Consider the following 93,103-nt stretch of genomic DNA (forward strand, 5'->3'; position numbering starts at 1 on the left):
CCGGGACAATGTCCCGGGCCCGGCCCTCAGCCTGCCGACGGCTACGCGCGATACGCGCGACCCGCCGTCAGTTGTCGTCCTCGTCGATCAGAAACCCTCGCATCGGCGACGGCGCCTGCTGCATCGGCTGCGGAGCCTGCGGCCGCACCGGTGCCATCGGCTGAGTCATCGCCGGGGACATCTGCTGCTGGCCGCCGTACGACGGGGCACCACCCATGGACGGGTTGCCACCCATGGACTGGCCCATCGACGGGTTGCCGCCCATGGTGTGACCCATCGCGCCCGCACCCGCCGGAGCCATCGACGGCGGCAGCGAAGCGGCCGCGGGCGCCCGCGGCGGGGCCAGCGAGTCGTCCGCCTGGGTCTCCAGCTGACGCAGCTGGGACTCGAGGTAGGACTTCAGACGCGTGCGGTACTCGCGCTCGAAGCCTCGCAGGTCCTCGACCTTGCGCTCCAGCGTGGCGCGCGCGGACTCCAGGGAGCCCATCGCGACGCGGTGCTTCTCCTGGGCGTCCCGCTCGAGCGCGTCCGCCTTGGCGCGGGCGTCGCGCTCCAGGCCCTCGGCGCGGCTGCGGGCCTCTCCGACGATCTTGTTGGCCTCGGAACGGGCCTCGGCGATCGCCTGGTCGGCGGTCTGCTGGGCCAGCGAGAGCACACGGGCGGCGCTGTCGCCACCAGGTCCCTGCTGCGGCATCTGCGGACCGTGTCCGCCCATGGGGCCGCCCATCGGGCCACCCATGGGACCGCCCATGGGACCGCCCTGCATCGGGCCGGGGCCGTGCGGGCCCTGCGGACCGTGGCCACCGGGGCCGGCGGGCAGCTGCGGAGCACCACCGGGCAGCTGGGGCGGACCCATCTGCGGGGGCTGCTGCTGGACCGGCGGTCCGGATATGGCGGCGGGCACGGGGGCGCCCGGGCCGCGGCCGTCCTGCGGCTCCGGCGGCTTGCGCATGCCCTGTTGCTGGTTCTGCGCGGCCGCACGAGTCGCCGCGGCCAGCTTGGCGCGCAGGTCCTCGTTCTCGCGGAGCAGGCGGGTCAGCTCGGACTCGACCTCGTCGAGGAAGGCATCAACCTCGTCCTCGTCATAGCCTTCTCGAAGGCGGACGGTCGTGAACTGCTTGTTCCGCACGTCCTCGGGAGTCAGCGGCATCTCTTCTTCACCTCTACGTAGTCGTCGGCAGTCGGCAAGACCGTATCGCTCACATCAGGTCCCCGCGCGATTCACGACGGAGATCAGGATGTAGACGATGATCATCAGAACGAAGAAGGACAGGTCGAGTGCCACGCCCCCGAGACGCAGCGGCGGGATGAACCGCCGCAGAAGCTTGAGCGGTGGATCGGTGACAGTGTAGGTGGCCTCCAGAACGACCACCATCGCCTTGCCGGGTTGCCATGAGCGCGCGAACTGGAAGACGTAGTCCATGACCAGCCGGAAGATCAGCACGACGAGGAAGCACACCAGCGCGATGTAGAGCACATCCAGTGCGACGCCCATTCCGTGCTTCCCTCTCCCCTGGCTCTCGTGTGTCCGGCCTCGCGGCCGGGTCGTTCCCGGTGTCGGTCCTAGCTCTGGTTGAAGAACCCGCCCTCAGCAATACGGGCCTTGTCCTCCGCCGTGACATCGACGTTAGCAGGAGACAACAGGAACACCTTCTGCGTAACCCGCTCAATGCTGCCATGCAGACCGAACACGAGTCCCGCGGCAAAGTCGACAAGTCTCTTCGCGTCTGTGTCGTCCATCTCAGTGAGATTCATGATCACCGGGGTGCCCTCGCGGAAGTGTTCCCCGATGGTACGGGCCTCGTTATAGGTCCGCGGATGCAGTGTGGTGATGCGGTAGGGCTCTCGCTCAGACACGACCTTGGGCATGATCACCGGTGCGTTCTTCTCCAGGCTCGGCCGTTCAGGTGTGATGGATGCCACGGGGGCGATTCGCGCCGGACGTCCGCTTTCAGCGGGAAGCGGAACCGGATCGCGCTGTGCGGGCGGCTGCACCACCCGCACCGGTTCGCCCCTCTCGGCCTGATGCGGGGGCTGGTGGCGCCGGTGGTCCCGCTCGGGCTCCGGCTCGGGTTCGAAGTCGTCATCGGGATCGAAACCCCGGCCGTCGTACCCATCGTCCTCCACGAGGCCGAGGTAGACCGCCATCTTGCGCATCGCGCCGGCCATTCTCTGAGTCCTCCGCTCTGTGGTGGATCGGCATTCGTCACCAAGTGCCCGCGATCCACTCGGTCTGCCCGCATTGTGGCGGGAATGACCATATTTTCTGCTGTGGTCCGACTTGCTTCGCGACGTTACCCGAGCCGGGGTCGGACTCCGAGTACCGCAGTGCCGACGCGTACATGTGTCGCTCCGGCCGCCACTGCTTGTTCGAGGTCCGTACTCATCCCTGCTGACACCATGTTCGCAGCCGGATGCCCGGCGCGCAGGCTGGATGAGAATTCCATCAGCCGCTCGAACGCCGCCTGTTGCCGTCCCGCGTACGGTCCGGCGAGCGGCGCCACGGTCATCAGACCGTCGAGCCGCAGTCCTGGTGCGCCGTCCACGGCGGCCGCCAACTCCGCGATGTCGTCAGGCGCGACGCCGCCCCGCTCCCCGCGCTCGCCCGACCCGGCGTCGAGCGCTACCTGGATCAGACAGCCGAGCTCGCGCTCGGCGCGAACCGAGGCCGTGGACAGCGAGGTGACGAGCTTGAGCCGGTCGACAGACTGCACGACATCGGCGTAACTCGCCACGGAACGGACCTTATTGGTCTGCAACTGCCCGACGAAGTGCCAGGTGAGGTCCAGATCCGAGCAAGCGGCGGCCTTCGGGGCCGCGTCCTGGTCACGGTTCTCGGCCACATGCCGCACACCGAGCTCATGGAGCAGCCGCACATCGCTCGCCGGGTAGGTCTTGGTGACCACGATGAGGGTCACCTCCTCCCGCTTGCGGCCGGCGGCCGCGCAGGCAGAGGCGATACGTTCCTCCACTGCCGCGAGATTGCCCGCGAGTTCGGTTCTGCGGTCGGTCATGAAGTCTCTCCTGCCGGGGGTCCGGGGGGTGTCCCCCGGGAAGGCGCAGCCAGAAAGATGTATCCGGCGAGCCGCCCGGTGGTGCGGTCGCGGCGGTACGAGTAGTGGTCGCGCGATTCCAGTGTGCACACCGTCGAGCGCTGCCGGTCCTTCACCCCGAGCGCCTCGAGCTGGGCATGGACTCCGGCGGTGACGTCGACGGCCGGGGTGCCCCAACTGGTCTCGGACCAGGCGGCCGGTTCGATCGCGGCCACATCCGCCCGCATCTGCTCGGGGACTTCGTAGCAGCGACCGCATACGGCAGGTCCCGTACGGGCGATGATCCGGGCCGGGTCCGCGCCGAGCGACTTCATCGCGTCGACGGTCGCGGGCACGATTCCCGCGATCATCCCGGGACGGCCCGCGTGCGCCGCGCCCACGACACCCGCGACCGGGTCTGCCAGCAGTACGGGAGTGCAGTCCGCGGTCAGTACGGCGAGGGCGAGCCCGCGCCGCGCGGTGACCACGCCGTCCACCGGGGGAATCAGAGCGTCGCCCCACGGGCCGTCGACCTCGGCGACGTCCTTGCCGTGGACCTGGTTCATCCAGACGACCCGGTCCGGGTCGAGCCCCAGTTCCTTCGCGGCGATCGACCGGTTGGCGAGGACCGCCGCGGGGTCGTCGCCGACCGCTCCGCCGAGGTTGAGCTCTTCGTACGGAACGGCGCTCACCCCGCCCCACCTGTCGGTGAAGGCGAAGTGCGCGCCGCCCGCGTGTATCGCGTCGTGCTGGACTGTCACTTCAAGAAGTCCGGTACATCCAGCTCTTCGGCCTGGCTGTCCTGGTACGGACGAGCCGGCGGGACCGCGGGCCCGGAGTTCAGATCGCTCGCGACCGGAGCGGGCTCGGCGGGGGCCAAGCGCTCCTCGCGGGCCGGCACGGTGCCGAGGCCGGACGCGTGCGAGGTCTCCGTGCCGCGCGACGGGGTGGCCGGCGGCTCCTCGCGCTTGTTCGCGGTGGACCCGAGGACATTGTCGCGGCGGGTCGGCGGCTGTCCGCCGTCGAAGCCGGCCGCGATGACCGTGACCCGTACCTCGTCGCCCAGCGCGTCGTCGATGACCGCGCCGAAGATGATGTTGGCCTCGGGGTGGGCGGCCTCGCTGACCAGCTGGGCCGCCTCGTTGATCTCGAAGAGACCGAGGTCCGAGCCGCCGGAGATGGAGAGCAGCACCCCGCGTGCGCCGTCGATGGAGGCCTCGAGGAGCGGCGAGGAGATCGCCATTTCGGCGGCGGCCACCGCGCGGTCGTCGCCGCGGGCCGAGCCGATGCCCATGAGCGCCGATCCCGCCTCGGACATCACGGACTTGACGTCGGCGAAGTCGAGGTTGATCAGACCGGGCGTGGTGATGAGGTCGGTGATGCCCTGGACACCCGACAGCAGCACCTGGTCCGCGGACTTGAATGCGTCCAGAACGCTCACCTGACGGTCCGAGATGGACAGCAGCCGGTCGTTCGGGATGACGATGAGGGTGTCGACCTCTTCGCGGAGCTCGGCGATGCCGTCCTCCGCCTGGTTCGCGCGGCGGCGGCCCTCGAAGGTGAACGGGCGGGTGACCACGCCGATCGTCAGGGCGCCGAGCGTGCGCGCGATATTGGCGACGACGGGTGCGCCGCCGGTGCCGGTGCCGCCGCCTTCGCCGGCGGTGACGAAGACCATGTCGGCCCCCTTGAGGACCTCCTCGATCTCCTCACGGTGGTCTTCTGCCGCCTTGCGACCGACTGCGGGATTGGCTCCGGCCCCCAGGCCGCGGGTGAGTTCACGACCGACGTCGAGCTTGACGTCGGCGTCGCTCATCAACAGGGCTTGCGCATCAGTGTTGATCGCGATGAACTCGACGCCCTTGAGACCGACCTCGATCATTCGGTTGATGGCATTGACACCACCGCCGCCGACACCGATGACCTTGATGACTGCGAGGTAGTTCTGCGGTGCTGCCACGTCGAAGGCCTCTCGCCTCGAGTTACGTGTCGTCGCTTCGCGGTTGTCGCGCTGCGACGACGGATGCCGATGGGACGGTCCGGAACGCCGGCCCAAACCCTAACGCTGAAGTTTAGGGTTACCAGTGTGTCTGCTTCTTGGACTCTCCGAACAGGACACTAAGTCGACAAGTGGCGCACGTTCAACGAACACGCCGAACCTCCCGTTTTTCTTTTCACCCTATGTGATCACCCATAGCGCTGACCAACCAGGGTGCTGGCCAGCACAGATGCCCGTCAACTCCCTGACGCGGCAGGGGCGGTGGGCGCACTCACGTCGAAGTGCCGCGCTTCGGGCGCGGCTTTCATCAACGCGGTCAGAGCGCGCGCCTTCGCCTCACCCTGCTCCGAGTTTCCCCAGACCACCGTACGGTCCCGAGTCAACTTCAGGGTGATGTAGTCGTACGAGCCGACTGTCACAACTCTTGTGTCCGCGGCGACTTTTCCGGGGAGTTCGCCCCTGACGAGTACCGCCTCGGCAACGAGCCGGTCCGGTCCGAAACGGCGCAGACTCGGGGACTGGCCCGCTGCCAATTCGAGCAGCGGAACGGCCTTGGGGGCCTTGTCCACCGTGCCGAACCGGACGCCCTTCGCGTCCACTTCGATGAACTTTGCGCCCTTTTCCATAAGCAGGACGGGCTTTCGCTCGGTCACTTTCAGAGCGATCCCGTGCGGCCATGACCGTACAACATCCACCGAGTCGATACGGGGCAGCTTCTGCCGCAGTCGCGCCTCAATGGCGTCCGTATCGACGGAAATCAGCGGCGAACCGATCGGCACGGCCGCCGCTGCCGTCACCTCTTCCGGTGTCAGAACCTCGGTACCGGAGGTCGTCACCTGCCGCGCGCGCAGCCACTGGGAGCCGTAAAGCACCCAGATTCCGGCGGCGATGAGAAGAACCGCGCCGACAGCGATCAGCAGGGAGCGACGGCCAAGGATGCGGAGTCCCCGGCGAGGGGAGCCCCGGCGGGGCGGGCGGGCCGGCCCCTCCGAAGGCTTGCGCGCACCGCGTTCGGCGGTGGTCGGACCGGCCACGCTCCCCTGCCCTTCTTACGCCTTGCGGCGTGCAGCGATCGCCTCGTACACCATGCCGACGAGGAGGTCGTCGGCGTCCCTGCGGCCGAACTCGGCAGCGGCACGGGACATCTCGTACAGCCGGTGCGGATCGGCGAGCACCGGAAGGACATTGCCCTGGACCCACTCGGGGGTGAGTTCCGCGTCGTCGACGAGCACTCCGCCGCCGGCCTTCACCACCGGCTGGGCATTGAGCCGCTGTTCGCCGTTGCCGATCGGCAGCGGTACGTACGCGGCGGGGAGCCCGACGGCGGAGAGTTCGGCGACGGTCATCGCGCCCGCGCGGCAGAGCATCATGTCGGCCGCGGCGTACGCGAGGTCCATCCGGTCCACGTACGGTACCGGGATATAGGGCGGCATACCGGGCATGTTGTCCACGCGCGGCAGTTCGTTCTTCGGGCCGACCGCGTGCAGGATCTGGATGCCGGAGCGCTGGAGCACCGGTGCGATCTGCTCGATCACCTCGTTGAGGCGGCGGGCGCCCTGCGAGCCGCCGGAGACCAGCAGCGTCGGCAGGTTGGGGTCGAGGCCGAAGGCGGCGCGCGCCTCGGGGCGCACCCGGGCGCGGTCCAGGGTGGCGATGGTGTGGCGCAGAGGGATGCCGATGTAGCGGGAGTTGCGCAGCTTGCTGTCGGGGGTGGCGACGGCCACTCCGGCCGCGTACCGCGAACCGATCTTGTTCGCCAGGCCGGGCCGGGCGTTGGCCTCGTGGACCACGATCGGCACGCCGAGCCGCTTGGCGGCCAGGTAGCCGGGCAGCGCGACATATCCGCCGAAGCCGACGACGCAGTCCGCCTTCGTACGCTCCAGGATCTGCTCGGCGGCCTTGATCGTGCCGCGCAGCCGCCCGGGGACGGTGATCAGCTCAGGGGTGGGCTTGCGCGGCAGCGGAACGGCGGGGATGAGTGCCAGCTCGTAGCCCCGCTCGGGCACGAGCCTGGTCTCGAGCCCCTTCTCCGTGCCCAGGGCCGTGATTCCCACGGTCGGGTCCTGCCTGCGCAGGGCGTCCGCGAGGGCGAGCGCGGGCTCGATGTGGCCGGCGGTCCCCCCACCGGCGAGTACGACATGCACCGAAATTCACCGCTCTCCGGACGGACGCTTCTTGACGCGCCGCCTCATCGTCTTCCATCTCACCCCGGGCCTCCGCACGGCCAGGGCCGCCTTCGCGGCTGGGTCCTCTCGCGCGAAGGCGATCAGCAGCCCGACTGCGAACATGGTCGGCAGCAGGGCCGACCCTCCGTAGGAGAACAGCGGGAGCGGGACACCGGCGATCGGCAGCAGGCCGAGCACCGCACCGATATTGACCACGGCCTGGGCCGTGATCCAGGTGGTCACACCTCCCGCGGCGTACCTCACGAAGGGGTCCTCCGTGCGTCCGGCCACGCGGATACCCGCATAGCCTAGAGCCGCGAACAGGGCGAGCACCGACAGCGTCCCCGCCAGGCCGAGTTCCTCCCCGGCGATGGCGAAGATGAAATCGGTGTGAGGTTCGGGGAGTTGACCCCATTTTTCCACACTTGCACCGAGACCGGAACCGAACCATCCACCAGACGCAAGAGCATAGATGCCGTGCACAGCCTGCCAGCACTCGCCTTTGGGTCCGAGGTCGATCGCGCCGATGCAGGAGAGCCGGGACATCCGGTTCTCATTTGTCTTGATGAGCATCAGGCCGACGAGGGCGGCGATGCCGAGCACGCCCGCGAACAGCCTGGTCGGCGCTCCGGCCAGCCACAGCAGGCCGAAGAGGATCGCGGTGAGGATGATCGCCGTACCCATGTCGCCGCCGAGCATGATCAGGCCGAGCAGCAGGAAGGCGACCGGCACGAGCGGCACCAGCATGTGCTTCCACTGGGTGAGCAGCCGCTTGTCCTGCTTACGGGCGAGCAGATCGGCGCCCCAGAGGATCAGTGCCAGCTTGCCGAATTCACTGGGCTGGAGCTGGAAGGGGCCGCCCAGATAGATCCAGTTCTGGTTGCCGTTCACCGCATGCCCTATCCCCGGGATCTGGACGAGCACCATCAGGAAGATGGCTCCCATGAGGAGAGGGTAGGACAGGGCCCGGTGGAGCTTGGCGGGCATCCGGGACGCGACCAGCAGCAGACCGGTGCCGATGGCCGCGGCGAGGAACTGCTTGCGAAAGAAGTACGAGGCCGGGAGCGAGAGCTCCAGCGCCTTGATCATCGAGGCGGAGTAGACCATCACCAGGCCGAGCACGGTGATCAGCAGGCTGCTGCCGAGGATCAGGTAGTAGGCGGTCAGCGGGCGGTCCCAGGTGCGGCGTGCCTGCTCGTACATGCGCCGCGCGCCCCGGCCGCGGGGCGGGCGGGAGGCGCCGGGCCCGCCGGCCGTGCCGCGGGCGCTCGGAGGCCGGCGCACGGCCCCGCCGGCGCGGCTGCGCAGCGCGAGGCTCGGCCCGAAGGGCGTACGTGCGGCGGTGTCATCGGCCGACATGGTCGCTGTCCCCTCCAGTCGTGCCTGGCGCGGGGATCTGGCCGGTCAGGCGCGCTCGGCGGGGAGTGCGCGGACCGCGTCCGCGAACGCCTCGCCTCGCTTGTTGTAGTTGGCGAACATGTCCATCGAGGCGCAGGCCGGGGCCAGCAGAACCGTGTCCCCCGGCCGGGCCAGCCGCGCCGCTTCCCGGACCGCAGCCGACATCGCCCCAGTGTCTGTCCGGTCGAGGTCGACGACCGGGACCTCGGGGGCGTGTCGCGCGAGGGCTTCGCTGATCAGAGCGCGGTCTGCTCCGATCAGTACGACTCCGCGCAGTCGCTTTGCCGACTTCTCGACGAGTTCGTCGAAGGTCGCGCCCTTGGCCAGACCGCCCGCGATCCACACGATGGGGTCGTAGGCCGCCAGGGAGGCTTCCGCGGCATGGGTGTTGGTGGCCTTCGAGTCGTCGATGTACGCGACCCCGGCCACGTCCGCGACCTTCTCGATACGGTGCGGATCGGGGCGGAAGCTGCGCAGTCCATCGCGTACGGCCACCGGCGCGACACCGTACGCACGGGCCAGCGCCGCCGCCGCAAGGGCGTTGGCGATGTTGTGCGGGGCCGGTGGGTTGACGTCCGCGGCCTCGGCGAGCTCCTGGGCCTGCTTGTGCCGGTCCTCGACGAAGGCGCGGTCGACCAGGATCCCGTCGACGACGCCGAGTTGGGAGGGGCCGGGCGTGCCGAGGGTGAAGCCGATCGCCCGGCAGCCCTCCTCGACGTCCGCCTCGCGCACCAGGTCCTCGGTGGCCTTGTCGGCCGCGTTGTAGACGCAGGCGATCTTGTTGCCCTCGTAGATACGGCCCTTGTCGGCGGCGTACGCCTCCATCGAGCCGTGCCAGTCGAGGTGGTCCGGCGCCAGGTTGAGCACGACGGCAGAGTGGGCGCGCAGCGAGGGCGCCCAGTGCAGCTGGTAGCTGGAGAGTTCGACGGCGAGGACGTCGTACGTCTCCTCGCCGAGGACCGCGTCGAGCAGCGAGACACCGATGTTGCCGACGGCCGCCGTGCGCAGACCCGCGGCTTCGAGGATCGAGGCGAGCATCCGTACGGTCGTGGTCTTGCCGTTGGTGCCGGTGACCGCGAGCCAGGGCGCCGCGTCGGGACCGCGCAGCCGCCAGGCCAGTTCGACGTCGCCCCAGACGGGGACGCCCGCTTCGGCTGCGGCCAGGAAGAGCGGCTTGTCCGGCTTCCAGCCGGGCGTGGTGACGATGAGCTCCGTACCGGCGGGCAGGGTCGCTCCGTCGCCGAGGCGGACGGTGATTCCCTCCGCCTCCAGCTCGGCCGCCTGGGCGCGGGAGCGCTCGTCGTCGCCGTCGTTGACGACGGTGACGACGGCGCCGAGACCGTGGAGTACGCGGGCGGCCGGGATCCCGGAGACCCCGAGACCCGCGACGGTGACCCGCTTGCCCTGCCAGTCCTGCACACTCACTTGTCGGCCGCCCAGCCCGCGTAGAAGAGACCCAGTCCCACGATCACGCACATTCCCTGAATGATCCAGAAGCGGACCACGACAAGGACTTCGGACCACCCCTTGAGTTCGAAGTGGTGCTGGAGCGGTGCCATCCGGAAGACCCGCTTACCGGTCATCTTGAAGGAACCGACCTGGATGACCACCGACATGGTGATCAGGACGAAGAGTCCGCCGAGGAGGGCGAGCAGCAACTCCGTACGGGAGCAGATCGCCAGACCCGCGAGCGCGCCGCCGAGCGCGAGCGAACCGGTGTCGCCCATGAAGATCTTGGCGGGCGAGGTGTTCCACCACAGGAAGCCGAAGCAGGAGCCCATCAGGGCGGATGCGACGACCGCGAGATCGAGCGGATCTCGTACTTCGAAGCAGGCGTTGGGGTTGGTGAGCGTCACCGCGTTGGCGCAGGACTCCTGGAACTGCCAGAGCCCGATGAAGGTGTACGCGCCGAAGACCATCACCGACGCACCCGTCGCCAGGCCGTCCAGACCGTCCGTCAGATTCACGCCGTTGGACATCGCGAGAATCATGAACAGCGCCCAGACGACGAAGATCACCGGGCCGATCGACCAGCCGAAGTCCGTGATGAACGACAGCTTGGTGGAGGCGGGGGTCTGGTGGCGGCTGTCGGCGAACTGCAGTGACAGCACGGCGAAGGCGATGCCGACGATCAGCTGTCCGGCCATCTTCGCCTTGGCCCGCAGACCGAGCGAACGCTGCTTGACGATCTTGATGTAGTCGTCGAGGAAGCCGACGAGTCCCATGCCGGCCGTCAGGAAGAGCACCAGCACACCCGAGAAGGTCGGGTCCTCACCGGTGATCACCTTCGACAGCGCGTATGCGATCACCGTGGCCAGGATGAAGGCGATGCCGCCCATGGTGGGCGTGCCCTTCTTGCTGCCGTGGCTGCGCGGGCCGTCGTCCCGGATGAACTGCCCGTATCCCTTGCGGGCCAGGAGTTTGATCAGCAGCGGGGTACCGACCAGGGTCAGAAAGAGCCCGATGGCTCCCGCGAAGAGGATCTGCCTCATCGGCCGGCGACCTCGCCCTCGGTCGTGTTCTCGAGCAGTGCCTGGGCGACCCGCTCGAGCCCGACCGACCTGGAAGCCTTCACCAGCACGACGTCTCCCGGACGCAGTTCACTGCGCAACAGGTCGACCGCCGCCTGCGCGTCGGACACGTGCACCGACTCCTCACCCCACGAACCCTCGTTATATGCGCCCAGTTGAAGCCAGGACGCTTCCCTGCCCCCGACTGCGACGAGCTTGCTGACGTTGAGCCGGACGGCGAGCCGCCCGACCGCGTCGTGCTCGGCGAGTGCCTCGTCGCCGAGCTCGGCCATCTGGCCGAGCACCGCCCATGTCCGCCGCCCCTGGCCCATGGCCGCGAGCGCACGCAGCGCGGCTCTCATGGACTCGGGGTTCGCGTTGTAGGCGTCATTGACGATCGTCACGCCGTCCGGTCGCTCGGTGACCTCCATGCGCCAGCGGGAGAGGGTGCCGGCCTCGGAGAGCGCCAGGGCGATCTCGTCGACGGACATGCCCAGCTCATGGGCGACGGCGGCCGCGGCGAGCGCGTTCGACACGTGGTGCTCACCGTACAGCTGCATGGTCACGTCACTGCACCCGGTGGGGGTGTGGAGCGTGAAGGCGGGCTGTCCTTGCTGGGTGAGCCGGACATTCTCGGCACGTACGTCCGCGTCTGCGGCTTCTCCGAAGAGGATCACGCGGGCCTTCGTGCGGGACGCCATGGCGCGTACGAGCGGGTCGTCAGCGTTGAGGACGGCCACGCCGCCCGCATCCGCCGAGGGCAGGCACTCGACGATCTCGCCCTTGGCCTCGGCGATCTGCTCCCGGCCGCCGAACTCGCCGATGTGGGCGGTGCCGACGTTCAGTACGAGAGAGACCCTCGGCGGGACCAGGCCGGTGAGGTAGCGGATGTCGCCGATGTAGCGGGCGCCCATCTCCAGAACGAGGTGCTCGGTGTCCTCGGCGGCCCGCAGCGCGGTCAGCGGCAGACCGATCTCGTTGTTCAGATTGCCCGCGGGGTAGACCGTGGGGCCCTTGCGCTCAAGGACCTGGGCGATGAGGTCCTTGGTGCTGGTCTTGCCGGAGGATCCGGTGAGCGCGACGGCCGTGGTGCCGAGGCGTTCGACGACGGTACGCGCGAGGGCGCCGAGCGCGGCGGTGACGTCGGGCACGACGATCGCGGGTACGCCGACGGGACGGGTGGCCAGCACGACGGCCGCGCCTGCCGCCGTGGCCCGCTCGGCATAGTCGTGGCCGTCGACGTTCTCGCCTGCGAAGGCGGCGAAGAGAGCGCCGGGCTGCACCGCGCGGGAGTCGATGACGACGGGACCGGTGACCCGTACCGCCGGATCCGGTATGTCGTACGACTGCCCGCCGACGATTTCGGCGATCTCGGCGAGGGAGAGGGCGATCACTGCTTCATCCCACTGTTCGGAGAGGCTGCGGCGTGCTCGATGGCCGCGCGCAGGACCTGGCGGTCGTCGAAGGGGCGGACCACTCCGGCGATGTCCTGGCCCTGTTCGTGGCCCTTGCCGGCGACCAGGACGGTGTCGCCGGGCTGTGCGCGGGCAACGGCCGCGGCGATGGCCGCGGCTCGGTCGGCTTCGACCAGGACGTCGCCGCGCTCGTGGATCGGGACCTCGGCCGCCCCGGCGAGCATCGCCGCCAGGATCGCGAGGGGATCCTCGGAGCGGGGGTTGTCGGAGGTCAGTACGGCGGTGTCGGCCAGGCGCGCGGCCGCCGCGCCCATCGGGCCGCGCTTGGTCTGGTCGCGGTCGCCACCGCAGCCGAGGACGATGTGCAGCTTGCCCTCGGTGACCTTGCGCAGGGAGCGCAGGACCGACTCGACGGCATCCGTCTTGTGCGCGTAGTCGACGACGGCGAGATACGGCTGGCCGGCGTCCACGCGCTCCAGGCGGCCCGGTACGCCGGGGACGGCGGCGATGCCGTCGGCGGCGGTCTGCGGGTCGATCCCGGCGACGGCGAGGGTGACGACGGCCGCCAGGGTGTTGGCGACGTTGAAGGGACCGGGCAGCGGGGCCTGGGCACGGATCCGCTCGCCCGCCGGGCCGACCGCGGTGAACGTCGAGCCGACCGCGCTGACTTCAACGTCCTCGGCCCGCCAGTCGGCGTCCGGGTGGCCCTCGGCGGAGAAGGACGTGACGGGTACGGACGCCTCGTTGAGGAGCCTGCGGCCGTACTCGTCGTCGAAGTTCACGACCCCGAGCTTGCTGCGCTTCGGCGTGAACAGCTGCGCCTTCGCCTGGAAGTAGTCCTCCATGCCGGAGTGGAATTCCATGTGCTCGGGGCTGAGGTTGTTGAAGACAGCGACGTCGAAGACGCAGCCGTCGACCCGGCCGAGCACGAGGGCGTGGCTGGAGACCTCCATGGCGACCGACTGGACGCCGCGCTCGCGCATGACGGCGAACAGGGCCTGGAGGTCGGTGGCTTCGGGGGTGGTGCGCTCGGACTTGATGCGCTCGTCGCCGATGCGCATCTCGACCGTGCCGATCAGCCCGGTGCTGTGGCCTGCCGCTCTGAGGCCGCCTTCGACGAGATACGCCGAGGTGGTCTTGCCGGAGGTGCCGGTGATGCCGATCTGGAGCAGGCCGTCGCCGGGGTGCCCGTAGATCCCCGCGGCGAGCTCGCCCATGCGGCCGCGCGGGTCGTCGGTGACCAGGACCGGCAGACCTGTCGCCTCGGCGCGCTCGGCGCCCGCCGGGTCGGTGAGGATCGCGGCCGCCCCGAGGTCCGCCGCCTGGGCGGCGAAGTCGGCGCCGTGGAAGCGGGCACCGGGCAGGGCGGCGTACACATCACCGGGGCGTACCGCCCGGGAGTCGTGGGTGATGCCGGTGACCTCAGCGGTGACCTTGCCGGGACGTGGAGCCTTCACACCCAGCTCGGCGGCCAGCTCCCCCAGGGATGTCGGGCGGGGCCGGTCCGGACGGGGCGCTCCCGGCTGTTTCGCGGGGGCGTCCTGCTGGGCGGTTCGGTACTGATCAGCTTGTGACACGGCGGTGAGCGTACCGGGCGCACCCGGCCCGGGGCTAAATGAGGGGGCCTTGCGCGCAGACGGGTCCGGCGGGTTCCCGGAATCGGAGGTGATGGTTGTCACTGGTGGTTCCTCCGGGTCACTCGCCGGCTTTGAAGGTGACGGGCAGCCGCGCGGGGTCGGCGCCGGTCGGCGCCACCTGGAGGGTCTTGAGCGCGAACTCCATGACCTTCTGGTAGATCGGGCCACAGATCTGGCCGCCGAAATAGCTGCCCTTGGTGGGGTTCTGGATGGCGCAGTAGACGGTGATACGGGGCTTGTCGGCGGGCGCGAACCCGGCGAAGGACGCGGTGTAGCCCTTGTAGCGGCCCAGTTCCGGATCGACCCGGTTGGCCGTGCCGGTCTTGCCGGCGACGCGGTAGCCGGGGATACGGGCCTTGGTGCCGGTGCCCTCCTCGTTGCCGACGACCGACTCCAGCATGGTGGCCAGCGTTCTTGCGGTCTGCTCGCTGACGACGCGGGTCTGCCTGGGGGCAGGTGCCGGGGTGAAGCGGCCGTCGGGGCCCTTGGTGCCGCGGATCAGCGTGGGCTGGATGCGTACGCCGCCGTTGGCGACCGTCGAGTAGACGGAGGCCGCCTGCATGGCGTTGAGCGAGAGTCCCTGGCCGAAGGGGATCGTGTACTGCTGCGAAGTGGACCACTTCTGCGGCTTGGCGAGGATGCCGGGCGTCTCGCCCGGGTAGCCGAGCCCGGTGGGGCTGCCGAGGCCGAATTTGCGCAGATACGAGTAGAGGACCTTGTTGGCCGCGGGCTGGGTCTTGCCGAGCTGGCCGGTCGCCAGGATGGTGCCGATGTTGCTGGACTTGGCCAGTACGCCGTTGAGCGTGAGGTTCCAGGTGGGATGGTCGATGTCGTCTTTGAAGAGCCGGTCGCCGCGGTGCAGCCGGTTGGGGACGACGACATGGGTGGTGGGGGTCGCGGCCTTCTCCTCCAGCACGGCGGCCATGGACATGACCTTGGCGGTGGATCCGGGTTCGTACGCGTCCTGGAGCGCGGCGTTGCCCATGGCGGCCGAGTTGGCCTGGGAGAGGTCGTTGGGGTCGAAGCCCGGTGCGTTGGCCATGGCCAGCACCTCGCCGGTCTGGGTGTTCTGCACTATCACGTAGCCGCGGTCGGCCCTGGACTCCTTCACCTGCTCGGTGATGGCCTGCTGGGCCGCCCACTGGATGTCGCGGTCGATGGTCAGCTCGATGTCGGAGCCGGGGACGGCGGGGACTTCGCGGGAGCCCGCGGTGGGGACGCGGCGGCCGCCGGACTGGGCGTAGGTGATCTGGCCGTCCTTGCCGGCGAGCGCCTTGTCGAGCATGGACTCCACGCCGCCGCCCCCGCGGCCGTCGGCGTTGACGTAACCCAGTATCCCGGCGGCGAGGTCGCCGTTGGGGTAGACGCGTTTGCTGCTCGGCTCCTGGAAGACACCGCCGAGCACATTGGCGCCGGGGCCGCCCTTGCCCTTGTCGGCCCTGGCCTTCTCGGCGAAGACGGACTTGAGGTCCTTGATCTGGTTCCAGACCTGGGGGGTCTGGCGGCGGGCCAGCACGGTGTAGCGGGACTTGGGGGTCTTGAGCTTCTTGGCGAGCTCGGCGACGTCCTTGCCGAGGAGCGGGGCGAGCAGCGCTGCCGCCTGTTCCGGCGCGTCGGGAGCCTTGCTCTCCTTCGGCGTGAACATCTTCGGGTCGGCGGTGATGTCGTAGGCGTCGACGCTGGTGGCCAGGGCGATTCCGGCCCGGTCGGTGATCTCGCCGCGCTCCGCCGTGAGCTTGTGGCTGAGGTAGCGATTCTTCTCCGCCTTGGCGGCGTACGCGCTCGCGTCGACGGCCTGCACCTGCAGGAGACGTACGACGAAGGCCAGCATCACCAGCGTCAGGCCGAGGCTGACCAGGCGCAGCCGGGGGCGGGGGCTGCCGAGCCGGATGGCGCGCGGGGCCGGACGCGGGCGGCGGGACGCGGGGCGGACGGACGGCCGCCGGGCGGGTCCTGGCACGCGGCGGCGCGGTGGTTCCTTGAAGGGCACTGCGTCACCTGCCGGGGGTCGTCGGGGTCGGCTTCGCGGGCGAGGAGGACGGAGGCGGGGCCGCCGGGGTCGTGGCCGGGGCCGCGCGGTGCGGGGCGGGGCTCGGCGACGAGGAGGGCGAGGGCACAGGCGAGGGGGACGGCGGCGGGGCCACCGGGTTCCGGATCTCCATGGGCGAGGGGTCGGGCGACGGCAGCGCGGTGGCCTCGCCCGGAACGCCGCGGACCCTGCCGTCCGGGTCGAGGAAGGCCGGGTTGCCGCCCCGCACCATGCCCAGCTCGCGGGCCCTGCGCTCCAGTGCGCCGGGGGCGGAACGGTTGTCCACCTCCCGCTGCAGCGCCTGCTGCTGGTCGGTGAGTTCGGTGGTCTTCCGCTTGAGCTCGCTCAGCTTGAACGAGCCTTGGTTGAGGGCGGAGTTCAGCAGCAGCAGCGCGATCAGGCCGCCGCCGAGCAGCACCACGACCAGCAGGACGAAGGGGGTTCGGGCGGCGGTGCTCGGCCCCGACGGCATCAGCCTGGCGAGCCGCGCTGCCCGCCCCTTCAGCTGCTTGGCCGCTGAGTTCACACGTCCTCCCGGATGCGCTGCGCTCCCCTGAACCTGGCGGGAGCCGCACGGCGGTTCTCGGCAACCTCTTCGTCGGTGGGGAGCTCCGCGCCGCGGGTCAGCAGCTTGAGCCGTGGCTGGTACTCCTCGGGGACGACCGGCAGGCCGGGCGGCGCCGTATTGGCCGCGCCGACCGCGAAGACCTGCTTGACCAGCCGGTCCTCCAGGGAGTGGTACGAGAGGACAGCGATACGGCCGCCGACGGCGAGCGCTTTGACGGCCGCCGGGATCGCGTTCTCCAGGACGGTCAGCTCGCCGTTCACCTCGATACGCAGGGCCTGGAAGGTGCGCTTGGCGGGGTTGCCGCCGGTGCGCTTGACGGCCTGCGGCAGGGCGTCGCGGATCAGCTCGACGAGCCGGGCGCTGTTGGTGAAGGGCTCCTTCTCGCGTTCCCGTACGACTGCCGAGACGATCCGCTTGGCCTGCTTCTCCTCGCCGTACATACGCAGGATCCGCACCAGCTCACCGGGCGGGTAGGTGTTGAGGACCTCGGCGGCGCTGACGCCCGTCGTCTGGTCCATGCGCATGTCGAGCGGGGCGTCCTGGGCGTACGCGAATCCGCGGTCCGCCTCGTCGAGCTGCATGGAGGAGACGCCGAGGTCGAACAGGATGCCCTGCACGCGCGGGATCTTCAGCCGCTCGAGGACCTCCGGCAGCTCGTCGTAGACGGCGTGCACCAGGGTGGCCCGCTCGCCGAAGGGGGCGAGCCGCTCGCCCGACAGCCGCAGCGCTTCCTTGTCGCGGTCGAGCGCGACCAGGCGTGCCTCGGGGAACTGCGTGAGCAGAGCCTCGCTGTGTCCGCCGAGCCCCAGGGTGCAGTCGACCACCACAGCGCCCGGCGTCTGCAGGGCCGGGGCCAACAGGTCCAGGCACCGCTGGAGCATCACCGGGACGTGTCGGGTCTCGCTCATGCGCCCTCTCAGGTCCGGCGCGTGGTGTACGTACTAGCCGGGTCCCCGCCCGCTCAGAAGGGCCGTACGTACGCCGCACACGCGGGGAGAAACTTGGAAATGTGCAGGATGTGTCCGTGAACTGCGCGTCACTTTAGTCCACGGGTCCTCCCGGTCAATCAACCGGATGGCGCGTGGCGCGTGGCAGCCGGTGACGGGTGACGGATGCGGATACTTCACCCGTACGGGCGCGCCCGTGTCACACCTGTGGGTTAGCTCACAACAAGGCTCAATGATGTTCTTTGTCCCCTCTCACAGCGGGCTTCGGCCGCCTGTGCCCATTACCGTCGTCCTCATGTCGACTTCCGCGCACCACCCCGCTGAAGCAGCCCGTTCCCGTGGCACGGTCACCGACCGTCTCGTAGAGGCGAATCTTCGCTACGCCGCCGGTTTCGAGGACCCGGGGATGGACGCGCGCCCGGTACTGCATGTGGCCGTCGTCGCCTGCATGGACGCCCGGCTCGACCTGCACGACGCCCTCGGACTCGAGCTGGGCGACTGTCATACGATCCGCAACGCGGGCGGCGTGGTCACGGACGACGTGATCCGCTCGCTGACCATCAGCCAGCGTGCGCTCGGCACCCGCAGCGTCATACTCATCCACCACACGAACTGTGGTCTGGAGAGCCTCACCGAGGACTTCCGGCACGAGCTGGAGGACGAGGTGGGCCAGCGTCCGTCGTGGGCGGTGGAAGCGTTCCGCGATGTCGATCAGGACGTACGGCAGTCGATGCAGCGCGTGCGAACCTCGCCGTTCCTGCCGCACACCGACGACGTCCGCGGGTTCGTCTTCGACGTGACGGAAGGGCTCCTGAGGGAGATCGACCCCGCTGTGTGACCAGCCGGACACACGGAGAAATGCGGCAACTCCGACAATTCCCACTCCTTTATCCACAGGCGAGTGACACGACGCGGTGACGGCAACAAGAATGCGGGTGTGACACCATCCGGAACCTTCCGGAGCCGGTGTCGGTGTTTCGGGGTGGGCCGGGCCGGGTGACAGGCGCCGGCCCGTAGAACGGGCCGAGGAGGGCCGGGTGACGACCTATGACGATCGAGCGAGCCTCACAGATCTGACCACCACAGCGGAGCGTGTCCGCAGGTCGGTGGAGGGTGTGATCGAAGGCAAGCCTGAGGTCGTACGGCTTTCGCTGGTTGTGCTGCTCGCCGAAGGACATCTGCTCATCGAGGATGTCCCGGGCGTCGGCAAAACCATGCTTGCCAAAGCGCTGGCGCGGTCCATCGACTGCTCGGCGAGCCGCATTCAGTTCACGCCGGACCTGCTGCCGTCGGACATCACGGGTGTGTCGATATTCGACCAGCAGCGGCGGGACTTCGAGTTCAAGCCGGGCGCGATCTTCGCCCAGATCGTGATCGGCGACGAGATCAACCGCGCGTCGCCCAAGACGCAGTCGGCGCTGCTCGAGTCGATGGAGGAGCGCCAGGTCACCATCGACGGCAAGACGTACGAACTGCCCAGCCCCTTCATGGTGGTGGCCACCCAGAACCCGGTGGAGATGGAGGGCACCTACCCGCTGCCGGAGGCGCAGCGCGACCGCTTCATGGCGCGCGTGTCCATCGGATACCCCAGCGCGGACGCCGAGCTGCAGATGCTCGATGTGCACGGAGGTGTCTCGCCGCTCGACGATCTGCAGCCGGTGGCGCACGCCCACGACATCGTCAAGCTCATCGAAGCGGTGCGTACCGTCCATGTCGCCGAATCCGTGCGGCGGTATGCCGTGGAGCTGGTGGCGGCCACCCGTAACCACACGGATCTCAGACTCGGCGCATCGCCGCGCGCCACGCTGCATCTGCTGCGTGCCGCCAGGGCCTCGGCCGCGCTGAGCGGCCGTGACTACGCCCTGCCGGACGACATCCAGGCGCTGGCGGTCCAGGTGCTCGCGCACCGGCTGCTGCCCACCGCTCAGGCCCAGTTGAACCGGCGTACGGCGGAGCAGGTCGTGCTGGAGATCATGCAGCGGACCCCCGTGCCCACGGCCGGCGGCGCGGAGACCTCCTATGTCCCGGGCCGGCAGGCCCAGCCGCCGATCTACGGCCAGCAGCCCGGCGCCCGGCGGCTGTGATGTCCGGGGGCCCCGCCGCCGCGGAAAGCAAGGAAGCGGGCGGACTGCGGGCGGCCCTGGGCGGACTGACCACGCGCGGCCGTTCCTTCCTCGCGGCGGGCATAGCCGCCGCGGTGTGCGCCTATGTCCTCGGACAGGGCGATCTGCTGCGCGTCGGTCTGCTGCTCGCGGTGCTGCCGCTGGCCTGCGTCGCCGTGCTGTACCGCACCCGCTACCGGGTCGCGGGCAGCCGGCGTCTCTCGCCCGCGCGCGTGCCCGCCGGGTCCGAGGCGCGTGTGCATCTGCGGATGGACAATGTCTCGCGGCTGCCCACCGGGCTGCTGATGCTCCAGGACCATGTGCCGTACGTGCTGGGGCCGCGGCCCCGGTTCGTGCTGGACCGGGTGGAGGCGGGCGGCAGGCGCGAGGTGTCCTACCGGGTCCGTTCGGATCTGCGGGGGCGCTATCCGCTCGGCCCGCTCCAGCTGCGGCTGAGCGACCCGTTCGGTATGTGCGAGCTGACCCGCTCCTTCAGCGCGTACGACACACTCACCGTCATCCCGCGGACCGAAGCACTGCCCGCGGCGCGGCTCGCCGGTGAGTCCCTGGGGTACGGCGAGGGACGCCAGCGCTCGCTCGCACTGGCCGGCGACGACGACGTGATCCCGCGTACCTACCGCCACGGCGACGATCTGCGCCGGGTCCACTGGCGCTCCACCGCGCGCTACGGCGAACTGATGGTGCGCCGCGAGGAGCAGCCGCAGCGGGCCAGATGCACGGTGCTGCTCGACACCCGGCGGACCGCCTACCAGGGCGCGGGTCCCGACTCCGCCTTCGAGTGGGCGGTGTCCGGCGCGGCCTCCGCGCTGGTCCACATGCTGGAACGGGGCTTCTCGGTCCGGCTGTTGACGGACACCGGAAGCTCGGTGCCCGGTGACGGCTCCGACGGCTTCGCCGGGTCGACCCAGGAGTCGGCCGACTCCGCGGGACTGATGATGGACACGCTCGCGGTCGTCGACCACTCCGACGGAGCCGGGCTCTCACGCTCGTACGACGTGCTGCGCAGCGGGAACGAAGGACTGCTGATCGCCTTCTTCGGCGATCTGGACGAGGAGCAGGCGACCCTGGCCGCGCGCATGCGCCGGCGCAGCGGCGCCGCCGTCGCCTTCGTCCTGGACAGCGGGACCTGGGTGAGCGGCGGCGCGGCGGCAGGGACGGTCGACGACCGGCTGAGACTGCTGCGCGAGGCGGGCTGGACGGCGCTTGCCGTGACGCCCGGGACGCAGCTCTCTGCTCTGTGGCAGCAGGCGGGCCGGCAGCGCACCGAGTCCTCCGGCAGCTCCGGCAGCGGTACGAACGGTTTCTCTGGGGGTTGGTCATGAGCGGTCGCGGAAGGCTGGCACTCTGCGCCTACGCCGCCACGCTGATGGCGGCGGGCGCGATGCTGCCGCTGGTCGAACCGGCCAGCTGGATGCTGCACGCGGCGTTCCTGCTGGCCATCGTGAGCGGTGTGGGCGCGCTGGCCCGGCGGGTGCCGCTGGCCAGGCCGCTGACGGTGGCAGTGCAGGCTCTCGTTCTGCTCCTGCTGCTCACCGTGGTCTTCGCATCGGGCCAGGCGATCCTCGGCCTGCTGCCGGGCCCCGACGCGTTCCAGCAGTTCGGCCAGTTGCTGAGCGCGGGCGGCGAGGACGTCGGGCGGTACGCGATCCCGGCGCCGGCGACCGACGGCATCAGGCTGATGGTGATCGGCGGGGTGCTGGTGATCGGCCTCGCGGTCGACGCCCTCGCGGTGACCTTCCGCAGTGCTGCCCCGGCCGGACTGCCGCTGCTGGCGCTGTACTCGGTCGCGGCGGGCCTGTCCGGCGGCGGCGCGAGCTGGCTGTGGTTCCTGCTCGCGGCCACCGGATATCTGGTGCTCCTGCTGGCCGAGGGCCGTGACCGGCTCTCCCAGTGGGGCCGGGTCTTCGGCGGTGCCGCGCCCGGCCAGGCCCCCACCACGGGCCGGTACATCCCCCCGAGCGGCGGCAATCCGCTGGCCCCGGTCCGTACGGGCCGCAGGATCGGCGCGCTCGCGCTCGGCGTCGCGCTGGTGGTCCCGGCGGCACTGCCCGCGCTCAACGGCGGGCTGCTGGACAGCGCGGGCAACGGGGAAGGACCGGGCCCGGGCGGCACCATCTCCGCCGTGAACCCGCTGGTCTCGCTGCAGGACAGCCTCAATCAGCCCGAGGACCGCGAGGTCATCCGGTATCGCACCAATACGACGGACACCAAGGACCTGTATCTGCGGATCGTCGCGCTGGACCAGTTCGACGGGACGGCGTGGAAGACCTCGCAGCGCGACATCAAGGACGTACCGGACCGGCTGCCCCAGCCGCCGGGCCTGAGTCCGTCCGTCCCTGTCACCGAGATCAAGACGAACGTCTCGGCCGCGGGCTCGTACAAGCAGAGCTGGCTGCCGCTTCCCTACCCGGCGACGAAGGTGGCTATCAAGGGACGCTGGCGCTTCGAGCCCGAGGGCCGGACGCTGGTCGGCGACCGCGGTCAGGACACCCGTAGCGCGCAGTACTCCGTCACCAGCTTCATGGTGAAGCCGACGGCGGAGCAGCTGGCTTCGGCGCCCCGCGCGCCCGCGAAACTGCTCAGCGAGTACACCAAGGTCCCCAGCGGGCTGCCCGCCGATGTCAAGGCCACCGCGAAGCAGGTGACCAAGGGCGCCACGAACGACTACGAGCGTGCGGTCAAGCTCCAGGACTGGTTCGCCGTCACGGGAGGCTTCCGGTACGACACCCACGTGGAGTCGGGTACGGGTGCCTCCGCGATAACCCGATTCCTGAAGAAGAAGGAAGGCTTCTGCATTCACTTCTCCTTCTCGATGGCGGCGATGGCCAGGACGCTCGGGATACCGGCGCGGGTCGCGGTGGGCTTCACCCCCGGCTCCCCGCTCTCGGACGGCAGCATGTCGGTCGGCCTGCAAGAGGCTCACGCCTGGCCCGAGCTGTACTTCGAGGGCGTGGGGTGGACGCGGTTCGAGCCGACCCCGAGCCGGGGCACCCCTCCTGACTACACACGGCCCGAGTCGCCGAGCGGCGGGCCGAGCAGCCCGGCGCAGCCCGAGGGGAGTGCCTCCGCGGAACCTTCCACAGCGCCCTCCACCGCGGACAACTGCCCGCCGCAGGCGCGGCGGCTCGGCGACTGCGGCGCCGCCGCCCCGCGGGACGTCGCTCCGCCCACCGACCCGGGGACCCCGGCGGGGACCTGGGTGAGCGTGGGCCTGGCCGTACTGGCTCTGGTGCTGGTGCCGCTGCTGCCCATGCTGTGGCGGATGAGGACACGGGCGCGACGCCTGCGCTCCGGCGCGGGCGCGCACACGGGCGCCGCGGACCCGGCGCTGTCCATGGAGGAGACCGCAGACGGGCGGACGGCCTTCGAAGAGCGCGCGCTCGCGGAGGAGTCGGCCCGGACGCTGGCGACCTGGCAGGAGATCTCCGACCTCGCCTGGGACCATGGCATCCTGCCCGACGAGTCGCAGACACCGCGCAAGGCGGCTGCCCGCATCGTCCGGCTGGGCAAGCTGGAGGACGAGTCGGCGGACGCGGTGCACCGGGTGGCCCGGGCGGTGGAGCAGGTGCTCTACGCGCCGGAGCCCCGGCCCGTTTCGGGGCTGGCGGACGACGCCCTGACGATCCGGGCCGGGCTACGGGCTGCGGTGAGCCGTGGAACCCGTCTGCGGGCTCTCCTGGCGCCCCGCTCATCCGTCCGGGTGTTGTGGGTCGCCTCGGCTCGCTGGACGGCGCTCACGGACCGCTGGGGCGATCGCCGGAGGGCGCTGCTGGAACGGTGGTCGGGAATCCTGCGCCGCCCGTCCAGGCAGCGAGGCTGACAGCACCGGGCCGCCGGACCGGGCACATGCCCGGCGGCCCGGTGATCCGGCTCCGGGCCCCGGGCTCGCGTCCGGGCTGAGATACGAGTGAGGGGCGACGCGTGACGCGTCGCCCCTCACCCACATGTCATGTTGTTCCGCGTGTGACCGCCGAACGGCTCAGCGGCCCTGGCCGCCCTGCTCGTCGCGGCGGCGCTGCCACCGCTCCTCGATCCGGTGCATCATCGACCTGCGCTGACGGGGCCGGCGGCGAGCCGTGGCTGCCGTGTCCCCCAGGGTCTGTTGCTCACCCGGTTTGGGCGCCTTGCGCCATCCGGTGACCGCGAGAACCGCACAGCCGAGCATGACGAGGAAGCCCACCACGCTGATCCAGATCTGCTGCGCGACCATTCCGGCCATGAGGAGCGCGATACCCACCAGGAAGCCCGCGACTGCCTGGTAGACCCGTCGCCGGGTGTAGGTACGCAGCCCGCTTCCCTCAAGCGCTGTAGCGAACTTGGGATCTTCGGCGTACAGCGCTCGCTCCATCTGCTCGAGCATTCGCTGCTCGTGCTCCGAGAGCGGCACGGAGTCCTCCTAGTCGTCGGTCGCGGGGGGCGACCGGTATGCGGCCCTTTCAGGATAGGCAGGGAATCGCCCCCGTGAAACCCGCCCTCTACGCCAATTCGCCAGTCCGGGCCGCCATGGCGGCTCAGGTGCTGAGGCGTAGATTCCCCAACCTCCGATCCGTCATGCCGGATGGTGTCCCCCGATCATACGGGGCGCGGCCCACGATCGGGGGGTCTGTGGCGTACTCCATCTGCGGCTGCGCCGCTGATCAGCCCTGCTTCTCGCCCAGTACGTGCAGCTGGGTGGCGACGGAATGGAAGGCGGGCAGTTCGGCCGCGGCCGCCTCCAGCTTGAGCAGTGCGTCGAGAGCGCCGGGCTCGGTGTCCACGAGGACTCCCGGGACGAGGTCGGCGAAGACCCTGACGCCGTGCACGGCACCCACCTCGACACCCGCCTCGGCGACGAGTTCGGCGAGCTGCTCGGCGGTGAAGCGCCGCGGCACCGGGTCGCCGGCACCCCAGCGGCCCGCGGGATCGGACAGCGCCTGGCGGGCTTCGGTGAAGTGCCCGGCGAGGGCCCTGGCCAGGACGGCACCGCCGAGCCCGGCGGCGAGCAGACTGATGGCGCCGGAGGACCGCAGGGCGTCCACCGCGTTGCGTACGCCCTCGGCCGGGTCGTCCACGTACTCCAGGACTCCGTGGCACAGCACCACGTCGTAGCCGCCGCGCTCGACGACGTCGAACAGGCCGTGGATGTCGCCCTGGACCCCGCGGACCCGGTCGGCCACACCGGCCTCGGCAGCCCGGCGCTCCAGCGCGAAGAGCGCGTTGGGGCTGGGGTCGACGACGGTGACACGGTGCCCGAGCTGGGCCACGGGCACCGCGAAGTAGCCGCTGCCGCCGCCGGTGTCGAGGACGTCCAGGGCGTCCGTCCCTCTCGCCTTGGCCCGGCGGTCGATGGCGTCCTTGAGGACGTCCCAGACCACGGCGGTACGGAGGGAGGCGCGGGGGCGCATCGGGTCCGACACGGCAGTTGACTCCTCGGGCGGATTCTCGGGCGGATTGACGTTGAAGGACGCAGCCCACCCTATTGCCTTCGCCGACCGCCCCGGCCCTCCGTCCCGCCCTCCGTCCCGCCCTGTGTCCGGCCCTCCGTCCGGCCCTTCTGTCTCACCCCGCGGCGCCCCCCGTCTCCGGCTGCTCCGTCCTCGGCTGCGGCAGCACGGGCTGGAGCACCAGCATCCGCTCGACCAGGCGCAGAAACATGGCCGCGTCGCGCAGCAGGTCGTCGGCGTCACGCGTGCTCGCCGCTCCCTGTATGCCCGCCTCCGCGCGCGCCCTGCGCCGGGCGCCCGAGGCGAACAGGGCGCTCCACTCGGTCAGTTCGGGCGCTATTTCGGGCAGGACTTCCCAGGCGCTTCGGATCCGCTGCCGACGGCGGGCGCTGGTCTCGGGCCGGCCGCGGGCGGCGAGGACCGCGGCCGCGGTCCGCAGGGCGGCCAGATGGGCCGTGGCATACCGCTCGTTCGGCGTTTCGAGAGTGGTGGCCTCGTCCAGTCCCGTACGGGCCTGGGCGAGCAGGTCGAGGGCGGCGGGCGGTGCCGAGGCCCGCCGCAGGACGGGGTGCATGTCGTTCGCCGGTCCGGTCAGTGAGGGGGCAGGGCCGGTGGCGCGGCGCCGGTGTGCGGCTGCTGCGTAGGAGCTGGCCATGACGAACCTCCTGTCGTCGTGTGACGGCACTGTGGCCGTATGTGTCCATCGTGAGGGGCACCACTGACAATCGGCCCTGACCTGCCGCTTTCCCTGTAGGGGTGGTGAGCGGTGGTGACGGCTATGGTGAGCTGAGGAGTACGCGGGATCCCCCGGAGCGATCATGCGCGGACATCGCACCGACCCGCCCGACAGTGGGCAGCAACTCCTGATCACCCTCGGGCGACTCGTCGACCAGGCCCTGGAGCGGATCAAGCTCCAGCGGGCCCGGGTCGAGCTGGCCATGGCCCTGCAGCGCCATATGCTGCCGCCCGCACTGCCGGAGCTGCCCGGCCTGCATTTGGCCGCGAGGTACGCACCCTCACGGGACGGCCTCGACGTGGGCGGCGACTGGTACGACGCCTTCGTGATGACGGACGGGTCGCTCGGGCTCGCGATCGGCGATGTGCAGGGCCATGACGTCGAGGCCATCGCGTTCATGGGGCAGGTACGCACCAGTCTGCGCGCCATCGCCGAGGCGACGAGCGACCCCAAAGAGGTACTGAGCCGCGCCAACGACCTGCTGATCTCGATGGGATGCGGCCTCTTCGCAACCTGCTGCTTCCTGCGCTTCGACCTGGTCAGCCACGATCTGACCGTGTCCAGGGCGGGCCATGTCCCCATGGTCTGGGCCACGGCCGGCGGCGGCTACGGCACGGCCCTCGACAGCGGAGGCCCGCCCCTGGGCATCGTGCCGGGCGAGCACTATCCGGTGACCCACCGCCGGCTGACGGAGGCAGGGGTACTCGTCCTGCTCACCGACGGCGTCGTGGAGGGCCCGAACTACCCCATCGAGGCCGGTCTGGCCGAGGTGGCCCGGCTGGCGCGCGCGGGATTCGACGCCGACCCCGACGTGCTGGCCTCCGCCGTCGTCAAAGTGGCCGACAGGACCGGCCACCGTGACGATGCCGCCGTCCTCGTCGTTCGCTACGACGGCCCGCCCGAGCCCGGGTAGCCGGCCGTTGCGCCGCCTGAGTCCGAGTCGCCGCAGGCCCAGGGGGAGGGCAGACTGCTGTGGTGCGCAATGCGGAGATCAGCCGCTACGGGCCTCCTGCCCTGCAGATCCTCGCTGTCGCCGCTCTCTACTACGGGTCCGCCCGGCTCGGGCTTCTTCAGCAGCTGGTACGCGGTCAGGTCACACCGCTGTGGCCACCGACCGGCGTGGCCCTGGCCGGTCTGCTCATCCTCGGACTGCGGATCTGGCCGGGCATCGCGCTCGGCGCCTTCCTGGTCAATGTCTCCCTCGGCCCTACCTTTCCCGCCGTGCTGGCCATCGCCGCCGGCAACACGCTGGCCCCCGTCTGCGCGTACATGCTGCTGCGCCGGGCGGGGTTCCGCGACGAACTGGACCGGCTCCAGGCCGTTCTCGCGCTGGTTTTCCTCGGCGCCCTGGCCGGAATGCTGATCAGCTCGACCGTGGGCAGCAGTGTTCTGGTGCTTGCCGGTGCGCTGGACGCGAGTGAGTTCTGGCCCACGTGGTCGGTGTGGTGGACGGGTGACGCGATGGGAGTCCTCGTGGTCACTCCGTTCCTCCTCGTCCTGCGCAGGGCACGGTGGCCGCGGAATGCCGGGGTGGGCCGCTGGATCGAGGCGGCGGCGCTGCTGGTGGGCACACTCCTGGCGACGCTTCTGGCGACGACCACCAGCAGTTCGGCTCTGCTCTTCCTCTCGTTCCCCTTCCTGATCTGGGCCGCGTTCCGCTTCCAGCTGGCCGGTGCGGCGCCGTGCGCGCTGGGGGTGTCGACGCTGGCAATCCTCGCCGCTGCCAGGGAGGTCGGCCCGTTCGCCGGTCACGACCTGTTCTCCAACATGGTCACGCTGCAGGCCTTCAACGGCGCCACGGCGCTGATGGCCCTGCTGCTCGCCGCGGTCATCACCCAGCGGAACGAGACCTACGAGGAGATCAAGCGGGTCTGCGCACGGCTCGCCGATCTGGTGGCCCGTATGGATCCCCGCGAGGGGCCGGATCCCGATCTCTGACCCCCTTCCCTTGCTGCCCCTCCGACCGGCTGTCCGGCGACCGGTTTTGCTTCGATCATGGTTTCGGGGGTAGTTTTTGCACTGACTGGTCAGTTCAAAAATAGGGGAGGGTACGTGGACAGACCGCACGGGGTGGCCGTGACCGCCGAGGGCTTCGGGCTCAAGGGCCCACGCGGCTGGGCGTTCCGCTCGGTGAACATCGAGGCGGAACCCGGCTCGCTGATCGCGATCGAGGGCCCGTCCGGCTCGGGTCGCACCTGCCTGCTGCTCGCGCTCACCGGCCGCATGCGCCCCGCCGAGGGCCGCGCCGAGGTCGGCGGCCTGGCGCTGCCGCGCAAGATGGCCGCCGTACGCCGGATCAGCGCGCTCGGTCCGGTGCCGGGTGTCAGCGAACTCGACCCGGCGCTGACCGTCGCCGAGCATCTGCGCGAACGGGCCCTGCTGCAGCGCCGGTTCGACAGCTCACTGCGCGCCCTGCTGCGGCCGCGGGCAGAGCGCACGGCCGAGGCCCGGAGCCGTATCGACAAGGCCCTTGAGGCGGCCGGACTCGATCTGGCGGCCCTCCCCAAGGAGGAGCGCACCGCCGTACGCGATCTGGAGCGACTTGAGGCACTGCGCCTGTCCGTCGCCCTCGCACTGATCGGACGGCCCCGTCTGCTCGCCGTGGACGACACCGACCTCAAGCTCTCCGACACCGACCGGGCCGAGGCCTGGAAGCTGCTGCGCTCCGTCGCCGATGCGGGCACGACCGTGCTCGCCGTGTGCAGCCAGGCCCCCGAGAACACGATCATCATCCGTACGAACGAGGAGGGGGCGGCCGATGCGCTCGCCGAAGCTGGCCGCGCTTGAGCTGAAGCGGTTCGGCAGGGGGAAGCTGCCGCGCGCCGCGCTTGTCGCGGTCCTGCTGCTGCCGCTGCTGTACGGCGCGCTGTACCTGTGGTCCTTCTGGGATCCGTACGGACAGCTCGACAAGATCCCCGTCGCGCTCGTCAACGACGACAAGGGAGCCACCGCCGCCGGCAAGAAGATCGCCGCGGGCGACGAGATCACCAAGGGCCTGCGCGAGAGCAAGGTCTTCGAATGGCACGAGGTGAGCGGGGCCGAGGCCCGCAAGGGCGTCGAAGACGGCGCGTACTACCTCTCGCTGACGATGCCCGAGGACTTCAGCGCGCGTATCGCCTCCAGCTCCGGCGGCTCGCCCGAGACCGGCGCCCTTCAGGTCCGTACGAACGACGCCAACAACTACATCGTCGGGCAGATATCCCGGACGGTCTTCTCCGAGGTCCGCACCGCCGCTTCGGTCAACGCATCCCGCTCCTTCCTCGACCGGATCTTCATCTCCTTCTCCGGCATCCATGACGCCACCGAGAAGGCCGCGAAGGGCGCCGACCAGCTCAAGGGCGGCATCGGCAAGGCGAAGAAGGGCTCCAAGGACCTCGCGGACGGGCTGAAGGACGCCAAGGACGGCAGCGGGAAGCTGGCCGGCGGCCTGGCCAAGCTGACCAAGGGCGCGGGCGATCTCGAGACCGGCTCCAAGCAGGTCTCCAACGGCACCCAGGCGCTCGCCGACAAGGTCAACGGGGTCGCCGCCGAGGTACGCCCGTACCTCAAGGACAACGGCAAGGCGATCGGTGACACGGCCCGCCTGGTCGCCGACTCCTCCCAGGCGGTACGCCACAACCTCGACATCCTCGTGAAGACGGCACCCGGCTCCGCGGTCCTCGCGCACAAGTCGGCCGACGAGCTGAGCAGCATCTACAAGACGCATTGCGAGGACGCACTACTGCCGGACCCGACCGCCTGCCCCGCCCTCAAGCGGGCCAAGGTCACGGCCGCCGATGTCGCCAAGATCGCCGACGACGTCAACACCCTGGTGAAGGACAACAACGGCGATCTGAAGAAGCTGGACGGCCACCTCGCCGATCTGCAGAAGAAGGCCAACGACCTGGCCAAACGGTCACCGCGGCTCGACGAGGACCTGGAGTCGTCCGTCCGCAAGATCAATGAGCTCAACTCGGGCGCCAGGAAGGTCGCTCAGGGCGCGGACAGAGTGCACACCGGGCTGAGCGGCGCCGAGTCGGGCTCCACCGACCTCGACACCGGAGTCGGCAAGCTCAAGAAGGGCGCGGGCAAGCTGGACGGCGGCATGTTCAAGCTGGCCGACGGTTCGACCGAGCTGGCAGGCGGACTCAACGACGGCGTCGGCAAGATCCCCGACTACGACAAGAACGACCGCGACCGCCGCACCGAGGTGATGGCCGACCCGGTGCAGCTGGCCAACCAGTCGCTCCACAAGGCGCCCAACTACGGCACCGGCTTTGCCCCGTACTTCATCCCGCTCTCCCTCTGGGTGGGCGCGATGGTCGCGTACATGATCATCCAGCCGCTGAACCGGCGCGCCCTCGCCGCGGGTGCCTCCGCCTGGCGGATCGCCCTGGCCGGCTGGCTGCCCGTCGCCGCGATCGGTCTGGCGCAGGTCGCGGCACTGATGTCCGTACTGCATTGGGGCCTCGGCCTGAAGATGGCGTACGCGGCCGGGACCGTCGGCTTCCTCGCCCTCGTCACCTGCTGCTTCGCCGCGATCATCCAGTGGCTGAACGCCCGCTTCGGGGCCGCGGGCCGCATCCTGGTCCTCGCCGTACTGATGCTCCAGCTGACCTCGGCCGGCGGCACCTACCCCGTCCAGACCAGCCCGGCGTTCTTCAACGCCATCCACCCCTTCCTCCCGATGAGTTACGTCGTCGACGCGCTGCGCAGGCTCATCACCGGCGGCGGACTCGGCCCGGTCTGGCAGGCGTACGCGGTGCTGATCGCCTTCACCGCGGGTGCGATCGCACTGACCGCCGTCTCCGCCCGGCGCAAGCAGGTGTGGACGCTCGACCGGCTGCACCCCGAGCTGAGTCTGTGAGAGCGGGCGGACCTGTGAGAATCGATTCCATGGACGACGCCATGGACGCCAAGGACAGCACCAGCACAAGACGCCGGGCGACCCGGGCAAAGCTCTACGAGGCCGCGGTGACACTCATCGCCGAGCAGGGCTTCTCCGCCACCACGGTGGACGAGATCGCCGAACGCGCCGGGGTCGCCAAGGGCACGGTCTACTACAACTTCAAAAGCAAGACCGAGCTCTTCGAGGAACTGTTGCGGTTCGGCGTCGGCCTGCTCACCGCCTCGCTCCAGTCCGCCGCCGACGAGACGGCGGAGCGCGGCGGCACCAAGGTCGAGGCGCTGGACGCGATGATCAGGGCCGGTCTGGTCTTCATCGACCGCTATCCGGCCTTCACCCAGCTGTACGTCGCCGAACTGTGGCGCACCAACCGGGCCTGGCAGTCGACGCTTCTCGTCGTACGCCAGCAGGCGGTCGCAGTCGTCGAGACAGTGCTGCGAGAAGCCGTCGAGAACGGCGAGTTGAGCGAGGAGATCGACATTCCGCTGACCGCGGCCGCGCTGGTCGGGATGGTGCTGGTGGCGGCGCTCGACTGGCAGGCGTTCCAGCCCGAGCGGTCGATAGACGATGTGCACTCGGCCCTGTCACGGCTGTTGCACGGCCGCGTCAGCGGGCGCTGAACGATCCCTGCGGGAGACACAAAAGTGCCGGTCCGGCGAGGCTCGATCCCCCCGAGCCCCGCCGGACCGGCGGTGTTCCCCCCACGGTCCCCGTACCCCCGTACTCCCCCGTTCCGTCAGGGGAGCTGCGCCGTTCCGCCGCCCCGTGTCGGCGGTGCCGGCGCCGCGCCCCCTCCGTGGTCTCCACTCTTCCGTCTGCGCAGGTGGGACCTCATCCGCGCGCGTACTCATCTCACGTACTAGGTACGGATACTCAGCCCTGCGCACTCATCCCCACCCGAGCCGATCGGCAGCTGGTTACGATCGCGTCCGTGTCCGTACTCCCTCTCGTCTTCACCAGCGGCTGGGCCAGCGGGATCAACGCGTATGCGGTGGTCCTGCTCCTCGGCGTCTTCGGCGCGACCGGGCTCACCGACGAGGTGCCCGAATCGCTTCAGCGCACCGATGTCCTGATCGTCGCCGGGGTGCTCTTCCTCTGCGAGGCGGTGGCGGACAAGGTCCCGTACGTCGACTCGATATGGGACACCGTGCACACCGTGATCCGGCCGGTGGCGGGCGCGGTCGTGGCCGCGCTGCTGGCCGGGGACAGCGGCTCGCTGCCGGAGCTCGCGGCGGGCGCCGTCGGCGGTTCGACCGCGCTGATGAGCCATCTGGTCAAGGCCGGCACGCGGATGGCGATCAACACCTCGCCCGAGCCGTTCAGCAATATCGCGATGAGCACGGCGGAGGATCTGGGCGTCGCCGGGATCATCACGTTCGCGATATTCCATCCGCTGGCGGCCGCGGTCATCGCCGGAACGCTGCTCGTGCTGGGGATAGTGATACTGGTCTTCCTGGCCTCGCGGATCCGCCGGTTCTGGCGGCGCAAGGCCCAGCGGCGCGAGGAGAAACGGCTGGCGGCGGCAGGGGTCGACAGACCGCCGTGGTGACCGGGCCGTCGGAACCGGGGTGCCCGGGCGGCGCACGCGATCGGGGTGACCGGGCCACCCGGATCGGTTGTCAGTGGCGGCCGATAGGGTCGCCGACATGGGACGGATTGCGGTGATCGGCGCCGGGATGGGCGCCATGGCGGCTGCCGCCCGGCTGGCCGTGGCAGGCCACCGGGTGACGGTGTACGAGCGCTCGGAGACGTACGGCGGCGCGGTGGGCCGTTTCGAGCGCGAGGGTTTCGCCTTCGACACCGGTCCCGGTCTGCTGCATCTGCCCGCCGTCTGGCGGGACTTGTTCGTCAAGACCGGCAAGGAGCCGCTGGAGCAGTGCGTCGGGCTGGTTCAGGTGGACCCGTCGAGCCGTCACATCTTCGCGGACGGCACGACGGTCTCCCTGCCGAACGCCTCCCGGGCCGGAATCGTCTCGGCACTGGACGCGGCGCTCGGCTCGGGCGCGGGTGAGCGGTGGGGCGAGTTCCTGGGGCGGGCGCGGGACGCCTGGGAGCGCACGAGGCGGCCGTTGCTCGAGGAGCCCCTGCGGGCCGACTGGCAGGTGCTGGGACGCGATCCCTATCCCGCGCTGCGGCACCGCAGGCTGCTGCGCGCCCGGCAGGCCTCCACGGTCTCGGAGGTCGGTGCCTGGGAGCTGGCCGACCCGAGGCTGGCGGCCCTGCTCGATGCCTACGCGCTGGCCTACGGCCTGGATCCACGGCACGCCCCGGCGAGCGCCGCCCTGTTGCCCTACATGGAGCAGACGTTCGGCAGTTGGTATGTCGAGGGCGGGATGCGCGAACTGGCCCGCGCGGTGTACGAGCGCTGCCTTGCCCGGAAGGTGGAGTTCGCCTTCGGGTCCGAGGTGACCGGGATCCTCGACAAGGACGGCAGGGCCGCCGGGGTCGAGCTGGCCCGGGGCGCGGTCGCCGAGGCGGATCATGTGGTGGCGGGCGTGGAGGCGGCGGATCTCGTCGGGCAGGAGCTGTGGCGGGACGGAGACGTCAAGCCCCAGGGGGGCTCTGCCGAGGGGCAGTTGCCGGGCCGGTTCACCGTGCTGCTCGCCCTGCGCGGGACGCGCCCCGCAGAGGTCGTCCACCGCACCGTGGTGCACTCCCCCGACGCAGCGGCGGAAGCGGCGGCGGTCTTCGGCGGGCGGACGGACGCGCGCCCCACCGTCACCGTGCAGCGGCCCGGTGATCCCCGGACCACTCCGGACGACGGGCACGAGGCGGTCACCCTGTCCGCCACGGTCAGCGGGCACGGCGGCCAGGTCGACTGGACGGACCCGGCGCTGCGCGAGCGGTACGCCGATGTGCTGATCGAAGCCGCGGCTGCTGCCGTTCCGCAGATACGGGAACGCGTGCTGTGGCACGAGACCCTCACGCCCGCCGAGACGGGAGCGCTGGCCGGGCCCGCGCTGGCGGGCGGCGGCGGACGGTATCTGCACCCGGCGAACAGCACCCGGCTGCCCGGTCTGTATCTGGTGGGCGGCCGCGCACACCCCGGCGGCGGGCTCGCGCACGCGGGCATGTCAGGGGCGCTGGTCGCCGGTCTGATCGTGGAGGGCGCGGACTTCCGCGGCTCCCAGTGAGGACCCGGCCGGGGTGACGGCGGGTCAGTAGCGGTACTGCTGCTCGTTGTACCCGGTGTCGTAGCCGTAGTCGTACTGCGAGGGCTGCTCCTGCGGCATCGGCGGCACCTGCTGATCGCCCTCGCGCTGCTGCGGGACCCACAAACCGCCCGCAGGCGTCTCGCTGTACTGAGGCTGCGCGTACGGGTCGGCGTACTGCTGCTGGCCGCCGTAGTTGTCGTAGCTCTCGTACGCGTTGTACTGCTGCCCGCCGACATACGGATCGGAGTACGCGGCGTACTGCTGCTGCCCGGTCCCGTAGTCGTACTGCCCGGCGTAGGCCTCCTGGCCCGTCGGCTGCTGCTGGTCGTAGCCGGAGTAGTAGCTGTCGTACTGGCCGCCGTACTGGGCGTACTGGCTCTGCTGCTGCTCCTGCTGCTGCGCGGCATAGGCCGCTTCGCTGTACACGCCGTACTGCCCGGTGTCGTCCGGGAGTGGCTGCGGCTCGTAGACGGGCTCAGGCTCGGGCGACGGGTCCGCGTCCTCGTAAGCGAGGTCGGAGACCTCCAGCGTGGGCTCGCGCGGCGTCGCGCCCGGCCCGGGGCCGGACTTGCGGCGGCGGCTCTCGCCCGGGCTGCCGCCGAGCGCCCAGCCGGTGGAGAAGCCGCGGCGGAAGGAGAGCGTGACATACGTCTGTCCGACCGCGAAGGCGATGGCGCCGACCGCGATCACCACCACCGAGGGCAGCAGTACACCGAAGACCACACCGAGGAATCCGACGAAGGCGAGCAACCGCCAGCGCAGCCGCGCCTTGTACTGCAGCAGCACCTCACCGAGCAGCCACAGCGCGACAATGCCGAACGCGATATAGAGGACCGTCCAGCCCATGCCCGCCCCTCTCCTTCGGCCGCCGCCCCGGGTCGGGGCGGGTGCGACCGATCACGACTGCTCGTGCAGTCCGAGATTCTCGTAGATTTCGAGCGTCGCCGTGGAGTTGTTGAGCGTAATGAAGTGCAGTCCGGGGACTCCCTCGGAGAGCAGCCGTGCACAGAACTCCGTCGCGTACTCGATGCCAATGGAGCGTACAGCGGCCGGATCGTCCTTGACGGTGAGGATCCTCTCTTTCAGGTCCGCCGGGAACGTGGCATTGCTGAGCTGTGCAAACCTCTCCAGCTGCTTGACGCTGGTGACCGGCATGATCTCCGGAATGATCGGCGTCCGGCAGTCCGCGGCCTCGACCCGGTCGCGCAGCCGCAGATAGTCCTCGGGCTGGAAGAACATCTGTGTGATCGCGTAGTCCGCGCCTGCCCGGCACTTGTCGACGAAGTGGCGGGTGTCGGTGTCCCAGTCCTGCGAGCGCGGATGCATCTCGGGGAAGGCCGCGACGCCGACGCAGAAGTCTCCCGACTCCTTGATCAGCTGGACGAGCTCGGCGGCGTACTGCACGCCCTCGGGGTGCTTGACCCAGTCGCCCATCGGGTCGCCGGGCGGGTCGCCCCGGACCGCGAGGATGTTGCGGATCCCCGCGTCGGCGTACTGGCCGATCATGTTGCGCAGCTCGGCGATGGAGTGGTTGACCGCGGTGAGGTGCGCGACGGGGGTCAGGGTGGTGTCGGCGGCGATCTGCTCGGTCGCCTTGACGGTCCCGGCGCGCGTGGATCCGCCGGCGCCATAGGTCACGGAGACGAAGTTCGGTGCGACCGCCTCGACCCTGCGCAGCGCGTTCCAGAGGTTCCGCTCGCCCTTCTCGGTCTTGGGCGCCCAGAACTCGAAAGAGTAGGACGTTTTACCGGTGGCGAGCAGGTCGCGCACAGTCCGTGCGCGATCCGTCCGGGTCGAAGCTGTACCGAGGGCCATACTCGCAGGTTAACCAGGGCCCCCGGGTCCCCCAACCGGAGTCCACCCATCGGACACCGAACCCTCATGAATCGGCCTACTGCCCGTAGGCCCGTATCCGCTTGGTGAGATCCGCGGTGGCCGCTGCCGGATCGTCGGCCTCGGTGATCGCGCGTACGACGACGATCCTGCGGGCGCCCGCCTCCAGCACCTCGTCCAGATTGCCCGCGTCGATACCGCCGATCGCGAACCACGGCCGGTCCGTCTGCAGGCCCGCCGCATAGCGCACAAGGCCGAGTCCGGGGGCGTACCGCCCGGGCTTGGTGGGGGTGGGCCAGCAGGGTCCGGTGCAGAAGTAGTCCACGCCCGGTTCGACGGCGGCCGCGGCCACCTCGGACTCGGCGTGTGTGGAGCGGCCGATCAGGACGTCCTCGCCGAGGATCGCGCGGGCGGCCAGGACCGGCAGGTCGCCCTGTCCCAGATGCAGCACGTCGGAGCCGATGGCGTGGGCGACGTCCGCGCGGTCGTTGACGGCGAGCAGCTTGCCGTGCCTGCGGCAGGCGTCGGCGAAGACCTGGAGGTGCTCCAGCTCTTCGACCGCCTCCATGCCCTTGTCGCGCAGCTGCACGATGTCGACTCCGGAGGAGAGCACGGCGTCGAGGAAGGCGGCGAGGTCGCCCTGCTTCTTCCGGGCGTCCGTGCAGAGATAGAGCCGGGCGTCGGACAGCAGCTCACGAGCCGTGGACATGGGTGTATCCCCCCGTTGGGTCGGCGGTGTGCGGGCGGCGGCGCTCGGCCGCCTCCCGCACACCGCGTGGTGGTGTCTTGTCAGACGGCGAGCGCCTGGGCCCGGCGCTTCACCTCCGTGCCGCGATTCTCGCTGAGCGCCTGCGCGGGCGTGCCCGGCAGGGTCGCGTCGGGAGTGAAGAGCCACTCCAGCATCTCTTCGTCGGTGAAGCCGTCGTCCCTCAGGAGCGTCAGGGTCCCGGCGAGACCCTTGACCACCTTGTTGCCGTCGATGAAGGCGGCAGGCACCTGAAGCGCCCGGTTCTCACCACGGCGCACGGCGATCAGCTGGCCTTCCTTGACCAGCTGCCGTACGCGTGTCACCTCGACATCGAGCATTTCCGCGATGTCGGGAAGGTGGAGCCAGGCGGGGACGAGAGCATCGATCTTTGCGTCAATCTCGGTCACAGGACAAGCCTGCCATCCCGGACTGACAGTCGGTAGCCGGACCCTGGCAGGACTACGCCACAGCCGCCGCTTTCAGAGGCACGGAGGGGTCCGCGGCGAGGTCCGGATCCAGCCGTGCGCCGGACAGGATGAGCTTGCGCCCTTGCATCAGGTCGCGGGCCCTGCCGACGGCGAGAAGGGCGACCAGGGAGCCCTCGCGCAGCCAGAGCACCGTCCAGGCGGCGCCCGCCGGATCGCCGCGCCACACCATCGTGTCGGCGGCGGAATGGTGACCCGCGTACTGCACGAAGCGGCCGAACTGTTCGGACCAGAAGTACGGCACAGGGTCGTAGACCTGCGGCGGCTGCCCGAGGCCGCTCGCGATCACATTGGCGGCCACCGTGCGTGGCCCCTGCAGGGCGTTGTCCCAGTGGTGCACGAGCAGCCGCCGGCCGTAGCGGCCGGACGGGAAGGAGGCGCAGTCGCCGACCGCGTACACATCGGGCAGAGAGGTGCGCAGATGCTCGTCGGCGGTGATTGCGCCGTCCGGGCCGAGCGCGATGCCGGAACCGGCCAGCCAGCCCGTGGCGGGGCGTGCGCCGATGCCGACGACCACGGCTCCGGCCGCGAGCTCACGGCCGTCCGCGAGGATCACCCTGCCGGGTTCGATGGCGGCCACGCGCGCGTGGGTGATCAGTTCGGTGCCGTACTCCGCGTACCAGTCGGTCATCGGGGCGGCGACCTCGGCGGGCAGGGCGCCCGCGAGGGGGCGGTCGGCCGCCTCGACGACGGTGACCGCGCAGCCTGCCTCGCGGGCGGCCGTGGCGAATTCCGCGCCGATCCAGCCCGCGCCGACGACCACCATGTCGTGCTGCTGGGCGATGACGGGGCGCAGCCGTGCGGCGTCGTCGAGGGTGCGCAGCAGATGGACTCCGGGCACACCCTCGGTGCCCGGCAGCGTGATCGGCTCGGCGCCGCTGGCGATGACCAGGACGTCGTACGGGAAGGCTCCCGCCTCGGTGTCCAGCTCATGGGCATCGGAGCGTACGCCGAGCACTTCGCAGCCCAGCCGCAGCTCGATGGCGAGCGCCTCGAAGTCGACCTCGAAGGCCGAGCCCTCTGCCTTGCCGAGCAGGATCGCCTTGGAGAGCGGCGGTCTGTCGTACGGCTGGTGGGGCTCGGCGCCGATCAGGGTGACCGGTCCGGTGAAGCCCTGCTCGCGCAGGGCCACGGCGGTCTGCACTCCGGCCATTCCCGCGCCGACGACGACCACGCGCCGTGCGTCGTGCGTCTTCGCTGCGTGCGCCGGCTGCTGCTCGGGGTTCTGCTGATCGCTCACCCGTCAACCTTACGCATCTGACGGCCCGTCAGGAAACCAGTTCCTCGACAACGCTCGTCCCGCTGCCCTCCTGGGACTCCCACTCCCAGCTCTCCTCCAGGCGCAGCCGTCCGTCCTCCAGCTCGACCACGGCGGAGACACAGTGCCCGGACGACGTCCCGCCGTCCGTCTTCAGCTGTACGTAGCGGAAGTCGAGGCGGTCACCCTCCCGCGTCCCCACGAGATGGCCGCGCACCACGTCGCCACCCTCGTAATCGGCCCAGATCCGGCCGTCCCGCTCGTGGTACGTGAAGCGGGTGCGGGTGCCCACCTGGCCCGGAGCCTGGTCGGCGACCGGCGAGAGGACAAGACCGTCGAGCGACCGTGCCACAGCGTCGGCTCCCTTACTGCGAGTTGAGGGCGGGGGTTAGGGTGGCCACCGTAAGGCACTCGCGGGAGCCCGGACGCACCGGGCTGAGAGGGAGGCTGGACGGCCTCCGACCGTACGAACCTGATCCGGGTCATGCCGGCGAAGGGAGGGGCTGGACGCCCATGTCGCGTATTTCCGAAACGCGCACTTCAGACGTCCTCGTCATCGGGGGCGGAATCATCGGCCTGGTCACGGCCTGGCGCGCGGCGCAGCGCGGACTGCGGGTCGCGCTCGCCGATCCCGAGCCGGGCGGCGGGGCCGCACAGGTCGCCGCGGGCATGCTCGCCGCCGTCACCGAGCTGCACTACGGCGAGCAGACACTCCTCGGTCTCAATCTCGAATCCGCACGCCGCTATCCGGACTTCGTCGCCGAGCTGGAGGAGGCGAGCGGGCAGTCGGTGGGCTACCGCGCGTGCGGCACGCTCGCCGTCGCGCTCGACGCCGACGACCGGGCGCACCTGCGTGAACTGCATGCCCTGCAACGCCGGTCCGGCCTGGAGTCGGAGTGGCTGAGCGGGCGCGAATGCAGGCGACTCGAGCCGATGCTGGCGCCCGGCGTACGCGGGGGTCTGCGGGTGGACGGCGACCACCAGGTCGATCCCCGGCGGCTGGCAGGGGCGCTGGTGAAGGCCTGCGAACGCGCCGGGGTGATCTTCCACCGCGGCTGGGCCGAGCGGCTTTCGGTGGTACGGGACCGGGCGGCCGGAGCCGTGCTGACGGACGGCGAGGAGCTCACGGCGGACCAGGTCGTCCTGGCGGGCGGCAGTCTGAGCGGCAGGCTCGGCGGCGTACCGGCGGATGTGCTGCCTCCGGTACGGCCGGTGAAGGGCCAGGTCCTGCGGCTGACCGTGCCGCCCGCGTACGCACCCTTCCTCTCCCGGACCGTGCGGGCGGTCGTGCGCGGCAGCGATGTCTATCTGGTGCCGCGCGAGAACGGCGAGCTGGTCGTCGGAGCGACGAGCGAGGAGCTCGGCTGGGACAGAACGGTCACCGCCGGCGGGGTCTACGAGCTGCTGCGCGACGCGCACGAACTGGTGCCCGGCATCACCGAGCTTCCGCTCACCGAGACCCGCGCGGGGCTGCGCCCCGGCTCTCCCGACAATGCGCCGCTGCTGGGCCCGAGTGCCCTGCCCGGTCTGCATCTGGCCACCGGCCACTACCGCAACGGGGTGCTGCTGACCCCCGTCACCGGCGATGTGATGGCCGAACTGCTGGTCAGCGGCGCGCTGCCGGACGAGGCACGCGCCTTCACCCCGCGCCGTTTCTCTCCCGTACGTCTGGAGCAGCCCGTATGAACGTCTCCGTCAACGGCGAGACGCGTGAACTCGCCACCGGAACGACCCTGGACAGCCTGGTCGCCGACCTCAGCGCCGCTCCGTCCGGGGTCGCCGCCGCCCTCAACGAGGCGGTCGTGCCACGCAGTCAGTGGTCCGGCACGGTCCTCGGCGACGGCGACCGGGTCGAAGTCCTCACCGCCGTGCAGGGAGGCTGAGCAGCCATGGCAGACGACCGTCTCACCATCGGCGACACCACGTTCAACTCCCGGCTGATCATGGGTACGGGCGGGGCGCCCAGCCTCGACATCCTCGAACGCTCCCTCGTCGCGAGCGGCACCGAACTCACGACGGTCGCGATGCGCCGCCTCGACCCCACCGTTCAGGGCTCCGTGCTGTCCGTCCTGGAGAAGCTGAACATCCGCGTCCTGCCCAATACGGCGGGCTGCTTCACGGCCGGAGAGGCCGTCCTGACCGCCCGCCTCGCGCGTGAGGCGCTCGGCACGGACTGGATCAAGCTCGAAGTCGTCGCGGACGAGCGGACGCTGCTGCCCGATCCGATCGAGCTGCTGGAGGCGGCCGAGACACTGGTCGACGACGGCTTCACCGTGCTGCCGTACACCAATGACGACCCCGTGCTCGCCCGGAAGCTGGAGGACGTGGGCTGCGCGGCGATCATGCCGCTGGGCTCACCGATCGGCTCCGGCCTGGGCATTCGCAACCCCCACAACTTCCAGCTGATCGTCGAGCACGCGCGCGTGCCGGTCATTTTGGACGCCGGGGCGGGTACGGCGTCCGACGCCGCACTCGCGATGGAGCTGGGCTGCGGGGCGGTGATGCTGGCGTCGGCGGTCACGCGGGCGCAGGAGCCGGTGCTGATGGCGGAGGCGATGCGGCACGCGGTGGAGGCGGGACGCTTGGCGCGGCGGGCGGGACGCATTCCGCGCCGGCACTTCGCGGAAGCGTCCTCCCCGCACGAGGGCCGGGCGGCGCTGGACCCGGAACGCCCGGCGTTCTGACCGCTGCGCGGGGTGGGGAAAATCAAGCCCCGCCGGCGTTTGAGGTGCTGGGGTCCGGGGGCAGCGCCCCCGGAAGGCCCGGGCTGTCACAGCTCGGCTGCAGTACGGCTCCGGTCCCACCCCGGTGCGTCGGGCCTGTCGGTCATGACTCGTAGAATCTCCCGCGTGGATACGACCCTCAAGGACCCCCTCGTCGGGCAGGTGCTCGACGGCCGCTACCGCGTCGACGCACGCATCGCAGTCGGCGGTATGGCCACGGTCTACCGGGCCGTCGACACCCGACTCGACCGGGTGCTCGCGCTCAAGGTGATGCACCCCGCCCTCGCCACCGACGCCTCGTTCGTGGAGCGCTTCATCCGCGAGGCCAAGTCCGTGGCGCGCCTCGCCCACCCCAATGTGGTCGGGGTCTTCGACCAGGGCGCCGAGGGTGCGTACGTCTATCTGGCCATGGAGTACGTCGCGGGCTGCACACTCCGCGACGTACTGCGCGAGCGCGGGGCCCTTCAGCCGCGGGCCGCGCTCGACATCATGGAGCCCGTGCTGGCCGCGCTCGGCGCGGCCCACCGGGCCGGGTTCGTCCACCGGGACATGAAGCCGGAGAACGTGCTGATAGGAGACGACGGCAGGGTCAAGGTCGCCGACTTCGGTCTCGTACGCGCGGTCGGCTCGGTCACCAACACCACCGGCACCGTGCTGGGCACGGTCTCGTATCTCGCTCCGGAGCAGATCGAGTACGGCACGGCAGACACCCGCGCCGACGTGTACGCCTGCGGGGTCGTCCTCTACGAGATGCTGACCGGCTCAAAGCCGCACTCCGGGGACACCCCCGCCCAGGTCCTGTTCCACCATCTGAACGAGGACATTCCGGCGCCCTCCGCGCTGGTGCCGGGGCTCGCCGTCGAGTTCGACGAGCTGGTCGCGAGCGCCACGGCCCGCAATCCCGAGGTCCGCCCGTACGACGCGGTGGCGCTGCTGGCACAGGTTCGCGAGGCCCGGGCCGGGCTCAGTGACGAGCAGCTGGACCTGGTGCCGCCGCAGGCGATCGTGGCGGACGCGGCCCCGGACACCCAGGCACCCGAGGCCCCGTCCGCCTCGGAGGACGCCACGAGCGTGATTCCCCGGGTGCTGCCCCGTGAGGAGCCCGGGGTCAACCACACCGCCCGGCTGACGATGCCGCCGCCGGAGCCGCCCCATCAGTCGCGGCAGACCGGCCGCCGTGGCGTGCCGCGGCGCGGCGTCCTCGCCGCCCTGGTCGCGGTGCTGCTCGTGCTCGGCGTGGGCGCGGGCGTCTGGTACATCAGCTCCGGGCAGTTCACCCGGGTTCCGGCCCTCATCGGCAAGAGCGAGAAGGACGCCCGGCAGGAGCTGAACAGCGCCGGACTCGATGTGAAGAAGGTCCGGTACGACTTCAGCGAGACGGTCAAGCGCGGCACAGTCATCAACACCGACCCCGCGACCAATGCGCGCATCCGCGGCAACGGCTCGGTGACGATCATCGTCTCGCGCGGCCCGGAGATCGTCCGCGTCCCCGACGTCAAGAACAAGCCGCTCGCGCAGGCCGAGCGCGAGCTGGAAAAGGCCGGTCTGGCACCCGGTGTGGTCACCAAGGCCTTCAGCGAGGAGGTCGAGCAGGGGGCCGTGATCAGCACGGACCCGGCTTCCGGGACCCGCCGCAGCCCCGACTCCGCGGTCGCCATCGTCGTCAGCCAGGGCGCGCCGATCGACGTCCCGGGCGTGACCGGTGCGTCGGTGGACGACGCCACCAGCGAGCTGGAGGGCAAGGGCTTCAAGGTCAAGATCGCCTCCCAGCAGATCAACTCTTCGGAGGAGGCGGGCTCCGTCGCCGCGCAGTCCGCGGCCGAGGGCACCCAGCTGGCCCGGGGCGACACCATCACGCTGACGGTGTCCAAAGGCCCGCGCATGCTCGACGTTCCGGATGTCGTCGGCAAGAAGGTCGACGAGGCCACGAGCAAGCTGGAGGCCGCGGGCTTCGAGGTCAAGGTCGACAAGAGCTTCCCGTTCCTCGGCGACACCGTGGAGAGCCAGTCCGTCGCGGCGGGCGAGCAGGCCCCCGAGGGCAGTACGATCACCATCAAGACCAAGGGACTGTAGTTCTCATGCGCAACCCCGTCGGCGGCCATGTCCCCGTGGCCGGCGGCCTCGCCACCACCGGTCTCGCGTACGCCCGTGAGCTGGAGGCGGAGACCGTCCAGGTCTTCGTCGCCAATCCGCGCGGCTGGGCGACGCCCGCCGGAAATCCGGCGCAGGACGAGCAGTTCCGCGCCGAGTGCGCGGCCGAAGGAATCTCGGCGTACGTCCACGCCCCGTATCTGATCAACTTCGGCTCGCACACCGAGGCGACCGCGGAGAAGTCCGTGGAGTCGCTGCGGCACTCGCTGCGCCGGGGCCGTGAGATCGGCGCGCTGGGTGTGGTCGTACACACCGGCTCGGCGACCGGCGGCCGCCCCCGCGAGGTGGCGCTGGCGCAGGTACGGGAGCTGATGCTGCCGCTGCTCGACGAACTGACGCACGACGACGACCCGTTCCTCCTGCTGGAGTCGACGGCGGGCCAGGGCTTCTCGCTCTGCTCGCGCACCTGGGACTTCGGACCGTACTTCGAGGCGCTGGACGCCCACCCCAAGCTGGGCGTGTGCCTGGACACCTGCCACATATTCGCGGCGGGACACGATCTGTCGGGCCCGGACGGGATGACGAAGACCCTGCATCTGCTGGTGGGAACGGTCGGCGAGGGGCGGCTCAAGCTGATCCACGCCAATGACTCCAAGGATGTGGCGGGCGCCCACAAGGACCGTCACGAGAACATCGGCGCAGGTCATATCGGCGAGGAGCCGTTCAGGGAGCTGATGCGGCATCCGGCGACCGAGGGCGTACCGCTGATCATCGAGACTCCCGGCGGCAAGGAGGGGCACGCGGCGGATGTGGCGCGGCTGAAGAAACTCCGCTGAGAGAACTTCATTGAGGAATACCCCTGGGGGGTATACGGTTCTTGCTGTCGGCAGGAACCGCTACCTGACGTTGGGGGCCTCATGCAGCACGAACCGCACGACACTCACACCGAGCACGAGCACCAGGCCCACGAGGCGCAGCACACGCACGAGTCGCACCACGGGCACACTCACGAGAGTCACGGCACGGTCAGCTGGTCGACCGCCGCCCAGGCCACCCTCCACTGCCTCACCGGCTGCGCCATCGGCGAGGTGCTCGGCATGGTCATCGGCACCGCGCTGGGCTGGGGAAACGTGCCGACGATGATCCTCGCGATCGTCCTGGCCTTCTTCTTCGGCTACTCACTCACGCTGCGCGGCGTCCTCAAGGCCGGAGTCGACTTCAGGACCGCCTTCAAGGTCGCCCTCGCCGCCGACACGCTCTCCATCGCCGTGATGGAGCTGATCGACAACGGCGTGATCGTGCTCTGGCCGAACGCCATGGACGCACATCTCTCGGACCTGCTCTTCTGGGGCGCTCTGACCGTCTCGCTCGTCATCGCGTTCGTGCTCACCACACCCGTGAACAAGTGGATGATCGGCCGCGGCAAGGGCCACGCGGTGGTCCACCAGTACCACCACTGAACTACCGAGAACCAGGATCAGAGCTCGGGGCCGTCCCCGGGCTCTTCCTGGTACGAGTAGCGCTGCTCGCGCCATGGATCGCCGAGATTGTGGTAGCCGCGCTCCTCCCAGAAGCCTCGGCGGTCGGCGGTCATGTACTCCACGCCCCGGACCCATTTGGGCCCCTTCCAGGCGTACAGATGCGGCACGACAAGCCGCAGCGGAAAGCCGTGCTCGGCGGTGAGCAGCTCACCGTCCTTGTGGGTCGCGAAGATCGTGCGGTCCGAGACGAAGTCGGAGAGCCGCAGATTGGCGCTGAATCCGTACTCGGCCCAGACCATGACATGGGTGACGTTCGCGGCCGGCGGGGCGAGGTCCACGATCGTCCGGGCGGGCACACCGCCCCATTCGGCCCCCAGCATGCTGAACTTCGTCACGCAGTGCAGATCGGCGACGACCGTCGAGAAGGGCAGCGCCGAGAACTCCTCGTGGGTCCAGCACCGTTTGTCGCCGTCCGCGGTGGCGCCGAAAACCCTGAACTCCCAGCGGTCCGGCTTGAATTTGGGTACGGGCCCGTAGTGAGTGACCGGCCAGCCACGCTGCAGTCGCTGCCCCGGCGGAAGCTCGGACTCCTCTGATGCGCGGTATTCCCGGCTCTCCGGCTGACCCATGCCTTCAATGGTGACAGACCGGGAGGGGTGGTCATGACCAGGTCTGGCCGGATTCGGGCAACTCGTACTAAGCATGCACTTACTGGACGCCCCCCTGCCTCGGTGCGAGGATGCGCGCACCTGCCCCAGTCACACGCGCGGAAGGAGCCTCTGCGATGCAGGGCGACCCCGAGGTCATCGAGTTCCTCAATGAGCAGCTGACCGCCGAATTGACCGCGATCAACCAGTACTTCCTGCACGCGAAGATGCAGGAGAACTTCGGCTGGACGAAGCTCGCCAAGTACACCCGGTCCGAGTCGTTCGACGAGATGAAGCATGCGGAGGTACTGACCGACCGCATTCTCTTCCTCGACGGCCTGCCGAACTACCAGCGGCTGTTCCATGTGCGCGTCGGTCAGACGGTCACCGAGATGTTCCAGGCCGACCGGCAGGTGGAGGTGGAGGCGATCGACCGCCTCAAGCGCGGTATCGAGGTGATGCGCACCAAGGGCGACATCACGTCCGCGAACATCTTCGAGTCGATCCTGGAGGACGAGGAGCACCACATCGACTATCTCGACACCCAGCTGGAGCTGGTGGAGAAGCTCGGTGAGGCGCTGTACATCGCACAGCTGATCGAGCAGCCGGAGAGCTAGGCGCGGGCCTGGCCGCTTCGCCGAATGGCTAGGCCGCTTCGCTGAGCTCGGTCCGAGAGTTCGGGTCGGGGTCGGCTGCCAGTACGGCGGCGCCGTTGCCCTGCTCCAGCAGTTCCCGGCGGGGGCAGGCGCCGCGGCCGAGAATCCCCTGGATACTGCGGACACAGGATCCACAGTCGGTGCCCGCCTTGGAGACCGACGCTATCTGGCGGGGCGTGCAGGCACCGGCGTCCGCGTGCTCCTTCACCTGCTTCTCGGTGATGCCGAAACATGAGCAGACGTACACGCGGTTCACCTCCCCGGCGGGATCGATAGGTGGCGCCCTTCCCGATGATCGGTGAGGCTAACCTAACCTTACCCGTCGGGCCGGGTTCGCAAAAGCCCCGGATATGACGGTGGGGCCCGGATCACATCGATCCGCGCCCCACCGTTGTTGATCCGTCACTACTGGTCGCGGTACATCTCCGCGACCAGGAAGGCCAGGTCCAGGGACTGGCTGCGGTTCAGCCGCGGGTCGCAGGCCGTCTCGTAGCGCTGGTGCAGATCGTCGACGAAGATCTCGTCGCCGCCGCCCACGCACTCGGTGACGTCGTCACCGGTGAGCTCGACATGGATGCCGCCCGGGTGCGTGCCGAGGCCCTTGTGGACCTCGAAGAAGCCCTTGACCTCGTCGAGCACATCGTCGAAGCGGCGGGTCTTGTGACCGGAGGCCGCCTCGAAGGTGTTGCCGTGCATCGGGTCGGTCACCCAGGCCACCGTGGCACCGGAGGCCGTGACCTTCTCGACCAGCTCGGGGAGCTTGTCGCGGACCTTGTCGGCGCCCATACGGACGACAAAGGTCAGCCGGCCCGGCTCGCGCTCGGGGTCGAGCTTCTCGATGTACTGCAGGGCCTCGTCGACCGTGGTCGTCGGGCCGAGCTTCACACCGATCGGGTTGCGGATCTGCGCGGCGAACTCGATGTGCGCGCCGTCCAGCTGGCGAGTGCGCTCACCGATCCAGACCATGTGGCCGGAGGTGTTGTACAGCTGGCCGGTCCGCGAGTCGGTGCGGGTCAGCGCACCCTCGTAGTCGAGCAGCAGCGCCTCGTGGGAGGCGTAGAACTCGACCGTGCGGAACTCCGCCGGGTCGGTGCCGCACGCCTTCATGAAGTTCAGCGCGTTGTCGATCTCCCGCGCGAGCTGCTCGTAGCGCTGCCCGGAGGGGGACGACTTCACGAAGTCCTGGTTCCAGGCGTGCACCTGGCGCAGGTCGGCGTAACCGCCGGTGGTGAAGGCGCGCACCAGGTTGAGCGTCGCCGCGGACGCGTTGTACATCCGCTTGAGGCGCTCGGGGTCCGGGATACGGGCGGCCTCGGTGAAGTCGAAGCCGTTGACGGAGTCGCCCCGGTAGGTGGGCAGCGTCACGCCGTCGCGGGTCTCGGTCGGCTTGGAGCGCGGCTTGGAGTACTGGCCTGCGATGCGGCCGACCTTGACCACGGGCACGGACGCGGCATAGGTGAGCACCGCGCCCATCTGGAGCAGGGTCTTGAGCTTGTTACGGATGTGGTCGGCGGACACGGCGTCGAAAGCCTCGGCGCAGTCGCCGCCCTGGAGCAGGAACGCCTCGCCCTTGGCGACGGCTCCCATCCGGGCGCGCAGCTGGTCGCACTCGCCCGCGAAGACGAGCGGCGGATACGACTCGAGGTCCGCGATCACATCGCGCAGAGCCTCGGCATCGGGGTACTCGGGCTGCTGCGCCGCGGGCAGGTTTCGCCAGGTGTTGCCACCGGTAGCGGTGGTCTTAGCGTTCACGGTCACGCTGCCCACAGTACGGGGTGTGTGGCGGTGTCCACGCCTTGGCTCAGCAAGTGAGACGGGTCAGGCGGCCGGGGGCCGGATGCTGTGGGCCGGGCCCGCGACCGCAAGGATCTCCTCGCGGGCCGCTCCAGGGCTCTCGCGCAGATACGCCGCGAGCGCCGTGCAGTACGCCACGGCGTCCTGGAACAGGGGGTCGCGGCCGACCGCATCCGACACCTCCTCCTGAGTACGGCCCTCGGTCCGGTCCTCCAGGAACCACTTCACGGGTTCGACGGCGAACTCGATCCAGCCGGGATCCGCGGCCGGGTCCGACGAGCCGGCCTGAGTCACCAACCCCCTCATGCGGTAGGCTCCGCCGCATGTTCGCGCATTCGACTCAGAACTGGTGGTGGACCGCACATCCGGCGGCCCACTGACTGATCGCGCGCAACAGGATCGCGAAGGCCGCCCGAGGGGCGGCCTTCAGTGTTTCCCGGGTCCGGGGACAGCGGCCGTTCCTCCCACCCGGAAGGAACACCCGATGCCCCTCAGCCGACTGCTCGACGACGACTGCCCGCCCTTCGCCCTGCTGCGCAGGCGCACGCCCGGCCATGACCACGACACCGTCGAGGTCCTCATCGGCGCGGTGCACGAGGCCGAGCGGCTCGCCGACATCCCCGCCACAAGCCGGCCCTCGCTCGCCCTGGTCCCGTTCCGCCAGATCAGGGAGCGGGGCTTCGACGTACGCGACGACGGGACGCCGCTGTCGGTGCTCGTCGCCGACGAATCGTACGAACTCCCCCTCGCCGACGCGCTGTCACAGCTTCCCGCCCATGACGTACGGGTCGAGCGCGGCGCCTTCGACGTCGGTGACGAGGAGTACGCGGGCATCGTCCGGCGCGTCATCGAGGACGAGATCGGCCGGGGCGAGGGCGCGAACTTCGTCATCCGCCGCACCTACACCGGACGCATCCCCGGCTTCGGCCGGGCCGACGCGCTCGCCCTGTTCCGACGGCTGCTCGACGGCGAGCGCGGCGCGTACTGGACCTTCGTCGTGCACACCGGCGAGCGCACCCTCGTCGGCGCCAGCCCCGAGGTCCACGTCCGGATGAGCGGCGGCACCGTCGTGATGAACCCCATCAGCGGCACCTTCCGCTATCCGCCCGAGGGACCGACGCCCGAGGGGCTGCTCGGCTTCCTGGAGGACCCTAAGGAGCGCGACGAGCTCTCCATGGTCGTCGACGAGGAGCTGAAGATGATGTGCACCGTCGGCGACATGGGCGGTGTCGTCGTCGGCCCCCGGCTCAAGGAGATGGCTCATCTCGCGCACACGGAGTACGAGTTGAGGGGCAGAAGCTCCCTCGATGTACGCGACGTACTGCGGGAGACCATGTTCGCGGCGACGGTCACCGGCTCTCCCGTGCAGAACGCCTGCCGCGTCATCGAACGCCACGAGGTGGGCGGGCGCGGCTACTACGCGGGCGCGCTCGCGCTGATCGGCAGGGACGCGGGCGGCGCGCAGACCCTCGACTCCCCGATCCTGATCCGTACGGCCGACATCGACGCCGACGGGTCCCTTCGGGTTCCGGTCGGGGCGACGCTGGTGCGGCACTCCGACCCGGCGGGCGAGGTCGCCGAGACGCACGCCAAGGCGGCCGGGGTACTGGCCGCGCTCGGAGTACGGCCCGGGCGGCCCCGCGAGGACGCCGAGCGGCAGACGCTCGCCGACGACCCCCGGGTGCGGGCCGCCCTCGATGCCCGCCGCGCAGACCTCGCGCCGTTCTGGCTGCGGATGCAGGAGCGGTCCGCGCAGCTGTCGGGCCACGCCCTGGTCGTTGACGGCGAGGACACCTTCACCGCGATGCTGGCGCATCTGCTGCGCTCCACGGGCCTGGACGTGACGGTGCGCCGGTACGACGAGCCATGCCTGCGGGAGACGGTGCTCGCACACCGGGGACCGGTGGTGCTGGGTCCGGGCCCGGGCGATCCGGCCAACGCCTCCGATCCGAAGATGCGCTTCCTGCGCGCACTTGCCGCGGATCTGCTGCGCGATCACCGCCACGGGCTGCTCGGTGTCTGCCTCGGCCATGAACTGATGGCCGCCGAACTGGGCCTGGAGATCGTACGGAAGGACACGCCGTACCAGGGGGCGCAGGAGCGGATCGACTTCTTCGGGCGCGAGGAGACGGTGGGCTTCTACAACAGCTTTACGGCGCGGTGCGACGAGGAAGCGGCGGCGGAGCTGGAGGCACACGGGGTGGAGGTGGCCCGCGATCCCCGCTCGGCGGAGGTGCACGCGCTGCGTGGCGCGGGCTTTGCGGGCATCCAGTTCCACCCGGAGTCGGTGCTGACGCTGCGGGGGCCGGAGGTGATCCGGGGCCTTGTGGCCTCGGCGACGCGGGTGGGCCGGGCCTGATTTCCGGGGGTGTTGCCCCCGGACCCGCAGTCCTCAAACGCCGGACGGGCTGAACATTCAGCCCCGCCGGCGTTTGAGGTGCGGGGTCCGGGGCGGAGCCCCAGCCGCTGGGGTCAGCCGAAGAAGACCCCGACCTCCTCGTACAGCTTCGGGTCGACCGTCTTCAACTTGGCCGTAGCGTCAGCAATCGGCACCCGCACGATGTCCGTGCCCTGCAGCGCCACCATCTTGCCGAAGTCCCCGTCCCGCACCGCGTCGATCGCGTGCAGGCCGAAGCGGGTGGCCAGCCAGCGGTCGAAGGCGCTCGGGGTGCCGCCGCGCTGGACGTGTCCGAGGACCGTGGTGCGGGCCTCCTTGCCGGTGCGCCTCTCGATCTCCTTGGCCAGCCACTCGCCGACGCCGGAGAGCCGGACATGGCCGAAGGAGTCGAGCGTGCCGTCCTTGAGTACCGCCTCGCCGTCCTTGGGCATGGCTCCCTCGGCGACGACCACGATCGGTGCGTAACTGGCCTTGAAACGCGAGGTCACCCAGGCGCAGACCTGGTCGACGTCGAAGCGCTGCTCGGGGATGAGGATGACATTGGCGCCGCCGGCGAGACCGGAGTGCAGGGCGATCCAGCCCGCATGGCGCCCCATCACCTCCACGACCAGGACGCGCATATGGGATTCGGCGGTGGTGTGGAGCCGGTCGATGGCCTCGGTCGCGATGCCGACCGCCGTGTCGAAGCCGAAGGTGTAGTCGGTGGCGGACAGGTCGTTGTCGATGGTCTTGGGCACGCCGACGCAGCGGATGCCGTACTCGTCGTAGAGCCGCGCGGCGACACCGAGGGTGTCCTCGCCGCCGATCGCGATCAGCGCGTCGACCTCGTTCTTGGCGAGGTTGTCCTTGATCCGGCGGATGCCGTTCTCCGCCTTGAGGGGGTTGGTGCGCGAAGAGCCGAGGATGGTGCCGCCGCGGGGCAGAATGCCGCGTACGGCCGGGATGTCGAGCGGAACCGTGTCGCCTTCGAGCGGGCCGCGCCAGCCGTCGCGGTAGCCGACGAATTCGTATCCGTACTCCTGGACGCCCTTGCGGACGGCGCCACGGATGACCGCATTGAGCCCGGGGCAGTCGCCGCCCCCGGTCAGTACTCCGACGCGCATGGAAACTTCCCTTCGCCTGGTGAGCCGTATGACCGCCACGCTAATGGTGATCCAGGTCACTACGGGATGGGGCGAAAGGTCAATTCCTCTGTGTCACGAGGTGGTTGACGACCGTCTTTCACTCGTACGGGTAAAGGCCGGAAGATTACTCGTCGTCGAGGCCGCGCTCGATGGCGTACCGCACGAGCTCCACGCGGTTGTGCAGCTGGAGCTTGCCGAGGGTGTTCTGGACGTGGTTCTGGACGGTGCGGTGCGAGATGACCAGTCGCTCGGCGATCTGCTTGTACGAGAGCCCCTTGGCGACAAGACGCAGCACCTCGGTCTCCCGCTCGGTCAGCTGCGGGGCCTTCGCCTCGTCCCCGCCGGAGGCCGGGGCGGGCTCGGACGCCAGCCTGCGGTACTCACCGAGCACCAGGCCCGCGAGGCCCGGCGTGAAGACCGGGTCGCCGACGGCGGTGCGCCGTACGGCGTCCGTCAGCTCGTCCGTACTGGCCGACTTGAGCAGATAGCCCGTCGCGCCGGACTTCACCGCCTCCAGGACGTCGGCGTGCTCACCGCTCGCCGAGAGCACCAGGACCCGCAGCGCGGGGTGGGAGCCGACGAGCTCCTTGCACACCTGGACGCCGGGCATCCCGGGGAGATTGAGGTCGAGCACGAGTACGTCGGGTGAGACGGCCCGGGCGCGGCGCACGGCCTGCGGACCGTCACCGGCGGTCGCCACCACGTCGAAACCGGCGGCACCCAGATCGCGGGCGACCGCGTCGCGCCACATCGGGTGGTCGTCGACGACCATCACCCTGATCGTCTGCTGGTCCGTCATTTTCCTGCCTTCCCCCGTGGAACCTTCAATTCGACTTCTGTGCCCTGGCCGGGGACGGAGACCAGCTCCGCCGTACCGCCCAGATCCCGCAGCCGCCCGCGGATCGAGAGGGCGACGCCGAGGCGGCCCTCGCCCTCCGCCTGCGCCAGCCTGCCCTCCGGGATGCCCGGGCCGTCGTCCCGTACCGTCACGATCACCTCGTCCGGCCAGTCCTCGACCAGGATCCAGGCCTGCGCGTCCTGGCCCGCATGTCTGCTGACATTGTCCAGGGCGGCACTGACAGCGGCGGCGAGCTCCGCGGCCGCGGCTGCCGGAAGCAGCACCGGCGCGCCCGGTTCCGAGAGGGTCACCTTCGACCCGGCGTGGCGGGCGAGGAGCGAGCGCAGATCGTGCAGTTGAGGCCCGTCGGACGGCTCGTCCTCGACCTCGACCGTGCGGACCACGGCGCCCTGCGAGGCGTCCTCGGAGGCACGCATCGTGGGCACCAGACCGCTGGAGACCAGGGTGCGCAGGGCGACCTCCTGCTCCCCCGCCATCCGGCCGAGCTCCGCGGCCTCGCCGCCAAGGGCCGTACCGCGTCGCTGCACCATCGCCAGCACCTGGAGCACGCTGTCGTGGATGTCGCGGGCCAGCCGCTCCCGCTCGCGGGTCGCCGCCTCGATCTCCAGCGCGCGGGCGAGGGTGCGTTCGGAGGCGCGGGCGACCTCGACGACATAGCCGATGGCGATGGAGGCGACCCAGACCAGCAGGACATTGTGGAACGTGTCCCGGCTGGGCTCGCCGCGCTCGATGATGTTGGCCACGGCGACGAACGACGACGCGAAGCCCGCCCAGCGCCAGCCGCCCTTGATGGCGAACGCGAGGACGGAACCGGCGGTCCATATCGTCGGCAGGGTGGGCCCGTCGACATGCTGCGCCTGGAGGTCGGCAAGCGGGGTGAGCAGTATCCCGGTCAGAGCGATGGTGAGATCGGCGACCAGGAAGCGCTTGGTGCAGCGGGCGGCGTTCGCCACCTTGGGCAGCGTGACCAGCGTCCAGACGGACATCACCGCGAGGAAGGCGACGGCGACCCAGGGGCGCTCGAACTTGTCGGGGGTGAAGACGAAGAGCAGATCCGCGTAGACCATGGTCAGTACGCGGTAGGCGGCGAGTGCACGCCACAGCGGCAGCTCGACCGACATCCGCACGACGCGCTCGCGCTTGGCCATTTCCCCCACCCCAGAACGGACTGCGCGGCTACGCGGCCGGCCGGTCCGTCGACTCCGACGGGTTCGCCTTGTCCGCCTTCTCCGCTGCCTTCTCCGCTGCCTTTGCGGCAGCCTTCTCGGCCTTCTCCGCCTCCGCGATCTGACGCTTCGCCGCGGTCGCGTAGATGTCGACGTACTCCTGGCCCGAGAGCTTCATGATCTCGTACATGACCTCGTCGGTCACCGAGCGCAGGATGAAGCGGTCGCTCTCCATGCCCTGGTAGCGGCTGAAGTCGAGCGGCTTGCCGATCCGGATCCCCGGGCGCATCAGCTTGGGGACCACCTTGCCGGGCGGCTGGATCTTCTCCGTGTCGATCATCGCGACCGGGATGACCGGAGCGCCGGTGGCGAGCGCCACGCGCGCGAGGCCGCCGGGCTTGCCGCGGTAGAGCCGGCCGTCCGGCGAGCGGGTGCCCTCCGGATAGATACCGAACAGTCCGCCGCCCTCGATGACGTCGATACCGGCCTTGATCGCCGCCTCGCCCGCCCCGCGAGCGCCCGAACGGTCCACCGGGAGCTGCCCGACGCCCTTGAAGAAGGCGGCGGTGAGCTTGCCCTTCACTCCGGGCGAGGTGAAGTACTCCGCCTTGGCGATGAAGGTGACCTTGCGGTCGAGCACCGCGGGAAGGAAGAAGGAGTCCGAGAAGGACAGATGGTTGCTTGCGAGGATCGCCGGTCCGTCGGCGGGAATGTTCTCGAGGCCCTCCACCCAGGGCCTGAAGGCAAGCTTCAGCGAGCCTCCGATGGAGAACTTCATTGCGCCGTAGATCAACTCGGGTGCCTCCTGTGTGCTGTCGAACAGACCTTAACCCGAGGTGGGCCCCGGATCGCTGTGCTGGGGGGCTTACGCACCTGGTCGGTGTCAGTCCGGTCGCGTACGGTGAAGTACACCTTCAGACTCCCCTGATGACCCTCACGAACAGGAGACCCAGGTGCCGGTCCTTCCTGGAGCCGAGCCGTACCGCCACGAAGGCGGAGAGGTCGGCGTCCTTCTCTGTCACGGATTCACCGGTTCCCCGCAGTCGCTGCGCCCCTGGGCCGAGTATCTGGCGGAGCGCGGGCTGACTGTGTCCCTGCCGCTGCTCCCCGGGCACGGCACGCGCTGGCAGGACATGCAGGTCACCGGCTGGCAGGACTGGTACGCAGAAGTGGACCGCGAGCTGCGGGTGCTGCTCGAGGGGTGCAGCCAGGTCTTCGTCTTCGGGCTCTCGATGGGCGGCGCGCTCACCCTGCGGCTCGCCGCGAAGCACGGCGACTCCGTCAGCGGCATCGTCGTGGTGAACCCGGCGAACAAGGTCCACGGCCTGTCGGCGCACGCCCTTCCGGTCCTGCGCCATGTGGTGCCTACGACCAAGGGCCTGACGAGCGACATCGCCAAGGAGGGCTCGGAAGAGGTCGGGTACGACCGGGTGCCGCTGCACGCCGCGCACTCCCTGCGGAACTTCTTCCGGCTGGTCGACGGCGAGCTGCCGCAGGTCACACAGCCGATGCTGCTGCTGCACAGCCCCCAGGACCATGTGGTCCCGCCGGCCGACTCGGCCCGCGTCCTCAGCCGGGTCTCCTCGACGGACGTCACGGAGATCCTGCTGGAACAGAGCTACCACGTGGCGACGTTGGACCACGATGCGGAGCGGATTTTCGAGGAGAGTTACGCGTTCATCGGCCGGCTCGCTCCGAGTGTCGGGAAGAAGGGGAGCACAACCGGTGGCTGAGCAGCACGACGCGGACCGTGAGCCGCAGCCGATCGACGAGGAGGCCGCCTGGGCGGCCATCGTCGCGGGGTACGGCGAGGAGCCGGCCGACCCGCCGGGTGCCAAGCCGTTCAAGTCGGTGGAGGATCTCGCCCTGCTGGAGGGCGATCTGAACGAGACCCCGAAGAGCGGCCCGAAGGACCGGGCGGCCGAGCCGGAGTCCGACGCGGACGAAGACGGGGACGGGGACGGCGACTCGGGCGGTCCGGCGCTGGGGAGCTCCATCACCTTCGCGCCGGGCGTCGGCGGCCCGCGCGACTACCAGGTGGTCGAGCCCAAGGACGACGACCTCGACGACAGCGACGAGGGCCACTTCGTACCGCCGGAGCCGCCGCCGCTGCCGGAGGCCGATGTCACGGCCAGGTTCGCCTGGCTCGCGGTGGTCGGCGGCCCGGTGCTGATGCTGATCGCGGTGCTGCTGCAGTGGGACATGACGTGGTGGCTGACCACGCTGTGCGTCGGCGGTTTCCTGGGCGGCTTCGTCACCCTGGTGGCCCGGATGTCGCACGGCGACGACGAGGACGACGATCCGGGCCGCGGCGCGGTCGTGTAGCCGTTCAGGCTGCCGGAACCCTCAGCGCGGCCAGCACCGGAAGGTGATCCGTCGCCGCGCGCAGATCGGCCCCGGTGATGCCCGGGAGATCCAGCGGCACCCCGCATCCGAGCACCTCGACGCCCTGCGTGGCGAAGATCGCGTCGATCCGCTGGTGCGGATTGTCGGGCGTCGAGGTGTATTCGCCGCCCCAGGGCGCGACCGCCCGGCAGTCCTGGAGTTCCCCCGCGAGCCTGCGGAAACTGCGGCCTGTCGGCCGGTCGTTGAGGTCGCCCGCGGCGATCGCATACGGCAGGTCCATCGCCTTCAGCCGGTCCAGCAGCATCCCGGCCTGTGCGTAGCGCTCGTCGGTCTGCAGGCTCAGATGGCAGCTGAGCAGCCCGATCCGGGTGCCCCCGATCCGTACGACGGCGGTGGCGAAGCCGCGCCGGTGGAGTCCGGGCGTGAGCGGCAGAAGCACGTCCTCCGTACGCTCCACCGTCGCGCGCAGCGAGCAGAGCAGGAGCGGCCCGGTGGCGCTCGCGCCGCCCGTCAGCATCACGAGCTCGCTCTTGGCGGCGAGCCGCGCGGCGTGTTTGCGCCAGCGGAAGAAGCGCGGGGCCTCCTGGACGAAGACCAGATCGGGCTCGCAGGCCCGGATCACCCGGGCCAGTGCGTCCTCGTCGTCACGCATCGAGCGGATGTTGTAGCTGAGCACCCGGATCACGGCCGAACCGTCGGGTTCGGTGCGGGAGTTGGGCAGCGCGCTGATCGACATGCGGCTCACGATACGACGATGCCCGCCGCGTCCCGGTGGGGACGCGACGGGCGTCTGCGCGAAGCCGACTGACGGCCTCCCGTCAAATACCGCAACCAGCAATTGAGCAACCCCGACGGCGATGAACCAGCCCCGCAACAGCGGCGCCGGTTCAGGCCCTGTCCGGCCAATCTTGCCGGGCTCGCGTGCCCTGGCACGGCACTCCCCCGTAGCCCTTTGGGCACGGGAGGTGCCCCCATCGCCAGACCCGCTCACTGATCCGGCCTGATCGACCGGACAGGACCTAGGCGCAAAGGGGGGCGTCAGCCCTGGCGCGCCAGGTCCGCCGCGCCCACCAGGCCCGCCTTGCCGCCCAGTTGGGCAGCGACCACCTGGGCGTGCGGACGCCACTGGCCGCCGACCAGCCAGCGGCGGAAGGACTTGCGGATCGGGTCGAGGACCAGCTCGCCCTCGTCGGAGACACCGCCACCCACGATGAACGCCGACGGGTCGAAGAGCGAGGCCAGATCGGCCAGGCCCGCGCCCGCCCAGCGCGCCAGCTCGCGGAAGGAGTCGAGGGCGACCGGGTCGCCCTCCCGCGCGGCAGCGCTGATGTGCTTGCCCTCGATGCCGTTGACCGTGCCGTCGCCCAGGCCCAGCAGAACCGTGGCGTTCTCCGGGGTGGCGTTGGCGCGCTGCTTGGCGTATCGCACGAGCGCGCGCCCGGAGGCGTACTGCTCCCAGCAGCCCTGGCTGCCGCAGCCGCAGAGCAGACCGTCCGGGACCACCCGGATGTGGCCGAACTCCGCGGCCACGCCGAAGCGTCCGCGGCGCAGCTTGTTGCCGATGATGATGCCGCCGCCGAGCCCGGTGCCCAGCGTGATGCAGATGACGTCCTCGTGGCCCTGGCCGGCTCCGAAGCGGTACTCGCCCCAGGCGGCCGCGTTCGCGTCGTTCTCGACAACCACGGGGAGGCCGACGCGCTGCTCGACCTTGTCCTTCAGCGGTTCGTGGCGCCAGTCGATGTTCGGCGCGAACAGGACGGTGGCACGCTTGTCGTCGACGTAACCCGCGGCGCCGATGCCGACGGCCTCGATGTCGTGCCCCTCGCCGGCCCCGGCCACGGCGGAGCAGATCGCGTCGACGATGCCCTCGGGGGTCGACGGGGTGGGCACCGTGTACGTCTCGAGAATGGTGCCCTCTTCGTCGACCACGCCGGCCGCGATCTTGGTGCCGCCGATGTCGACGCCGATGGTGAGTCCCATGTGTCCCTCAGTTTTCGGTCGAGCCCCGCTACGGCCAACCGTACCCGAGGGCGGGCATGGCCCGGTCAGTCAAGGTCGATGTGCTCGCTCGCCCCGGGGCCCTCGTCGCGGGGGTCGGTGGCATCCCCGGAGACGTCCGGATCCGGGGTCCGCTCCTGGGTCCAGCGTCGCTCATGGCCCTCGACTGCGGATCGATAGGCGGCGAGCAGCTCGCTGCCGGCGGCCGCGAGGTGGTCGAAAATCTCCGGGTTGCGCTCGATGACCGGCTCGACGGCGGACTTCGCCTGGCTGACCAGCTGCTGTACGGCGCTCTGCGCGGCCATGCCGGGCAGTGACGTCTGGAAGGTGGAGACCTTGTCGGCGACGGCGTCGAGGAGTTTGCGCAGCTCCTCGGCGGCGGAGCCGGGCGGCGTGCCGTACTGGGTGCGGCGGCGCGCCCTCTCCGCCGCGAGATCCTCGGCGCAGGCCGTGGCCCAGGCGTCGTCGTCGACGGCGGGACGCTCGGTGGCATCGCTCATGGCGTACTCCTGCGGAAGAACGGGGCGGAACGGAGGGTTCGTACTCTCGACGTTACCCGAATGGAGGCAGGGCGTTCAGCGGGTGCGGGGCCACAGCTCAGGGTCCGGCGTGAAACGGACCCGCAGCTCCCCGTCCTTGAGTCCCGCGCCGGATACCGTGCAGCGGCGCAGCACGGAGTGCAGCGGAACGATCCTGCGGAACGGGCCCACGGTGACCAGGAGTTCATCCCCACGGCGTACCAGCGAGACGTCCTCCTTCACCGCGCCCGGCAGCGGCAGGTGCCAGACATAGAGCAGGCCCTCGCCGTCGTCCGCCGTACCCGGGAACTCGACCCGCCAGGGGTCGTCCCTGCGCTGCCCGGAGTCCCGGTCCGGCTCGACGGCGAGTCCGCCGTCCCCCAGGAGGGCGCCGAGGTCGTCGAGACCGCGCGGGTCACGGCCGAGGTGGCGTATCTCGCCGAGCGGGGTCCGGGGGCCCCACTCCTCGTGCCACTCGCGCAGGTACTTCTCCTGCTGTGCCGAGAGCGTGGAGAGCCAGGTGTCCGCGGAATCCTTCGGCAGGATCCGGTTCGGTACGAGGGTGTCGACGTCCAGTCCGTGCAGGGCGAGCCCGGCGCGGGCCGTGCGCAGGGTGTCCGTGGCCACGGGTCCCGGCTCGGCGACCACCCGCAGGCTCGTACTGCCGGATTCGATCACCGTCTGGACACCGGCGAGTTCGGTGTCCCAGCGGTCGGCGGTCGCGTACAGCCACTGCGCGGGCATCGGTACACCTGCGAGCTGCGCGAGCATCGGCCGCAGCGCCCGGGCGGCCTGCCGCTCCACCGGAAGCAGCCTGCGCAGATAGCGGCGCAGCTGCTCGGGCAGGGCGAGCAGGGCAACGGTCTCGCGCAGCGGCGGCATGTCGACGACGATGACGTCCCAGTCGCCGCGCGCCGCGACGGTCAGTGCGCGCAGCAGCGCGAACTGCTCGCCGCCGGGGAGCTCGGTCAGCTCCTCGTCCTCAAGCGGCCGGGCGCCCAGCAGGTCGAGTGCGCCTGCGCTGCGCTCCTGGAGGGCCAGGAACTCCGCGCGGAAGTCGGCGCCCGGCTCGATGCGGGCGGCCCACAGCCCGTCCGTGACCTCGGCCGGTTCGTCGAGGCGTCCGGTGACGGGCGCGTTGAAGATGTCGCCCGGCTCTGCGGACAGGAAGAGCGCGCGCTTGCCGCTCCGGGCCGCGGCGAGCGCGGTGGCGGCGGCGACGGTCGTACGGCCCGCGCCGCCGAGGCCGGTGACGAGGACCGTACGCATCAGGCGGTGGGCCCGCTCTCGACGCGCTTCTTCAGACCGGCCAGGGCGCGGTCGATGATGACCTTTTCGGCCTTGCGCTTGATCATGCCGAGCATCGGGATCTTGACGTCGACGGTCAGCTGGTACGTGACCTCGGTACGGTCACCGCCGCCGACCGCGGCCAGGGTGTACGAGCCGTCGATGGTGCGCAGCATCTGGGACTTCACCAGCGTCCAGCTGACCTGGTTTTCGCCGTTCCAGGTGTACGCGAGCGTGTGGTCGTCCTTGATCGCTCCGGCGTCCAGCACCAGCCGGACCTGCTCGGCGCGGCCCTTGGCGTCGGTGGCGAGCACCTCCGCCTCCTTCACCTCACCCGTCCACTCCGGGTAGCGGGCGAAGTCGGAGATCACGCCCATCACGTCGGCCGGTGCCGCCTCGATCGTGATGCTCGAGCTGGTGTGTTCCGCCATCGCTGCGGCTCCTCACAGTGCGGTACGACCGGGGGTGGTGTGGTGTGCAGGCTACCGCGACCCGACTGGTCACCGGCGCGGGGCCCGGTCTCACCACTCCAGTGCCCAGGGGCGGCCGGTCGAGGCGAAATGCCCGACGTTGACGCACTCCGTGACGCCGATGCGCATCCGGGCGGCGAGCGGCTGGTGGATATGGCCGAACAGGGCGTACCTGGGGCGGGTGCGGCGGATGGCGTCCAGCAGGGCGTGGCTGCCGCGTTCGAAGCGGCGCGCGACGGTGTCGTACGTCAGCTCGGGGACCTCCGGCGGGATGTGCGAGCAGAGCACATCGACCTCGCCGACCGCCTCGATCTTGGCCGCGAACTCCTCGTCGGAGATCTCGTACGGGGTGCGCATCGGTGTGCGCAGTCCGCCGCCGACGAAGCCGAAGACGCGGCCGCCGATCTCGACGCGCTCCCCGTCGAGGACGGTGGTGCCCGGGAGCGCGTACTCCGGCCAGAGGGCGGGAATGTCGACATTGCCGTAGGTGGCGTACGTCGGAGTGGGGAACGCCGCGAACAACTCGGCGTACTGGCGTCGCACGGCCGACTCGATGGCGCTCTCCCGGTCCATCCGCAGCTCGCCCCAGAGCCTGCGGCCCAGTTCACGGGCCTCGTCGAAGCGACGGGCGGTGCGCAGTTCCACGATGAGATCGGCGTTCTCGACGCCGAAGAGGTCGGGGAAGATGCCGCGCGAGTGGTCGGCGTAATCGAGGAAGAGCACGAGGTCACCGAGGCAGATGAGCGCGTCCGCGCCGTCTCCCGCCCGAGCGAGGTCCCTGGCGTTGCCGTGCACGTCACTGACCACATTGACTCGCATGCCTCGCATGACGATCACCCTAGGACGACGGTGTCGCGGCTGGGTAGTGGGGGGCGGACCAGCCGTTCTTCCGAGCCGTAACAGGTGTGGACTACTCTGCGCGAAGCGATGCCATGCACGTGTGACGCAGCGAACATCTGGCCTGAACCCCCTATCGGGAACCGAGTACTGGTGGGTAACGTCCGGGCAGTCCAGTCGTGCTCACCCCCAATGAGCACCTGCCCGATCTTGGACAGCAGCCGGTGCATCACACAGAGCCGTGGCGCCGGAGCCCGATGAGGAGCAGCAGTCTTGCGCGAGTTCAGCCTTCCGGCCCTGTACGAGGTCCCTGCGGACGGCAACCTGACGGATCTCATCCGCCGCAATGCCACTCAGCATCCGGATGTCGCGGTGATGGGCAGAAAGGTGGCGGGCGTCTGGACGGACGTCACCGCCACGCAGTTCCTCGCCGAGGTGCGGGCCGCTGCCAAGGGCCTGATCGCCGCCGGTGTCCGGCCCGGTGACCGGGTCGCCCTGATGTCCCGCACCCGTTACGAGTGGGTGCAGCTGGACTTCGCGATCTGGAGCGCGGGCGCCGTCACGGTGCCGGTGTACGAGACCAGTTCGGCCGAGCAGGTCCAGTGGATCCTCGGTGACTCGGGCGCGGTCGCCGTGATCGTCGAGGGCGACGCGCACGCCGCTGCCGTCGAGTCCGTACGCGACAGGCTGCCCGGCCTGCAGCACATCTGGCAGATCGAGAACGGTGCGATCGAGGAACTGACCGCCGCCGGCGCCGGGATCGGCGACGAGACGGTCGACGAGCGCAGCGCGAGCGCCAAGGCGGACGACCCGGCGACGATCGTCTACACCTCGGGCACCACCGGCCGCCCCAAGGGCTGTGTGCTCACCCACCGCAGCTTCTTCGCCGAGTGCGGCAACCTGGTCGAGCGCCTCAAGCCCCTGTTCCGTACCGGCGAGAGCTCGGTGCTGCTCTTCCTCCCGGCCGCGCATGTCTTCGGCCGCATGGTCGAGCTCGCGGCCGTGATGGCGCCCATCAAGCTCGGCTGCGTACCGGACATCAAGAACCTCACCGATGAGCTGGCCTCCTTCCGGCCGACGCTGATCCTCGGTGTACCGCGCGTCTTCGAGAAGGTCTACAACTCCGCGCGCGCCAAGGCGCAGGCGGACGGCAAGGGCAAGATCTTCGACAAGGCCGCGCAGACGGCGATCACCTACAGCCGCGCGCTGGGGACCCCCGAGGGCCCCTCCGTCGGCCTCAAGTTCAAGCACAAGGTCTTCGACCGGCTCGTCTACAGCAAGCTGCGGGCGGTGCTCGGCGGGCGCGGTGAGTACGCGGTCTCCGGCGGCGCTCCGCTGGGCGAGCGGCTCGGCCACTTCTTCCGCGGTATCGGCTTCACGGTCCTCGAGGGCTACGGCCTCACCGAGTCGTGCGCGGCGACCGCGTTCAACCCGTGGGACCGGCAGAAGATCGGCACGGTCGGTCAGCCGCTGCCGGGTTCGGTGGTGCGGATCGCGGACGACGGCGAGGTGCTGCTGCACGGCGAGCATCTCTTCCAGGGGTACTGGAACAACGAGGCCGCGACGGCGGAGGCGCTGGCCGACGGCTGGTTCCACACGGGCGACATCGGCACCCTGGACGAGGACGGCTACCTCGCGATCACGGGCCGCAAGAAGGAGATCCTGGTCACCGCGGGCGGAAAGAACGTCGCTCCCGCGGTGATCGAGGACCGCATCCGCGCGCACGCGCTGGTCGCGGAGTGCATGGTCGTGGGCGACGGACGGCCCTTCGTGGGCGCGCTGGTCACCATCGACGAGGAGTTCCTGGGGCGTTGGGCCTCGGACCACGGCAAGCCGGCCGGTTCGACGGCGTCTTCGCTGCGCGACGACGCCGATCTGCTTGCGGAGGTCCAGCAGGCGGTGGACGACGGCAACGCGGCCGTCTCCAAGGCCGAATCGGTGCGGAAGTTCAGGATCCTGAGCTCCCAGTTCACCGAGGAGGCGGGACACATCACGCCGTCGCTGAAGCTGAAGCGCAATGTCGTGGCGAAGGACTTCGCCGACGAGATCGAGGCGATCTACCGCGGCTGACGGATGCCGCTGAGGTTTTGGGGGGCGCCTTCCAGCGCCCCCAAAGCCGTTTCGTGCCTCAGAGAAGAGTCCGCAGCTTCTCGGCCAGCAGGTCCCAGCGCCACTTCTCCTCGACCCACGCGCGGCCGCGCTCCCCCATCCGCCGCCGCAGCTCGGGGTCTTCGAGCAGCGTCACGATCCGCTCGGCCGACTCCTCGGCGGAGCCGCCGCGGACCACCCAGCCCGTCTCGCCGTCGAGTACGGCGTCCGGGGCACCGCCCGAGTCGCCCGCGACGACCGGGAGACCGGTCGCCGATGCCTCCAGATACACGATTCCGAGGCCCTCGACATCGAGGCCGCCCCTACGGGTGCGGCAGGGCATGGCGAAGACGTCGCCCGCGCCGAAGTGCGCCGGAAGCTCCGCCCAGGGGACGGCGCCGGTGAAGCGCACGGAGCCCTCGACCCCGGTCTCGGCCGCGAGGCCCCGCAGTTCCTTCTCGTACGGGCCACCGCCCACGATCAGCAGCACCGCGTCCGGCACCTTCGCCAGGATCGCGGGCATCGCGCGGATCAGCGTGTCCTGCCCCTTGCGCGGCACCAGCCGCGATACGCACACCACGACCGGGCGGCTGCTCAGCCCGAGACGGCGGCGGACCACGTCCCCGCCCGAGGCCGGGTGGAACGTCTTCTCATCGACGCCCGGCGGGAGTTGGACCATGCGTGCGGCCGCTTCGGGGGTCAGCGCGTCGGCGATGCGCGAGCGCGTGTACTCACCCAGATACGTGATCGTGTCCGTGCCCTCGCCGATCCGGCGCAGCAGCTGCCGGGATGCGGGCAGTTGCGCCCAGCCGGCCTCATGGCCGTGCGTGGTGGCCACCAGCCGTCGCGCCCCCGCCTTGCGCAGAGCGGGAGCCATCAGCCCGAGCGGCGCGGCCGCTCCGAACCAGACGGACTCGCAGCCGTGCTCGCGCAGCAGTTGGGTCGCCCTTCGGGTGACGCGCGGAGTCGGCAGCAGCATCGTCGTCCGGTCCCGTACGACCGTGAAGGGCTGCTCGGCGTCAAAGGCCGCGGTCGCCTCATGGCCCTCGCTGCCGCGCTTCCAGGTGGAGGCGTAGACGACGAGCTGCTCCGGGTCCAGGCGCAGCGCCATGTTGTGCAGGAACGCCTGGATGCCGCCGGGCCTGGGCGGGAAGTCGTTGGTCACGATCAAGGTCTTGTGCATCGCCGCCGACAGTACCGAACGGCCCTGCCTCACCGCTCCCGAGCCGCCTCGCCCGGCATCATGGGCAGCCGTAAATCATCATGAATGGGATGAGGTGCTCATGGCGGGCGCAAGCGGGAGTGAAAGCGCAAGCGGCGGCAGGCGCCTCCCCGTCGCGGTGTGGACCCTCGCGGTGTGGATCCTCACCAGGACCGCACTGATGCTCTGCGTCCTCAAGGTCGTCGCCTTCCCCGGCCCCGATGTCACCACCGACGTCTCGGGGATCTACCAGGGCTGGTACGAGGTCCTGAAGACCGGCACCTTCCCGCTGGACGACGTCACCTGGCAGTACCCGCCCGCCGCCGCGCTCGCCGTCCTCTCCCCCGCCCTGCTGCCCTTCCTCGGCTACGCCTCCGCCTTCTTCGTCATCGCCCTGCTCTGCGACGCGCTGGTCCTGGCGCTGCTGCTGTACGCGGGCGGGCGGCCCGGCAAGTCCCAGCGCGGTACGTGGGTCTGGGTCGCGGGCGTGGCCCTGCTCGGCCCGACCGCGTACGCCCGGTACGACCTGATGGTCACGGCCGTCGCCGTCGCCGCCCTCCTCGCCGGAGCACGCCATCCGCGCATCCTGGGCGCGCTTGCGGGCCTCGGCGCACTGCTCAAGGTCTGGCCGCTGCTGCTGCTCAGCGGCACCCCGCGCGGCCGTGCCACCCGCCGTTCCTGGACCACCGCGGCGGTCATGGCGGCCGTCCTGACGCTGCTGTTCTTCTCGTCGATGCCGGGCGCGCTGGCCTTTCTCACCTTCCAGCGCGAGCGCGGCACCGAAGTCGAGTCGCTGGGCGCGCTGGCCTTCCATGTCGCCCGGCACTTCGGCTGGCACGGCCAGGTGCAGCTGAACTACGGCTCGGTGGAGTTCCTCGGCCCCTACGTCTCCCTCGTCTCCACGCTCGCCCTCGCCCTCACCGCCCTGGCCCTTTGCTGGCTGGTGCTGTGGCGGCTGCTGGCGATGAAGTTCGCGCCGAGCACCCCGTGCGACGCGGCCTTCACGGCCGTGCTGCTGTTCACCACCACGAGCCGGGTGATCAGCCCCCAGTACCTGGTCTGGCTGGTCGGCCTGGCCGCCGCCGCGCTGGCCTTCCGGCGCAGCCGGATGGCGCTGCCCGGCTGGCTGGTGCTTGCGGCGACGGGCGTCACGCTGCTGGAGTTCCCCGTCTGGTTCGCGCACGTGGTGGCGAGCGACCCGCTGGGCGTGGCGGTGCTCGCCGTACGCAACGGACTGCTGGTCGCGGCGACGCTGACGGCGTGCCGGCGGCTGTGGCGCCAGACGGTCACCGAGCCGCGGCGCCGCAAGCTGCTGCCCGCTCAGTCGACCCGCGACAACGCCCTGCTCGCCTCCGACCCCTCGCCCCCTCATCGCTAGCCTCCCGACCACTCGCCCCCTCAACGCTCCCCTCCTGACCGTTCGGCTCCGTACGCATCCGCAGGAACAGCAGGCCGAGCGCCCCGCACTGCAGGGCCATGGCCAGCCCCATCGCCAGGCACACCCCCGGCAGCCCGAGCCCGGACAGGGCGTACGCGAGCGGCAGTTGGACGCTGACACCGGCCGCGGTGATCCTGGCCAGGCGCGGGCTGTCGCCCGAGCCCTCGAAGACGCCGCCGAGCGCGATGAAGCAGGCGAGCAGGATCAGATACGGCCCGAGGCAGCGCAGGAACAGCACGCCCTGACGGGCCACTTCGGGACCCGCGCCGAACGCCCGCATGATCCAGGGCGCGAGGAGAAGCAGCAGAGCGGCGGCAAGGGTGCCCACGGCCGCCGAGAGGGCGAGCGCCGTGCGGCCGGCCGGCCGCCGTTCGTCCCGGCCCGCACCGAGGAGGTGGGCCGTGTGGATGGACGCGGCCTGGTGCACCGCGTAGAAGGCCATCGTCGCCACGTACATCGCCTTGGTGGCGATCCCGTACGCGGCCACCGCCGTGACCCCGAGCCGCGCGACGACCGCGACCAGCGCGAGGGCGCCTGCCATCCGGACGACGAAGTCCGCGGACATCGGCAGCCCGGTCGCTGCGGTCCTGCGCAGCGCGGCGAGGCGGGAGGCGCCGGGCAGTGCGGCACGCGCCCGGCGCAGCAGACCGTTCCGGCGCAGCGCGACGAAGCCGCAGGCGAGTGCGGCCGAGCGGCCCACGACGGTCGCCAGCGCGGCGCCCTGGACGCCCAGTTCTGGCAGGCCGAACAGCCCGTTGATGAGCAGTGGGTCGAGTACGAGAACGATCCCGTTGGCCAGGAATGCCAGCCGCATCGGGGTGCGGGTGTCGCCCGCGCCCTTGAGGATGCCGTCGAGCAGGTTCGTGGCGAAGAAGACCGCCGCGCCCGGCAGCGAGATCGCGAAGTACCCGGCGGCGAGCGCCGTGGCGGGCCCGTCGCCGCCTCCTAGAACGAGACGGGCCAGCGGCTCCCGGAAGGCGTACCCGCCGACCGCGACGACGGGCGTGATCAGCGCGCACAGCGCCCAGCCGCCGCGCACCGCCGTCCGTACGGCGCCCGGGTCCCCGGCTCCGCGCGCCCGCGCGACCAGCACGGTCGTACCGGAGCCCGCCATGAGGATCACGCCGAGCAGCAGGTTCTCCACATTGGTCGCGACGGCGACGGCGGCGACGGACGCCCCGCCGAGCCGGGCCACCCAGAGCATGTTGATGATCCCGGCGGCGACCGAGGCGAGCAGCTCGAAGTAGACCGGATACGCGAGCGATACGAGCTGTCTGCGATGCCCCATGGATCCCCGCCCCTTTCGCATGAGTCGCATGAGTCCGCACGAGTACGCACTCGGGTACCTCGATTCGAGGTACTACGAAAAGAGGTACCATGAGGCTCCGGTGGGGACAAGCGCGAGGAGCGAACATTGCTGGAGCTGACGATCCTGGGCTTCCTCTGCGAACAGCCGCTCCACGGCTATGAGTTGAAGGAACGCATCAAGGGCCTGAGCGGCCATGTCCGGCCGGTCAGCGACGGCGCGCTCTACCCCGCGATCAACCGACTGGTGCAGGCGGGCAAGCTGGAGCAGCACACCGAGCCGGGCACCGGCGCGGCCCCGCGCCGCATCCTCTCCCTCACGGACACCGGGCGCGCCGATCTGCTTGCCCGCCTGCGCGCCCCCAAGGACGTCGAGATCACCGACGGGCAGCGTTTCTTCACGCTGCTCGCCTTTCTGCGGCACCTCCCCGACCCGCGTGAACAGGTCGCCGTGCTCCGCCGTCGCCAGGACTTTCTCGAAGTCCCGGCGAGCTTCTTCTACCGCGACGGCAAGCCGGTACGGGCCGAGAATGCGGACGATCTGTTCCGCCAGGGGATGCTCCGTATCGCCCGTGCGACGGGCGCGGAGGAGAAGGGCTGGCTCGCCGAGGCGATCGCACAACTGGAGCGCTGAGCCGTCGGGCTACCGCCCTGAGCCGTCGTGCGGCCGCGCTCAGCCGTCCAGCCGCTCGCGCAGATACTCCCGCCAGCGCACCGTGAAGTCCGCCGGCGATGTACCCAGCACATCCACCATGGCCTTCTCGACCGCGCCCGCCCGGTGCCTGCCCCCGCCGACCGCCCGGTAGAACGCCGTCAGCTTCTGCTCGCCCCAGCGTTCGGCCATCAGCTCGCACGCCAGCCAGCCGCCCTCGTACGCACGCGCCAGCTTGTCCGCGTCTCCGCCGAAGCCGAAGTCCGCGTCGAGCGGCAGCCCGGCCGGCGCATCGCCGCCCCGGACCGCACGCTGGAGTTCGGGGGCGATCTGGCCGGTGGTGCTGCCCGAGCCGCGGTACGCGACCCAGTCGGCAAAGCCCTCCGAGAGCCACATCGGGGTCGCTGCCGACGTGTACGCGCGCGTGGCGACATGGGTGGTCTCGTGAGTGAGCACGACACCCTGGCCGTAGTCACCGAGGACCGCGTACGCCTCGGGGTTGACGATCACCCGGTCCGCGGGCGCCGTCCCGGGCGCCCCGGTCTCGCCCGTGGTGACTGCCGCGATCCCCCGGTATGAGGCGGCGGGCGCGCCCAGCAGCTCTCCCATGGCGCCCAGCGAGGCGGGGACCAGGACGACGACGCGCCCGGCCCAGTGGGACGGCCAGGCGGCCGAGACGGCGGGTACGGCCCGGTCCGCTGTCGCCGCGACGGAGCGCAGCCTCTTGCCGTCCTGGCCGACGGCGAGGACCAGACTCCGCTTGCCGCGCACCACCTGGACGTCGCCCTGCTGCCAGAGCTGCCGGCCGCCGCCCTTGCCCGCCCGGTCGGCCGTGACGTACCAGTAGCCATCGTGTTCGGCGAGCTCGAGCGTGCGCGATGCGGTCACCGGGGCGGTGTCGTAACCGTCGATGCGGTAGCGCAGTTCGGCCTGGGCGACGGCCCGCGTGCCGTGCCGCTTCACATCCCCCAGCCGGTACCCCCAGGAGCTGAGCGGCACATCCGCGAGATTGCGGAACTCGCGGCGCTCCACCGTCCGCAGCGAAGCGGCCGCCGGGTCCACGGCCTCCAGATAGGCACGCTCGTCATGGCCGATGACGGCGGCAGCACGCGCGTCCAGGGTGCGCTGGATGTCGCGCACCGTGGTGTCCGGCGCCCCGGGGGCCGCGCAGCCGGACGCCAGCAGGACCGCGGCGAGGCCGAGCCCCGCCGCGTGCCGTATCGCCCGGCGCCATGCGCCCCTCTGACCTGCCACAGTGCCGATCGTACGGAATGCGGCGCCGAACGGAACGGGGCTCAGACCCGGGTGACCGACGAGATCGGCATCATGCCGACCGGGTCGTAGCGCACCGGAGCCCCGGGATAGGGCGCATGGATGACCTGCCCATTGCCCACGTACATCCCGATATGACTGGCGTCACTGCGGTACGCGACGAGGTCACCGGGCCGGGCCTCGGACAGCGGGACCTGACGGCCCGCGTAACGCTGCGCCTGCGAGGTGCGCGGCAGCCCGACCCCCGCCTGGGCGTACGACCACTGGGTGAGGCCCGAACAGTCAAAGCCCGACGGCCCGTTGGCGCCCCACACATAGGGGCGGCCCACGACGCTGCGTGCGGCCATCACCGCGGCGCCCGCGCGCGAGGAGGCGGGCGCGAGGCCGGAGAGCCCGGGCATCGCGTCGCGGCCGGAGCGCGATGCCCGGTCGTAGGCGGCGCGGTCCTCGGAGGGCAGGGAGTTCAGCAGCCGCTGCGCCTCGGTGAGTTTGCGCTCGACGGTGCGTTTGTGGCGGGCGACGGCCACCCGGCTGTGCTCCAGCTCGGCGAGGTCGCGCGAGGCCTCCGCACGCTCCTGGCCGAGGCTGCGCTGTGCCCGCTGGAGATCGTGCAGGGCGGTCGTCTGGCGCTCGCTGATGCGGTCCAGGGTCGCGGCCTTGTCGAGGTAGGTGTCCGGGTCCTCGGAGAGCAGCAGGGCGAGCGCGGGGTCCATGCCCCCGGAGCGGTACTGCGCGCCCGCCACCGAACCGAGCGCCCCCCGCATCCGGTTGATGCGCTCCTGGCCGCGGGCGACGCTGTCCTGCGCATGCGCGACCTGCTCACGCAGCCGCTCGACCCGCTCACCGGCGTTGTTGAACTGCTCGGTGGCCTGCTCGGCCTCTTCGTAGAGCCGGTCGACCCTGGTGCGGGTGGTCTCCGTGGTGTCCTGCGGGTCGGCGCTCGCCGGCGCGGCACCGAGCGCCGCGGCGGCGGTTGCCGCCGCCGCGGACAGCACGGTGACCCGGGCACTCTGAGTGAGGCCGGACTGTGAGGGCCGTCGATGGGACGCCACGGGCCGCGCTCCCTTCCGCTGTACGACGAGTACGAGGGATGTTGCGCGGCAGACAGTAGCCGTGCGACCACACAGCGGCCAAAGCCGTGACGGGCACACAAAGTGACGCCCCGCCGGAGACCACAGGTCACCGGCGGGGCGTGACGTCAGCTGGAGTTGACGTAATTCGCCCGTTTGGGCGGGCGCGAGGCGCTTGTCAGATACGCACGCCGAACTGGAACGGCATGTTGTTGATCGACTCGTAGCGCACGCTGGCGCCGGGCTTCGGGGCGTGCAGCACCTGGCCGTTGCCCGCATAGAAGCCGACGTGGTGCATGTCGCCGTAGAAGATGACCAGGTCGCCCTGCTGGAGCGCACTCTGCGAGTAGATGCGGGTACCGGCGTTGGCCTGCGACTGGGAGGTCCGCGGTATGGAGACGCCGGCCTGCGAGTACGCCCAGGACGTCAGCCCGGAGCAGTCGAAGGAGCTGGGGCCGGAGGCGCCGTAGACGTACGGCGAACCCATCTTGCTCTGCGCTGCGGCGAAGGCTGCGCCCGCACGCTGCGAGGCGGGGACCGAGTTGCCGAGGTCCGCACGCGAGTTGTCGCGGTTGGCGCGGGACTCGTCGGCGGAGAGCGCGGCACGCTCCTGCGCGGTCAGCGAGTTGAGGAGCTTCTGCGCGGCGGCGAGCTTGCTCTGGACTTCCTTCTTCTTCGCGCCCAGCTGCTTGCGGGTGTCCGCGAGGTCGCCCAGCTTGTCCTGGGCCTCCTTGCGCTGCTGCGCGAGGGTCCGCTGCTTGGCCTGGATCTCGGCCAGCGCCTCGGTCTGCTTGGAGCCCAGCTGGTCCAGCGCGGAGGCCTTCTCCAGGTAGGTGTCCGGGTCCGAGGAGAGGAAGAGCTGCACGGCGGGGTCGATGCCGCCGGAGCGGTACTGGGCGCTCGCCACCGAACCGAGGCCGTCGCGCAGGGTGTTGAGCTCGTCCTGGCCGCGGGCGACCTTGTCCTGAATGGCGTCGACCTGCTTCTGGAGCTTGCCCTGCTGCTCCTTGGCCCCGTTGTACTTCTCGGTGGCCGCCTCAGCCTCTTCGTAGAGCTTGTCGACCTTCTCCTTGACTTCGCTCTTGCTCGGCTTCGGGCTGGCCTGGGCGGCCTGGGAGGTCAGGGCTACGGCCGCGGCGGCGGTCGCGGTGAGCACGGTCACACGGGTGCGGCTCGGCTGCTTGGGTCGACGGTGGGACGCCACGAAGGCGAGCTCCTTCTTCCTCGAGCCGCCTACCGGGCTGTGGGGGTTTGAATCCCCGGCTCCGCGCACACAACACCCCGGACAAAAGGGCTGAACTACGCAGATTCGGCGGTACCTTCGCTGTTCACTCCGGATGAGCGATCAACCGCGCGAAGGTTCGAGGCCCGACCTTAGTGACCTTCTTGTGATCACTTCAAATCCTGTTGAGAAAAATCTCGGCCACCGAGCGCATTCTTTACTCACATCACACGCGTAGTAGTGGCCACTTGACACTACGTTCAGTCAAGATGAGCACGAATTCGGGCATTAGGTACGGGAGTTATTTAGACCCGCGAAAGCCGCTTCAGCAACAAGGCGGACGCGACGGGCCTGGCGCCCGCCTTCGCCACTCCGTCGGCGACTTCGCGGTCGGTGGAGACCACCACCACGGGCCGGCCCGGCGGCTCCGCCCGTACGAGCTGACGGATCAGCTCGTCCGCGGTCACACCCGGCTTGGAGAAGAGCACCCGCACCCCGCGCGGGGGCGCGAGCAGCACCGGGGCGGCCAGTTCGGCCCCGTCGAAGACGCAGGTGATCTCGGCGCCGGTCTGCGCGGCGAGCACCGACAGCCCGCCGAGCAGCCGCAGCCGCTGCTTCTCCAGCGGCATGGTCGGATAGCCGGTCTTGGTGACGTTGTAGCCGTCCACCACAAGATGCGCCTGGGGCAGCGCGAGCAGCTGGTCGAGCAGCGCGGGGTCGGTCTCGGACAGCGCGCGGGCCGCGATGTCCTTGGGTGACATCCGGCCCGGCTCGACCGCGTCGACCGTGTCGGCGGGGTGCAGGGCGGCGGGCGGCAGGGCCAGTTCACGGCGCAGCCCCTGAGCCGCGTCGAGCACGGTGTCCAGGAGCAGCCGCAGCCGCATGTCCTCGATCGAACGACCCTCGCGGGCGGCCCGGCGGCCCGCCTCGACGGCCGCCTCCGCCTCCCCGAGGCGTGCCTTGAGCCGCCGGCTCTCGCTCTCGGCCGCCGAGACCTGGGCCGCGGCCTCCGACCTGATGGCCTCGATATCAGCGTCCCTGCGGCGCAGAGCGGCCTCGCCGCGCTTCATGTCGCTCTCGACGCTGCGCAGCCTGCGGCGAAGCGATTCGGCTTCCTTGCGAGACGTCTCCAGCTCCGTACGCAGTCGCTCGGTCTCGCTCTTGATCAGGCCGCGTGCCTCGCTCAGCTCCTCGCGCAGCCGCTCCAGCTCGCGCCGGCCCGCCTCGTCCGCGCGCTCGGCGTCCGCGCGCAGGGCCTCCTCGCCCGCGGCGGCGACAAGTTTCACCCATCCGGTGGGCCGCAGGACATATGCGGCGGCCGCCACATCGACCGGATCGGCGGCCGCGGGCGGCGATCCGGACTCCAGCGCGGCGGACAGCTCAGGCTGCGCCTGGCTGAGCCGCTCGCCGATCCGCTGGCGGAAAACCGGGTCGCCCTCCAGGGCGGCGGCCATCGCGTTGCCCGCGAACTTGGCGCGACGACTCGGGGTGAATCGGGCGTACTGCCGCAGCTGGGCGGGAAGTTCGGCGACGGTCAGACCGCCGAACGCGTCCGAGACCAGCGCCACGACTCTGCGCCGTACGCCTTCGGGCAGCGGGCGGTCGAGCGCCTCGGCTGCGTCACCGGCCGCACCGGCCGGCTCAGCGCCGCTTTCAGGCTGCTCCACGATCCGTCACCCCACTACCCGTTCGGGCCGCTCCCTCAGGAGCCGGCGCCCGGCCTGTCCACCAGCTCGATCTGGTCCACCGCATTGCACCAGCGGCAGCGCACCGACTCGATGGTCTCACTGACCACCTCACGCTCCTCGACCGTCGGCTCTCCGGCCAGGTCCAGATGGACGTACTCGACGACCTTGGAGGAGCGGGTGACATCGAAGCGGGTGAGATTGCCGCACAGCGTGCAGCGCCAGCGGGTCTCGGCGGTCGGCGAGGGAACCGTCGTCATCGTGCCGTCCTCTTTCGTCGTACGAGTGCGGGTGCCGCTGTGCGCCGTCGAACTGCGGGTGTACTGCCCGTAACCCTACGGCCTCGCAGGTACCCCATGGCGCGGCGAGGCACCCTGTACCGTTCGGTCCCACTACGCCATGCTCTGTCCATGATCGGTTGGCGGGGAGCGGTCCGGGGCGCGGTCACCGGGCCCGCGGTGACATACGGCATGATCGCCATCTGCTGTGCGGTGTTCGTGATCAGTCCGGTCTCGGGCCTCAATCCGGTGTACGGCACCGGTGACGCGCTGCTCGCCGCGCAGAGCGGGTACTTCGCGCGGTGGGGCGTGATCCCCGCCGAACTGCTGAGCAGCTCCCCCGGCACCCTGCTCACCCCGCTCACCGCCCTCTTCGTCCACGGCAGTTGGCTGCATCTGCTGGGCAACATGCTCTTCCTCTACGTCTTCGGGGCGATGGCCGAGGAACGCATCGGGCAGCTGGAGTTCGCCCTCTTCTACCTGGGCTGCGGCTACCTCGCGCTGCTCGCCTACGCGGCGGCCAACGCCGAATCCGACCAGACCCTGGTGGGAGCGTCCGGGGCGATCTCGGGGGTGCTCGGCGCGTTCCTGTACCTCTTCCCGAAGGCCCGGGTCACCAGTCTCTTCCCGTTCCTCTTCTTCCTGCCGCTGCGCTTCCCCGCGTGGATCGTGCTGATCTTCTGGTTCGCCCTCCAATGGCTGGCGGCCCAGGGCGCGGGCAGTGGCCCGGGGGTGGCGTATCTCGCGCATCTGGTGGGGTTCGGGGTGGGCTTTCTGTACGCCTGGGGACGTTTCCGCCGTAGTACTAGAGTGAAGGCCCAAGCAGCGGCCACTGAGGGAGAACGCCAGCCGTGATCACCGCGATCGTGCTCATCAAGACCAGCGTGGACCGCATCCCCGAGATCGCCGAGTCGATCGCCGCGCTCGACAGCGTGAGCGAGGTCTTCTCGGTGACCGGCACGTACGACCTGATCGCCATGGTGCGCGTGGCCAAGCACGACGACCTGGCGGACGTCATCCCCGGCAAGATCAGCAAGATCCCGGGCGTGGAGGGCACGGACACGCATGTCGCGTTTCGTACGTACTCCCAGCACGACCTGGAGGCGGCGTTCGCGATCGGCCTCGACGCGTAGCACCCGGCGGGGCGCACTGCCCCCACAGCACACAAGCCCGCGCCGGCCGGCGCGGGCTTGCAGCGGGTCCGGGGCGGAGCCCAGGCGTCAGACCGCCGGGACGCAGCGGCCGTCCTCCGTGTGGTAGGTCCACTTCGCGCCGACCGTGACCAGTTCCCGCACCGCCCCCACGAAGCGCTCCACGTGCTCGTCAGGCGTACCCGCCCCGAAGCTGACCCGGATCGCGTTGAGCGAGCGCTCGCCCGGCTCGGCCTCCGGGGCGCCGCACTCGCCCGGGTCCTGCGGGTCGGTGCCGAGCAGCGTGCGGACCAGCGGGTGGGCACAGAACAGGCCGTCCCGGACGCCGATGCCGTACTCCGCCGAGAGCGCCGCCGCGAAGTGCGAGCTGTTCCAGCCGTCGACGACGAACGAGATGACGCCGACCCGCGGGGCGTCGTCACCGAAGAGCGAGAGGACCTTGACCTCCGGGACCTCCGCAAGGCCCGCGCGGACCTTCGCCACCAGCTGCTGCTCCCGCGCAACGAGGCTGTCGAAACCGGCCTCGGTGAGCGCCTTGCAGGCGGAGGCGATGGAGTAGACCCCGATGACGTTCGGCGAGCCTGCCTCGTGGCGGGCGGCCGTGGTGTGCCAGTCGACGTCCACGCCCCCGTCCGTGCGACGGGCCACCTTCCGCGAGGCGCCGCCGCCCGCCAGGTACGGCTCCGCCTCCCGCAGCCAGTCCGCGCGGCCCGCGAGCACACCCGAGCCGAACGGCGCGTACAGCTTGTGCCCGGAGAAGGCGACCCAGTCGACGTCCAGGTCCTTCACGGAGACCGGGTGGTGCGGCGCGAGCTGAGCCGCGTCCAGCACGATCCGCGCACCGTGCACGTGCGCCGCGGCCGCCAGCTCCTTCACGGGCCACAGCTCACCGGTGACATTGGACGCGCCGGTCACGCAGACCAGCGCCGGGCCGTACGAGTCACGGTCGGCGAGCGCATGCTCCAGAGTCCGGACCGCTTCGGCCGGTGTACGCGGGGCGTTCAGGTACGTCACGCGGGCGTCGCGCCACGGCAGCAGCGAGGCATGGTGCTCGGTCTCGAAGACGAAGACCTCGCAGTCCGCGGGGATCACGGCCGCCAGAAGATTGAGGGAGTCCGTGGTCGAGCGGGTGAAGACGACCTGGTCGCCCTCGCGGCAGTCGAGGAACTCTGCGACCGTGACCCGGCTGTTCTCGAAGAGGTCGGTGGACAGCTGCGAGAGGTACCCGGCGCCGCGGTGGACGCTGCCGTAGTACGGCGCGTACGCGGCGACGTCGTCCCACACCCGCTGCAGTGCGGGGGCGCTCGCCGCATAGTCGAGGGCGGCGTAGGTGACCTCGCCACCGGTGACGAGCGGCACGGTCACATCACGGCCGAGCACCGGCAGCGGCGCCCCGCAGGCGGGGTCCGCGGACTCGGAGCAGGCGGACGAGGCGGCGGAAGCGGCGAAGGCAGAAGAGTCGGCGGTGGCAACGGCGTTCGGGCGTGCGGACATGGCGGTATCTCCCGGCAGGACAAGACGGAATGAGCTTCGGTAGACCCGCGCGGGCGCTCAACGGCCGCTCGCCGCACGGGGGTTGCCTCGACCACACGGCGATCGCCGCGCGGAGGCGTACTGAAGTGGGGGCTTGGAAAGCCCTATCGCATTCGCTTGCTCACGAGACTGCTCCCTTGAGGACCAGGACCCCAGGGTGTGCAGGGGTCCGCGCTTGCCGCAGACCTCGCTGCCTACGGCCTGGTCTTCACCCGGGGCACCCCGCCACGGACGGAGGGTTGCCGGACAGCGAGCCGGGGCCGTAATCGCTGTCACTCATGACCTTGAAGAGCATCCTGCCATACGTCGCACCGTGCGCAAGGCGTGGTCCGGTTCCTGAGACAGGAACCGGACCACGCCTTGCTTCACGCAGTCACGCGTTGCTCGCGGCCACCCACCGCTTGAGCGCCGCCTTCGCCGCCCCCGAGTCGATCGACTCCGCCGCCTTCGCCATCCCGGCCGAGATCTGCTCGGCGAGCGACCCCTCCCCCGGTGCGAGAGCAACGAGCGCCGCCGCGGAGTTCAGCAGCACCGCGTCCCGTACGGGCCCGGTCTCGCCGCTCAGCAGCCTGCGCGCGACATCCGCGTTGTACGAGGCGTCCGCGCCCCGCAGGGCCTCCACCGGCACCAGGTCGATGCCGATGTCCCGCGGGTCGAAGGCCTCCTCGCGCACCTGCCCGTCCCGGACCACCCACACCCGTGACGTGGCCGTCGTCGTCAGCTCGTCGAGCCCGTCGTCGCCCCGGAAAACCAGCGCCGACGATCCGCGCTCGGCCAGCACCCCGGCCACGATCGGCGCCATCCGGGCGTCCGCGACACCGGTGGCCTGCGCCTTCACGCGTGCCGGGTTGGTGAGCGGGCCGAGGAAGTTGAACGTGGTGCGGATGCCCAGCTCCTTGCGGGCGGCCGCCACATGCCGCAGCGCCGGGTGGAACTTCACCGCGAAGCAGAAGGTGATCCCCGCTTCGTCGGCGACGGCGGCGACCCGCTGCGGGGTCAGCTCCAGATTGACGCCGAGCTTCTCCAGGACGTCCGAGGCACCGCTCGCGCTCGACGCGGCCCGGTTGCCGTGTTTGACGACCTTCGCACCGGTGCCGGCCACGACGATCGCGGACATCGTGGAGATGTTGACGGTCTTGGCGCCGTCGCCGCCCGTGCCGACGATGTCGACGCTGGGCCCGGGAACCTCGATCAGGTTCGCGTGCTCGTACATGGTGCGTACAAGACCGGAGATCTCCTCGACCGTCTCGCCCTTGGCCCGCAGGGCGACCACGAAACCGGCGATCTGGGCGTTCGTCGCCTCGCCGCTGAGGATGCGGTCCATGGCCCACGCCGTGGCGTCGGCGCTCTGGTCGCGGTTGCTGAGGAGAGCCTCCAGCACGCCCGGCCAGGAGTGTGCCGCCACGCTGTCGCCGCCAACCGGGGTCACAACGTTCATGGTCCACTCCAGGGTCCACAGCCGAGTAGGAATGCCCCCACCCTATCCAGCCCCGGGCACAGCAAAGAGCCCCGTCCGGCGAATGGACGGGGCTCCCGCTGTGGCGACCGCGACGTGCGGCCGGGTGGGATCAGTGGTGGCCGTGGCCGCTGGTGATCTCCTGGAACTCTTCCGGCGTCGGCTTGGGGATCTGGTTCCCCTCGCCGTAGTAGCTCTTGCTGAGCTTGGCCCTCAGCTTCTGGCCACGGGTGAGCTTGCGCTCGACGCCGTTCTCGTCGACCGTCGGGCCGATCTCCACGGGCTTGTACTGCTCGTGCGCCGTGAGCGTGTGCAGAGCACCCTGGCTGAGCGGCTCGTGGACCTCGACGAACTCACCGTGCGGCAGGCGCTTGATGATGCCGGACTCGCGTCCGTGCAGCACCTTGTCCCTGTCGCGACGCTGCAGACCCATGCAGATCCGCTTGGTGATGACGAAGGCGATGACCGGTCCGACGAAGAAGCCGATCCGGGCGAACCAGGTGATGCTGTTGATCGACAGATGGAGGAACAGGGCGAACATGTCGTTTCCACCGGCGATCAGCAGGATGAAGTACCAGGTCAGCCACGCCACGCCGAAGGCCGTACGGGTCGGGGCGTTGCGCGGGCGGTCCAGGATGTGGTGCTCGCGCTTGTCCCCGGTGATCCAGGACTCGACGAAGGGGTAGACCGCGATCGCGACCAGGACCAGCGGGAAGATCATCAGCGGGATGAAGACACCCAGGGCGAGGGTGTGGCCCCAGGCATTGATCTCCCAGCCGGGCATCGCCCGGATCAGGCCCTCGGAGAAGCCCATGTACCAGTCGGGCTGGGCGCCCGTGGACACCTGGTCCGGACGGTACGGGCCGAGCGCCCAGATCGGGTTGATCGAGGCGACCGCCGAGACCACCGCGATGACACCGAAGACCAGGAAGAAGAAGCCTCCGGCCTTGGCCATGTAGATCGGCAGCAGCGGCATGCCGACGACGTTCTTGTTGGTCCGGCCGGGACCCGCGAACTGCGTGTGCTTGTGGAAGAACACCAGGATCAGGTGCCCCACCAGCAGGCCCATCATGATGCCGGGCAGCAGCAGGATGTGGACCGAGTAGAACCTGGCCACGAAGTCGCCGCCGGGGAACTCCCCGCCGAAGAGGAACATCGACAGATACGTGCCGACGACCGGCACCGACAGGATCGCGCCCTCCATGAACCGGACACCCGTTCCGGAGAGCAGGTCGTCGGGGAGCGAGTAGCCGGTGAAGCCGGTGAACATGCCGAGCACCAGCAGCAGGAAGCCGAACAGCCAGTTGATCTCGCGCGGCTTGCGGAAGGCGCCCGTGAAGAAGACGCGCATCATGTGCACGAGCATGCCCGCGATGAAGATCAGCGCCGCCCAGTGGTGGATCTGCCGGATCAGCAGACCGCCACGGACGTCGAAGCTGATGTCCAGCGTCGAGGCGTACGCCTCCGACATCCGCACACCCTGCATCGGGATGTAACTGCCGTGGTACTCCACCTCGTTCATCGACGGGTGGAAGAACAGGGTCAGATACACACCCGTGAGGATGATGATGATGAAGCTGTAGAGGCAGATCTCACCGAGCATGAACGACCAGTGGTCCGGGAAGATCTTGCGCATATTGGCCTTGGCCAGGCCGTAGATCCCCAGTCGGCCGTCCGCCCAGTCGGCCACCCGCTCACCGGCGGGTGCTTTGCGCTTGGACTCTGCTGTAGTACTCATCCGCGCTCCCAGAAGGAAGGACCGACGGGCTCATCGAAGTCGCCGAGCGCCTCAAGGTTGCCCTCAGCATTCACGCCGATCCGCAGCTGCGGAAGGCGGTGACCGGCCGGGCCGAAGATGACGCGGGCGCCGTCGGAGAGGTCGAAGGTGGACTGGTGGCACGGGCAGAGCACGTGGTGCGTCTGCTGCTCGTAGAGGCTGATCGGACAGCCGACATGCGTACAGATCTTCGAGAACGCCACGATGCCCTCGTGCGACCACTCGAGCTCGCGCTTGTCCTTGATGTCGTCCGGCTGGATCCGGACGATCATCAGGGCCGCCTTCGCGATCTCCTTCTGGAAGTCGTCCGCGTCCTCCTCCAGGCCCTCGGGCTTGGCGAAGGTCAGCGAACCGATGGCGACGTCCTCGGGACGCAGCGGCTCATCGGTGTTCATGTTGATGAGCTGCTTGCCATCGGCCCACAGCGTCGAGCGCAGCTTCTTCTCGGGCAGCGGGCCCAGGTCGCGCAGCAGCACCAGGCCGGAGAGCGGCACCATGGCCAGCGCGCCGAACATGGTGTTGCGGATCAGCTTGCGCCGGCCGAAGCCGGACTCCTCGGCGCCGGCCGCGAAGTCGGCCATGACCTTGGCCCGGACCTCGGGCTCGGCCTCGATCGGGTGACGCTCGTCGGCGATCTCCTGATCGGACATCAGGGTGCGGGCCCAGTGGACCGCGCCCGCGCCGATGCAGAAGAGCGCGATCCCGAGGGTCAGACCCAGCGAGAAGTTCAGCGCGCTGACGTGCCCGAACGGGAAGATGAAGACGATCTTGTTGACCGGGAAGGTCACGAACGAGGCGATGAAGGCGATCGTGGCCAGCATCGACAGCGTGAACAGGAAGGCGACCGTGCGCTCGGAGCGCCTGGCGGCCCGCTCGTCGATGTCCTGGACACGCGGCTTGTGGGCGGGCAGGCCCGGGTCCGCGAACGGATCCTCCACGACCTCTACCGCGCCGTGCGCGGCTGCGGCCTGCTCTGAGGGCAGGTTCTCTTCTGGAATCTCTTGGCTACTCATGACTTCTTGGCCTTAGCGGTGTGGGCCGCGACCCAGATGGCGACTGCGATGAGCACACCCAGACCGAAGATCCAGCCGAACAGCCCCTCGACGACGGGGCCGAGGCCACCGAGCTTGAGGCCGCCGGGGCTCTCGGAGTCCTCGCCGTTCACGGTCTGGATGTACTTGATGATGTCCTGCTTCTGCTTCTCCGGCATCGTCGTGTCGGGGAAGGACGGCATGTTCTGCGGGCCGGTCTGCATGGCCTCATACACATGCTTGGGGTCCACGCCCTCAAGGTTCGGGGCGTACTTGCCCTTCGTCAGCGCGCCACCCTCACCCGTGAAGTTGTGGCACTGGGCGCAGTTGGTACGGAACAGGTCGCCACCCTTGGCGATGTTCGCGCCCTCGGGGCTGTACTGCTTCTCGGTCGGCGTGATCGGACCGGCACCGAGAGAGGCGACGTAGGCCGCGAGCTGGTCGATCTCGCTCTGCGAGTAGATGACCTTCTTCTTCGGCACCTGCGCGCCGGGCTGCTGGGCCGGCATCCGGCCCGTGCCGACCTGGAAGTCGACGGCTGCGGAGCCCACGCCGACCAGGGGCGGGCCGTCAGAGGTGCCCTGACCGCCGGTTCCGTGGCAGCTGGCGCAGCCGACGGTGTAGAGCTTCTTGCCCTCCTTGATGGCGAGGGACTGGGCGGTTTCATCGGCCTGCGCCTTGTCCGCGGGTGCGAACGCGGCGTACAGCCCCCCAGTGGCCGCCAGCGCGAGGAGTAGGACGACGACCGCCGCCAGCGGATGGCGTCGTCGTGAGGAGAGCTTTTTCACGGATTACCCCGGTGTCAGGATCTTCTGCGTCGAGTCTTCTGGACTGTGTCTGCTTCAGGCAGCGAGTGCCTGCGCCGTTACTTGATCATGTAGATCGTGGCGAAGAGGCCGATCCAGACGACATCGACGAAGTGCCAGTAGTAGGACACGACGATGGCGGCGGTTGCCTGCTCGTGAGTGAATCGCCTGGCCGCGTACGTCCTGCCGAGGACGAGCAGGAAGGCGATCAGGCCACCTGTCACGTGCAGGCCGTGGAAGCCGGTGGTCAGGTAGAACACCGAGCCGTACGGGTCGGAGGACAGCGAGAGGCCGTCCTTCGTGACCAGCTGGGTGTATTCGAAGACCTGACCGCCGATGAAGATCGAACCCATCACGAAGGTGAGCACGAACCAGGCACGGAGCTTCTTCACATCGCCCCGCTCCGCGGCGAACACGCCGAGCTGGCAGGTGAGGGAGGAGAGCACCAGGATCGTGGTGTTCGTCGCCGCGAACGGGAAGTTGAGGGCCGAAGCCATTTCCTTCCAGTGCTCGGCACCCGTCACCGATCGCAGGGTGAAGTACATCGCGAAGAGGGCCGCGAAGAACATCAGCTCGGAACTCAACCAGATGATGGTTCCGACGCTGGTGAGGTTCGGCCGATTGACCGACGGGTGCGCGTGCCCGGTTTCTACTGTCGTTGCTGTCGCCACGACCGACATTATGTCGGTCGCTTATCCCGCCCTCACTCCGGGGGGTGCCGTTCGGTGTGTCAGTGGGCTGTGTCCAGCCCGAACGGCCCATCGAAGCCATGTCCGAACCGCTGTTGACAGCGAGTCGGACGGAGTAGCATCCGCGCATCGGTTCCTGATGCAGTGCCGCCGTCGATTCGGAGGAACAATGCAGTCGAGCGCCACGGTCCTGGTCTACAGCGACGACGCCAACACGCGCGAGCAGGTGCGCCTGGCGGCTGGACGCAGGCCTGCGGCCGATGTTCCTCCGGTGGAGTTCGTCGAGTGCGCGACACTTCCCGCCGTACTGAAGCGGCTGGACGAGGGCGGCATCGACGTCTGCGTACTGGACGGCGAGACGGTTCCCGCGGGCGGCATGGGCGTCTGCAGGCAGATCAAGGACGAGATCTTCAACTGCCCGCCCGTGCTGCTGCTGATCGGCCGCCCGCAGGACGCCTGGCTGGCCACCTGGAGCCGTGCGGAGGCCGCGGTGACCCTTCCGGTCGATCCGGTGGAGTTCGCGGACACCCTGGCCGCTCTCCTGCGCGGCCGGCTCGCCGTGGAGGCGTGAGGAGCTTCCGCTCCGGTCAGACCTCAGGACGCAGCCGTGCCGCGTCGGCGGTGCTGCTGCCGTCCTTGGTGTCGGCCACCAGGGCACTGCCCTTGCGCCACTTGTCCCAGTCCAGGTTCCAGTCGCCGAAGCCGTTGCCGAACGGGTCCATCTCGTCGCCGGCGCTGTTGACGACCTTGACGATGTCGCCCTCCTTGACGGTCTCGAAGAACCACGCTGCGTTGCCGGTGGACATTCCGGTGCAGCCGTGGCTGACGTTCGCGTACCCCTGTGAGCCGACGGACCAGGGCGCGGCGTGGACGTACTCACCGCTCCAGGTGACCTGTGTCGCGTAGTAGACGGGCAGGTCGTACGAGTCGGCACTGCCCTCGGCTATGCCGATGCTGGTACCGCGCATCCGTACGAAGTACTGCTTGGCGAGCACGACCTTGATTCCGTTACGGGTGGAGAAGCCGGGCTTGCCGGTGGTCACCGGAATGGTCTTGATCACTTCTCCGTTGCGCTCGACCGTCATCTGGTGCGATCCGGCGTCGGTGATGGCCTCGATACGGTCCCCGATGGTGATTTTCAGCTCCTTCGAGGCGCCGCCGTAGAGCTTGTTGGAGACCTTCACGCCCTGCAGGTTGCTGGTGGCGGTCACGGTCGCGCCGCTGGGCCAGTACTCCTTGGGACGGAAGTGCAGCTTCTTGTCGTCCACCCAGTACCAGGCGCCCTCCACGGCGGGGCTGGACTGGACCTTCAGGGCGCGTTCGACGACGGCCCTGGCCGCCTTGTCCTTCACCGGGAGGCTGAGCTCCGCGGTGATGGGCTGGCCGACCCCGTACGTGCCCGCCTTGGGGCCGAAGTTGACCGTCAGGAACTTGGAGGCGGGTGCGGTCTCGAAGGTCATCGTGCGGACGCCAGGGGCGCCGTCAGCGTCCTCCACGGCGACCTTCACCGTGTACTTGGCGCCGGCCGACAGGGACCCGGTGGAGCGCCAGCGCGTGCCGTCGGCGTCGAGTTCGCCCGCGAGGAAGTGGCCGGATTCATCTATGACGGTCACATCGGTGATGCGGCCGTCGTCACCCTCGGCGGTGACTTCGAGCGGCTTGTCCGGGTCCACCTTGGCGTTGCCGGACGGCGTGTTGAAGGAGACCTGCTCGGTGGCGTCGAAGGGCTTCGCGGCGAGTGGGTTCCCGTCGCCGCCGCACGCGGTCGCGCCCGCCCCGAGGGAGACGACCAGCAGGGTGCAGCTGAGGACGGTGCGGAGGTGCGGCGTGTGGTTCATAAGCACACGTTATGAAGATCGGTCAGCAACGGCGCGCCAAGTGACTGCAAATGGAGGAGGCCCGGATCCCCCTCAGGAGTGAGGGGGATCCGGGCCCGTCCCGTGCGTTGCTGACGCGGTGCTACTGGTTCTGGTTCTCACCGCGGTAGTACTCGAACACCCAGCCGAACAGACCGACCAGGATCATCGGAGCCGAGAAGTACAGCAGCCACCAGCCGAAGGCAACGGCCAGGAAGGCCAGCGCACCACCGATGGCCAGCGAGAGCGGCTGCCAGCTGTGCGGGGAGAAGAACCCCACCTCGCCGGCCTCGTCCGCCACATCGGCGTCCTTGTTGTCCTGCGCCATGGCGTCGACTCGCCGGGCCGTAAAGGCCAGGTAGTAGCCGATCATGATGCTCAGGCCGAAGCCCAGGAAGAGCGCGGTGGTACCGGCCGGCTCCTTCGACCACACGCCATAGACGATCGCCATGGCGAGGATGAAGACGCTCAGCCAGAGGAACATCTTGCCCTGGATCCTCACTTGCCTGCCTCCTTGCCGCCGGCGATGGCCGTGTCACCGGCGCCGTGGTTCTCGAGCTGGTCGAGCGCCGCGATCTCCGGGTGGTGCAGGTCGAACGCCGGGGATTCGCTGCGGATCCGCGGCAGGGTGAGGAAGTTGTGCCGCGGCGGCGGGCAGGTCGTCGCCCATTCGAGCGAACGGCCGTAGCCCCACGGGTCGTCGACCTCGACCTTCTTGCCGTACTTGGCGGTCTTCCAGACGTTGTAGAAGAACGGCAGGACCGACATGCCGAGCAGGAACGAGCTGATCGTGGAGATCGTGTTCAGCGTGGTGAAGCCGTCGGCGGCGAGGTAGTCCGCGTATCGACGCGGCATGCCCTCGGCACCCAGCCAGTGCTGCACCAGGAACGTCCCGTGGAAGCCGATGAACAGCGTCCAGAAGGTGATCTTGCCGAGCCGCTCGTCCAGCATCTTGCCCGTGAACTTCGGCCACCAGAAGTGGAATCCGGCGAACATCGCGAAGACCACCGTGCCGAAGACGACGTAGTGGAAGTGCGCGACGACGAAGTACGAGTCGGAGACGTGGAAGTCCATCGGGGGCGAGGCCAGGATGACGCCGGTCAGTCCACCGAAGGTGAAGGTGACCAGGAAGCCGATCGTCCAGAGCATCGGTGTCTCGAAGGACAGTGAGCCCTTCCACATGGTGCCGATCCAGTTGAAGAACTTCACACCGGTCGGTACCGCGATCAGGAAGGTCATGAAGGAGAAGAACGGCAACAGCACGCCGCCTGTGACGTACATGTGGTGGGCCCACACCGTCACGGACAGACCGGCGATCGCGATCGTCGCACCGATCAGACCGATGTAGCCGAACATCGGTTTGCGGCTGAAGACCGGGATGATCTCCGAGACGATGCCGAAGAAGGGCAAGGCGATGATGTACACCTCTGGATGGCCGAAGAACCAGAAGAGGTGTTGCCAGAGCAACGCGCCGCCGTTGGACGCGTCGAAGACATGCGCACCGAACTTGCGGTCCGCCTCCAGCGCGAAGAGCGCGGCGGCCAGCACCGGGAAGGCCAGCAGGACCAGCACACCGGTCAGCAGCACGTTCCACACGAAGATCGGCATCCGGAACATCGTCATGCCGGGAGCGCGCATGCAGATGATCGTGGTGATGAAGTTGACCGAACCGAGGATCGTGCCGAAGCCGGAGAAGGCCAGACCCATGATCCACATGTCGGCGCCGACGCCCGGCGAGCGGACGGCGTCCGACAGCGGGGAGTAGGCGAACCAGCCGAAGTCGGCCGCACCCTGCGGGGTGAGGAAGCCGGCCACCGCGATGATCGAGCCGAAGAGGTACAGCCAGTACGCGAACATGTTCAGCCGCGGGAACGCCACGTCGGGCGCGCCGATCTGCAGCGGCATGATCCAGTTCGCGAATCCGGCGAACAGCGGCGTCGCGAACATCAGCAGCATGATCGTGCCGTGCATCGTGAACGCCTGGTTGAACTGCTCGTTCGACATGATCTGCGTGCCGGGACGGGCCAGCTCGGCGCGCATGAAGAGCGCCATCAGGCCGCCGATGCAGAAGAACGCGAACGACGTGACCAGGTACATCGTGCCGATGGTCTTGTGGTCAGTGGTGGTCATCCACTTCACGACCACGTTGCCCGGCTGCTTGCGCCGTACCGGCAGCTCGTTCTCGTACGAGTCGTCAGCTGCTGCGGCGGCACCCTGAGGTTCGTTGAGGATGCTCACAGTTTGTTCGTCTCCGAGTTCCGGGCCGGGTCCGTCAGCTCAATGCCCGACGGGATGTAGCCGGTCTGCCCCTTCTCCGCCAGCTCCTTCAGGTGCTGCTGGTAGCGCTCCGGGGAGACGACCTTGACGTTGAAGAGCATCCGGGAGTGGTCGACACCGCAGAGCTCCGCGCACTTGCCCCTGAAGGTGCCCTCGCGGTTCGGGGTCACCTCGAAGACGTTGGTGTGCCCCGGGATCACGTCCTGCTTCATGAGGAAGGGGATGACCCAGAAGGAGTGGATGACATCGCGGGAGGTCAGGACGAACCGGACCTTCTCGCCCTTGGGCAGCCACAGGGTCGGGCCCGGGTTGCCATTCTGCGGGTTCCGGGTGCCCGGGATACCGGCGTCGTAGACGCCGCCCGCGTTCGCCGGGAAGTCCTCACGGAACTTGTCCGGAATGGCGGCCAGATCCTTGTTGGTCTTGGCGTCACCCGATGAGCCTTCTACGTTCTCGACGTAGTTGAAGCCCCAGCTCCACTGGTAGCCGACCACGTTGACCGTGTGGGCGGGCTTGGAGAGAGCCAGAAGCTTCGACTCATCACGCGCGGTGAAGTAGAAGAGCACCGAAACGATGATGAGTGGAACAACCGTGTACAGCGCCTCGATGGGCATGTTGTACCGGGTCTGCGGAGGTACCTCCACCTTGGTGCGGCTGCGCCGGTGGAAGATGACACTCCAGATGATCAGCCCCCACACCAGGATGCCCGTGACGAGCGCTGCCGCCCACGAGCCCTGCCAGAGGGAGAGGATCCGGGGAGCCTCCTCCGTTACCGGGGTGGGCATTCCCAGGCGGGGAAAGTCCTTGTATGTGCAACCAGAGGCGGTCGCCAGGACAACGCCCGCGGTCAGCACCTGGAGCAGCTTCCGCCGCATCGGGCGCCGCGACGAGCGGTCGGAGCCGTTGGGACTCACGTAGCGCCTTCCCGAGAGTCTCGGCCCGCGCGGCATGCCGCGGCCGTCTCGCTGGTCGGTCGCCGGCCCCTGACGCGGGCAGGGGTTTGGATGTTTATGCGGACCAAACCCTACTGGACGCTATTTGGGGTCGCGCGGGGAGGGTGCCCAACGCGCCGTCCGACACCCCGAAGGGGTGGAAAGCCCTTGGAATCCCGGCCTCCGGCAGGCATCTGACGCTCCCTCCGGGTACCGGAGTTAGCGTTGCCATGTGCCTTACTTCGACGTTGCCTCCTCCGCTCCCCTGCACCCGGTCGCCCGGCAGGCCCTGCAGGCCTCCCTCGACGAGGGCTGGGCCGATCCCGCCCGGCTGTACCGCGAGGGGCGGCGCGCGAGGCTGCTGTTGGACGCGGCGCGGGAGGCTGCCGCGGAGGCCGTGGGCTGCCGCCCGGACGAGCTCGTGTTCACTCCTTCGGGGACGCGCGCGGTTCACCTCGGAATTTCCGGCGCGCTCGCGGCCCGTCGGCGTGTCGGGCGCCACCTGGTCGTTTCCGCGGTCGAGCACTCCTCGGTTCTTCATTCGGCGGGCTCGTACGAGGGGGCCGAGGGCGGGACGGTGACCGAGGTCCCGGTGGACCGGGCGGGAGCGGTGTCCCCCGCCGCGTTCGGCGCTGCCCTGCGCGAGGACACCGCGCTGGCCGCTCTGCAGTCCGCCAACCACGAGGTGGGCACCGAGCAGCCGGTGGCCGAGGTCGCCGACGCCTGCCGCGCGGCCGGGGTGCCGCTGCTGGTGGACGCGGCACAGTCACTGGCGTGGGGTCCGGTGGCCGGGGACTGGTCGCTGCTCACCGGCAGCGCGCACAAGTGGGGCGGTCCGGCCGGGGTCGGGCTGCTCGCCGTACGCAAGGGTGTCCGGTTCGCCCCTCAAGGTCCCGCCGACGAACGGGAGTCGGGGCGCTCGGCGGGCTTCGAGAACATCCCGGGGATCGTGGCGGCGGCGGCATCGCTGCGGGCGGTGCGGGCGGAGGCGGCGGACGAGGCGGCACGGCTGCGGGCCCTGGTGGACAGGATCCGCGCGCGGGTGCCCGAGCTGGTCCCGGATGTGGAGGTGGTGGGCGATCCGGTGCGGCGCCTCCCCCACCTCGTCACGTTCTCCTGTCTATATGTCGACGGAGAGACTCTGCTGCACGAGCTGGACCGGGCCGGGTTCTCCGTCTCCTCGGGCTCCTCCTGTACGAGCAGCACGCTCACGCCGAGCCATGTGCTGCGGGCGATGGGGGTGCTCTCGGAGGGCAACGTGCGCCTCTCGCTCCCTCTCGGCACACCGGAGGAGGACGTCGACCGCTTCCTCGAGGTCCTGCCGGGGGTGGTCGCGGAGGTACGCGAACGCCTCGGCGCGCCCGCCACCTCGCCCGCCACCGGGGGAACGGCGTCCCTGGTGGTGGACGCGCTCGGGAAGCGGTGCCCGATCCCGGTGATCGAACTGGCGAAGGTGATCGGGGACGTGCCGGTGGGAGGCACGGTGACGGTGCTCTCGGACGACGAGGCGGCGCGGCTGGACATCCCGGCGTGGTGCGAGATGCGAGGGCAGGAGTATGTGGGGGAGGAAGCGGTGGAGCGGGGCGTCGCGTATGTGGTGCGACGCGTGACGTGAATCGTCGACGGGGCTTGATATGCCCGGGCGTATCAAGCCCCGCCGACGATTGAGGCGTGGAGTCCGGGGCGGAGCCCCGGGGCGTCAGCGGAGGTGGGTCCGGACCTCGGACGCCGCCTCGTGGCCGTACGCCTTCGTGAAGCGGTCCATGAAGTGCGCCCGCCGCAGTGTGTACTCCTGTGTGCCCAGCGTCTCGATCACCAGCGTCGCCAGCATGCAGCCCACCTGCGCTGCGCGCTCGTGGCTCACGCCCCAGGACAGGCCCGACAGGAAGCCCGCGCGGAACGCGTCGCCGACGCCCGTCGGGTCGACCTTGGCGTCCTCCTCGGCGCAGCCGACCTCGATCGGCTCCTCGCCCTCCTGCTCGATGCGGACACCGTTCGAGCCGAGGGTGGTGACCCGGGTGCCGACCTTGCCCAGGATCTCCTCGTCGGTCCAGCCGGTCTTGGACTCGATGAGCCCCTTCTCGTACTCGTTGGAGAAGAGGTACGTGGCGCCGTCCAGGAGGGTGCGGATGTCGTCGCCGCTCATGCGCGCGATCTGCTGGGAGAAGTCCGCGGCGAACGGGATGGAGCGGGTCCGGCACTCCTCGGTGTGGCGGAGCATCGCCTCGGGGTCGTCCGCGCCGATCAGGACGAGGTCGAGACCGCCGACCCGGTCCGCGACGGACTTCAGCTCGATCTGGCGGGCCTCGCTCATCGCGCCGGTGTAGAAGGAGCCGATCTGGTTGTGGTCGGCGTCCGTCGTGCACACGAAGCGGGCGGTGTGCAGGACCTCGGAGATCCGCACGGATGCGGTGTCCACGCCGTGGCGGTCGAGCCACGCGCGGTACTCGTCGAAGTCGGATCCGGCCGCGCCGACGAGGATCGGACCGCTGCCGAGCTGGCCCATGCCGAAGCAGATGTTCGCGCCGACACCGCCCCTGCGTACATCGAGGTTGTCGACCAGGAAGGAGAGGGAGACCGTGTGCAGCTGGTCCGCGACCAGCTGGTCGGCGAAGCGGCCGGGGAAGGTCATGAGGTGGTCGGTGGCGATGGAGCCGGTGACTGCGATTCGCACGGCGAGGACGCTCCTGTGGCGGGGTGGCGTTGACAGTTAACGCTACCGGGTTTGAGCACGCGCGCTGAAGTGCGGAAACTACCCGATAGTAGGTCTTTTTTCATGGACCCTCGGATGCATACGGTGCCGATATGACGAAGCCCATCGCCCGGCGCGAGCCGCGAGAGTCCGAGATCAGCCTGGCCCAGCTGCGCGGCGACTGCGCGCGGATGGCTCCGCACTGGGTGGTGCCCGCGGCCGCGGTTCCCGCGCCGGTGCCCCCGTCGCACATCCATGGTGTCGTCGTCCCGGCCTCCTCGGCCAGGCTGCTCGACGCCATGTCCGAATACGGCGACTGACGCCCGGCGGGCGCACGAGGGAACCGTGCGCTCCCCCGCTCCGTCCCATCCGTGACCCCGTACAACGGGGTCACGGAGACAAGGAGCGATGCGGTGAGCAGCACGGAAGACACGCACGACAGCCCCCGCCGCCGGCGTTCCCCGTTCGCCGTCGCCTCGGTGGCGGCGGCGGTGCTGGTCGCGGGTGGGGGTACGTACTTCGCGACCGCGGGCTTCGGCGGCGGCCACGACAGCGCCGACGCCAAGAGCGGTGCGCCGGGCAACGGCGACAATCCGCCTCCGCTCGCTCTCGACAGCCGTACGGACGGCGGAGACCGGGGCAGCATCGCGCCCGGTGAGCCCGACCCCTCGGGCGGCGGCGTCGTCTACAAGGCCAAGGGCAAGCTCCCGGACGGACCGGACGAGGCCGCTGTCCACCGTACGAAGGGTGCTGTCACCGCGGCCGAGGTGACCCGGCTGGCGAAGGCTCTCGGAGTGCCGGGGACACCGCGGCTGGTCGGCCCGGCCTGGAAGATCGGGACGGACAAGGACGGCGCGGGCCCGCTGCTTCAGGTCAACAAGCAGGCGCCGGGCACCTGGACCTTCGCCCGGTTCGTGGCGTCACCGGGCGGCGACAACTGCCTGAAGGGCAAGGAGTGTCCTTCGCGCGGTGAGAACCGGCCGAAGGGCCCGACCCCGGTGAGCGAGGAGGCCGCGAAGAAAGCCGCGGCTCCCGTACTGAAGGCTCTCGGCCAGAGCGACGCCGACCTGGACGCCGCCCAAGTGATGGGCTCGGTACGGGTGGTGAACGCCGCCCCGGTGGTCGGCGGACTGCCGACCTACGGCTGGACGACCGGAATCCAGGTCGGTCTGGACGGTCATGTGGTGGGCGGCAGCGGGCAGTTGAAGAAGCCCGAGAAGAGCGACGAATATCCGGTGATCTCCGCCGATGCGGCGCTGAAGCAGCTGAACAAGGACTCCCGGGGCAGCGGCCCGATCGGGATCGGCGGCTGCGCCACACCGGTGCCGCTGGAGGGCGAGCAGAAGCCCGATGCCCCGTGCAAGCCGAAGGAGAGGGCGAGCGGTCCGGAGCAGCTGACCGTCACGAAGGCGGTCTTCGGTCTTGCCGCGCAGTACGTGGACGGGCAGCAGGCGCTCGTACCGTCGTGGCTGTTCGAGGTGGAGCCGAAGGGCGGCACCCAGCCGTTCACCGTCACACAGCTCGCCGTGGACCCGAAGTACCTGAAGGAGCCGCCGCAGCGGGACATCAGGCCGACCGAGCCGCCGCAGGCTCCCCCGGCGCCGTCCGACCGGCGTATCGAGTCCTACACGGTGAGCGGGCGGACTCTGGCTGTGACCTTCTGGGGCGGGGTGTGCAGCGACTACGCGGCGAAGGCGAACGAGAGCGCCGACGCGGTGAAGGTCCGGATCGTCGAGACGAACCCCGACCCGGACCGGGTCTGCATCGCCCTCGCCAAGGAGCTGACGAAGACGGTGACGCTGGACAAGCCGCTGGGCGAGCGGAAGGTCGTGGACGCGGCGACGGGTGATGCCATCCCGATGACGGCCGTCCCGAAGAAGTGACGCGGCGACGCAGCACATGAGCAGGCCCAGCGCGTGAGCATACGAAAGGCGGCGGCCCCGGGATCGGGGCCGCCGCCTTTCGTACGTGCGAAGTGCGAAGCCTTAGCTGAAGGAGTCGCCGCAGGCGCAGGACCCACTGGCGTTCGGGTTGTCGATCGTGAAGCCCTGCTTCTCGATCGTGTCCACGAAGTCGATGGACGCGCCACCCAGGTACGGGGCGCTCATCCGGTCGGTGACGACCTTGACGCCACCGAAGTCCTTGACGACATCGCCGTCGAGCGAGCGCTCGTCGAAGAACAGCTGGTAGCGCAGGCCGGAGCAGCCGCCGGGCTGAACGGCGACACGCAGTGCCAGGTCGTCGCGGCCTTCCTGCTCCAGCAGGCCCTTCACCTTGGCGGCGGCGGCGTCGGACAGGAGAATGCCGTCGCTCACGGTGGTGGTCTCGTCCGATACGGACATCTGCTTCTCTCCCGGGTTGTACGGAGACTGCTTGCCGACGGTTGCAACCGGCGGGGCCCCGGATTCATTCCGGGCGAGCCCTAGTCTTTCCCTTTCATGCTCGCACACCGGCTCGGCGAGGGGCACCGGCCTGTGGACGGACGGGTGTACGCGGGGTGTACGGGAGGGCGCAGGGGGGTGCGTCACATCGACGCTATGGACGTCGTCAAAGTGACGTGAAGCAGTTATGATAGATAGCGTCAAATAGACGAGAAGTACCTCTGTAGAAGAGAAAGGGTGCGTGACGTGACCACCGCCCAAGCCCGCCCTGAGCTCGACGTCCAGCCGACGCCGCTCGCCCTGCTGCTGCTCGGCCGTGAGGCCGACCCCAGGAGCGAGCGCGGCGTCGAGTGCCCCGGCGACCTGCCGTCCCCGTCCGACCCGGACCTGGTGGAGCGCGCCCGCGCGGCCAAGGAGAAGCTCGGCGACAAGGTCTTCGTCCTCGGCCACCACTACCAGCGCGACGAGGTCATCCAGTTCGCCGACGTCACCGGCGACTCCTTCAAGCTCGCCAAGGACGCCGCCGCGCGGCCGGAGGCCGAGTACATCGTGTTCTGCGGTGTGCACTTCATGGCCGAGTCCGCGGACATCCTGACGTCCGACGACCAGAAGGTCGTGCTGCCGGACCTGGCCGCCGGCTGCTCGATGGCCGACATGGCGACGGCCGAGCAGGTCGCGGAGTGCTGGGACGTGCTGTCCGAGGCCGGTATTGCCGAACAGGTCGTGCCCGTCTCGTACATGAACTCCTCGGCGGACATCAAGGCCTTCACCGGCAAGCACGGCGGCACGATCTGCACGTCGTCGAACGCGAAGCGCGCGCTGGACTGGGCCTTCGAGCAGGGCGAGAAGGTGCTCTTCCTCCCCGACCAACACCTGGGGCGCAACACCGCGGCGCGGGAGATGGGCCTGTCGCTCGACGACTGCGTCCTGTACAACCCGCACAAGCCGAACGGCGGGCTGACCGTCGAGCAGCTGCGCGACGCCAAGATGATCCTGTGGCGCGGGCACTGCTCGGTGCACGGGCGCTTCTCGCTGGACTCGGTCAATGACGTACGCGAGCGGATCCCCGGCGTGAACATCCTCGTCCACCCCGAGTGCAAGCACGAGGTCGTTGCCGCCGCGGACTACGTCGGCTCGACGGAGTACATCATCAAGACGCTGGAGGCGGCCCCGGCCGGTTCCAAGTGGGCGATCGGCACCGAGCTCAACCTGGTCCGCCGGGTCGCGAACGCGCACCCCGACAAGGAGATCGTCTTCCTCGACAAGACGGTCTGCTTCTGCTCGACGATGAACCGCATCGACCTGCCGCACCTGGTGTGGGCGCTGGAGTCGCTGGCCGAGGGCAACCTGGTCAACCGGATCCAGGTCGACAAGGAGACGGAGAGCTTCGCGAAGCTGGCGCTCGAGCGGATGCTGGCGCTGCCGTAGCGCTCGCGCTGTGCGTACGAGGGGGCGCCCCGGCCGGTCACGGCCGGCGCAGAGACAACCAGGAGGTTGGCTTAGAAGCAGCCACCCTTGAAAGAGTGCGTAATAGCTCACTGGTCAAGTGATTCCGCGCCGACAATGTAGC

At 69.9% G+C, this 93,103-nt stretch carries 90 protein-coding genes, 2 riboswitches and 1 other annotated feature; of the genes, 32 read left to right on the forward strand and 58 right to left on the reverse strand.

Annotated elements, in window-relative coordinates; genetic code table 11:
* Positions 1 to 67 precede the first annotated feature (67 nt).
* The 16 genes from ABZS64_RS25495 to rsmH all read right to left on the reverse strand — a co-directional run bounded on the left by ABZS64_RS25495 (position 68) and on the right by rsmH (position 17,661).
* On the reverse strand, positions 68 to 1,150 hold the full coding sequence (locus tag ABZS64_RS25495; protein ID WP_355834005.1) for a DivIVA domain-containing protein: 1,083 nt from the start codon (positions 1,148 to 1,150) through the stop codon (positions 68 to 70).
* Between the two features lie 54 nt (positions 1,151 to 1,204).
* A complete protein-coding gene (locus tag ABZS64_RS25500) occupies positions 1,205 to 1,495 on the reverse strand; it encodes a YggT family protein (protein WP_355834008.1) in 291 nt (96 codons plus the stop codon).
* A 68-nt stretch (positions 1,496 to 1,563) separates the two neighbouring features.
* Complete coding sequence (gene sepF / locus ABZS64_RS25505) at positions 1,564 to 2,169, reverse strand: cell division protein SepF (protein ID WP_355834011.1); 606 nt, start codon at positions 2,167 to 2,169, stop codon at positions 1,564 to 1,566.
* Between the two features lie 125 nt (positions 2,170 to 2,294).
* On the reverse strand, positions 2,295 to 3,014 hold the full coding sequence (locus ABZS64_RS25510) for a YggS family pyridoxal phosphate-dependent enzyme (protein WP_355834015.1): 720 nt from the start codon (positions 3,012 to 3,014) through the stop codon (positions 2,295 to 2,297).
* Positions 3,011 to 3,793 (reverse strand): peptidoglycan editing factor PgeF, encoded by a 783-nt coding sequence (pgeF, locus tag ABZS64_RS25515; protein ID WP_355834018.1) that lies wholly within the window; start codon positions 3,791 to 3,793, stop codon positions 3,011 to 3,013. The genes ABZS64_RS25510 and pgeF overlap by 4 nt, the downstream gene beginning before the upstream one ends.
* Positions 3,790 to 4,992 (reverse strand): cell division protein FtsZ, encoded by a 1,203-nt coding sequence (gene ftsZ, locus ABZS64_RS25520; RefSeq protein ID WP_355834021.1) that lies wholly within the window; start codon positions 4,990 to 4,992, stop codon positions 3,790 to 3,792. Before ftsZ ends, pgeF begins: the two co-directional genes overlap by 4 nt.
* Positions 4,993 to 5,267: 275 nt before the next feature.
* Entirely contained in the window at positions 5,268 to 6,065 is a 798-nt protein-coding gene (locus ABZS64_RS25525; RefSeq protein WP_355834024.1) for an FtsQ-type POTRA domain-containing protein, read from the reverse strand.
* A gap of 15 nt (positions 6,066 to 6,080) precedes the next feature.
* On the reverse strand, positions 6,081 to 7,175 hold the full coding sequence (murG, locus tag ABZS64_RS25530; RefSeq protein WP_355834027.1) for an undecaprenyldiphospho-muramoylpentapeptide beta-N-acetylglucosaminyltransferase: 1,095 nt from the start codon (positions 7,173 to 7,175) through the stop codon (positions 6,081 to 6,083).
* A gap of 6 nt (positions 7,176 to 7,181) precedes the next feature.
* A complete protein-coding gene (gene ftsW / locus ABZS64_RS25535) occupies positions 7,182 to 8,555 on the reverse strand; it encodes a putative lipid II flippase FtsW (RefSeq protein ID WP_355834030.1) in 1,374 nt (457 codons plus the stop codon).
* A 45-nt stretch (positions 8,556 to 8,600) separates the two neighbouring features.
* Complete coding sequence (gene murD / locus ABZS64_RS25540) at positions 8,601 to 10,019, reverse strand: UDP-N-acetylmuramoyl-L-alanine--D-glutamate ligase (RefSeq protein WP_355834033.1); 1,419 nt, start codon at positions 10,017 to 10,019, stop codon at positions 8,601 to 8,603.
* Positions 10,016 to 11,086: a phospho-N-acetylmuramoyl-pentapeptide-transferase gene (mraY, locus tag ABZS64_RS25545; RefSeq protein ID WP_355834035.1), complete on the reverse strand. Its 1,071-nt coding sequence runs from the start codon at positions 11,084 to 11,086 to the stop codon at positions 10,016 to 10,018. The genes murD and mraY overlap by 4 nt, the downstream gene beginning before the upstream one ends.
* Positions 11,083 to 12,498, reverse strand: coding sequence for a UDP-N-acetylmuramoyl-tripeptide--D-alanyl-D-alanine ligase (gene murF, locus ABZS64_RS25550; protein ID WP_355834038.1), 1,416 nt, complete (start codon positions 12,496 to 12,498; stop codon positions 11,083 to 11,085). Before murF ends, mraY begins: the two co-directional genes overlap by 4 nt.
* Positions 12,495 to 14,096, reverse strand: coding sequence for a UDP-N-acetylmuramoyl-L-alanyl-D-glutamate--2,6-diaminopimelate ligase (locus ABZS64_RS25555; RefSeq protein WP_355834041.1), 1,602 nt, complete (start codon positions 14,094 to 14,096; stop codon positions 12,495 to 12,497). The genes murF and ABZS64_RS25555 overlap by 4 nt, the downstream gene beginning before the upstream one ends.
* A gap of 118 nt (positions 14,097 to 14,214) precedes the next feature.
* Positions 14,215 to 16,146 (reverse strand): penicillin-binding protein 2, encoded by a 1,932-nt coding sequence (locus tag ABZS64_RS25560; RefSeq protein ID WP_355834044.1) that lies wholly within the window; start codon positions 16,144 to 16,146, stop codon positions 14,215 to 14,217.
* Positions 16,147 to 16,150: 4 nt separating this feature from the next.
* Positions 16,151 to 16,657: a septum formation initiator family protein gene (locus ABZS64_RS25565; RefSeq protein WP_355834224.1), complete on the reverse strand. Its 507-nt coding sequence runs from the start codon at positions 16,655 to 16,657 to the stop codon at positions 16,151 to 16,153.
* Positions 16,658 to 16,707: 50 nt separating this feature from the next.
* Entirely contained in the window at positions 16,708 to 17,661 is a 954-nt protein-coding gene (gene rsmH, locus ABZS64_RS25570; RefSeq protein WP_355834047.1) for a 16S rRNA (cytosine(1402)-N(4))-methyltransferase RsmH, read from the reverse strand.
* A gap of 334 nt (positions 17,662 to 17,995) precedes the next feature.
* On the opposite strand from rsmH, the gene ABZS64_RS25575 reads away from it, so the two are divergent.
* The 4 genes from ABZS64_RS25575 to ABZS64_RS25590 all read left to right on the forward strand — a co-directional run bounded on the left by ABZS64_RS25575 (position 17,996) and on the right by ABZS64_RS25590 (position 23,643).
* On the forward strand, positions 17,996 to 18,538 hold the full coding sequence (locus tag ABZS64_RS25575) for a carbonic anhydrase (protein WP_355834049.1): 543 nt from the start codon (positions 17,996 to 17,998) through the stop codon (positions 18,536 to 18,538).
* A gap of 199 nt (positions 18,539 to 18,737) precedes the next feature.
* The gene (locus tag ABZS64_RS25580; protein WP_355834052.1) at positions 18,738 to 19,784 is read left to right on the forward strand and encodes an AAA family ATPase; all 1,047 of its coding nucleotides are present in this window, start codon (positions 18,738 to 18,740) and stop codon (positions 19,782 to 19,784) included.
* Positions 19,784 to 21,145, forward strand: coding sequence for a DUF58 domain-containing protein (locus ABZS64_RS25585; RefSeq protein ID WP_355834053.1), 1,362 nt, complete (start codon positions 19,784 to 19,786; stop codon positions 21,143 to 21,145). The genes ABZS64_RS25580 and ABZS64_RS25585 overlap by 1 nt, the downstream gene beginning before the upstream one ends.
* On the forward strand, positions 21,142 to 23,643 hold the full coding sequence (locus ABZS64_RS25590) for a transglutaminaseTgpA domain-containing protein (protein WP_355834056.1): 2,502 nt from the start codon (positions 21,142 to 21,144) through the stop codon (positions 23,641 to 23,643). The genes ABZS64_RS25585 and ABZS64_RS25590 overlap by 4 nt, the downstream gene beginning before the upstream one ends.
* Positions 23,644 to 23,802: 159 nt before the next feature.
* Here the strand turns inward: ABZS64_RS25590 and ABZS64_RS25595 are convergent, their stop codons facing one another.
* The 3 genes from ABZS64_RS25595 to ABZS64_RS25605 all read right to left on the reverse strand — a co-directional run bounded on the left by ABZS64_RS25595 (position 23,803) and on the right by ABZS64_RS25605 (position 25,901).
* Positions 23,803 to 24,210, reverse strand: coding sequence for a DUF3040 domain-containing protein (locus ABZS64_RS25595; protein ID WP_266477362.1), 408 nt, complete (start codon positions 24,208 to 24,210; stop codon positions 23,803 to 23,805).
* Positions 24,211 to 24,460: 250 nt separating this feature from the next.
* Entirely contained in the window at positions 24,461 to 25,219 is a 759-nt protein-coding gene (locus ABZS64_RS25600; protein ID WP_355834060.1) for a methyltransferase, read from the reverse strand.
* A gap of 142 nt (positions 25,220 to 25,361) precedes the next feature.
* On the reverse strand, positions 25,362 to 25,901 hold the full coding sequence (locus ABZS64_RS25605) for an SAV_6107 family HEPN domain-containing protein (protein WP_355834063.1): 540 nt from the start codon (positions 25,899 to 25,901) through the stop codon (positions 25,362 to 25,364).
* 163 nt (positions 25,902 to 26,064) lie between these two features.
* Between ABZS64_RS25605 and ABZS64_RS25610 the strand changes: the two genes are divergently transcribed.
* From ABZS64_RS25610 to ABZS64_RS25640, 7 genes are all read left to right on the forward strand, one after another.
* Positions 26,065 to 26,895: a PP2C family protein-serine/threonine phosphatase gene (locus tag ABZS64_RS25610; protein WP_355834066.1), complete on the forward strand. Its 831-nt coding sequence runs from the start codon at positions 26,065 to 26,067 to the stop codon at positions 26,893 to 26,895.
* Positions 26,896 to 26,957: 62 nt separating this feature from the next.
* Positions 26,958 to 27,920: an MASE1 domain-containing protein gene (locus ABZS64_RS25615; RefSeq protein WP_355834069.1), complete on the forward strand. Its 963-nt coding sequence runs from the start codon at positions 26,958 to 26,960 to the stop codon at positions 27,918 to 27,920.
* 114 nt (positions 27,921 to 28,034) lie between these two features.
* The gene (locus ABZS64_RS25620) at positions 28,035 to 28,769 is read left to right on the forward strand and encodes an ATP-binding cassette domain-containing protein (protein ID WP_355834072.1); all 735 of its coding nucleotides are present in this window, start codon (positions 28,035 to 28,037) and stop codon (positions 28,767 to 28,769) included.
* On the forward strand, positions 28,741 to 30,828 hold the full coding sequence (locus ABZS64_RS25625) for a YhgE/Pip domain-containing protein (RefSeq protein WP_355834075.1): 2,088 nt from the start codon (positions 28,741 to 28,743) through the stop codon (positions 30,826 to 30,828). Before ABZS64_RS25620 ends, ABZS64_RS25625 begins: the two co-directional genes overlap by 29 nt.
* Before the next feature lie 29 nt (positions 30,829 to 30,857).
* A complete protein-coding gene (locus ABZS64_RS25630; protein ID WP_355834078.1) occupies positions 30,858 to 31,487 on the forward strand; it encodes a helix-turn-helix domain-containing protein in 630 nt (209 codons plus the stop codon).
* A 311-nt stretch (positions 31,488 to 31,798) separates the two neighbouring features.
* Entirely contained in the window at positions 31,799 to 32,416 is a 618-nt protein-coding gene (locus tag ABZS64_RS25635; RefSeq protein ID WP_355834081.1) for a DUF4126 domain-containing protein, read from the forward strand.
* Between the two features lie 112 nt (positions 32,417 to 32,528).
* A complete protein-coding gene (locus tag ABZS64_RS25640) occupies positions 32,529 to 34,001 on the forward strand; it encodes an NAD(P)/FAD-dependent oxidoreductase (protein WP_355834227.1) in 1,473 nt (490 codons plus the stop codon).
* 24 nt (positions 34,002 to 34,025) lie between these two features.
* Here ABZS64_RS25640 and ABZS64_RS25645 read toward each other — a convergent pair whose 3' ends face one another.
* The 6 genes from ABZS64_RS25645 to ABZS64_RS25670 all read right to left on the reverse strand — a co-directional run bounded on the left by ABZS64_RS25645 (position 34,026) and on the right by ABZS64_RS25670 (position 38,698).
* The gene (locus ABZS64_RS25645) at positions 34,026 to 34,868 is read right to left on the reverse strand and encodes a hypothetical protein (RefSeq protein WP_355834084.1); all 843 of its coding nucleotides are present in this window, start codon (positions 34,866 to 34,868) and stop codon (positions 34,026 to 34,028) included.
* A 51-nt stretch (positions 34,869 to 34,919) separates the two neighbouring features.
* On the reverse strand, positions 34,920 to 35,837 hold the full coding sequence (gene metF, locus ABZS64_RS25650) for a methylenetetrahydrofolate reductase [NAD(P)H] (RefSeq protein WP_355834087.1): 918 nt from the start codon (positions 35,835 to 35,837) through the stop codon (positions 34,920 to 34,922).
* A gap of 76 nt (positions 35,838 to 35,913) precedes the next feature.
* Positions 35,914 to 36,564 carry a thiamine phosphate synthase gene (thiE, locus tag ABZS64_RS25655; protein ID WP_355834090.1) on the reverse strand — a complete coding sequence of 217 codons (651 nt, stop codon included), beginning with the start codon at positions 36,562 to 36,564 and terminating at the stop codon, positions 35,914 to 35,916.
* Between the two features lie 80 nt (positions 36,565 to 36,644).
* The gene (locus ABZS64_RS25660; protein WP_355834093.1) at positions 36,645 to 37,010 is read right to left on the reverse strand and encodes an Rv2175c family DNA-binding protein; all 366 of its coding nucleotides are present in this window, start codon (positions 37,008 to 37,010) and stop codon (positions 36,645 to 36,647) included.
* Between the two features lie 52 nt (positions 37,011 to 37,062).
* Positions 37,063 to 38,241, reverse strand: coding sequence for an FAD-dependent oxidoreductase (locus ABZS64_RS25665; protein WP_355834230.1), 1,179 nt, complete (start codon positions 38,239 to 38,241; stop codon positions 37,063 to 37,065).
* A 115-nt stretch (positions 38,242 to 38,356) separates the two neighbouring features.
* The gene (locus ABZS64_RS25670; RefSeq protein WP_355834096.1) at positions 38,357 to 38,698 is read right to left on the reverse strand and encodes a hypothetical protein; all 342 of its coding nucleotides are present in this window, start codon (positions 38,696 to 38,698) and stop codon (positions 38,357 to 38,359) included.
* Between the two features lie 51 nt (positions 38,699 to 38,749).
* A riboswitch (TPP riboswitch) is annotated at positions 38,750 to 38,862 on the forward strand.
* Between ABZS64_RS25670 and thiO the strand changes: the two genes are divergently transcribed.
* The 6 genes from thiO (at position 38,860) to ABZS64_RS25700 (ending at position 44,620) form a co-directional block, all read left to right on the forward strand.
* Complete coding sequence (gene thiO, locus ABZS64_RS25675) at positions 38,860 to 40,032, forward strand: glycine oxidase ThiO (protein WP_355834099.1); 1,173 nt, start codon at positions 38,860 to 38,862, stop codon at positions 40,030 to 40,032. It overlaps the preceding riboswitch by 3 nt.
* The gene (gene thiS, locus ABZS64_RS25680; RefSeq protein WP_355834102.1) at positions 40,029 to 40,229 is read left to right on the forward strand and encodes a sulfur carrier protein ThiS; all 201 of its coding nucleotides are present in this window, start codon (positions 40,029 to 40,031) and stop codon (positions 40,227 to 40,229) included. Before thiO ends, thiS begins: the two co-directional genes overlap by 4 nt.
* Positions 40,230 to 40,235: 6 nt before the next feature.
* Positions 40,236 to 41,030, forward strand: a complete 795-nt coding sequence (locus ABZS64_RS25685) for a thiazole synthase (protein ID WP_355834105.1) — start codon at positions 40,236 to 40,238, stop codon at positions 41,028 to 41,030.
* A 165-nt stretch (positions 41,031 to 41,195) separates the two neighbouring features.
* The gene (pknB, locus tag ABZS64_RS25690) at positions 41,196 to 43,142 is read left to right on the forward strand and encodes a Stk1 family PASTA domain-containing Ser/Thr kinase (protein WP_355834107.1); all 1,947 of its coding nucleotides are present in this window, start codon (positions 41,196 to 41,198) and stop codon (positions 43,140 to 43,142) included.
* Between the two features lie 5 nt (positions 43,143 to 43,147).
* Positions 43,148 to 43,996, forward strand: coding sequence for a deoxyribonuclease IV (locus ABZS64_RS25695; protein ID WP_355834110.1), 849 nt, complete (start codon positions 43,148 to 43,150; stop codon positions 43,994 to 43,996).
* Positions 43,997 to 44,077: 81 nt separating this feature from the next.
* Positions 44,078 to 44,620: a DUF4396 domain-containing protein gene (locus ABZS64_RS25700; RefSeq protein ID WP_355834112.1), complete on the forward strand. Its 543-nt coding sequence runs from the start codon at positions 44,078 to 44,080 to the stop codon at positions 44,618 to 44,620.
* A gap of 17 nt (positions 44,621 to 44,637) precedes the next feature.
* Here the strand turns inward: ABZS64_RS25700 and ABZS64_RS25705 are convergent, their stop codons facing one another.
* Complete coding sequence (locus tag ABZS64_RS25705; protein ID WP_355834114.1) at positions 44,638 to 45,270, reverse strand: sulfite oxidase-like oxidoreductase; 633 nt, start codon at positions 45,268 to 45,270, stop codon at positions 44,638 to 44,640.
* Between the two features lie 155 nt (positions 45,271 to 45,425).
* On the opposite strand from ABZS64_RS25705, the gene bfr reads away from it, so the two are divergent.
* Positions 45,426 to 45,905 carry a bacterioferritin gene (bfr, locus tag ABZS64_RS25710; RefSeq protein ID WP_355834117.1) on the forward strand — a complete coding sequence of 160 codons (480 nt, stop codon included), beginning with the start codon at positions 45,426 to 45,428 and terminating at the stop codon, positions 45,903 to 45,905.
* Positions 45,906 to 45,933: 28 nt separating this feature from the next.
* Here the strand turns inward: bfr and ABZS64_RS25715 are convergent, their stop codons facing one another.
* The 3 genes from ABZS64_RS25715 to ABZS64_RS25725 form a co-directional block, all read right to left on the reverse strand.
* Positions 45,934 to 46,191 (reverse strand): (2Fe-2S)-binding protein, encoded by a 258-nt coding sequence (locus ABZS64_RS25715; RefSeq protein WP_355834120.1) that lies wholly within the window; start codon positions 46,189 to 46,191, stop codon positions 45,934 to 45,936.
* 158 nt (positions 46,192 to 46,349) lie between these two features.
* A complete protein-coding gene (locus ABZS64_RS25720) occupies positions 46,350 to 47,696 on the reverse strand; it encodes a class II 3-deoxy-7-phosphoheptulonate synthase (protein ID WP_355834233.1) in 1,347 nt (448 codons plus the stop codon).
* 66 nt (positions 47,697 to 47,762) lie between these two features.
* Positions 47,763 to 48,044, reverse strand: a complete 282-nt coding sequence (locus ABZS64_RS25725) for a hypothetical protein (protein WP_355834241.1) — start codon at positions 48,042 to 48,044, stop codon at positions 47,763 to 47,765.
* A gap of 17 nt (positions 48,045 to 48,061) precedes the next feature.
* On the opposite strand from ABZS64_RS25725, the gene ABZS64_RS25730 reads away from it, so the two are divergent.
* The gene (locus tag ABZS64_RS25730) at positions 48,062 to 48,118 is read left to right on the forward strand and encodes a trp operon leader peptide (RefSeq protein ID WP_071528813.1); all 57 of its coding nucleotides are present in this window, start codon (positions 48,062 to 48,064) and stop codon (positions 48,116 to 48,118) included.
* 104 nt (positions 48,119 to 48,222) lie between these two features.
* Positions 48,223 to 50,097, forward strand: coding sequence for an anthranilate synthase family protein (locus ABZS64_RS25735; RefSeq protein WP_355834122.1), 1,875 nt, complete (start codon positions 48,223 to 48,225; stop codon positions 50,095 to 50,097).
* A gap of 113 nt (positions 50,098 to 50,210) precedes the next feature.
* Here the strand turns inward: ABZS64_RS25735 and ABZS64_RS25740 are convergent, their stop codons facing one another.
* From ABZS64_RS25740 to ABZS64_RS25755, 4 genes are all read right to left on the reverse strand, one after another.
* Positions 50,211 to 51,239 carry a 6-phosphofructokinase gene (locus ABZS64_RS25740; RefSeq protein WP_355834125.1) on the reverse strand — a complete coding sequence of 343 codons (1,029 nt, stop codon included), beginning with the start codon at positions 51,237 to 51,239 and terminating at the stop codon, positions 50,211 to 50,213.
* A gap of 145 nt (positions 51,240 to 51,384) precedes the next feature.
* Entirely contained in the window at positions 51,385 to 52,059 is a 675-nt protein-coding gene (locus ABZS64_RS25745) for a response regulator transcription factor (RefSeq protein WP_355834128.1), read from the reverse strand.
* Positions 52,056 to 53,267 carry a DUF5931 domain-containing protein gene (locus ABZS64_RS25750; RefSeq protein ID WP_355834131.1) on the reverse strand — a complete coding sequence of 404 codons (1,212 nt, stop codon included), beginning with the start codon at positions 53,265 to 53,267 and terminating at the stop codon, positions 52,056 to 52,058. Before ABZS64_RS25750 ends, ABZS64_RS25745 begins: the two co-directional genes overlap by 4 nt.
* A 28-nt stretch (positions 53,268 to 53,295) precedes the next feature.
* Positions 53,296 to 54,063, reverse strand: coding sequence for a lysophospholipid acyltransferase family protein (locus ABZS64_RS25755; protein WP_355834235.1), 768 nt, complete (start codon positions 54,061 to 54,063; stop codon positions 53,296 to 53,298).
* Between the two features lie 175 nt (positions 54,064 to 54,238).
* On the opposite strand from ABZS64_RS25755, the gene ABZS64_RS25760 reads away from it, so the two are divergent.
* On the forward strand, positions 54,239 to 55,018 hold the full coding sequence (locus tag ABZS64_RS25760) for an alpha/beta fold hydrolase (RefSeq protein WP_355834134.1): 780 nt from the start codon (positions 54,239 to 54,241) through the stop codon (positions 55,016 to 55,018).
* Positions 55,011 to 55,610: a hypothetical protein gene (locus ABZS64_RS25765; protein ID WP_355834137.1), complete on the forward strand. Its 600-nt coding sequence runs from the start codon at positions 55,011 to 55,013 to the stop codon at positions 55,608 to 55,610. Before ABZS64_RS25760 ends, ABZS64_RS25765 begins: the two co-directional genes overlap by 8 nt.
* A 4-nt stretch (positions 55,611 to 55,614) precedes the next feature.
* On the opposite strand, the gene ABZS64_RS25770 is transcribed toward ABZS64_RS25765, so the two are convergent.
* The 6 genes from ABZS64_RS25770 to ABZS64_RS25795 form a co-directional block, all read right to left on the reverse strand.
* Positions 55,615 to 56,367: an endonuclease/exonuclease/phosphatase family protein gene (locus ABZS64_RS25770; RefSeq protein WP_355834139.1), complete on the reverse strand. Its 753-nt coding sequence runs from the start codon at positions 56,365 to 56,367 to the stop codon at positions 55,615 to 55,617.
* 302 nt (positions 56,368 to 56,669) lie between these two features.
* Positions 56,670 to 57,611, reverse strand: a complete 942-nt coding sequence (locus ABZS64_RS25775) for an ROK family glucokinase (RefSeq protein ID WP_355834142.1) — start codon at positions 57,609 to 57,611, stop codon at positions 56,670 to 56,672.
* Between the two features lie 65 nt (positions 57,612 to 57,676).
* Positions 57,677 to 58,129, reverse strand: a complete 453-nt coding sequence (locus tag ABZS64_RS25780) for a DUF5304 domain-containing protein (RefSeq protein ID WP_355834145.1) — start codon at positions 58,127 to 58,129, stop codon at positions 57,677 to 57,679.
* A 75-nt stretch (positions 58,130 to 58,204) separates the two neighbouring features.
* A complete protein-coding gene (locus ABZS64_RS25785) occupies positions 58,205 to 59,416 on the reverse strand; it encodes an ArsA-related P-loop ATPase (protein WP_355834147.1) in 1,212 nt (403 codons plus the stop codon).
* Positions 59,416 to 59,865: an SRPBCC family protein gene (locus ABZS64_RS25790; RefSeq protein ID WP_355834150.1), complete on the reverse strand. Its 450-nt coding sequence runs from the start codon at positions 59,863 to 59,865 to the stop codon at positions 59,416 to 59,418. Before ABZS64_RS25790 ends, ABZS64_RS25785 begins: the two co-directional genes overlap by 1 nt.
* Before the next feature lie 90 nt (positions 59,866 to 59,955).
* Positions 59,956 to 60,711 carry a metallophosphoesterase gene (locus ABZS64_RS25795; RefSeq protein ID WP_355834238.1) on the reverse strand — a complete coding sequence of 252 codons (756 nt, stop codon included), beginning with the start codon at positions 60,709 to 60,711 and terminating at the stop codon, positions 59,956 to 59,958.
* A 303-nt stretch (positions 60,712 to 61,014) separates the two neighbouring features.
* On the opposite strand from ABZS64_RS25795, the gene ABZS64_RS25800 reads away from it, so the two are divergent.
* A complete protein-coding gene (locus tag ABZS64_RS25800; RefSeq protein WP_355834153.1) occupies positions 61,015 to 62,811 on the forward strand; it encodes an AMP-dependent synthetase/ligase in 1,797 nt (598 codons plus the stop codon).
* A gap of 58 nt (positions 62,812 to 62,869) precedes the next feature.
* On the opposite strand, the gene ABZS64_RS25805 is transcribed toward ABZS64_RS25800, so the two are convergent.
* The gene (locus ABZS64_RS25805; RefSeq protein ID WP_355834155.1) at positions 62,870 to 64,012 is read right to left on the reverse strand and encodes a glycosyltransferase family 4 protein; all 1,143 of its coding nucleotides are present in this window, start codon (positions 64,010 to 64,012) and stop codon (positions 62,870 to 62,872) included.
* 100 nt (positions 64,013 to 64,112) lie between these two features.
* Here ABZS64_RS25805 and ABZS64_RS25810 point away from each other — a divergent pair, with 100 nt between their 5' ends.
* On the forward strand, positions 64,113 to 65,408 hold the full coding sequence (locus ABZS64_RS25810) for a glycosyltransferase 87 family protein (protein WP_355834158.1): 1,296 nt from the start codon (positions 64,113 to 64,115) through the stop codon (positions 65,406 to 65,408).
* Here the strand turns inward: ABZS64_RS25810 and ABZS64_RS25815 are convergent.
* On the reverse strand, positions 65,317 to 66,756 hold the full coding sequence (locus ABZS64_RS25815; protein ID WP_355834161.1) for an MATE family efflux transporter: 1,440 nt from the start codon (positions 66,754 to 66,756) through the stop codon (positions 65,317 to 65,319). The genes ABZS64_RS25810 and ABZS64_RS25815 overlap by 92 nt on opposite strands.
* Positions 66,757 to 66,882: 126 nt before the next feature.
* Between ABZS64_RS25815 and ABZS64_RS25820 the strand changes: the two genes are divergently transcribed.
* Positions 66,883 to 67,407 (forward strand): PadR family transcriptional regulator, encoded by a 525-nt coding sequence (locus ABZS64_RS25820; protein ID WP_355834164.1) that lies wholly within the window; start codon positions 66,883 to 66,885, stop codon positions 67,405 to 67,407.
* 39 nt (positions 67,408 to 67,446) lie between these two features.
* On the opposite strand, the gene ABZS64_RS25825 is transcribed toward ABZS64_RS25820, so the two are convergent.
* The 5 genes from ABZS64_RS25825 to ABZS64_RS25845 all read right to left on the reverse strand — a co-directional run bounded on the left by ABZS64_RS25825 (position 67,447) and on the right by ABZS64_RS25845 (position 72,934).
* Complete coding sequence (locus ABZS64_RS25825; protein ID WP_355834167.1) at positions 67,447 to 68,679, reverse strand: hypothetical protein; 1,233 nt, start codon at positions 68,677 to 68,679, stop codon at positions 67,447 to 67,449.
* Positions 68,680 to 68,720: 41 nt separating this feature from the next.
* Positions 68,721 to 69,749, reverse strand: a complete 1,029-nt coding sequence (locus ABZS64_RS25830) for an NlpC/P60 family protein (RefSeq protein WP_355834170.1) — start codon at positions 69,747 to 69,749, stop codon at positions 68,721 to 68,723.
* A gap of 196 nt (positions 69,750 to 69,945) precedes the next feature.
* Positions 69,946 to 70,971 (reverse strand): NlpC/P60 family protein, encoded by a 1,026-nt coding sequence (locus ABZS64_RS25835; protein WP_355834173.1) that lies wholly within the window; start codon positions 70,969 to 70,971, stop codon positions 69,946 to 69,948.
* A 323-nt stretch (positions 70,972 to 71,294) separates the two neighbouring features.
* Positions 71,295 to 72,656, reverse strand: a complete 1,362-nt coding sequence (locus ABZS64_RS25840) for an NYN domain-containing protein (RefSeq protein ID WP_355834175.1) — start codon at positions 72,654 to 72,656, stop codon at positions 71,295 to 71,297.
* A 35-nt stretch (positions 72,657 to 72,691) separates the two neighbouring features.
* Complete coding sequence (locus tag ABZS64_RS25845; RefSeq protein WP_159695250.1) at positions 72,692 to 72,934, reverse strand: hypothetical protein; 243 nt, start codon at positions 72,932 to 72,934, stop codon at positions 72,692 to 72,694.
* 150 nt (positions 72,935 to 73,084) lie between these two features.
* Between ABZS64_RS25845 and ABZS64_RS25850 the strand changes: the two genes are divergently transcribed.
* Together ABZS64_RS25850 and ABZS64_RS25855 are read left to right on the forward strand one after the other, a co-directional pair.
* Entirely contained in the window at positions 73,085 to 73,807 is a 723-nt protein-coding gene (locus tag ABZS64_RS25850) for a rhomboid family intramembrane serine protease (RefSeq protein ID WP_355834179.1), read from the forward strand.
* A complete protein-coding gene (locus ABZS64_RS25855; RefSeq protein ID WP_355834181.1) occupies positions 73,804 to 74,085 on the forward strand; it encodes an Lrp/AsnC ligand binding domain-containing protein in 282 nt (93 codons plus the stop codon). Before ABZS64_RS25850 ends, ABZS64_RS25855 begins: the two co-directional genes overlap by 4 nt.
* A gap of 87 nt (positions 74,086 to 74,172) precedes the next feature.
* Here the strand turns inward: ABZS64_RS25855 and ABZS64_RS25860 are convergent, their stop codons facing one another.
* The 6 genes from ABZS64_RS25860 to ABZS64_RS25885 form a co-directional block, all read right to left on the reverse strand.
* Positions 74,173 to 75,597: an aminotransferase class V-fold PLP-dependent enzyme gene (locus ABZS64_RS25860; RefSeq protein ID WP_355834183.1), complete on the reverse strand. Its 1,425-nt coding sequence runs from the start codon at positions 75,595 to 75,597 to the stop codon at positions 74,173 to 74,175.
* Positions 75,598 to 75,802: 205 nt separating this feature from the next.
* A riboswitch (SAM riboswitch) is annotated at positions 75,803 to 75,920 on the reverse strand.
* An 89-nt stretch (positions 75,921 to 76,009) separates the two neighbouring features.
* Positions 76,010 to 77,074, reverse strand: coding sequence for an anthranilate phosphoribosyltransferase (trpD, locus tag ABZS64_RS25865; protein WP_355834186.1), 1,065 nt, complete (start codon positions 77,072 to 77,074; stop codon positions 76,010 to 76,012).
* A 130-nt stretch (positions 77,075 to 77,204) separates the two neighbouring features.
* Positions 77,205 to 78,830: a cytochrome bc complex cytochrome b subunit gene (locus ABZS64_RS25870; protein ID WP_355834189.1), complete on the reverse strand. Its 1,626-nt coding sequence runs from the start codon at positions 78,828 to 78,830 to the stop codon at positions 77,205 to 77,207.
* A complete protein-coding gene (locus ABZS64_RS25875; RefSeq protein WP_355834192.1) occupies positions 78,827 to 79,882 on the reverse strand; it encodes a Rieske 2Fe-2S domain-containing protein in 1,056 nt (351 codons plus the stop codon). The genes ABZS64_RS25870 and ABZS64_RS25875 overlap by 4 nt, the downstream gene beginning before the upstream one ends.
* Positions 79,879 to 80,688, reverse strand: coding sequence for a c-type cytochrome (locus ABZS64_RS25880; protein ID WP_355834195.1), 810 nt, complete (start codon positions 80,686 to 80,688; stop codon positions 79,879 to 79,881). Before ABZS64_RS25880 ends, ABZS64_RS25875 begins: the two co-directional genes overlap by 4 nt.
* Before the next feature lie 77 nt (positions 80,689 to 80,765).
* Positions 80,766 to 81,386 carry a heme-copper oxidase subunit III gene (locus tag ABZS64_RS25885; protein WP_355834198.1) on the reverse strand — a complete coding sequence of 207 codons (621 nt, stop codon included), beginning with the start codon at positions 81,384 to 81,386 and terminating at the stop codon, positions 80,766 to 80,768.
* 178 nt (positions 81,387 to 81,564) lie between these two features.
* On the opposite strand from ABZS64_RS25885, the gene ABZS64_RS25890 reads away from it, so the two are divergent.
* Positions 81,565 to 81,966 (forward strand): hypothetical protein, encoded by a 402-nt coding sequence (locus tag ABZS64_RS25890; RefSeq protein WP_328678692.1) that lies wholly within the window; start codon positions 81,565 to 81,567, stop codon positions 81,964 to 81,966.
* Between the two features lie 16 nt (positions 81,967 to 81,982).
* Here the strand turns inward: ABZS64_RS25890 and ABZS64_RS25895 are convergent, their stop codons facing one another.
* The 4 genes from ABZS64_RS25895 to coxB form a co-directional block, all read right to left on the reverse strand.
* Positions 81,983 to 83,233, reverse strand: coding sequence for an Ig-like domain-containing protein (locus tag ABZS64_RS25895; RefSeq protein WP_355834201.1), 1,251 nt, complete (start codon positions 83,231 to 83,233; stop codon positions 81,983 to 81,985).
* 121 nt (positions 83,234 to 83,354) lie between these two features.
* Positions 83,355 to 83,753, reverse strand: coding sequence for a cytochrome c oxidase subunit 4 (locus ABZS64_RS25900; protein ID WP_355834204.1), 399 nt, complete (start codon positions 83,751 to 83,753; stop codon positions 83,355 to 83,357).
* The gene (gene ctaD, locus ABZS64_RS25905; RefSeq protein WP_355834206.1) at positions 83,750 to 85,489 is read right to left on the reverse strand and encodes a cytochrome c oxidase subunit I; all 1,740 of its coding nucleotides are present in this window, start codon (positions 85,487 to 85,489) and stop codon (positions 83,750 to 83,752) included. Before ctaD ends, ABZS64_RS25900 begins: the two co-directional genes overlap by 4 nt.
* Positions 85,486 to 86,442, reverse strand: a complete 957-nt coding sequence (gene coxB / locus ABZS64_RS25910; protein ID WP_355834209.1) for a cytochrome c oxidase subunit II — start codon at positions 86,440 to 86,442, stop codon at positions 85,486 to 85,488. The genes ctaD and coxB overlap by 4 nt, the downstream gene beginning before the upstream one ends.
* A gap of 250 nt (positions 86,443 to 86,692) precedes the next feature.
* Here coxB and ABZS64_RS25915 point away from each other — a divergent pair, with 250 nt between their 5' ends.
* The gene (locus tag ABZS64_RS25915; protein ID WP_355834212.1) at positions 86,693 to 88,075 is read left to right on the forward strand and encodes an aminotransferase class V-fold PLP-dependent enzyme; all 1,383 of its coding nucleotides are present in this window, start codon (positions 86,693 to 86,695) and stop codon (positions 88,073 to 88,075) included.
* 84 nt (positions 88,076 to 88,159) lie between these two features.
* Here ABZS64_RS25915 and ABZS64_RS25920 read toward each other — a convergent pair whose 3' ends face one another.
* The gene (locus ABZS64_RS25920) at positions 88,160 to 89,134 is read right to left on the reverse strand and encodes a carbohydrate kinase family protein (protein ID WP_355834215.1); all 975 of its coding nucleotides are present in this window, start codon (positions 89,132 to 89,134) and stop codon (positions 88,160 to 88,162) included.
* 131 nt (positions 89,135 to 89,265) lie between these two features.
* On the opposite strand from ABZS64_RS25920, the gene ABZS64_RS25925 reads away from it, so the two are divergent.
* Positions 89,266 to 89,472, forward strand: a complete 207-nt coding sequence (locus ABZS64_RS25925) for a hypothetical protein (protein ID WP_266477263.1) — start codon at positions 89,266 to 89,268, stop codon at positions 89,470 to 89,472.
* 93 nt (positions 89,473 to 89,565) lie between these two features.
* Complete coding sequence (locus ABZS64_RS25930) at positions 89,566 to 91,035, forward strand: hypothetical protein (RefSeq protein WP_355834217.1); 1,470 nt, start codon at positions 89,566 to 89,568, stop codon at positions 91,033 to 91,035.
* A gap of 102 nt (positions 91,036 to 91,137) precedes the next feature.
* Here ABZS64_RS25930 and ABZS64_RS25935 read toward each other — a convergent pair whose 3' ends face one another.
* Positions 91,138 to 91,494, reverse strand: coding sequence for an iron-sulfur cluster assembly accessory protein (locus ABZS64_RS25935; RefSeq protein ID WP_108148255.1), 357 nt, complete (start codon positions 91,492 to 91,494; stop codon positions 91,138 to 91,140).
* Between the two features lie 285 nt (positions 91,495 to 91,779).
* On the opposite strand from ABZS64_RS25935, the gene nadA reads away from it, so the two are divergent.
* Positions 91,780 to 92,961 carry a quinolinate synthase NadA gene (gene nadA, locus ABZS64_RS25940; RefSeq protein WP_355834222.1) on the forward strand — a complete coding sequence of 394 codons (1,182 nt, stop codon included), beginning with the start codon at positions 91,780 to 91,782 and terminating at the stop codon, positions 92,959 to 92,961.
* Positions 92,962 to 93,002: 41 nt separating this feature from the next.
* Positions 93,003 to 93,101: a sequence feature (23S ribosomal RNA rRNA prediction is too short), on the forward strand.
* Positions 93,102 to 93,103: the final 2 nt, after the last annotated feature.

Source organism: Streptomyces sp. NPDC005408 (genome assembly GCF_040606445.1).
GTDB lineage: Bacteria > Actinomycetota > Actinomycetes > Streptomycetales > Streptomycetaceae > Streptomyces.

What these genes read in the sequence shown, in the direction of transcription:
- ABZS64_RS25495 (WP_355834005.1), bottom strand. Translation starts at nt 1,150, where the DNA reads ATGCCGCTGACTCCCGAGGACGTGCGGAACAAGCAGTTCACGACCGTC.
- ABZS64_RS25500 (WP_355834008.1), bottom strand. Translation starts at nt 1,495, where the DNA reads ATGGGCGTCGCACTGGATGTGCTCTACATCGCGCTGGTGTGCTTCCTC.
- sepF (WP_355834011.1), bottom strand. Translation starts at nt 2,169, where the DNA reads ATGGCCGGCGCGATGCGCAAGATGGCGGTCTACCTCGGCCTCGTGGAG.
- ABZS64_RS25510 (WP_355834015.1), bottom strand. Translation starts at nt 3,014, where the DNA reads ATGACCGACCGCAGAACCGAACTCGCGGGCAATCTCGCGGCAGTGGAG.
- ftsW (WP_355834030.1), bottom strand. Translation starts at nt 8,555, where the DNA reads ATGTCGGCCGATGACACCGCCGCACGTACGCCCTTCGGGCCGAGCCTC.
- mraY (WP_355834035.1), bottom strand. Translation starts at nt 11,086, where the DNA reads ATGAGGCAGATCCTCTTCGCGGGAGCCATCGGGCTCTTTCTGACCCTG.
- ABZS64_RS25565 (WP_355834224.1), bottom strand. Translation starts at nt 16,657, where the DNA reads ATGCCGTCGGGGCCGAGCACCGCCGCCCGAACCCCCTTCGTCCTGCTG.
- rsmH (WP_355834047.1), bottom strand. Translation starts at nt 17,661, where the DNA reads ATGAGCGAGACCCGACACGTCCCGGTGATGCTCCAGCGGTGCCTGGAC.
- ABZS64_RS25575 (WP_355834049.1), top strand. Translation starts at nt 17,996, where the DNA reads ATGTCGACTTCCGCGCACCACCCCGCTGAAGCAGCCCGTTCCCGTGGC.
- ABZS64_RS25585 (WP_355834053.1), top strand. Translation starts at nt 19,784, where the DNA reads ATGTCCGGGGGCCCCGCCGCCGCGGAAAGCAAGGAAGCGGGCGGACTG.
- ABZS64_RS25590 (WP_355834056.1), top strand. Translation starts at nt 21,142, where the DNA reads ATGAGCGGTCGCGGAAGGCTGGCACTCTGCGCCTACGCCGCCACGCTG.
- ABZS64_RS25605 (WP_355834063.1), bottom strand. Translation starts at nt 25,901, where the DNA reads ATGGCCAGCTCCTACGCAGCAGCCGCACACCGGCGCCGCGCCACCGGC.
- ABZS64_RS25610 (WP_355834066.1), top strand. Translation starts at nt 26,065, where the DNA reads ATGCGCGGACATCGCACCGACCCGCCCGACAGTGGGCAGCAACTCCTG.
- ABZS64_RS25625 (WP_355834075.1), top strand. Translation starts at nt 28,741, where the DNA reads ATGCGCTCGCCGAAGCTGGCCGCGCTTGAGCTGAAGCGGTTCGGCAGG.
- ABZS64_RS25630 (WP_355834078.1), top strand. Translation starts at nt 30,858, where the DNA reads ATGGACGACGCCATGGACGCCAAGGACAGCACCAGCACAAGACGCCGG.
- ABZS64_RS25645 (WP_355834084.1), bottom strand. Translation starts at nt 34,868, where the DNA reads ATGGGCTGGACGGTCCTCTATATCGCGTTCGGCATTGTCGCGCTGTGG.
- metF (WP_355834087.1), bottom strand. Translation starts at nt 35,837, where the DNA reads ATGGCCCTCGGTACAGCTTCGACCCGGACGGATCGCGCACGGACTGTG.
- thiE (WP_355834090.1), bottom strand. Translation starts at nt 36,564, where the DNA reads ATGTCCACGGCTCGTGAGCTGCTGTCCGACGCCCGGCTCTATCTCTGC.
- ABZS64_RS25665 (WP_355834230.1), bottom strand. Translation starts at nt 38,241, where the DNA reads ATGGCCGGAGTGCAGACCGCCGTGGCCCTGCGCGAGCAGGGCTTCACC.
- thiO (WP_355834099.1), top strand. Translation starts at nt 38,860, where the DNA reads ATGTCGCGTATTTCCGAAACGCGCACTTCAGACGTCCTCGTCATCGGG.
- thiS (WP_355834102.1), top strand. Translation starts at nt 40,029, where the DNA reads ATGAACGTCTCCGTCAACGGCGAGACGCGTGAACTCGCCACCGGAACG.
- ABZS64_RS25685 (WP_355834105.1), top strand. Translation starts at nt 40,236, where the DNA reads ATGGCAGACGACCGTCTCACCATCGGCGACACCACGTTCAACTCCCGG.
- ABZS64_RS25695 (WP_355834110.1), top strand. Translation starts at nt 43,148, where the DNA reads ATGCGCAACCCCGTCGGCGGCCATGTCCCCGTGGCCGGCGGCCTCGCC.
- ABZS64_RS25700 (WP_355834112.1), top strand. Translation starts at nt 44,078, where the DNA reads ATGCAGCACGAACCGCACGACACTCACACCGAGCACGAGCACCAGGCC.
- ABZS64_RS25705 (WP_355834114.1), bottom strand. Translation starts at nt 45,270, where the DNA reads ATGGGTCAGCCGGAGAGCCGGGAATACCGCGCATCAGAGGAGTCCGAG.
- bfr (WP_355834117.1), top strand. Translation starts at nt 45,426, where the DNA reads ATGCAGGGCGACCCCGAGGTCATCGAGTTCCTCAATGAGCAGCTGACC.
- ABZS64_RS25725 (WP_355834241.1), bottom strand. Translation starts at nt 48,044, where the DNA reads ATGAGGGGGTTGGTGACTCAGGCCGGCTCGTCGGACCCGGCCGCGGAT.
- ABZS64_RS25735 (WP_355834122.1), top strand. Translation starts at nt 48,223, where the DNA reads ATGCCCCTCAGCCGACTGCTCGACGACGACTGCCCGCCCTTCGCCCTG.
- ABZS64_RS25740 (WP_355834125.1), bottom strand. Translation starts at nt 51,239, where the DNA reads ATGCGCGTCGGAGTACTGACCGGGGGCGGCGACTGCCCCGGGCTCAAT.
- ABZS64_RS25745 (WP_355834128.1), bottom strand. Translation starts at nt 52,059, where the DNA reads ATGACGGACCAGCAGACGATCAGGGTGATGGTCGTCGACGACCACCCG.
- ABZS64_RS25750 (WP_355834131.1), bottom strand. Translation starts at nt 53,267, where the DNA reads ATGGCCAAGCGCGAGCGCGTCGTGCGGATGTCGGTCGAGCTGCCGCTG.
- ABZS64_RS25755 (WP_355834235.1), bottom strand. Translation starts at nt 54,063, where the DNA reads ATGAAGTTCTCCATCGGAGGCTCGCTGAAGCTTGCCTTCAGGCCCTGG.
- ABZS64_RS25770 (WP_355834139.1), bottom strand. Translation starts at nt 56,367, where the DNA reads ATGTCGATCAGCGCGCTGCCCAACTCCCGCACCGAACCCGACGGTTCG.
- ABZS64_RS25775 (WP_355834142.1), bottom strand. Translation starts at nt 57,611, where the DNA reads ATGGGACTCACCATCGGCGTCGACATCGGCGGCACCAAGATCGCGGCC.
- ABZS64_RS25780 (WP_355834145.1), bottom strand. Translation starts at nt 58,129, where the DNA reads ATGAGCGATGCCACCGAGCGTCCCGCCGTCGACGACGACGCCTGGGCC.
- ABZS64_RS25785 (WP_355834147.1), bottom strand. Translation starts at nt 59,416, where the DNA reads ATGCGTACGGTCCTCGTCACCGGCCTCGGCGGCGCGGGCCGTACGACC.
- ABZS64_RS25790 (WP_355834150.1), bottom strand. Translation starts at nt 59,865, where the DNA reads ATGGCGGAACACACCAGCTCGAGCATCACGATCGAGGCGGCACCGGCC.
- ABZS64_RS25805 (WP_355834155.1), bottom strand. Translation starts at nt 64,012, where the DNA reads ATGCACAAGACCTTGATCGTGACCAACGACTTCCCGCCCAGGCCCGGC.
- ABZS64_RS25810 (WP_355834158.1), top strand. Translation starts at nt 64,113, where the DNA reads ATGGCGGGCGCAAGCGGGAGTGAAAGCGCAAGCGGCGGCAGGCGCCTC.
- ABZS64_RS25815 (WP_355834161.1), bottom strand. Translation starts at nt 66,756, where the DNA reads ATGGGGCATCGCAGACAGCTCGTATCGCTCGCGTATCCGGTCTACTTC.
- ABZS64_RS25845 (WP_159695250.1), bottom strand. Translation starts at nt 72,934, where the DNA reads ATGACGACGGTTCCCTCGCCGACCGCCGAGACCCGCTGGCGCTGCACG.
- ABZS64_RS25850 (WP_355834179.1), top strand. Translation starts at nt 73,085, where the DNA reads ATGATCGGTTGGCGGGGAGCGGTCCGGGGCGCGGTCACCGGGCCCGCG.
- ABZS64_RS25860 (WP_355834183.1), bottom strand. Translation starts at nt 75,597, where the DNA reads ATGTCCGCACGCCCGAACGCCGTTGCCACCGCCGACTCTTCTGCCTTC.
- trpD (WP_355834186.1), bottom strand. Translation starts at nt 77,074, where the DNA reads ATGAACGTTGTGACCCCGGTTGGCGGCGACAGCGTGGCGGCACACTCC.
- ABZS64_RS25870 (WP_355834189.1), bottom strand. Translation starts at nt 78,830, where the DNA reads ATGAGTACTACAGCAGAGTCCAAGCGCAAAGCACCCGCCGGTGAGCGG.
- ABZS64_RS25875 (WP_355834192.1), bottom strand. Translation starts at nt 79,882, where the DNA reads ATGAGTAGCCAAGAGATTCCAGAAGAGAACCTGCCCTCAGAGCAGGCC.
- ABZS64_RS25885 (WP_355834198.1), bottom strand. Translation starts at nt 81,386, where the DNA reads ATGTCGGTCGTGGCGACAGCAACGACAGTAGAAACCGGGCACGCGCAC.
- ABZS64_RS25890 (WP_328678692.1), top strand. Translation starts at nt 81,565, where the DNA reads ATGCAGTCGAGCGCCACGGTCCTGGTCTACAGCGACGACGCCAACACG.
- ABZS64_RS25895 (WP_355834201.1), bottom strand. Translation starts at nt 83,233, where the DNA reads ATGAACCACACGCCGCACCTCCGCACCGTCCTCAGCTGCACCCTGCTG.
- ABZS64_RS25925 (WP_266477263.1), top strand. Translation starts at nt 89,266, where the DNA reads ATGACGAAGCCCATCGCCCGGCGCGAGCCGCGAGAGTCCGAGATCAGC.
- ABZS64_RS25935 (WP_108148255.1), bottom strand. Translation starts at nt 91,494, where the DNA reads ATGTCCGTATCGGACGAGACCACCACCGTGAGCGACGGCATTCTCCTG.